This window comes from Phyllobacterium sp. LjRoot231 (assembly GCF_964253365.1).
GTDB lineage: Bacteria > Pseudomonadota > Alphaproteobacteria > Rhizobiales > Rhizobiaceae > Phyllobacterium.
Genome location: NZ_CAXUQT020000001.1, coordinates 4,295,835 through 4,409,259, shown reverse-complemented (window position 1 = coordinate 4,409,259; position 113,425 = coordinate 4,295,835). Strand labels below are relative to the sequence as shown.

Genomic DNA, 113,425 nt, shown 5'->3' with positions numbered 1-113,425 from the left:
GCTTCGGTCAGCCTGAATGTCACCCGTTCGGCCGCCTTTGATATTCCTGCCTTGCTGATGACTCTCGACCGCTACCCCTATGGCTGCGCCGAGCAAACGACCAGCCGCGCCCTGCCACTGCTCTATATGAGCGAACTCGCCAGGCAATCCGGCATTGCCGAAGACGGCGAGGTGCAGAAACGCGTGCAGGAAGCGATTTACCGTGTCCTGTCCTACCAGTCGTCCTCGGGAAGTTTTGGTCTGTGGGCTCCGGGTTCCGGCGACCTTTGGCTTGATGCCTATGTCACGGATTTCCTCACCCGTGCCCGCGAGCAGAAGTACAATGTGCCGGAACAGGCTCTGGTACAGGCGCTGGAAAACCTGCAGAACTCGCTGAGCTACGACGTGAACGTCAAGGATCAGGGCAATGAGATCGCTTATGCGCTCTATGTTCTGGCGCGTAACCGCAAGGCGGCTATCAGCGATTTGCGTTACTACGCCGACACGAAACTCGCCGAGTTCCCGACGCCATTGTCACGCGCGCACCTTGCGGCAGCTCTATCGCTCTATGGTGACGCCCAGCGCTCGCAGAGCATCTTCACCAATGCGCTGCAGCAGTCTACCACGGTGACCAATGTCAGCCTGGTCCGCTCGGATTATGGCTCATCCCTGCGTGACGATGCTGCGGTTCTGGCGCTTGCTGCCGAGAGCCGGCCGGTCCCGCCGATCATTCCGCAACTGTCGAAGATCGTTGCCAACGAATGGGAGCACAAGATTTACACGAGCACGCAAGAACAGACATGGATGCTGCTTGCGGCACGTGCGGTTCAGGATGGCGACAAGGATCTGCAGCTTGACATCAATGGCGCTGCCCATAGCGGAGGCTATGCTGCACGATTGACCGGCGATGAGTTGCTGGCACAGCCTGTGACCATCACCAACGCAACCGCGGAGCCCGTGTCGGCAGTGGTGACGATGGTGGCATCCCCGTCGCAGCCACTACCTGCCGGCGGCGACGGTTTCAACATCGAGCGTACCTACTACACGCTTGATGGCAAGGAGGCCAATGTCAGCCAGGCCAAGCAGAACGAGCGCTACGTGGTCGTTCTGAAGGTCACAGAAAACAACAACTGGCCGTCGCGCGTGTTGATCACCGATCTTTTGCCTGCCGGTTTCGAAATCGATAATCCTGGCCTCGTCAACAGCGCCAGCCTGTCGAATTTCGATTGGATCGGCGAAGTGGAAGCGGCGCATACGGAGTTCCGCAGCGATCGTTTCGTAGCGGCCTTCGATCGGGCGATGGGGGACAATGGCGAAATCACCTTGGCCTATGTGGTCCGTGCGGTGACACCCGGCACTTATGATCATCCGGCAGCCAGCGTCGAGGACATGTATCGTCCGCAGTTCTCTGCACGCACGGCAACCGGCCGAATGGAGGTCGTCGCAGCACAATAGGAATAATGCTGCCCTTACCCTCCCCCTTGTGGGGAGGGTCGGACCGAAGGGCCGGGGTGGGGGTAAGGAAGGCTCATAGAGCAGGAAAGTTTGATGGACACAATGCCTTCGCCCCCCCACCCCGCTGCTGCGCAGCGACCCTCCCCACGTTGGGGGAGGGTGAGCGTTGCAATTTCGGCCAATCTGGTGCTGGCCACGATGCTTGCGTTTGGCCTTGATGCAGCCGACCACGCCTTTCCGCCGCCGTTGGAAAAGGCGAGGGAGGTTTCGACCGAAGTTCTCGATGCGGATGGGCAGTTGCTGCGCGCTTTCGCGACATCCGAAGGCCGTTGGCGGCTTGGCACGACGGCAAAGGACGTCGATCCGCAATTCGTCCGCATGCTCATCGCCTATGAGGATCAGCGTTTCTGGCAGCACCGGGGCATTGACCCCATTGCACTTGCACGCGCCGCCGTGCAGCTTGTCAGCAATGGCCGCATCGTCTCGGGTGCCTCGACCCTGTCCATGCAGGTGGCTAGGCTTATCGAGCCGCGCGAGGGCCGGTCGCTCACCGCAAAATTCCAGCAACTGGTTCGTGCGCTGCAGATCGAGCGGCGTCTGAGCAAGGCGGAAATCCTCGATCTTTATTTGTCACTCGCACCCTATGGCGGCAATCTCGAGGGCATTCGCGCCGCAAGCCTTGCCTATTTTGGCAAGGAACCGCGCCGCCTTACCGTGGCGCAGTCCGCGCTGCTCGTCGCTCTGCCGCAATTGCCGGAAAGACGTAGGCCAGACCGTAACCTCGCCCTGGCCGAAGCTGCGCGCGGTCGCGTGCTGCATCGCATGGCGGTCGAGAAAGTGTTGGGTGAGGGCGAAGCCGAGCGGGCCGGTCTTGCACCAATTCCATCACGTCGTATGCAGCTGCCGGCCTATGCCGCGCATCTGGCGGAAGCGGCGCAGCGCAAGGAACCTAACGTCAAGCGCCATCAAACCACGCTGCACCGGGCGATCCAGCAGGGATTGGAAGCAGTCGCGAGGGACGCGGCGGGCAAGCTCGGTCCCAAGGTATCGGTCGCCATGGTCATGGCCGATGTTCGCACCGGAGAGATTGTTGGCGAAATGGGATCTGCGGATTATTTCGACGCCAGCCGCTCGGGCTGGATCGACATGACCCGTATCAACCGCTCACCCGGTTCGACGCTCAAGCCCTTTATCTACGGCTTGGCCTTCGAGGATGGTCTGGTTAGCCAGGAGACCATCATCGAGGATAGGCCCGCCGACTTTTTCGGGTATCGGCCGCGCAATTTCGACATGAGCTATCAGGGCGATGTCAGCATCAGGCAAGCGTTGCAATTGTCGCTCAACGTACCGGCTGTCCGGCTGCTCGATGTCGTCGGCCCGACCCGGCTGATGGTTCGTTTCCGTCGTTCTGAAGTACGGCCGGTGTTGCCGCCAAATGAAGCGCCGGGCCTTGCCATCGGCCTCGGTGGTGTCGGCATTACATTGAAGGATCTCGTGCAACTCTATGCCGGTCTTGCCAATCGCGGCAGGCCGATGCAACTCGGCGATGGTATTCAGGACAAGCCGGGCACTATCGAAGGCGAACCATTGCTCGAACCGGTGGCGGCGTGGAACGTTGCCGACATTCTCTCCGGTGTCATGCCGCCCCTCGGGTCAGGTCAGCGCGGCATCGCTTACAAAACCGGCACGAGCTATGGTTACCGCGACGCGTGGTCGGTTGGTTTCGATGGCAATTATGTGCTTGGCGTCTGGGTCGGCCGGCCTGACAATGGCGCGGTACCGGGACTGACCGGCTACGGCTCGGCTGCCCCGGTTCTGTTCGAAGGTTTTGCAAAGTCCGGCGTCGCCATCACGCCCCTGCCACCTGCACCAGCGGGCGCAGTTCGCATTGCGCAGGCGCAATTGCCCATTAGCCAGCGGCGGTTTTCGATGAATTCGAGCGGCTTGCTCACTGCGTCGACACGCGAACCAGCACCGCAGATCGTCTATCCACCAGAGGGTGCACGCATTGAGCTCGGAGCGAAAACAGGCGGTGAAATCATGCCGCTGGCGCTGAAACTGCAAGGCGGACGTGCACCGTTCCGTTGGCTCGCCAATGGCAAACCCTTACCGGAAACCTCACGCCGTCGCGTCAACCAATGGGTTCCGGACGGTGGTGGATATTCGACTCTGACCGTCATCGATGCCGTTGGCCGTGCGGCAAGTGTCCGGGTGTTTGTGGATTGAGACATGAAAGGCGGCGCCATGGCGCCGCCTTTGTAGACCGATGATTAACGTGCCTGCACGAGCGCCGAAATGATACCGGAAGTAATGCTGATCAGAGCGTAATCATTGTCGGCCTTCACCCACTGGTAACCGCGCGGAGGCGTCTTCAGGTGATAGCGGTGGTAATCACGAACAACGTTGCGGCGGTAATTGTAGGGAAGCGCATGACCACGTGACCAGCGCGTCTTATGTACCACGACCTTCTTCTTGACGATCACTTCTCGCTGCTGATGACCGTATTGGTTTCCCTTGTAATTCTGCTGCTGGGCGAATGCGGCAGGCGTCGCGATCAGGGAGATGGCAAGCGCTGCCAGAGCGATCTTTTTCATGTTGTTTCCTCGTCAGTTGCGTGGTTGATTTAAACCACGGGTTGTCTTGGGACACCCCAGTTTTAGGCCTGACGAGATGAATGAAAACTGAACGCCAATCTAAACAATTTGTAATGTTTTAAAGGGTTTATCGGTGATTTTTGAAGCCGGCAAAATGAAACATCAGCCGTAGCGGCTGATGTTGAGCTGCGATGCGTCCACGTCCGGCGATTTTCCGGAGATGAGGTCGGCAAGGACACGGCCGGAACCGCAGGACATCGTCCAGCCAAGCGTGCCATGACCGGTGTTTAGATAAAGATTGGAGTATTTCGTGCCACCGCCAATGATCGGCGGACCATCCGGCGTCATCGGTCGTAGGCCGGTCCAGAAGCTTGCCTTGCTGAGGTCACCACCCTTGGGGAAAAGGTCGCCAACCGAGTGTTTCAATGTCGCCTGCCGCTTGTCGCGCAAAGTGAGATCGTAGCCCGAAATCTCTGCCGTACCGCCAGCGCGGATACGGTCACCAAGGCGGGTGATTGCGACCTTGTAGGTTTCATCCATGACGGTCGAAACCGGAGCGCCATCTGCGTTGGTGATCGGGACCGTGATGGAATAGCCTTTTACCGGATAGACGGGGATATACACGCCGATGCTTCGCAGCAGGAAAGGGGAGTAACTGCCGAAGGCGACGACATAGGCATCGGCCGTCAGTTCCTCGGTCTCGGTCGATACGCTGGCGATGCGGCTGGTGCTGGTGTTGATGGACGTGATTGCGGTGTTGAACCGGAACGTCACACCAGCCTCGACGCAAAGAGCGGCGAGCTTTTCGGTAAATATCTGGCAGTCGCCGGTTTCATCGCCGGGGAGTCGCAAGCCCCCGACAAACTTGCCTTTGACATTGGCCAATGCCGGCTCGGCGGCGATACACCCGGCGGGATCGAGAAGCTCGTAGGGAACACCAAACTGCTTCAATACTTCTATGTCGCCGCCGGTGCCGTCATACTGGCTCTGCGTGCGGAAGAGCTGAAGGGTGCCCATGGCGCGTTCATCATAGGCAATGCCGACTTCGGAGCGCAGTGCCTTCAGGCAATCGCGGCTATATTCGGCGATCGGAACCATGCGTGACTTGTTCCGGGCATAGCGCATCGATGTGCAGTTGCGCAGCATCTTGACCAGCCACAGTGCCATATAGGGATCGAATTTCGGCCGCACGACGAGCGGCCCGAAATGCATCAGCATCCATTTGATCGCCTTGACCGGCACACCCGGCCCGGCCCATGGCGAGGAATAGCCCGGCGATATCTCCCCGGCATTGGCAAAGCTCGTCTCCCGCGCCGGTCCGGGCTGGCGGTCGATGACGGTGACCTCATGTCCCGCCAGCGCCAGATACCAGGCCGATGTGACGCCGACGACGCCACTGCCAAGGACGAGTACTTTCATAACCGGGAGACTCCTTCAAACAATGCGATACCCTTGGAAGAAAGGGCAATGATGATGACTCGCACTGTAGTGATGGAGAATTGTTTCTTTCCAGACATTTCTTGGCTATGCGCGGAAATGTCTTGTTTTTCCGGCGCATAAGCAAAATCTGGACAAAATAAAAGGCCGGGAAAACCCGACCTTCTCAAATTCATCTCTGCTATCAGTGCCAGTACATCCGTGGTCAAAGACGCGAAGATGAATTATTTATCAGCCAGCCTGAAGCTGATCAGCAGTCATTTTGCCGGACTTGTTGTCACGGACCAATTCGAAGCTGATCTTCTGACCGTCATTGAGGCTGCGCATACCAGCGCGCTCAACGGCAGAGATGTGTACGAATACATCTGCTGAACCATCATCTGGTTGAATGAAGCCGAAGCCCTTTGTGGAATTGAACCACTTTACTGTTCCAGTGCTCATGATGAACCCTTTCAATGGAAATATTTTAATACAGGGCACGACGCGCCATGCAGTTTTTAGCTCGATTTTTGAAGAAGGATCTTTCAGAGCGCCTGTGGCGCAATAAAACTAATAACAAACTACCAAATACCGATAGCCCATACATAAGGCTAAGCGCTTGTTTCGTCAATGCCAAGGTCCGAGAAATAATTTCGAAAGACTGAACCAAAGTCTATTTCTCAATCTTTCCGGGACTTTTCTATTTCGAAATATTTTCCCCGCACCACACGGGCACAGGAAGAAATGCGCAATATGGGGCAGCAATGATTCGCCCGTGAAGGCACAATCGTAGGACGTCCCGCGTCTGTATTGGAGAGTTATTTGGCTTTGGTCGTCCGAGCAGTCTTCTTTGCCTTGGGGACTGCCGGCGGACGCGCGGCGATTTCTGCCTGCTCCTGAGCCTCCTTGGCAAGCCGCAATGCCTTCAGACGCGCCGTCTTGCTTTCCCACTTGTTGGTTTCATCATTGATGATGGCGGAGGCCGCAGCGGTGGTTGCCAGGCTTTTCTGTTCCGAAGGGCTCAGGACCCGCTTCGGGCGGACACCAACTTCAGGCATCTGTTTTGGACTGTGTTTCATTGCATCTCGCATTGCTGGATATGCAACCATCGCACGCGGCGGCTTCCAAGTCTATCGTGCTGTCATATCGCGGCCAGAACCGAGTCCCGGCTTCCAGCCCCTTGCAAAACCATAGGACATGGCAAGCGAAGCATATTCGATCTCGCGCAAAAGGAATTCCCGCTCAGCCAGAAGCGCGGCGATTGTCGCCCTCACGTCGCCCTGATGATAAGCCAGAGCCTCATCGATTTCGTCTTCCGGTTGTTGGGATATGGCGTTCATCAGAATCTCCTTTTCACAAAGATTGCCACAACCGCGTATATATGAAAAGGAATTTGTTCCTGTTTTGTTCACATTTCTACAAAGCCCATGGGGCTGGGTATCCAACGCCATCCAATCGCCGCTGGTCACCCATTTGCGTTATGAGGTCCTTTAGTACGAAAGCCCCGACCATCGACGGGGCTTGCTTGGTTAGATCAGCCCTTTGGCTTGGCCTTCGGCGTTGTGCTTTCCGCCTTTTTGATCATGGAGCTGAAAGGAACGTCGGCCTTGGGGGCAACCTTCTCTTTCTTGGGTTTTCGCACTTCGCGATTGCTTTTCTGTTGTCCTTTGGCCATGGCGGCTCTCCTACAAAGTTACAAATTAGACTGCTGGACGAGGCTTTTTCGATTGCGGGCCGCTTGCATCACAAGAACCAAAATCGAGTGCGTACAGAATCGGTCATTTGGAATGAGATTGGCGGGTCGAGAACCTCTGACGCCGCGAAGAGCCAAGCTTGGCCAAAAGACGATTCGCAATTGTAGGTCGTCATTTGCGGCTTAATTGCGGCTCCAGATAGTGCTGGCGCGCCCCTTCGAACGGTGGTAAAATTCTGTCAGTTGCCTCAAAAGTCGAAGTTTCCCCGCTGGATCCCCCGGTCCACGCGGCTTGGTGGCATTTGGAGGATACTTACCATGTTGAACCGCGCGATTACCTTCCTGAAAAGGCTGAAAACCCCTGTCACAGTATCGCCTGATACTGTCGTGAAGGCCGCAAAACCGGCCACAAAGAAACCCGCACGTCGTGTAAACCCCGATAGCGATGGACAGCAACGCCGCCTGCGGCAGCTCATCGAGCATAACCGGCTTATCTGATTGCCCCCTGTCGAGCCGGTGCGGTTCTCTTCCAGCACCGGCCTTTTTGTGTCGCCTTATCCGAGACTTCCCGCAAAACGCTCCGGCAACCGATCGCGCTTGACAGCTTCAGCGATGAAATCGACAAAGACGCGTGTCTTGGCAGGCAGTAGCGTGCGATTGGCGTAGTAGATCGAGATTGGTCCCGCATCCGCATACCATTGCGGAACGAGACGAATTAAACGGCCGTTTTCAAGATAAGGCAGGGCATCCGGCACGGCGATCAATGTCACCCCAAGACCGAGCAGCGCCGCCTGACACATTGCTGCGGGATCGTTGAGCACGATCCTCTCCGCCGGCGTTGCCAGCATTTCTTCGCCATGAACGTTTCGCATTGTCCACTGCCGCACGCGGCCGGTGCGCGTGGCGCGCATGACGATTCCGTCCAGCGAAGCGATGCCCTCCGGATTGGTTGGCGGGGTGCGCCCACTCATATAGCCGGGGGATGCAACGGCGATGATATGCGCCGGCACCAGCGTCCGTGCCACAACGCCCTGCGCCAGCTCGAAGCCTCCACCGATTGCCGCATCGAACCCTTCGGCAATCAGGTCGACCTGACGATTGTCCAGTTGCCAGTCAGGACGGATCAAAGGATATTTCTCAAGAAAGGCGGGGAGGAGCGGCAGGATATAGCTCATGCCTAAAGTCGGACTCATGCTGATCTTGAGCACCCCGGAGGGTTGGCCGCGATCGGTGGCAATGCCTGCTATAGCCGACTGCAATGCATCGAGATTTCCCTGTACGGCTTGCAGAAAGTGTTCGCCTTCTTCGGTCAATGTCAATTTTCGTGTGCTGCGGTGAAAGAGCCGGACGCCCAGGTTGCGCTCCAGCATTGCAACGTTCCGGCTGACCGCCGCGGGGGTCACGCCCAAACGCCTTGCCGCTGTGGAGAAGCCACCACTCTCCGCGCTGCGTACAAAGGATTCGAGATTGGCCAGCGTTTCCATGGGACAACCTTCAACGATTCGTTGAAAGTAATAAAAGCTGTTACTCGCTTATCGTCAATGAATGATTGGCCTATTTTCGCTCCAGGAAAATTCACCGCTACAGCCTGACCATTCCTGTAGCCTGAAAGGAGCACAATCATGAGCATTGGTATTATCGGATCCGGAGCAATCGGCTCGGCCTTCGCGCGGGCGCTTGCCGGCGCGAAGATTGAAGCCACGATCGCCAACAGCCGCGGACCGGGGTCACTCAACGAACTTGTCGATGAACTTAGGCCTTACATCAAGGCAGGAACGCGCGAAGAAGCTGCGAGCGCTGATATTGTGCTTGTGGCAGTCAACTGGACAAAGCTGCCTGGAGCGCTTGCCGATCTGCCGGCCTGGAACGGCCGCATCGTCATCGACGCCAACAATCCGATCGAGGCACCGCTTTTCCAGCCGATCGATCTCAAAGGGCGGTCATCCAGCGAAGTCGTGGCCGATCTGGTGCCGGGCGCGAGGCTGGTAAAGGCATTCAACCATCTCCAGGCGCATCTCGTTTCGGGTGATCCTCGGGCAGAAGGCGGCCGCCGTGTTCTCTTCTATTCAGGCGATGACAGCACAGCCAAAGCTGAGGTTGGCTCGCTGATCGAGCGGCTTGGTTTCTTCGGCCTGGATCTTGGGCCGCTCGCCGTTGGGTCACGGCTTGTCCAGTTTCCCGGCGGCCCTTTGCCAGTACATAATCTGGTCAAATTCGGCTGAGTTGCGGGCACTCAGGGATAGAGCAGGAGGAGAAGCACTATGAACAAGGCGAACATTGCAAAGTTTATCCAGAAGATGGCAGTTCGCAAATACATTTCAAACCTCCATGTTTCTCATATGAAGGTGAGGCTTGGCACCGCCCGGGGAGGGCATAATAGGTAAAGTCGATGCCAAGCCCCCGCTGACGGAAATAGGGTCAGCGTAATACAACGCTGACAGAAGTCATTCGTTCCATTGTGTCCCCGCCATAGACAATTCCTGTCCGCGCGAACGCGGTTCCGATCAGCCAGATAACAGCGAGAAATACCAACGCAATAGCAGCGAGTAGCAAGAGGCCGGTAAACTTCACCGGCTGATGATCATTCTCAGACATGAGGGACATCTCAAAATTGTGCTTGCGCACTTAATACAACTTATACGCGAATTATCAACGAGAACATGTGTGAGTATGGGGGATCAAAAGATCGGAAGCGTGTGGTCAAGCCTGCTTGCGCCCCACGATCCGGGCGGCGTGAGTTGGCCAATCAGGCATGCAGGCGGTCCGAAAGACTGCTTGATTGCTGAGTATTCTGGTTGGCATCACTTGCATTTCTTGATCTGACCAGCATCGTTCCAGCCTCCCAACATCCCCAGAGAATGGCGGCCATGATCACCGCCAGGATCAGAAAGTCTTTTGTTTCCAGCGGCTGAAAATCGGACTGACGCATACGCGCGTTACTCCATAACGATAGTGATAGCGGTCCCTGATCCGACGCTATCATAGGCACGCCACGACCCCTATTGCTCCTGATTAGTCCTTTCGATTTAGTCCCCGAAGCCGCATTGATATGGAAACCTCCCTGTTGGTATGAGTGGCAACGCATGAAAGGGTAAAATCATATGGCAACCGGTGTTGTTCTCGTGACAGGAGCTTCGGGCTTCATCGGTGTGGAATTGGTCAAGCAACTCGAAGCGTCCGGCTACCGGGTGATCAGGGCAACCCGAAGTGCCGGTGGTTCTGTCACGAATAGTGTCCGCCTGCCTGCACCGGACGAACCTGTCGAACTCTTTGTGCGCCTCCTTGAGGACGTCGATCATGTGGTGCATCTGGCAGCCGTAGCGCATACGCAGCTCGCCAATGCTGCCGATACCTATCACACGGTCAACTGCGTGCTTGCGGTAAAGCTTGCCAAGGCTGCGCATAAAACCATCTCGGGCAAGTTCGTGTTTGTCTCATCGATACGGGCGCAATGTGCGAGCGTTCACGAGGGTGTCGCGCTGGAAAGCGATCCGCCGCAACCAACCGATGATTACGGACGGGCCAAGCTTGCAGCCGAGGCTGAAATCGCCTTAACGATGAACCGCGGAAACTACACGATCCTGCGGCCGGTACTCGTTTATGGGGCAGGTGTGAAGGGTAATATGGCGACGCTCATGAAACTCGCAGCGCTGCCTATCCCGTTGCCGCTGAAGTCCCTGACCGGTCAACGATCCCTGCTTGATCGCGCTGCTCTATGCCGCGCCATCATCCACAGCTTGAACGAGCCGAAAACCGATCGTGGCACGTTCATTGTGTCGGATAGAGATCCGGTCACCGTACCGCAGATCCTTGCCGCCATGCGACGTGGGCTCGGGCGCAATCCTGGGTTGTTTACCTGCCCGCCCTGGATTTTGAACGTCGCAGCACGAATGACGGGCCAGAGTGACCGCTGGAAAACCCTGAACGGCGACCTCGTAGCAAGCTCGGACAAGTTGCAATCAACGGGCTGGGAGGCTGTTACAAGCTCGTTATCCAATATTCAGAATCTGGCGACCCGCTAATTTCCCTGGGGCTCTTGGATATTCAGTAAAGCATGTTACATTATATCCAACGTTAATTAAAAAGCGTCCTGCTTGCGTCCTCGATGGTTCGCGCGGCGCTCGAAGGATAAGATTTTGAAAGACCCCGAGAGAGGCGCGCCTGTTGCGCCGAATGGAGGGGCGTCTGGTGGTGGCACAGTGCTGAACGGCACTAAAGGTCCCGCCAAGAATGGGCCCGGATCGCATGGGGATCCTGCATATCATAGGCAGGAAAGCCAGTCCGATTCACCCGACGGACGCTTCGACAAGAACCCCAAGAAACGTGCGCGTCGCAGAAGACGCGGCAAGTCGAAGCAATCGCCTGCTTCGACAGAGCCAGTTGTTGTCTCGAACGCTCCGGCCGCCGCGACGCAAGGAGCTGCGAATGCTCCAGCCAAAACCGGCAAGAAGCGGCGGCCCAACCGTTTCCGCCGTCGCGGTCGTGCCGGGATCAAGCCGGTCGATGCCATCACTCCAGTCGCCGCCGCGCCAGCGAACGGTTCTTCGACAACCCCGGTTCAAGAAGCCCAGCGGCGCGAATCCAGGCATTCCGGCGCGCCGCTCTATGCCGCACTCGATCTCGGCACCAACAATTGCCGGCTTCTTGTGGCATCGCCGACACGTCCGGGACAGTTTCGTGTCGTTGATGCGTTTTCCCGTATCGTTCGCCTCGGCGAAGGCCTGGGCGCGACGGGACGGCTGAACGACAACGCCATGGACCGGGCCATCGAGGCTCTCAAGATCTGTCGCGACAAACTCGACAGTCATGAGGTGCGCCGCGCACGGCTTATCGCCACCGAAGCCTGTCGTCAGGCGTCGAACGGCGAGGAGTTTCTGGCCAGGGTCAAACACGAAACCGGTCTCGAACTCGAGATCATCAATCGCCAGACAGAAGCTCGTCTTGCTGTATCCGGCTGTGGCACGCTGGTGGAGCGCGAAACTGATGCTGTCGTGCTGTTCGATATCGGCGGCGGCTCGTCGGAAATCGCGCTGATCGATGTTTCCGAACGCCGCTCGCCGCGCCTTGCCGAGCACATCATTGCATGGACATCGCTTCCTGTCGGCGTCGTCACTTTGGCCGAACGCTTTGGCGGGCGTGATGTGACCTCCGATAACTTCGCAGTCATGGTCGATCATGTTGCCGAATTGATCAATGACTTCTCCGAGCGTCACAAGCTCGGCGATCTGGTCAAGAGCCAGAACTTTCATCTGCTCGGAACATCGGGCACGGTTACGACGCTTGCCGGCATTCATCTCGGCCTTGAGCGTTATGACCGTCGCCGCATCGATGGTGTCTGGATGCAGAATGATGACGTCACGGAAATGACCAGCAAGCTCCTGTCATGGAGCTTCGATGAGCGGGTCGCCAATCCGTGCATCGGTGCTGATCGCGCCGATCTTGTTCTTGCCGGTTGTGCCATCCTCGATGCCATCCGCAACGTCTGGCCCAGCCAGAAGCTGCGCGTGGCGGATCGCGGTCTGCGTGAAGGTATACTGACTGAACTCATGTCGCGCGATGGCGCGTGGCGCAATCGCTGGTTGCGTGCGACCGCATGATCCAGGAATAGGGGCCCATATGGCTAAGACAACCACAGGCGGACGCGGCGGCACAGGCACGCGCGGCCTGCACACCAAGATCAAGAAGAAAGCCGGTACGATCAAGGAATCGTCGCGCCGCTGGCTGGAGCGTCATATCAACGATCCTTACGTCCAGCGATCGAGGGCAGACGGCTATCGTTCGCGTGCGGCTTACAAGCTGATCGAGATCAATGACCGGTACAAGATCCTGAAAAAGGGCCAGCGTATCATCGATCTCGGTGCCGCCCCGGGCGGCTGGAGCCAGATCGCAGCTTCAATCGTTGAGTCGCCCGCCCATCAACCCACCGTCGTTGGCATCGATTATCTGCATGTCGATCCCTTGACAGGTGTGACCTTGCTCGAGATGGATTTTCTCGACGATGCTGCGCCCGATACACTGATGGAAGCGTTGGGCGGGCAGCCGGATATTGTTTTGTCGGATATGGCTGCGCCGACAACCGGCCACCGCCGTACCGATCACATCCGCACCACGCATCTATGCGAAGTCGCCGCCGATTTTGCCGTCTCTGTCCTGCGTCCCGGCGGGCATTTTCTCACCAAGACGTTCCAGGGCGGCACCGAAAATGAAGTGCTCACACTGTTGAAAAAGCATTTCAAGTCCGTGCATCACGTCAAACCGCCGGCATCGCGCGCGGAATCCGTCGAGCTTTATTTGCTGGCACGGGACTTCAAAGGCTGATTTGCGCCGGTCACCGCTTTGGAAACGCGAGCAGAACTGCTATAGTACTTCTTGGAGTGGGGAACGAGCTTTCGCCCGTCCCCCTTCCTTATTGATGAAAATGAACCCGGAACGTGACCTGCCAGCCCGTCCGGGTTCTTTTCATGATAAGGGTGATGCTAAACGGAATTTTCCGCATAGTTCACCTCCAAGTTGAAGGCAAGGCTGAAGCCGCAGTTGGAGGAGCCAATCTCCTCCAATGCACCGGCTGGCTCGGTGCTCGCTGCTTCTGCCTTCAAACTTAAAGTGAACTAAGTATTTGCGCCGTTTCGCCAGCACACAAGAAACGCAAGGTTGTATTGCGTTCTATTCCGCAGGCGCTGCCACCTTGATCAGCGGCCGGTGACCGGAAACCTCTGAACCAGCGTCAGGACCCAACGCCCTGAACGACAGGCACGCCAAACCCGAAATTGCCGCCACGACAAAGAAGGCGATGTGGAAATCGGAGAGTTGCAGCGGACCGCCGTGTATCTTGGTGGTGATTTCAAGAATGCCGCCGGCAACCGCCACACCAAGCGCGATGGAAATCTGCTGGGCAACCGAACTAATCGGCGTAGCCTGACTGGTCTGCTCGTTCGGAATATCCGCATAGGCGAGAGCGTTCGTCCCCGTAAAGAACAGCGAACGGAAAAATCCGCCTACGAGAAGCAGCAGGATCATCAGCCAATAGGGCGTTTCCGGAGTGAAGAATCCGTTGACCGCGACAAAGATCGCGGCGACAAACGATCCATACATCAGCGAATTGCGGAAGCCGGTTTTCCGGTAAAACCATTTGGTAACGAGCTTCATGCTCATGGCGCCCAGCGCGGATACGAAGGTGATCATTCCCGATTGAAACGGCGTCAATCCGAAGCCAATCTGCAACATGAGTGGCAGGAGAAACGGTATGGCACCGACTCCAATGCGGAACAGACTGCCGCCAACGATAGCCGCTCTGAAGATTTGATTATCGAGAAGATTGAGAGCAAGCAGAGGCTCTGCTGTTCTGCGTGCGTGGAAAAGATAAAGTGCCGCGGAAATTACACCGACGATGAGCGTCGTGATGCCGACCCAACTTGGCAACGCCGGAAGACTGACGACGGACAGGCCGAAGACGATACCCGACGCGGCAATGCCACTTAAAAAGAAACCGGGAACGTCGAGCGGCCGCTGCACCAGCGTCTCGATGGAGGGCAAATAGCGTGTCGCAAATGCAATGCCGATGATGCCGATCGGGACGTTGATCAGAAAGATCCAGTGCCAGCTGAAATAGGTTGTCAGGAATCCGCCTACGGGTGGCCCTATCAGTGGGCCGATGAGTGCCGGCATCGTCAGCCATGCCATTGCCCCAACGAGTTCATTGCGCGGCGTCGAGCGCACCAGCACAAGACGGCCAACGGGTGTCATCATCGCGCCGCCAATGCCTTGCAGGAAGCGCGACACAACAAATGCGAGCAGCGAGCCCGAGACCGCGCAGGCGATGGACCCGGCGACGAATACGACGATCGCGGCACGGAAAACATTCTTTGCGCCAAACCTGTCGGCCATCCAGCCGCTGACCGGAATGAAAACCGCGAGCGACACGAGGTACGCCGTCAATGCAAGCTTGAGAGCGATCGGGCTGGTGCCGATATCAGCTGCAATTGCCGGCAGCGATGTCGCGATGACGGTCGAGTCCATGTTCTCCATAAAAAGGGCGACGGCAAGGACGAGCGGAACGATACGGTTCAAGTTGAATTCCAGTTCTCAGATCGGTGAGAAAACAGGCGGCGAATCTCGTTTTGTGGGACTCAGGGGCCCTTATTGCGAGTTCCGATAGCACTCGCGATGCTGGGGCTCAAGCGCCGATCAATCAGAAGTGATCCAGTTGCGACTATTTTTCAGCTATTCAGCAGGAACGGAGCGGCAGCGCCGACGTCGCCGCGTTGCATGTTGTCCCAAGTTGCCTGAAGGAGATAATCCTATGTCTGCATTCGAGATTTCCCGCCGCAACCTTTTTCTCGCGTCAAGCGCCATGGCCGGCGGATTGGCAATGTCGCAGATGATTCCTGACATCGCGGAGGCGGCTGTCCCACAATCGGATATCAAGTCCCCCGGCTTCAAACGTTTCAAGCTGGGCGATTTCGAAGTTACCACCCTGCTCGACGGGCTTCGTCCTAGCGATGGTCCGTTTCCAACATTTGGTGCCAATCAAAATCAGGAAACTGTCGCCGAGTTGATGCGCGCCAATTTCCTGCCCGAAACGAAATTCGTCAACGGCTTCACGCCGGTTCTGATCAATACCGGATCTGAACTGGTGCTCGTCGACACAGGCTTTGGTGCGGGCGGCCGGGAGAATGGCCTCGGTCAGCTCGAGGCGAATATGAAGGGCGCGGGTTATACGCCCGATCAGGTGACACTCGTTGTCATCACCCATATGCACGGCGATCACATCGGCGGCCTGATGAATGGTGAGACACCCGGATTTCCGAACGCCCGCTATATGGGCGGGCAGATCGAGTATGACTTCTGGACCGATGCTGCACGTACGGGCACTCCGGCCGAAGGCAACGCCAAGACCGTCAATGCCAAGGTCAAGCCGCTTGCCGACAAGTTCACCTTCATCAAGGCGGGCGATGCGGTCGTGCCCGGCATCACCAGCGAAGCGGCCTATGGCCATACGCCCGGCCACATGATTTTCCACGTCGAATCGGCTGGCAAGCATCTTGTCCTGACCGCTGACACAGCCAATCATTACGTGGCCTCGTTGCAGCGCCCCGATTGGGAAGTTGCCTTCGACACCGACAAGGCCATGGGCGCGGCAACACGCAAGAAGGTGTTCGACATGATAGCGGCCGACAAGGTACCGTTCATTGGCTACCACATGCCATTCCCTGGCGTGGGTTTTGTCGAAAAGGAAAATGGCTATCGATTCGTGCCGGTCACCTATCAATTCGACGTTTGATCGAATTGAACCGTGGACGCGGTTCCGGCGCGCTGCGCCGGATACTGCTACAATATTAAGCGCTCGGATGGCAGCTGGAATGCCAGTAGCTGCGTTTATGTCTTTTCAAATTGACATATCCATGTTACCAGCCCGTGCCAATTCACTTGAACAGAACTTGATCGGCGCTCCACCACCGTGGTGCGCCCTTTAGTCGTATTACCCGTATTGCAAGGAAATTGGTCATGGCAAAAATCGTTGAATCCGCGACAGGCGCGCTGGCACTGACATTTGATGATGTCCTGCTCCAGCCCGGTCATTCCGAGGTTATGCCCGGCCAGACCGATATTCGCACCCGCATCGCTCCCGATATCGAACTCAACCTGCCATTGCTCTCCGCAGCCATGGATACAGTCACCGAATCGCGCCTCGCCATCGCCATGGCGCAGGCTGGCGGCATGGGCGTGATCCACCGCAATCTGACACCTGAATTGCAGGCCGAGGAAGTGCGGCAGGTCAAGAAGTTCGAATCCGGCATGGTCGTCAATCCCGTCACCATCGGACCTGACGCGACGCTTGCCGACGCGCAGGCGCTGATGCGGGCCCATGGCATTTCCGGCATTCCCGTCGTCGAGAATGCCGGAGAGGGCAGCCGCAAGGCAGGCCGTCTTGTCGGCATCCTTACCAATCGTGACGTACGCTTTGCCTCCGATCCTGCCCAAAAAATCTACGAACTGATGACACGCGAAAACCTGATCACAGTGCGCGAAAACAACGTCCAGCACGAGGAAGCCAAGCGGCTTCTGCACCAGCATCGCATCGAAAAACTGCTGGTTGTCGATGACAAGGGCTATTGCGTCGGCCTGATCACCGTCAAGGACATGGAAAAGTCGCAGCTCAATCCTAATGCCGCCAAGGATTCGCAAGGGCGGCTCCGTGTCGCTGCCGCCTCGAGCGTCGGCGAAGATGGTTTCGAGCGTGCCGAGCGCCTGATTGCGGCTGGCGTTGACGTCCTTGTCATCGATACTGCCCACGGCCATTCGCAGCGCGTTCTCGATGCCGTCACCCGCGCCAAGAAGATGTCGAATGCCGTGCGTATCATCGCCGGCAATGTTGCCACCGCTGCAGGAACGCAGGCCCTGATTGACGCCGGCGCCGATGCAGTCAAGGTCGGTATCGGACCTGGCTCGATCTGCACGACGCGCATCGTCGCTGGTGTCGGCGTACCGCAGCTTTCCGCCATCATGTCTGCGGTCGAAGCAGCACATAAATCGAATGTGCCAGTCATCGCCGATGGCGGCATCAAATATTCCGGTGATTTCGCCAAGGCACTTGCCGCTGGCGCTTCCGCCGCCATGGCAGGTTCGGCACTTGCCGGCACCGAGGAAAGCCCCGGCGAGGTCTATCTTTACCAGGGCCGCTCGTTCAAGGCCTATCGTGGCATGGGTTCTGTCGGCGCCATGGCGCGCGGCTCGGCTGATCGTTATTTCCAGGCCGAAGTGCGCGACGAACTGAAGCTGGTGCCGGAAGGCATCGAAGGCCAGGTCGCCTATAAAGGCCCGGTTTCCGGCGTCTTGCATCAGCTAGCGGGCGGTCTGCGTGCTTCCATGGGCTATGTCGGTGCAAAAAATCTGGAAGAATTCCGCGAAAAGGCTACATTCGTCCGTATCACCAATGCAGGTTTGCGCGAAAGCCATACCCATGATGTCACGATCACCCGTGAGAGCCCGAACTATCCGGGCGGTAACTGATACAAGGTGAGGGGCGATGTCTGATACCGCCCTCCGCGATCACTTCTCGGCCATGGCGCGTAACAGCGCCTGGTCGAACCACCGGCTGCTGAGCGCGTGTGAACAGCTCACCGATGCGGAGTTCGCGCAGGAGCGCACCAGTTTCTTCCCATCCATCCGGTTGACGCTCAATCACAATCTCATCGTCGATCACATTTATATGGCCGACATGATTGGCAAAGGCCGGAGGAATATCGACCTCGTCGGCGCTATACCCTACCCGAAAGCGTCGGACCTCAAACGTGCCCAAATCGAGTTCGACAAAAGTCTCATCGGCTTCTGTGACGATCTCGCGCCCGAAGACCTAGACAGGATCATCTCGATCACATGGCGCACTGGCGAGACTTCGCAGGAACCCATCTACCTGGTGCTGTCGCACCTCTTTGTGCACCAGATCCATCACCGCGGGCAGGCACATGCCATGCTGGCAGGCACCAATGTTCCGCCGCCGCAGCTCGACGAGTTCTTTCTGAACTACGACAGACCGCGACGGCAGGGTGAGCCCTTTACGGAGTAGGGATCAGTTTCGTCCGATGCGCCCGAGATGCGTATCCTGAAATGAGGTCTGGAATTTTAATCCGTAACCAAGCGTACGGTCGATGGCGATATGGAAGACCCAGATAATGCCAATCGAGAGAACCACTTGAGACTCTGACCACCACCCGAGGAAACTGATCGCCAGGGCGACAAAATAAACGTGGAACGCGTTGTAGCAGACGGCGCCGATGCGGGGACCTTTGAAGTAACCGAGCATGGAGAGGTCTGGAGCCAACACCAGCAGTGCAAACAGCCACCAGCTTAGGCCCCACATACCATAGCTGACCAATGCAAGCACTGCGATGAGTGCGGCCTCGAGCCGAAGCAAAACAATTGTACTCACGGGCGACGCACTCCCCAGGATGGCTCGAATCGAGACCCAAGCCATCCTAGCACCCATTCAGGGAATGATCTTCCGTTCGCTAAGATCGGCGAAAACCCGCATGAACATTTCTTCTGTATCGACATATTCATGAAATCCGGCGCGCCGCAGCTTCGTACCGTCGGCAAAGAAATCATAATCCCAGCCGAAGACCGCATCGCCGAACCCCCAGGACGAAACATCCTTGTAGGGCGTGTCGGCCAGACCGTGTTTTTCGACCATTTGGCTCCACAGTTCTCTCTTGTCCGCCATAATGACGTTGAGCGACATCGGGAGTGGTGGGGCAACGTCGAGATCGAAGAATTTGGCGATCTTCGGCCACATCTCGCTCCAGCGGAAGAGGTCGCCATTGTTGATGTTGAACGCCTGGTTGCCGCATTGTGGGTTTGTCGCGATAAAAACTGTCGCGCGCGCCAAAAGTCCCGCATCGGTCATCTCCAGCAGACTGTCATAGGCGCCCGGCTTGCCCGGAAAACGCAGCGGAATGCCGAGTTCCTTGGACATCGATGCGTAGACGGCGATCACCGAAGCAAGATTCATCGGATTGCCGAGCGCAAAGCCGATCACGACCGAGGGGCGCAGCGCCGACCAAGTCCAGCTTTTGCCCTTCTGCGACGCTTCCAGAAAATCCTGCTGATCGATGTTGAACTCAGGTGGCATGTGATTGGCATCGGACTCGCGCGCCGGTGTCTTGAACGGGCCGAGATGCGCTCCGTATACCTTGTAACCCTGCATCAGGCTGATATGCGCGAGGTCAGGCGCAATCGGCTCGATGGCGCTGACAACGTTTACCAGCATGGCGAGGTTTGGCGGCACAAGCTCGGCCCAGCTCGGTCGATCCTGATACGCCGCGTAGAAAATATGGGTCACGTCGGTGAGGTGTGCCAGCTTCGCTTTGGCCTCCGCCGCGTCAAGCAGATCGACAGCAATGTGGCTGACCTTGCCCTCCGTAATTCCGCCGCGGCGCGACAGGCCAATGATTTCCCAGTCGCCCAGTTCGACAAGATGCGCAATCAGATTGCCGCCGATGATGCCATTGGCACCAACAACGACTGCTTTTTTGGTCATTTCAAAATCTCCGTTTCAAATTCTGAAACAGATATGATCCATTCATGTATCTTTGCGTAGTGGACGCATAATGATAGCATTCATAAGAAATTCTTTGAGGAGCACATGGATAGATTCGCTGCGATGAAGACCTTCGTTCGGGTTGCGGAGCTTGGCACCTTATCTGCAGCGGCGCGCGAACTTGGCCTGACCCAGCCTGCGGTGAGTCAGCAGGTGGCAGCGTTGGAGCGGCATCTGGACATGCGCCTGTTTCACCGGTCGACGCGCCAGCTGGCGCTTACCGAAGGCGGCGAAACCTATTACCAGCATGCGCGGCAGATCCTGCTGGCGGTGGACGAGGCGGAAGAGAGCGCCGGCGAATTATCCTCTACCCTGCGTGGCAATCTGAGGTTGCATGGCCCCGTCGGCTTCGGTCAGATGCACCTTTCGCCCATCGTCATCGAGTTCCAGCGCCGGCATCCGGACCTGACGATTGAACTTGTCCTCGATGACCGCTTTGCCGATTTGATCGCGGAAGGTGTCGACGTGGCCATTCGCTTCGGCGACCTGAAATCCTCCGACCTGATCGCCCGAAAGCTCGCTACATTCGAACGCATTCTCGTGGCTTCGCCGGATTACATCGCCGCACACGGCAAACCGCAAACACCGGACGATCTGATCCGGCACCGCTACATCCGGTTCTCCTGGTCGCCGCAGGGCGAATCGATTCCCTTGATCGGCCCCCGTGGCGCTGTCACAGCGCCAATCCGCTCCACATTCCTCGCAAATAATGCCTTTGTCCTGAATGAGGCGCTGGTTAGTGGTCTGGGTATCGGCGGGGCGCAACTGCCCTTGATTCAGTCGCTGCTTGAGACGGGGGGGCTCGTCCGGGTTCTGCCCGACTACGCCTACGCTCCTATGGACATCCATGTGGTCTACCCGAGCGCTCGCTTCATGCCGCGAAAGGTCCGCGTCTTCATCGACCATCTTGCAACCAGTTTGAAAGCGATAGCGGGCTTGCGCATGAACCACATCCCTGAAAAGAGCATATAGAGCAATAACCGGAGGGGACCATGTCACAGACCGCAATATTCTGGCCGATGATAGCGCTGACGTTCTTGATCTGCTGCGTCTATGCTGTTGTGTTCCTCCGTCGACGGGAGGCCGTGACAAGCGGTCAGGCTACACCGCGCGATTTCAAGCTACCGCTGAAAGAGCCGGAAGCCAGTGCCACAGCTATCCGCAACCTCATCAATCTCTATGAGTTGCCGATGTTGTTCTATGTGGTCTGTCTGTCGCTCTATGCGGTCAATGGCGCGACCTTGCTCGCCGTTATCCTTGCCTGGTGTTTCGTAGCGAGTCGTATCGCTCACACGATCGTCCATGTGACCTCGAACCAGCTGAGTCTGCGCCAGCCACTCTTTGTCATTGGTTTCATATTGAACGGTGCGCTCTGGGTCATGTTGGCCTTGCATCTCGCACTGCCACCAGTGGGCTAAGCGGCAAGATCGTCTAACTCATCCGCCGAAATCATCAACCGGCGGCTGCTTCACATTGCTGCACACCGCCAGCGCCTGATCGCAGGTCCGGAATCAGCAGCGGCAGCAGGTAAGGCGCAATCGTCGGGATAATGCCAAGCCGCAGCCGTCCTCTCAAGGTGCCGCGCCTCGTACGCGGTTTCGCTCTCAAGTTCTATACCAGCGAAGGCAACTGGGATCTCGCCGGCAACAATACGCCGGTCTTTTTCGTCCGTGATCCGCTGAAGTTCCCTGATTTCATCCACACGCAGAAGCGCCACCCGCGCACCAACATGCGCTCCGCAACTGCCATGTGGGACTTCTGGTCGCTGTCGCCGGAAAGCCTGCATCAGGTGACGATCCTCATGTCCGATCGCGGGCTGCCGGTCGCGCCGATGTACATGAACGGCTACGGCTCGCACACCTATTCCCTCTGGAATGACAGCGGCGAGCGTGTCTGGGTGAAGTTCCACTTCAAGACCCAGCAGGGTCACAAGTTCTACACCAATGCCGAGGCAGAAGCCCTCATCGGCAAGTCGCGCGAAACCTATCAGGAAGAGCTGTTCGGTGGCATCGAGCGCGGCGAATTCCCGAAATGGACCGTTCAGGTCCAGATCATGACCGAGGCGCAGGCGGATGGGCGGCGTTCCGGGCGAGATCATCGAACGTCAGCTCGTGCATTTCAAGCGTGTTCATCCTGCCTATGAGGCTGGCGTGCGCGCTGCTTTGAAGGAAGCGCACGGCTATGAGGCGAATGCGATTTCCAACGAAGAGAAGGGCGTCGCCGCCGAGTAAATGCTCGACGTTCTTTACCCTCCCCCTTGTGGGGAGGGCGGAGCAAAGCGACGGGGAGGGGTCTTTCTTTTTTTGACCAATAACCCCTCCCTGCTGCTAACGCAGCTTCCCTCCCCACAAGGGGGAGGGTAAGAAGCAGCACCATTGCGCCATGTACATCCGAAAGAGCGAACAATCAGAAAGCTGGGGCTCCATGCTCCGGCTTTCTTTTATGCCTAAGGCCATGTATGCGACACTCTTGATAAAATAAAGGAATGCATATGCGACTTGGTGGACGCCTGCAGGCGGCAATCGAAGTTCTGGACGATATTGAAAATCGCAAGCGGCCGGCTTCCAACGCCCTGAAGGACTGGGGATTGTCACATCGCTTTGCCGGTGCGGGCGATCGCGCGGTCATCGGCAATATTGTCTATGACGCCCTGCGGCGGAAACTCTCGCTTGGCTGGCGCATGGATAGCGATGCAGCGCGTCATATCGCCTTTGGCGTTCTGCTTTCCGATGCGGAACTCGACATCGAGGATATCAATACCGCCCTGGAAGGCGATAAATTTGCGCCGGAACCGCTGGAAGCCGAACGCATGGCGATCTGGGGTGAGCGCGATCTCGTCTCGGCGCCCGATCATATCCGCGCCGATGTGCCGGAATGGTGCATCCCGCATTTCCAGGCGATCTTCGCTGACAATTGGGTTGAAGAAGCCGCCGCACTCAGCGATCGCCCGCCAGTCGACCTGCGGGTCAATACGCTTAAAGCCGATCGCGACAAGGTTTTAAAGGAACTCGCGCGAGCCGGTGCCAACCCTGCGCCATTGCTCGAAACTGCCGTGCGCGTGCCACCTTTGCGCGCCATGGGCCGCCACCCCAACGTGCAGGCGGAACCCGCCTTCCAGCGCGGCCTGTTCGAAGTGCAGGATCTGGGCTCGCAGCTCGCGGCGAAACTCAGCAACGCCAAGGCTGGCGAACAGGTGCTGGATTACTGCGCCGGTGCGGGCGGCAAGACCTTGGCGCTCGCGGCGGAGATGGGCAACAAAGGTCAAATCCATGCCTATGATGCCGAGCGCGCCCGGCTTGCACCCATTTTCGACCGGCTGAAGCGGGCAGGGGTGCGCAATGCGCAGGCCCATGCCAATGTCAGCGATCTTGTCCCGCTCGAAGGCCAGATGGACATGGTTCTGGTCGATGCGCCTTGCACCGGTTCCGGCACGTGGCGGCGCAGGCCCGATGCCAAGTGGCGCCTCAGCGATCAGCAACTTGAACGTCGCGAAGTGGAACAGCGCGAGGTTCTGGATGCGGCCAAGACCTATGTGAAACCTGGCGGCCGGCTGGTCTATATCACCTGCTCGCTGTTCGCGCCCGAGAACGGTGATCAGGTCGCCGCGTTTCTTGGAGCCAACAGCGATTACAGCGCCGTCGACACACAGCCATTGTGGGCTCAGGCAGTCTCCGCTCAGTCAGGATTGAAGCCGCTTTTCAAGGACGGAACAGCCATTCTTTCCCCGTTATCCACGTCGACCGATGGATTTTTCATTTCAGTTCTCAGGCGGGAAAAATAAAGCTACAAACGTGACTGCATCCTTCGCACGAGAGAGGTCACATGTCCCGTTCCCAGGCGCTTCTGTTGTTTCTCGTATTGGTTATCGGCGGCGGTCTTGCCATTGGCTACATCACTCTTCCCGGCGAATGGTACGCCGGTCTCGTCAAGCCTTCCTTCAATCCGCCGAACTGGATTTTTGCTCCGGTATGGACTGTGCTCTACATACTCATTGCTATTGCCGGATGGCGGGTGTGGGATCGAGGATTCACAGTCCCACAGGAATTCTGGTGGGTGCAGCTGGTGCTGAATTTTCTCTGGTCGCCGGCCTTTTTCGGCTTCCAGCAGATGGGTCTTGCGCTCGTCGTCATCCTTCTCCTGCTCGTAACCATCGTCGGCTTTATCAGAGTGACGTGGAATTCCGAGCTGATATCGGCGCTCTTGTTTGTGCCTTATCTGTTGTGGGTGGCCTTCGCGGCGCTTCTCAATGCGTCGCTCTGGAGGCTCAATGCAGGCTGATATGTTCGAGGATGTAACCATGATCGGCGGGAAACGTGTCCTCTTTGTCATGGCCGTGGATGCGGAATACGGGCCGCATTTGCAGCGGTTGTTCACGCCGCTGATCACCGGGGTCGGTCCGGTGGAAGCGGCCGTGAGCGTGTCGGCAACGCTGGCAAGCCTTGCGGCGAATGGAGCGCTCCCACACCTTGTCGTATCGCTTGGGTCGGCCGGCTCGCGCACACTGGAACAGACGGAAGTCTATCAAGCCACCAGCGTTTCCTACCGCGACATGGATGCGTCGGCCCTCGGCTTCAAAAAAGGCGCAACGCCGTTTCTCGACCTGCCCGTGGTCGTCCCGCTTCGCTATCGCATACCCGGCGTGAAGGAGGCTTCGCTCTCGACCGGCGCCAACATCGTGTCCGGCAGCGCCTATGACCAGATCGATGCCGATATGGTCGAGATGGAAACCTTCGCCGTGCTGCGGGCTTGCCAGCGCTTCGAACTGCCGCTCATCGGCCTGCGCGGCATCTCCGACGGCTCGGCGGACCTTCGTCACATTGATGATTGGAAGGAATATCTGCACGTGATCGACGAAAAGCTGGCCGTGGCAGTCGAGGCAATGGCCGCGGCGATTGAAGCTGGCAGCATCTCCCTTTGATACTTTAGGCCTATTTCTCGACATTTGATAATGCTGCATAATTAGATCATGACGAGGATGCACTACGATGGCTACGAGGCCACTACGGAGTTCGATGAACACGCCAATGTTTTCCATGGCGAGGTTATCAATTTACGTGACGTGATCACGTTTCAGGCATCGTCAGCGTCTGATCTGAGGCAAGCTTTTACCGAGTCCCTTGAAGATTATTTAGCATTTTGTGCCAAGCTCGCGGAGGACGCGGATTAGTGCAAAAGCCGATGCGATTATCTCCCCCCTTGTGGGGGAGAAAGCGATTTCAGCATCTTAGCTCTTGCTAAGTGCTAGAAATCGCAAGAGAGGGGATTTTAAGGTGGCAATCATACGTCGTGATGTAAGGGGGAGATAATCGTCATCGATGTCTCCGATAACCCTCCTTCACCCCACTTGTGAACAATCGGAATCACTTTTTCAGTAGGCGCCAGTAACCCATTGCGCCGACTCGACAATTGCTTTAAAGGCCCGCCATGAACACACCCACTCATCCCGATACAGTCCTCATCGTCGATTTCGGCAGTCAGGTGACGCAGCTGATTGCACGCCGCGTGCGTGAAGCTGGTGTCTATTCCGAGATCGTTCCCTTCCAGTCCGCAGGCGAAGCGTTCCATCGCGTCAAGCCGAAAGCGGTCATCCTCTCGGGCAGTCCCCATTCCACTGTCGATATCGGCAGTCCGCGCGCGCCGCAGGAAGTCTTTGACGCCAATATCCCGGTTCTCGGTATCTGCTATGGCGAACAGACCATGTGCGCCCAGCTTGGCGGCAAGGTCGAGGCGGGGCATCACCGCGAATTCGGCCGCGCCTTCCTCGACATTCAGGAAGAATGCGCGCTGTTCGATGGCATCTGGGCCAAGGGCACCCGCCATCAGGTGTGGATGAGCCACGGCGACAAGGTCATGCAGATACCGGATGGCTTCAAGGTCGTCGGCACTTCGACGGGCGCGCCCTTCGCTGCCATCGCCAACGAGGACAAGAAGTACTACGCGGTGCAGTTTCATCCGGAAGTGGTGCACACGCCGGATGGGGCGAAGCTGCTTGAAAACTTCGTCCATCGCATCGCCGGAATTAAAGGCGATTGGTCGATGTCGGCCTACCGCGAAAAGGCGGTCGATCTCATCCGCAAGCAGGTCGGCGACAAGAAGGTCATCTGCGCTCTGTCCGGCGGTGTCGATTCATCTGTTGCAGCCTTGCTCATCCACGAAGCGGTAGGCGACCAGCTGACCTGCATCCTCGTCGACCACGGCCTGATGCGCAAGAACGAGGCGGCGGACGTCGTCCAGATGTTCCGCGAACATTACAATCTGCCGCTCATCCTCGTTGATGCGCAGGATCGTTTCATCGATGCGCTCGAAGGCGAAGCCGACCCGGAAAAGAAGCGCAAGACGATTGGCAGGCTTTTCATCGAAGTCTTTGAGGAAGAAGCCAAAAAGCTTGGTGGCGCCGATTTCCTCGCGCAGGGTACACTCTATCCCGACGTGATCGAGAGCGTCTCCTTCACGGGCGGCCCTTCGGTGACGATCAAGTCGCACCACAATGTCGGCGGCCTGCCCGAGCGCATGAATATGAAGCTCGTTGAGCCGCTGCGTGAACTCTTCAAGGACGAAGTGCGGGTGCTCGGCAAGGAGCTCGGCCTGCCGGATCATTTCATCGGCCGCCATCCGTTCCCGGGGCCGGGCCTCGCTATTCGCTGCCCGGGCGGCATCACTCGCGAAAAGCTGGAAATCCTGCGTGAGGCCGATGCGGTCTATCTCGACGAGATCCGCAAGGCCGGTCTTTATGATGTCATCTGGCAGGCCTTCGCCGTGCTGCTGCCGGTGCAAACCGTCGGCGTCATGGGCGACGGCCGCACCTATGAATTCGTCTGCGCCCTGCGTGCCGTCACCTCGGTCGATGGCATGACTGCCGATTTCTATCACTACGACATGAGCTTCCTCGGTCAGGCGGCGACGCGTATCATCAATGAAGTCAAGGGCATCAACCGCGTCGTCTATGATGTCACTTCAAAGCCGCCCGGCACGATCGAGTGGGAATGATTCAGGCCTATCCGAACCCCGCCGAATCTACGCCATGGTACGACGTAAGCTATTGAAAATAAAAATAAATCATGTCGATAACGATCGACAGCTATCGGTGGGTAGAGTTTGGCACTGGCGGTCCGTCTGACGGACCTCGGGCATATTGCTTCGCCGCATTTTTGAAAGTACCGTCACGGGCAATGAGGCTCGTGACGGTACTTTTTTTTGTATTAAGCCATTGAATATAGTGGATAATATCTGTCACTGAGCCCCCGAATTTGTGCTGACGGTACTTTTCAGGAGGCAGTAGGAATGCTGACGGACGCCGCCCTCAAGGCATTGAAACCAAAAGAGAAGATTTACAAAGTCGCCGACCGTGACGGCATGTATGTCCGCGTCATGCCCAGTGGTGCGATCTCATTTCGCTTAGACTACAGGCTCAACGGCCGTCGGGAGACCGTCTACCTGGGCAGGTACGGGCGCGATGGCATCTCGCTTGCCCGGGCTCGAGAGAAGTGCATCGACGCGAGGCGCGCCGTCGGCGAAGGACGATCGCCTGCGATTGAGAAGCAGCGCGATAAGCGTCGCCTGAAAGAGGCCAAGAGTTTCGGTGAGTTCGGAGAGAAGTGGCTCACGGCCGCGCCGATGGCCGACAGCACGCGGGCCATGCGGCGTTCCATCTTCGAGCGAGAGTTGTTGCCTGTTTGGCGTAATCGTCTCCTGACCGAGATCACGCCAGAAGATCTTAGAGCCCATTGTGGCGGTATCGTTGAACGCGGTGCTCCCGCGACGGCTATCCATGTACGAGACATCCTGAAGCAGATTTACTGCTTTGCGATCCTGCATGGTGAGAAGGTTCCCAACCCGGCCGACGAAGTGGGACCGGCATCGATTGCGACTTTCGCGCCCAAGGACCGCTCGCTTTCGCCCTCTGAAATTCGGGTGATGCTGAAGCAGCTCGAACACGTCGCCACGCTTCCCACGATCCGTCTGGGAATGCGGCTCTATCTCCTCACGATGGTGCGGAAGAGCGAACTGCAGGATGCGGTTTGGGGCGAAGTTGACTTCGAGAATGCGGTTTGGACGATCCCGAAGGAGCGGATGAAGCGCTCGAAGGCGCATAATGTCTACCTGTCGCGCCAAGTGCTCGACATCATGATTGCCCTGAAGACCTGTGCGGGAAATTCAAGATACCTTCTGCCGTCGCGGTACGACGCAGATGCCCCGATGTCGCGTGCCACCTTCAACCGGGTGACCTACGCAGTTGTCGAACGGGCGAAGGCGGAAGGTTTGCCCCTGGAACCGTTTACGGTGCACGATCTGCGGCGGACAGGTTCGACTCTGCTGAACGAACTCGGCTTCAACAGCGACTGGATCGAAAAGTGCCTGGCGCATGAGGACGGGCGCTCGTCGCGCGGCGTCTATAACAAAGCCGAGTATGAGGTGCAGCGAAGGCACATGATGCAGGAGTGGTCGGACATCTTGGACGCCTGGGTCGATGGCAAGAAGTACGTGCCAACGCTCATCCCGCCGTCGATGCCGATCCTGGCGCCCGATCCTGCTCTTTGACCGGGCGGGCTCGACGTTGTTTCACGTCGGGGCCGGGCGCACGGAGAATTGGTTTTGAGCGACGGGCCGCGAGCCATGCCTGAACCTCGCCCAGATCCCAAACCACGCATCGTGGGGTCAAAGCGAAGCGTCGCGGAAATTCCCCCCGCTGTTCCATTTCGTAGATGGTGCTGTCAGCTAGGGGGACGATCTCGCGCAACTGCTGTCGTCTGATCGTTCTTCCGATCACCGTGTTCTCCCTAGTGTTCATGTGGTATCTCCTCCTGATGGGTGGTGAGAAGATAGAAAACAATAGATCACGAAAAGTGGAAGCCCCAATATCGCCGCTCCCGAGGCCAAGAACGTTCTGTACTGAACGGCCGGCCGCGAGAAGGTAGGGGCTCAGGCCTCTGCCTTCTCTTTCCTCAGGAAAACCTCATGAATGCTCATGTCACACGATCGCGGCCGCTGGTCGAAATGATCAATATCCAGAAGAGCTTTGGCGGCGTCCACGCAGTCGAAGACGTGTCGATTGACCTCTTTCCTGGAGAGGTCGTTGGAGTCCTGGGCCATAATGGCGCGGGAAAATCCTGTCTGATGCGGATTCTCTCCGGCGCCATGGCGCCGAACGCCGGCACGATCAGGATGGGGGACGAGGATGTCCGGTTCCTATCACCTCAGGACGCGCGACGTCAGGGGGTCGAGACCATCTACCAGACGCTTGCCCTTGCCGACCATCTCGATGCTCCGTCCAATCTGTTTCTCGGCCGCGAGCTGAAGACGCGGTGGGGCAATCTTGACCACAAGAACATGATGGAGGAAGCGCGCCGGGTGCTGCATCGGCTCAACCCCAACTTCAAGAATCTGAGCGACCCGATTTCCCGATTGTCCGGCGGTCAGCGGCAGGTCATTGCCATTGCCCGCGCCATCTATTTCAACGTGAAGATCCTCATCATGGACGAGCCGACGGCTGCGCTCGGACCAGCCGAGACAGCAATGGTCGCCGATCTCATCAGGCAGTTGCGGAGCGAAGGTATCGGCATCTTTCTTATCAGCCACGACATGCACGACGTTTTCGACCTCTGCGACCGTATTGTTGTGATGAACCGGGGACGCAATGTCGGCGGCTACTGCATCGAGGAAGTAACCAAGGATGATGTGCTGAGCCTTATCATCAAGGGCGAGATGCCCGACGGCTGGCGGCCGCGCAATGAGGTCAGGACGCTACAAACCGGCCTGAGTTCGAATTGAGGAAGGAAGACGAATGTTATGTGGCACCTGCGTCGAACCGGGACGGTTCGAACTCATCGAACGACCCCTTCCCGTGGACTTGCCGGAAGACTGGGCCTTTGTCGACATCGCGGCGGTCGGCATTTGCGGAACCGATTATCACATCTATGCCGGCAAGCATCCCTATCTCAATTATCCGCGCGTTATCGGCCACGAACTCAGTGGCCGGCTGGTCACCCCTGTAGGCGGCATCGAGGCCGGAACTCTTGTCGTGATCAATCCCTATATCGCCTGTAACAAATGCCGTGCCTGCCTGCGCGGCAAACCCAATTGCTGCTCGAACATCGCGGTGTTGGGCGTTCATTGCGACGGCGGCCTGTGCCAGCGCATCGCAGTTCCGGCAGGCAACCTTATAGCCGCCGAAGGGCTCGACGAAATCCAGGCGGCCATGGTCGAATTCCTGGCGATCGGGGCCCATGCGGTGGCCCGTTCGGGACTGGCCGCCGGCGACCGGGTGCTGGTCACGGGCGCCGGACCGATCGGCATCGGGACCGCGCTTTTCGCGCGGCTCGCAGGTGCGGAGGTCCATCTTTTGGATTTGAGCTCGCAGCGGCTGGCTTTGGCGCGCGAGAAGTTCGGTTTTCAAAATACGCATGAAGATACGTCGCGGGTCCTCGAAGGCGACCGCGCCGATGGCTTCGACACTGTGTTCGATGCGACGGGGGCTGCGGTAGCCATAGAGGCAGGGTTTTCATTACTCGCGCATGGCAGTAGCTATGTGCTCGTCAGCGTCGTGAAGGATCATGTTCGTTTTGACGACGCGGAATTCCACAAGCGGGAAACTCGCATCATCGGCAGCCGCAATGCCGTCCAGTCAGATTTCGAAACCGTCATGGCGGTCATCCGTGAGGGCAAGATCTCCACGGATGCCCTCTGCTCGGTGATCTTGCCGCTGGCCGACCTGCCGCAGCGCCTGCCCGAACTCGCCCAGGACAGGACCGGACTGATCAAGGCGGTGGTGAGGCTCTGATCCAGCGCCTACGGTTGCATCCAGAGTATAATGAATTGTGGGTGTGTCTCCCACGATGCCGTCCGCTGAGCAGATGGCGAACCCAGTGGCAATGCTAAAAGAATCTGCGAAAGCCCCGCTGGCGCAAGCAGCAAGGCAAGCAGGACGGTGCAAATCAGCAGTATCATGAAGATATCGGGCAAGCGGCGCATGATGCTCGGATTCGGTCAGACGGGTCCTGAAACCAGCTTGACGTTGAAAAAGTTGTCCAACGCCTCAGTTCACCTTCGGGTCCATAGCCCGAGTCCTTCGTTCCACCGAAGGGCAGGCGCGAGACCACGATGATTGATTGAGAGCATTCCGCTTTATAAAACACGGCCAGTAAGGCTTTTGCCGATAATCCGACTCAAGCTCTCCGACGTTCTTATCAGTAACCGAGGGCGCAACCATCTTCGCGAACATATCGGAATGGTGTTCCAGAGCTTCAATCCATGGTCTCACATGACGATCCTCGAGAACGTCATCGAAGCACCCGTCCATGTCCAAAAGCGCAATCGCACTGAATGTATTGAGGAAGCGGAAGCCTTGCTCGAGCGGGTAGGAATTGCCGAAAAGCGCAATTTCTACCCGGCTAATCTGTCCGGTGGTCAACAGCAGCGGGCTGCAATAGCCCGGGCGCTCGCGCAGCGGCCAAAGGTCATGCTCTTCGATGAGCCGACATCTGCACTTGATCCGGAGCTTGTCGGCGAAGTCCTGAAGGTCATGCGCTCATTGACTGAAGAAGGCCGGACAATGCTCGTCGTCACCCACGAAATGGCGTTTGCCCGCGATGTGTCCAATAAAGTTGTATTTGTACACAAGGGGGTGATCGAGGAAGAGGGGGATCCTGATGAGATTTTTCGGGACCCAAAATCTGATCGCTTCAAGCAGTTTTTGTCGAATGTGCGGTAGTCTGGGTAGCTCAAATGGAGGCTGGGTGAGTGGTACCGTAAACTTAACCAGTTAGCGAGGTTTCTTTGTGAATTTGAGTGATGACCGAGGTTCGTAATCTACTCTATCGCCGTCACCGTTTTCCGGCCTCGGTTATCGCCGAGGCGGTATGGCTGTACTTCCGCTTCCCTGCAAGGTTTATCCGGAAACCTTTGAACAAACTCTTAGACGGTTCCACCAAAGTTGCCTGGAATTGATCCGCTATCGGTCAACACGCGCATGGTCGAATTAATCTCGCGGAAAGCTCCCACGTACTCCGCTCAGGCGGGCGTGTCGGAGCCGGCCTCCCTGAATCGTGTCTCGAATTCCCGTCGCAAGCTTCGCCTTACTTCTGCGGCTCGCAAGCGTTGCTGCGCGATCTGTGTCATTGGATTATATCGAGGCACTGCAGTTGGCTTGCCATCCGCATCCACGGCCACCATGGTAAAATAGCAGGAGTTCGTGTGTCGACGTATGCCGGTGCGGATGTCTTCGGCCTCAACCCGAATACCGACCTCCATGGAGGTACGACCGGCGTAGTTGATCGAGGCACGAAAGGTCACCAATTCGCCGACCATGATAGGCTGACGGAACACGACCTGATCGACTGACAACGTAACAGCGTATTGCTTCGAGAAGCGCGAGGCACAGGAGAAGGCGACGCGGTCCAGGAGGTTGAGGAGGGCGCCGCCATGGACCTTGCCGCTGAAGTTGGCCATGTCGGGAGTCATCAGGACGACCATTTCCATTCGACTTGTGCCGTCAGCCATTGTGCGCCTCCGTTGTTTCAGCAAATCAATTGGTATCAGCTATGATGTCCCAATAGGAAGTCCGCGAAGCGTGGCACTCATTATGAAGCGAGTATTCGATATCGCCGCTGTCATTTGGCACTGCGAGCGGCGCGATGGCCGAGTGGAAAAACCAAACGGTCCCTGATGTTCTCGATCTGTGGCTGGAAAATCGCATAACATCTCGACTGGCACCGCACTTCAGAAACCGCATTGAGTGAGGCTCCGGCTCGGCTCCTTTCCAGGCGATCCTGTGCGAACGGGCGCAGAGGGATCGTAGTCATACCGCTGCAACAAGAATCGGTAAAAAAGCGCGCTAATATCGGCATACACTTTTACAGGTGGTCGCTTCTTGTAGCGGCCACCGTTTAAAGCCTGCATCGACTATTCCAACTAAGCTGCCCGTTCCTCCGAGGCATTGGGCCGCCATTTAATTAGGCGATTTTCCACCACATCCAGTATTCGGTCGATCACGAGGACGAACACTGCCAGGATAATGATGCCGGCGAAGACGCCGACTGCGTCGAAATTGCCTTCTGCCTGGGCGATCAGGTAGCCAAGGCCCGCCGACGCGCCAAGATATTCGCCAATAATGGCACCGACGACTGCAAAGCCGACAGAGGTGCGCAAAGAAGAAAGAATCCAGCTTGCCGCTGCGGGGAAATAAACGTGGCGTAGAAGCTCGGACCGCTTGGCGCCAAGAATACGGGCGTTTGCCAGCACCACCGGGTTGACTTCACGCACACCCTGCATCGCGTTGAAGAAGGTAATGAAGAAAACGAGCGTCACAGCGAGCGCAACTTTCGACCATAGGCCAAGACCGAGCCAAAGCACGAAAATCGGAGCAAGCACGACGCGCGGGATGGCGTTCAAGCCCTTGATGAACGGGTCAAGAATGCGAGCGGCACTACGGCTAAGACCAAGCCAGACGCCAGCAGCGACACCGAGGCCCGTTCCAATAACATAGCCCAGAACGGTTTCCGTCAGCGTGATCGTCACATGACGATAGAAATTGGGATCAACGACCCAACTGATGATCTGGTTGAAGATGTCCATAGGCGCAGGGAAAAAGAAAACATCGATGATGCCAACGGATACACCGATCTGCCAGCCCCCAAGAATGGCAAAAAGCAAGCCTAGTTGGATAAATCGTTCAGTCGCGACGTTCATAACTTTTCTCCACTTCGCCGCGCAGCGACGCCCAGATATTGCGGTATAGATCCATGAACCGCGGATCCAGTTTGATTTCGGCGACGTTGCGGGGACGCTCAAGATCAACAGGGAAGCTGTTGATAACCCGGCTGCGCGGTCCGGCAGCCAACACAGCCACCCGGTCGCCGAGGGCAATCGCTTCCTCTAGATCATGCGTAATCATGACCACGGCCCTGCGTTCCTCCTGCCACAAGCGCAAAAGCTCGTTCTGCATCAGATGGCGAGTATGGATATCGAGGGCCGAAAACGGTTCATCCATCAAAATGACCTTTGGGCCGCTGATCAATGCCTGGGCCATCTGGACACGCTTTCGCTGACCGCCGGAAAGCTGATGGGGATATCGCTGTTCGAATCCCTTGAGACCCACCTTGGCGAGCCACGCGGTCGATCGCTCGCGGCGTTCCGACGTGCCTACGCCGCGAAACAGGAGGCCGAGTTCGACATTCTCGATGGCCGTTTTCCACGGCAACAGCGCATCCTGTTGGAACAGGTAGCCGATATCATTCTGAATACCAGAGACGCGATTGCCATCGATCGAGACGCTGCCGCTGGTCGGTTTGAGAAGCCCAGCAATTGCGTTCAGTATTGTACTCTTGCCGCATCCCGTCGGCCCGACGATGGCCAGGAATTCTCCGTCCGCCACCGTCAGATTGACGTCCTCCACCGCAACAAAAGTTCCGAAGGACATTGTCACGGAGTCGATGGAAACCATCGACTTGTTCTGTTGCGGGGCGATTTCCTCCACCACCGGTTTTACCACTGCCAGGGCCATGGCCTCCTCCTCAGTTCGTGCTTTTGCGCGGCGCTTTGTCGACGAAAGCGTTGGTGTATGTTTTCTTCAGATCGATTTCCGTTGCGGCAACCTTGTCGTTGAAACTCCTCAGAACAGCGAGCGGGGTTTGAACCTCGGCTTCGTTGAAGCGCCCATCCACGGAGAAGATCGGCTTGGCATTCGCGACAGCCTTCACGTAAGTCTCGCGATCACCGGAAATGAAGGCTTCGGGCAGTTTTTGAACAATCTCCTCGGGTGAGCTGCTGTTCATCCATTCCAGTGCCTCAACTGTCGCGTTGACGACCTTCTGGATCGTTTCCGGATGCTCATCAATATAGGCTTGCGTGGCATAGAGAACGGAGGTCGGGTAGATGCCGCCGTAAATCTCCTTTGCGCCTTCATCGCTGCGCGCATCAATCAGGATCTTGCCAACGCCCTTGGCCTCGATGAATGTGGCGGCGGGATCATAATTGACCAGCAGATCAACTTTTCCCTGTTCGAGGGCGGCGACCGCAGCCGAACCGGAGCCGACGCCGATCAGCGAAACATCGTCCGCAGAAAGCTTGTGGCGCTGCAAATAATAGCGAACAAAGAAATCCGATGAGGAGCCCGGGGCAGTAATGCCGATTTTCGCGCCCTTGATGGTCTCAGGCTTTGCCGGATCAAATGTGGAGTTCTTGCCGCCTGCAAGTACAAGACCGGAATTGCGCGCCAGCAACACAATGCCCACGACGTCCTTCCTTTGTGCCTGCATCTGGATCGTATGATCGTAGAAGCCGACGGCTATGTCTGTGGACCCTGCCACAAGCGCCTGCAAGGTCTTGGATCCGCCCGAGGCGAAATTCTCGACGGTGACTTCGAGCCCTTCCTTTTCATAGAGACCAAGGCCCGATGCTACGGGGAACGGCAAATTGTTCAGATTGTAAGAGCCGACGCTGATTCTGACGGGATCCGCAAAGGCCGATCCGGCGAATACAACAGTAGCCGCGAGCGAGAGCATAAGTTTACGCATGGTATTTCCTCCCTGATGTGCGGCGCCCTCCCGGCCACCGCTTTCAATTATGCCGCGCAAACCATTTGCGCGATAGGTTTTGCAAAGACCTGGCCCTCGAACAGACGGCGGGCCGTACGCAGAATGCCTGCGACTGTCTTGCCGTCTCGGGAGTCCAACTTTACCTCCAAGCGTCCGCTTGGATGTTCGAGAACGAGAACGACCGGGGGCTTGCGTCCGCCAACCAGTCTGGACGCAACGGTGTTGTCGCTGATGCAGGCTGTAGCAATACCGACGGCCCCTGTCGTGGCGAGCGAGGGATGACACTGATGAGGCATGAAATAGCGCACATTCAGATCGCCGCCGGCTTTTGGTTTCGAGATCAGTACCGGTTTCGGGGCAACCTGTGTGGTTACGTCGCCCATACCCATACGCTGGCCCGCCTGCAGCCTCAATTTTTCCAGACGCTCGAGGAGAGCACTGTTTGCATTGAGCTCCGCCGCCGTTTCATAACCGCTTGCCCCGATGGCCCCGGCCTCAAGGATCATCATTGGCATGGCGCAATCGATACAGGTCACCTCTATGCCGTCGATCGTCTCGCGAGGCTGTCCGGTGGGGAAGAGCCTGCCAGTACGAGCACCGGCGGCATCCATGAATGTCAAGGCGATCGGCGCGGCGTGGCCGGGAACGCCGTCAATCGAGGCATCGCCAAGATAGGCGACTTGGCCCTCTGGCGTTGGAACCTCCGCCTCGATAAGCTTGCCCGTATTCACATTGTATATTCGCACCCGCGTCACCGGTCCCGTTACCTTGACGAGGCCGGCTTCGATAGCGAAGGGACCGACAGCGGCGAGCATGTTGCCGCAATTGGGCGATGTGTCGACCATTTGCTGATCGATGCGCACCTGGGCAAAGAGATAATCGACATCCGCCCCCAATACAGTCGCCGGACCGACGATAGCAACTTTGCTCGTGACGGGATTGCCACCGCCGATGCCGTCAATCTGCAGCGGATGACCGGAACCCATTATGGATAACAGAATCTGGTTGCGCTGGCGCGGATCTGAAGGGAGGTCCGACGCCAGGAAAAACGGGCCTTTGGACGTACCACCTCTCATCAAGACACAGGGTATACGAATGAGGTCATTCATGATTTGCCGCTCTTTTATTCATGCGCCTAACAGATCAATCTGTCGATTTCTTGCACTTTGCGGTAAAGTGATTGATATGTGAAATGCGAAGATTCGGAGGATTGATGTGTTATGAACATCAATTGTGAGATACTTGACCTGCGAGCCTTTTTGGGTGTCGTGGAACTGGTGAGTTTTCATCGGGCTGCCGAGGCGCTTAATCTCTCTCAGCCCGCGCTCAGTCGGCGCATCCAGAAGCTGGAAATGGCGATCGGCGCTCCGTTGCTGGAGCGGACGACACGGCAGGTCTCTTTGACAGCTTTGGGGACGGAATTACTCCCACTCGTTCGCCGCATGTTGGAAGAATTCGACGGTTCGCTGTTTGCGGTCCGCGATGTCGGCGTCAATCGGGGCGGTCTGGTCACGATTGCCTGCCTTCCCACCGCTGCGTTTTACTTCCTGCCGACGGTCATCCGGCAGTTCAATGAAGAACATCCCAATATCCGTTTCCGTATCCTTGATTTACCAGCGACCGACGGCCTGCAGGCCGTTGCGCGGGGTGAGGTGGAGTTCGGCATCAACATCATGGGTACGTCCGATCCGGATTTGACGTTCGAGCGTCTTGTCGAAGATCCATTCGTTCTCGCGGCGCGGAAAGATCATCCGCTTGCGGAGAAAGCGGAAGTGGGGTGGGCTGACCTGGAACCTTACCATTTGATCACGGTTCACCGGTCAAGTGCGAACCGCACACTTCTCGATGCGGCTTTGGCGAAGTCCAGCATCAAGCTTCGATGGTTCTATGAAGTAACGCACCTTTCGACGTCACTTGGTCTTGTCGAAGCCGGGCTTGGCATATCTGTGCTGCCGCAGATGGCAACGCCCCAAGGGGAACATCCTTTTCTCATTAGCCGCCCGATACGCAATCCGGCAATTTCAAGAACAATAGGCGTGGTGAGGCGTCGCGGAGGGACCTTGTCGCCGGCTGCAGAGCGATTCCTCAATATGCTAATTGGTACCTGGTCCGAAAGGTAAGTTCGAGTCTGGCAAGGTATGTGTGAATTGGCATCGAATGCTGACCCTCGAGCCGACTGCCATTTTGGTATGTCGGAAGCAAATGTAGACATTCTACAATTGGTTCAGTACCGCCATCGGGTAGAGGTCGTACCCGTATTGCTTGGCACTTCCTTTTTTCGTGGACCGCTCGGACGGGACAGTTCGAGGCCTGCAGTGCCCTGGCGGGGCCAATGTGTGTAAAGCCAGCGCTACATTGGACTTCCGCAGTATGTGACGGCTGGCAAGCCGTTACAAACTGCGGAAGCGGTGTGCCTCCAAGATCTACCTTCTTGCATGATCCATTCCCGTTATATGCTCCCAAAATCGCATAACATCTCTTCGGGAATCGCTCTCAGACAAGCCCATTGGGTGGGCCTGCGGATCGAATCCGATCAAGGCGGCACTTGAAGCCAGATCTCCAATGAGCGGCGGTCCGGTACACTGATTATCTGGATTTGGTGGGTGAGCTAGATTACGGATATGCACCATCTACTCGTCATGGCGGCCATAGCGGCCACTGAACCAACGCCATCAAATGACCGAGATGGGCCCGGTAGCCGACCGTTCGGTTCTTGGCCGAGAGACTAAGTAAGCGGCCGGTCCGCTGACTAGACCGGTTCAGACTTCGCGGCGATCACAGCCGTTGCTCGAAAGCTGACGCTCCGTCAGCGGCACGGTGGGCATCGACCGCTATCGTTCGCGCCATACCGGTCTTTTTGCAACCCAGCTAACAGTTCGTCTGTTGCGGACTGAGCGCGGTTGCGACGCTCTATTGCCGAAGCACCCTCCAATCCGAGAAGGACTCGCAGTATATCAGCGCCGACGAGCCGGCTGACGAAAGTCGCACTCAACTTCCGGCGATCCGCCCCGGGAACGCTCCCGGTTTCATCTTTATGGAATAGTATCCTTTCGACTGAGTCTTCGTGCGACCCAATGAACGCATTATACGCCGTCTGGGCAAGATGAGGGAACCGGGAACTCTCTGCCATGACCACGCGGAACAGTGCGGCGGTTTCGTCATTCGCAAGTTTTTCCTGCAACATCTCTCCCATCAGCACCAGCACGACGTTGAGCGGCTTCCCCGCCAGCGCCGCCATATCAGCTCGTTTGCTTTTATCCCAATGGTCACAGGTATTCGAGATCACCGCCCGAAAGAGATCGTCCTTGCCCTCGGAGTGGCGGTAAAGGGTCATGATGGACACTCCGGCGGCGGCGGCAATCGTGTCCATGTTCGTGCCTTCATAGCCAAGGCGAAGGAACGTGTTCCGTGCGGCCTCTAGGATCGCTGCGCTCTTGCGCGTCATGGCCTTTGCCTTCGGGTGCTCGTCCGACCAATTCTTCATATTCCTGTTGATTCCATCGTAATGACGATAGGGTGAGAACGATATGAACCCCGCCAGGTCGCCTGCCACGCTCTACCCTGATTGCCACCTTTGCATGGCTGAAAACCGGTCCAGTTCTTGTCGTGAGCCGACGAACAACGTGAATATAAAGCTCGACGCTCAGCCATTGTTTACCAGCATCTGGATTGCAAGGTGAATTCTTGCTGCCTCATCTTCAGATATCTCGACCAGATTGAGCAGGTCGGTAAGAATGAGTCCGATCATGGCAAAGAAGCTGAGGCGTTCATATTGGATCGTGGGAGACTGTGCATCGAATCGCCCTAGCAAAGACGCTCCAAACGCCCGCAATTGCTCTGATCCAGGACCATTGCCGGCGCTTAGAATCAAAGATGCAAAGTGCTTGGGTCCCTTTTGCCAATCGTCCCAGATTTCGGCGATCATGGCGGAAGAGAATCTGTCGGTTGCGGGTCGCAGTTTCGAAAGCCTCTGCTCGATACGGGCAATGAAGCGACTCTCGATGCCTCGCTCCAGATCATTCTTGGTTCGAAAATGGTACAGTAAACCGCCTTTGGTGATCTTGGCTTGCGCGGCGACAGCATTCAAGGTCAAGCCGGTTATTCCATGCGCAAGCAGGACCTCTTCGGTAGCATCAAGAATCTGATCTACTGTCGCTGCACTGCGTCTGGTCGAATTGGTCAGCAAGGGAGTGCCTCCGATTACCGCGAAGTCGCATTGTGTCCGAAACATCAAGCGGTAGCTTTACGAATGGTTCGCATCACCATTTCGTAGTGCGTGTTCACATAGGTTTTCAGTTCGGGCAGCGTCGAATCTCCGCCCAGGAGCATGTCGATTGCGTAGGTTAGCGCCGGACTGATCAATATTTGACTGATATGGTCGTCGGCCCAAATTTCAAATACGCCCTCACGAACGCCCTTCTGAAGAATGCGATCAAACATCGTCAGGAGCGGTTTGACGAACTGGTCGAAATGCGTCGATACGAGTTTTGGAAAACTCCGGCCATCGGCAATGAGGAAACGAAGAATTTCGCGCGAGTGCGGATTGACGGTCATGTGCTCGTAGAGCGTATCAAGGAACAGTCGAACAAGTTCATCACATGACCGGTGTTGATGCTGCTCCAGGAATTGTTTCTCGTCGAAGATCGGCTGCGAAAGCTTGCCTACGACGTCCTGGAACAGTTCTTCCTTGTTCTGAAAGTAGAGATAAATCGTTCCTTTGGTTACGCCCGCACGGGCGGCCACATCTTCGATGCGCGTCGCCGTATAGCCGCGCTCAACGAATTCCTCGAACGCAGCCTGAAGGATTTCTTGTGGGCGTTGTGCTTTGCGGCGAGCTCGCGGCCCGAGTTCGGTTTCCACTAAAGGCCTCCGTGCAATCTTGTTTCCAGCCATTTTCCTATCCCTGTGTGCGCATCATATCCGCATTTTATATATTGACTGAAAAGTTAGTCAATAATATATGGCGTTCGTGTTTTTGTGGGATCTAAAGTCATGCAGTGCGAACCAAATGTCATCCAAGCGCCCGTCGAGCGGTTCAGTGGGTGCAGTGAAGGGAGCCGGGGGTTCCTGGCGCGAATGAGCCTTCTCGCGCTTCTGCTGGTCGCCGGTTGCCAGCCCGATAAGGCGGCCGCGCCTCGACCGCCGACACCGGTGGAGGCGGTCAAGGTCGTCTTCTCGGACTATTTGCAGACCGTATCCGTGTCAGGGGAGATACGTGCCAGGGTAGATAGCGATCTTTCATTCAGAGTGAGTGGCAAGGTGGTTGAGCGGCTGGTTGATGTCGGTGACCATGTTGCCGCCGGGGAAGTTCTGGCGCGAATCGATCCCAAACAGCAGCAGGCCGACCTTGCCGCGGCCGAAGCGTCCGTGCGTTCTGCCGAAGCGCAGCTTCGCCAAACGACAGCTGCGTTCAACCGGCAAAAGGCGCTACTTGCGCAGGGCTTTACAACGCGTAGCGCGTACGACGGCGCTGAGGAGGCGGAGCGTACCGCGCAGGGGTCGCTCGACGCAGCAAGAGCCCAGCTTGATGCGGCCCGCGATACACTTTCCTATTCCGAGCTTAGAGCCGACGCCCCAGGCATTGTCACCGCCCGCAACATCGAGGTCGGGCAGGTGACCCAGATTGCTTCAGCCGCCTTTACCGTTGCGCTGGATGGACCGCGGGACGCAGTTTTCAATGTTTATGAAGGGTTGGTGACAACCAGACTGGATGATCGCCGAGTCCAGCTTGCCTTGCTTGACGCCCCTTTAATCACCAGCGAGGGGGTGATTAGAGAGGTTGCCCCTACCGTAGACGATGCTTCCGGCACCGTGCGGGTGAAAGTTACTGTCCAAAACCCGCGTCCGGAACTGGCGCTGGGTTCGGTCGTCGTGGGGACCGCCAAGCTCCCTGCGGTCAACGCGGCTATCCTTCCCTCCTCGGTGTTGACTTCCGACAACGGCAAGCCTGCGGTTTGGGTAATCGATCCGCAGACCCATGCAGTCAGCCTGCGTGCGGTCAATGTGGCAGCATACGAGTCGATGAGCGTCGTGATCAGGGGTGGTCTAAGAGCCGGTGAACAAGCTGTAAGCTCCGGCGGTGCCCGCCTGCGGCCTTCGCAGGTTGTTGCGGTCAAGAGCGAGGTTCAATCATGAAGCGTATTCTCGTCTATAGCGCGAGCGTTGGTCTTGCGGCCTGTGTCCTCGCCGCATGCCAGCAAGAACAGGATGCCGTGGAGCCTGAGATCGTGCGCCCTGTCCTGTCTACGGTCGTGAAGATTCAGCCGGTGCAGATTCGGGGGTTTGCCGGGAAGGTTGAACCTCGTTATGAAACCCAGCTCGGCTTTCGTACGCTGGGCCGTATCGTCCGCCGCGATGTTTCGGTTGGCGATCAGGTCATCAATGGCCAGGAATTGGCAGCAATCGATCCGCTTGCACTTGAGCTGGCGGTACAGGCGTCAGAGGCGAGCTTGTCGTCAGCGAGGGCACAACTTGCCAATGCGGCGACAACCGAAGAACGCCAACGGACGCTTCTCAGCCAGAGTTCGGCAACCGAGGCGACTTTCGACCAGGCACAGCAGGCCCACGAAGCTGCCGTCGCTGCTGTTGTCCAGGCCGAAGCAAACCTGACGAAGGCGAAGGAAGATCTTGGCTACGCCATCTTGCGCTCCGATTTTGACGGCGTCGTCACGTCCCTCCAGGCCGAGGTCGGCCAGACCGTGACAGCGGGCCAGCTGGTCGCCGTTGTCGCCCGGCCCGACGTCCGTGAAGCAGTCGTTGACATTCCGGAATCCGTTGCGGGAACGGTCAAGGTCGGCAGCAAGTTTCAGGTAACCCTGCAGATCGATCCAACAATCCGCACGACGGGCACTGTGCGCCAGATCGCGCCGCAGGCAGACGAGGCAACCCGTACGCGCCGCACCCGCATTACACTCGAACAACCGCCGGAAGGATTCAGGTTGGGCACAACGATCACCGCCTATCTTGCAACCGCGGCAGATCAGAGAATGCATGTTCCGGCCACAGCAATTCTGGACAGGGATGGCAAGACATTCGTCTGGCTCATCGACGGAAAGCTCGGGACAGTCTCGACCAAAGAGGTCACGCTGGAAAGCCGCACGGACGCAGAGGCGATTGTCGCCGTGGGGCTTTTCGACGGCGACAGTATCGCGACCGCCGGCGTTCACAGCCTGAGCGAAGGTCAGAAGATCAAGATGACAGACGGGAAGTCACTATGAAGAAGTTCAATCTTTCCGAGTGGGCGCTCGAACACCGCTCTCTCGTCTGGTATTTCATGATCATCTTCACGGTTGCCGGGATTTTCTCGTACATCAATCTCGGGCGGGAGGAAGATCCCAACTTCACCATCAAAACCATGGTGATCTCGGCGCAATGGCCGGGAGCGTCGATCGAAGACACGACGACCCAGGTCACCGAACGCATCGAGAAGAAGCTTGAGGAACTCGATACCCTCGACTACACGCGCAGTGTCAGTTCGCCCGGCACGACAACGATTTTCGTCAACCTGAAGGATACAGTGCGCGGGGAGGCCGTGACGCAGACCTGGGTCCGCGTCCGCAACATGATCAGGGATATTTCATCGGACCTCCCGCAGGGAGTCGTTGGTCCCTTTTTCAATGACCAGTTCGGCGATGTTTTCGGAAATGTCTATGGGTTCACTGCCGACGGGCTAAGCCGGCGGCAACTGCGCGATTATGTCGAAGACGTGCGCCGGAAAATCCTGACCGTACCCGATGTCGGCAAGGTCGAACTCGTCGGGGCACAGGACGAGGTCATTTATCTCGAGTTTTCGACCAAGCAGGTCGCCGCACTCGGGATCGACCAGCAGGCCATCATCAGCACGCTGCAGGCACAAAATGCGATCACCCCGTCCGGCGTCGTGGAGACGGGCCCGGAGCGGGTAATGATACGTGTCAATGGCCAGTTCACCTCGGAAAAGAGCCTTGAGGCGATCAATCTGCGGGTCAACGATCGTTTCTTTCGGCTGAGCGATGTCGCCAAAGTCACCCGCGGTTATGTTGATCCGCCGACGAGCCTGTTTCGCGTCAATGGCAAAGAGGCCATTGGCCTTGCAATCGGCATGAAACAAAACGGTAACCTCCTCGAATTTGGCGAACATCTCAAGGCGCAGATGAAACAGATTACCGCTGACCTTCCGGCCGGCGTTGGGGTCCATCTGGTTTCCGATCAGCCACAGATCGTGGAAGAGGCAGTCTCCGGTTTCACACGGGCGCTCTTTGAAGCCGTGGCCATCGTGCTCGCCGTCAGCTTTGTTAGTCTTGGCATGCGTGCGGGCCTTGTCGTCGCACTGGCTATTCCGCTTGTTCTCGCCATCACGTTCATGGTGATGGAATATATGGGAATCTCGCTTCAGCGGATCTCTCTTGGCGCACTGATCATCGCCCTTGGTCTACTCGTCGATGATGCGATGATTGCCGTTGAGATGATGGTTGCGCGACTGGAGGCGGGAGACTCTTTGCGTAAAGCCGCCACCTATGTCTATACATCCACCGCCTTTCCCATGCTGACGGGAACGCTCGTGACGGTTTCGGGCTTTATTCCTGTCGGCCTCAACAGCAGTTCTGCCGGGGAGTTTACCTACACGCTGTTCGTGGTTATCGCCGTCTCCCTCGTTGTATCATGGGTTGTAGCCGTGATCTTTACGCCGTTGCTCGGGGTAACGTTGCTTCCCAAAACGATGAAGAACAAGCATGCCAATCCGGGTTGGTTTGCCCGGTTGTTCCAACGCATGCTTTTGCTTTGCATGCGTTTTCGTTGGGCGACAATTGCCGTGACAGTCGCCATTTTTGTCGCCTCCCTCTATGGCCTGGGCCATGTCCAACAGCAGTTTTTTCCCAACTCCGATCGCCATGAACTGATCGTTGACTGGAACCTGCCGCAGAACGCCTCGATCGTTGAAACCAAGGCGCAAATGGACAAATTCGAGGCGGAACAATTGACGGGAAATCCCGAAATCGAGCACTGGAGCTCTTATGTCGGGCAGGGCGCTATCCGTTTCGTACTGTCCTTTGACGTTCAACCCGCCAATCCGTTCTTTGGTCAAACGATCATCGTGACGAAGAGTCTGGAGGCGCGTGACCGGTTGCGGGAACAATTCCAGCAATGGTTAAAGGATCAGTTTCCCGGGACCGATGCGTTCGTACATCTTCTCGACATCGGTCCGCCGGTCGGACGGCCCGTCCAGTACCGTGTCAATGGTCCCGACTTTCAGCAAGTGCGCGATTATTCTCAACAGATGGCGAACCTCGTTGCCGAAACCCCGTCGGTCGGAGAAATCACCTTCGACTGGAACGAACCTGCACGGGTCATCAAAGTCGATGTGTTGCAAGACAAGGCAAGACAGCTTGGCATTTCGTCCGAAACCATTGCGTCAGCATTGAATGCGGTCGTTGGAGGTACGACGGTCACCCAGGTCAGGGATTCCATCTATCTTGTGGACGTCGTAGCGCGGGCCCGTGCCGATGAACGCGGATCGATTGATCAACTCCGCAATATCGAATTGCAGGCAAGCAATGGGCAATCTGTGCCGGCTGCGGCTGTTGCCAACTTCCACTATGAGCTGGAGCAGCCCGTCGTCTGGCGTCGTGCCCGCCAGCCCACCATAACGGTGAAGGCAAATGTCCTCGGAACGCTTCAGCCCGCAACGGTTGTTTCGCAATTGGCCCCCAAGGTGAAGGAATTCGCCGAAAAGCTTCCGGCCGGCTATGGCGTTGCTGTCGGCGGTGCTGTCGAAGAGAGCAGCAAGGCGCAGGCACCGATTGCCGCAGTCGCCCCCTTGATGTTGTTTGCCATGATCACTCTTTTGATGATCCAGTTGCAAAGCTTCCAGCGGCTCTTCCTTGTCTTCGCGGTTGCGCCACTCGCGGTTATCGGTGTGGTCGCAGCATTGCTGCCAAGCGGTGCACCGCTTGGGTTCGTCGCCCTCCTTGGCGTTCTTGCGCTGATCGGCATCCTGATCCGAAATTCGGTCATTCTCGTTGTTCAGATCGAAGATTTGCGACAGGAGGGCAAGGACCCTTGGAACGCCGTTGTCGAGGCAACCGAACACCGCATGCGTCCCATCATGCTGACGGCCGCCGCCGCCAGCCTTGCACTCATTCCGATCGCCCGTGAAATCTTCTGGGGGCCGATGGCATACGCGATGATGGGCGGCATCATCGTCGGAACGGTTTTGACGCTGCTGTTCCTGCCGGCGCTTTACATCGCCTGGTTCCGGATCAAGGCGCCAGGAACAGATTCGAACGCCAGCCATTCGGAGATGACAGCTGACAGCGTGGTCGCGAGCGAGAGCCTATGAAGGCGAGCAAACTGGCGACAGGTTCGAAATGCCTAGCAATGGCGTTGTCTCTCTTGCTCTCGGCCTGTGCGACGCATCCAGGAAACGTGCTTGCGCCGGTCGCGGAGACCGCGCCAGGCGCAAGCAAGGTGGACATGTTGGTCGCGACCACACGTGAGCCGGTGAGCGATCCCGGCATGCTTTTTTCCGGCGAACGAGCAACGGCGATTTCAATGACCAACATCGTGGTCTCGGTACCGCCGGACAAGACCCGGAAAATTGGCGAGGTTCAGTGGCCCTCCCGACTGCCAGGCGATCCCGTCAAGGATTTTGTCACGCTCAAGACGGAAGAGCTTGCCTCCGAAAACCGGGTTCTAACCTGGCTGAAACGCAACCGGGGTCCAAAGAAGCGGGTGCTCATTTACGTGCACGGCTTCAACAATACCTATTCCGATGCGGTCTATCGTTTCGCGCAGATCGCGCACGACGCCCGGACGAGTGCCGCGCCAGTCCTGTTCACCTGGCCGTCGCGGGGCAGCGTTTTCGACTATGTCTACGACAAGGAGAGTACAAACTTCTCCCGTTTTGCCCTTGAAGAGCTGCTTCGCCAGGCGATACGCAGTCCCGACGTCGGTGAAGTGACGATACTGGCCCATTCGATGGGAAGCTGGCTCACCGTGGAGGCACTGCGTGGCGTCGCCATGCGGGACAAGGGCATATCGCCAAAAATCAAGAATGTAGTACTGGCCTCGCCAGACATCGATGTCGATGTGTTCCGGCGGCAGCTCATCGAAATGGGACCCAAACGGCCACAATTCACGATCTTTGCCTCCCGGGGCGATCGGGCGCTCGCCGTATCCAAATGGGTTTCGGGAGATGTTGACCGTGTCGGCGCTGCAGATCTACGGCCCTACGCGCCCGAACTGAAGCAGCTTGGGATCACAATTATCGACACGACGGATATCAAGGCAGCTGATCCGCTCGCGCACAACACCTTTGCCGACAACCCGGAAATGGTGCAGCTTCTCGGCCAGAGATTATCCGGGCAATCGCTCGATACAGGCGACGTCTCGCTTGCCGATCGGGTCGGGGTAACAGCGCTTGGGACGATGCGGGTTGTGGGTTCAACTGCGGGTGCGGCGGTGACGGCGCCCGTCGCCATCGTCAGTCCTGCCGCCCGCCGGCAGCTCTCCCGGCAATTCCAACAGGTTGGCACTTCGTTTTCCCAGACTGTCAACGGGCAGATTGCATATTAGGTTTTTGAGAAATCTGCCACGCATGATCACGGGAGTTCCACGCAAGCATTTGTCCCGCAGTGGGCAATGGCTTGGCACGCTTAGCTGGCTCTTATTCCGACCTCCATATTGTCACGCAGATTACCGGAGCCAAGGATGGCTTGTTTGATCGTGTCCAGAATGGCGATCGCCGCGATACCTATGTGACGGATGATGGCTGGTTGCCCCTCATCGAAACGCGCGGACCCGACTTGCCTCGCTGGGTCGCGCGGAGATCATTGCACCACTTAACGTTTAATACGCTGTCCTTGCAGACCGATCCGTCAGGCGCAAGCCGACGAGGAGCTTGGCCAGCACGCTCGCTTTGCACCAATAACTTTAGCAGTTGCACTGGGCACCCCTGTCGGCGAGCTCGAGCGTCTCCAATGCCTGCCTGATGTCATCTCTGGTGTCCTCCGGCAACGGCAAAACCGGGCGCGGCGGCTGGACGTGCGCCAGACCCAGGAGGTCGGCAATCACGAACATGACGCGGAAGCTGCCGTACCGCTTGAACAAGGCCCAGAGCGGTTCGAAAGCGTGGTTCAACCGAGCGGTCTCCCCAGCGTTGCCGGACTGCGCTGCCCGCGTGAGGGTAAGCGCCGGGGCCGCCAGCAGACCTGCCGAAACGCTGTACCAGGTGTCACATCCGGCGAGCAAAGCATCGGCCGCACCCCAATCACCGCTGTAGCCGATTGTGAACGTGCCAGGGGTCATCTGCCGCAGGCGTGCCAGTTCCCCCGCGTAATCGTCATCTGCCGCCAAAGGCATTTTCACGGCGACGATGTTAGATACCGCTGACAGCCGGGCGATCAATGCATCGCTGAATGTGAAACGCGTGGTGCCTGGATTGTTGTATATGCACAAAGGCAGGTCCCCCGCCTCTGCCACGGCGACGAAATGCTGGAAGACTTCGTCCTCTTTCAGGGGAACGTAGGACATGGGCGCCAGGAGCAGGCCGTCAGCGCCTGCGGATTTGGCATCGCGCGCCAAGGCTTGAGCTTCGTCGGTACGCAATGCTCCCACGCCCACGATGAGAGGCGTTTTGCCGCCGTTGCATTCCACGGCAGCCTGGACGGCACGCTTGCGTTGCTCCCTTGTGAGATAAGCATAACCGCCTGTGCTGCCGAGAAGGCCGATGGAATCTGCTCCCGCCTGATGGATGCGCTCGAGAAAACGAGCCAGCGCCTCGGTGTCAATATGTCCTTCTGGATCGGTTGGAGTGAGGGGGAACGCCGACAGGCCATGAAACAAGGGCATCATCTATCCTTTCGAAACTAAATACCTGAGAGCAACATGCGCAGCCCAGCGAACGCGAAGAACATCGCCAGCAGACTTTCGATCCAGCGGCGGCAGCGGCGATACAGAGCCACCATTGGAGGTGTGGAGAAGACAATGGCGTAGCCGCAGAAGATCGTGACGCTCAGGACGGCGCAGCCACCCAATATCGTCGTGGTGCTCTCCCATGTCGAATTCGGACCGATGCCAAGCGTGACCAGCGCGATCCAGGCCAGCACGGATTTTGGGTTCGCCAAGTGCATCAAGAGGCCCCTTCGATAGAGCGCACCCCGGGAAAGAGCGACGTCGTCACCCGACGCGCGCTGCCAGCTTCTCGTTCGACGTGAGGGCTGCCCGTCCCGCCCTGAAGGCGAGGAATAGCAGGTAGAGGCCCCCGAAAACTTGAAGAACGAGCAGTGCCTGGGCGTACCTGGCCAATAAGGCGGAGATGCCTGTCGAGGCCATCAGGCCCCAGAAGATCGAGCCGCTGACGACGCCCGAGGCGAGCACCAGCGCAGCACCTCTGCCGCGAGCCATCGCCACGCCCATGATACGCATATTGCTCGGACCGGGGCTTCCCGCGGCGATGACATATGCTGTGTAGACAATGAGCAACTGATGGGGATCGACATTCATTCGCTTACTCTTGAAATCTCAACTCAGATCGATGGGTTCAATCACTCGACCGGGCACGTCATTTGGCGATGGCGATAGTTTGGCTTACGATCGTGCAGCCCGGCATCAACGCGTTCAGCCCTTCGGCCAATGCATCCGTCGCCTCCGCCAGCGCTTCGTCCGGCATGGTTTCCAACGCCTCCAATATGAACCACATCCGGCCTTTTGCGGTCTCCAGACGGGTTCGAGTTCCCTGTCGCCAGTTCCAGCGTCTGCAGGTGACGCCAATGTCGTCGCGCCAGATGACCTCTCCCACTACGGGAGGATCGTTGACTTCCTCCCCATTGATTACAGTGTCGAACGTCTCCGTTCCGTCCGCGATCGTCAGGAAAGGTCTTCCGGCATAGGAGTCGTAATTCTCTCCACCCACCGGGATCGCGTATTTCAGGGAGATGGCGTTGTAGAGGTCGACGACAGGGTTGATCGTCGGAATGGTGTAGTCCTTCAGAACCCGCTTTCTGAGGGCCTGGGCTGAACACGGCGTGCGGTTCGGCTTCGCGCCAAAGCGGACATAGGCGTCGGACCAACTCGCCAGATGCGTTTCCGCCCAGGCCGGGCAACCGGCCAACACGCAATCGCAGGCTTCCGTAAGCAATCGAGGATCGAAACGTCCTTCTCCGGCTGAAGCCGCATCGACGTGAACGCTCACCGCTCTAAATCCCGGTGCAATATTCTGTATTCGACCGTCGATGAGGGGATTTTCAAACATCCAGGCAAACTCCATCAATTCAAGCAAAAGCAATCCATGAGCGGTGCGACCAGTGACGATCGCTTCCTTGACTGCAAGCCACTATTGCAGTTCACTGGCACAAACTAAACGGCCACTTTTGGAGATTTTCATTGGTCCAGCACAAGGAGGGTTCTCGCAAGACCGGAGCGACGCGTCGAATCTACAATTCCCTGCTCAAGCAGATCGAGGCCGGAGTGTACGCGGTCGGTGACGCTCTACCTTCAAGCCGGGCACTTGCGGAAGAACTGGGTGTTTCGAGGACGACGGTGACCGCCGCTTTTGATCAGCTCATTTCTGAGGGTTACGTCCGTGTACGGCAGGGTCGAAAGGCGTCGGTTGCCTCCGCAGGGCGGTTGAGCCACGTCAACCAGCACGATCGTCCGACGATCGCCGCTCGCCAACTTTCAGCCTATGCAACTCGTGCGATGGCCCTGCCGTCGAACAGCACCGCCGGGAGGCAGCCGCTCAAGTTCGATTTCCGCTACGGAGATGTCGCAGCGGCGGACTTTCCAAAGGCCTCCTGGCGAAAAGCGCTGAACACCGCCTTCCTCATGCATCGCGACAGATTGGGATACGATGATCCGGCAGGAAGCCGATCCTTGCGGGAGACCTTGCAGGGCTACGTCTGGCGCTCAAGGGGCATCAGTTGCGATCTCGACCAGATCATGGTCGTGAACGGATCGCAACAGGCGCTGGACCTCTGCGCGCGGGTCCTCGTCAATCCCGGCGACAGGGTCGCGGTCGAAGATCCGTGCTATGTCATGGCAAAGAACGTCATGCTCGCGGTCGGAGCAAACAGCGTTGCTGTGCCCTGCGACGCTCATGGCATGGACACCACGAAGCTTCCGGAGGCTGGCGACATCGCGGTGGCGTACGTCACTCCGAGCCACCAGTTCCCCCTGGGAGGGGTGTTGCCTGCTGCGCGTCGCCAGGCATTGATGGAGTGGGCCGCGTTGGCAAATGCCTATGTCATCGAGGATGACTACGACAGCGAGTATCGGTACGACGTTGGCCCCATACCGCCTCTCTATCTGTCTGGACAAAGCCGCGTCATCTATGTCGGAACGGTCTCGAAGACCTTAGCACCGACGCTGAGGCTTGGATACATCGTGCTCCCGCATCCCCTTGTCGATGCCTTCATCGCCTGCAAGCGGATTGCCGACCGGCACACGTCCACGTTCGAACAAGAAGCGCTCGCTGCGCTGATTGAGACAGGCGCCTATGAGCGGCATGTCCGCAGGATGAGGAGACTGAATGCAGAGAGACGCGCTGTATTTCTCGCCTCAATGATCCGCGCTTTTGCCGACGATATCGAGATCGTCGGCACGACTGCGGGACTTCACGTCGTCGTGTGGTTCAACACGATCTGCTCCAGGGAAGAGGAGCGCTTTGCCGAAGCCGCTCGAAACCATGACATCGGAATCTATCCTGTCACACGCCTGTTCTCATCTCCGACTGATGAGCGAGCCGGATATATCTTCGGCTATGCGTCCATGTCTGTCGATCAACTCGCCAAAGGCGTGGAAGAGTTACATCGCGCCTATCTCGACCTCGGCGGCAACGTAACACACCAAGCGGGACCGGCCACAACGGGAAGTTTTCGATGACCAGATAGTTTCATTTCGATTGCGAAATGCCGGGCATCCACTGTTTCTGTGACATGCGAGAGATGGTAGCCTGACATTATGGGTAACGCCGGTGAAAGGAAGGCCGCGGATCAGACGGCCTTCAGATAGTCGACCCAGCGTGGATCCTGCATGACCGAGCGGGCGCGCATGTGCTTCCAGGCGCCGTATTTGTAGAAATCGAAATCGAGCGCCGAAACGACGTTCTGGACCATGGCCCATGTAGACCATTTCATGTCGGCGAGCGCCCGATGTACCGTGAGACGGGCCTTCATCTGCGGATCGAAGCGGCCGAAATATTCCTCGATGACTTCGGCTTCCACGGCGTCCGGGAAAAACATCTCGCCGCACCAGATACCAATATCGTAGCAGCGGTCGTTATTGGACGCATATTCGTAGTCGATCAGCATCAGCGATTTATCGTCGGCGATCATGAAATTGCCGGGCATCGGATCGTTGAAACAGGCGACGAGATCGATGCCGGAGGCCTCCAGCGCCGCCCGCGCCAGCCGGTACTGCTTGTATAACCAGGCGAAGTCTGCCGGAAAGGCGCCATTGAGCTCGCGCACCTGCTCGATATGTTCGTCGATCATGTCGAAGACGGTCTTGGTCAACGGCAGTTTTCCTGAACCGTTGAAGGTACGGTACAGTCCGACTGCAGCCTTGCGCACGGCAGGGTCATGGAAATCGCGGTTGGTGCAGGCGCGGCGGCCTTCGATGTAGTCTGCGATCTCGACGCCCTTGTCCGCCAGATATTCATAGATCTTCGGCCCGATGCCGAGATCCTGCGCCCGGCGGCTCGCATCGAGTGCTGCATTTCGATCGATAAACATTTCGGTACCACGGCCGGGAACTTTGACGAAAAAGCGACCTGGCTCGCCCGTGACACGAATGCGCCAGTTGGAATTGCTGATACCGCCATGCACCGGACCATAATGGAGTTCGCGTCCTGACCATGGTTCGATCGCGCGCAGCACGGCTTCGATCTCCGCTTCCGCCTCGTTTGCCGCTTCTCCCAATCGTTTTTCCATGGTCAGACCCTTAGAGTGTGCGAAGCATGTATTCGAAATGCGGATTGCGAAGCGCCATCCGGCAGCGCAGCAGACGCCATTGCGCATATTTCAGGAATTCGACACCGCCGCGCGGCGAAACCTTGTTCATCAGTGCGCCCCACATGCCCCAAAGCAGATCGTCGGCTATGCCATAAAGGCGGCAGCGATTCAGGGATGTCTGACGGAATTGTCCCTCGAAGATTTCGAGCGCCGGCTGCATTTCACTGTCGAACTGGAAAGCCTCGTTGAGCAGAATGCCGATGTCGTAGAAGGGATCGACGTTGCGGGCCTCGTCGAAATCGATCAGTTGCACGGCGCCATCCGGCCCGATCATGATGTTGGAGGCAAGACCGTCTGCATGGGCTGTTTTTTCATCGAAGCCGGCGGCGGCGATCGCCGCTTCAATATCGCCGACGCAATCGCGCATCCACCAGCCGTCTGCGGCGACCTCCGCGATGGCGGCGTGCGCGAGCGCTTTCTCGACAATACGGATACGATCGAACACCGTTGATGTTTCGCAGAGCGGCTTGCTGCCGTGGAAGGTTTTCTTGGCAGCAATGACGCTTTCCAGAACATCTCGTTTAAGCAGATCATCCATCCTGGCGGTGCGCCAGATATCCGGAAGTCGGTTGAAAACGACAGCGGACATCTCCGTGTTGTGCCAAAGGGGTGCCGGCGTCAGGCCTAGGGTTGAAGCCTGACGCGCGGCGGTAACGGACCTGTCCAGGTCAATGAAATCCGACTGGTCCGCGTGGAGAATCTTAAGGAAATAGGAAGCGGGCGCATCGCCTTTGGCGACAAACCAATTCTGGCTGTCAACGGCGCGATGTGCCGGCGAGGCGACGCCGGAAATGCCCGGTTCATAACGCATATCGGCGTTTGCCCAGTCGGGAACGGTCCGGATAGCAGCTTCCGCCTCTACCTCATCCACCGTCGATGCTTGCCCGAGTGCCTTCATAGTCCCAATCCTTCAATCCGTGGCTTTCAGGATGTTGCCGTTGATGCAGAATTTCCACAGCATGGCGCTGAGGATTTCCGTGCCCAGCAACCGGTCTTCCGGCGTGGTGAATTCTCTCGGGTGATGGATGATGCCGCCGACGCTCGGTACGGCGATGACAACGGCCGGGGAAACAGCCGTCATGCTGATCGCGTCATGTCCGCCGATGGTGTCGAGCAGCAGGGTTTCGAGGCCAAAGCCGCTCGCAGTTTCCTGGGCAAGCGCCACCAGACCTTCATGCATGTTTCCGGCGCGGCGGCGATCGATCGAGCGCACCTCGAGTTCCACGTCCGACTTTTTGGCGCAAAGGTCTGCCTTCTCGTTGAGCTGCGCTTCCGCCCAAGCGAGCACATCGGGCTTTGCGGAGCGCAATTCGATGAACATCACCGCTTCGCCCGGTACGACATTCGGCGAGTTCGGGTAAACTTCCAGACGGCCGCAGGAGGTGTGCAGGTCGAGCCCGGCCTGATCGGCAAAGCTCTTCAGTTCAGCAATCAGATAAGCTGCCGCCAGAAGCGCGTCATGCCGTTCGGCCATAGGCGTTGGACCGGTATGCGCTTGACGGCCGATAAAGGCGAGGCGGTATTTGACATTGCCCCAAAAGCGGTTGAAGACGGCAAAGCGCATGCCTTTCTTTTCCAGCTCGGCGGAGCCCTCGATGTGCAGTTCGATCAACGCATCGGGAACGACAGGACCGAATGTGCCGGCGTAGCCGATATCGTCCAGAGCCTCCTTGACCGAAATGCCCTCACCATCCTTGCGGGCGAGTGCGAAATCGAGCGTCAGCTCGCCGGCGTTGACGCCGCTGCCGAGAAGGCTTGGCTGGAAGCGGGCACCTTCCTCGTTGGTCCAGTTGACGATGATGAAATTCACCTTCGGAGTGATCCCCGTCGAGGCGACGTGCCTGCGAATGGAGTCAATGGCGGCGCAAGCTGCGATCACGCCATAGGCGCCATCGAAACAGCCCCCGTTCGGCTGGCTGTCGAGATGGGATCCGCTCATGATGTAGGGCGCATCCGGTCCGGCCCAGTCCAGGTAGCCGTACATGTTGCCCATCGGGTCTGTCTCAAGGCGCAGACCAGAGTTCGTCAGCCAGTTCGCCAGCCAGTCGCGGGCAGCCTTGTCTTCCTGCGACAGGGTCAGCCGTGTCATGGCGCCGCCCGGTCCGCCACCGAAGACGGACACGTCCTCCATCATCCGATGCAGGGTTTCGGCATCTACCTGCGGCAGCGATGCCGGGTCATCGCGTATTTCAAGCATAAATCACCTTCACTTGCGCCTCTTCAAGCTTTTCAAGGAAATCTGCTCGCGGAGGCGCATCGGTGATGAGCAGATCAACGTCACGGAAATTGTAGGTGCAGAAATTGCCCTGGCGGCCGAACTTGCTGCTGTCGGCCAGCATCACGATCTGTTTGGCATGGCGGCGCAGCGCCCGGCGCACCAGCGCCTCCTCTTCGCCAAGATCCATGAAACCGAGATTGACATCGACCGTCACTGCACTGACGAAGGCGATATCGAACAGATGTTCGCGGATCACATTGATGGTATCGGGGCCAAGAAAAGCCCGGTAGCTGTGCCGCAGAACGCCGCCAACGGCGACTACGTTGCTGGATTCCGCCGCTGACAGGGTTTGTATGATGTCCAGAGAGTTGGTGTAGATCTTGATCGCAGGCCGATCGACCAGATAGCGCGACAGGGCAAGCATCGTCGTGCCGGTATCGACGAAGATCTTAGTGTGGTCGCGCAGGTGTTTCGCGGCCAATGTCGCGATCTTTGCCTTTTCACGGGCGTTGACGCGCATACGCTGAGAGATCGGCTGGTCGGCGTCTCGCCTTGGCGTCACGCCGCCGCCGTAGATGCAGCGTAGGTGCCCTTCCATCTCGAGCTGCTTGAGGTCGCGGCGCACGGTTTCCGGGCTGACGGAAAACACCGCCGCCAGCTCCTTGACCGTAACCCGGCCATGCTTTGCCAGATCTTCGAGGATGTGTTGCAGACGTGCCTGAGGATGATCGGTCATCGCGGTTTTCCCGGTCACACGTCCATCGGCCAGGCGATTGATGCAGCGTTCCGCTCTGTGGCACTCACGTCTATCATCGCTCTTATCCTCCCGGTTTTCGATATAATTTGTGGTTTCAAGCTGCTGCATGGGAAAGCGCGCTTTCCACCAAAAAGCAAGCAGCCAGGTCCTTGTCGCCGCGGGTGGTCAGCACCGGGCTTTGTTCATGACACCGGCCAAATGCGTTCGGGCAGCGGCTGGTGAAACTGCAGCCCGGCGGCAGATCAATCGGGCTCGGCGGTTCGCCTTCCAGCAGGCAGTCTTCCGGCTTGTAACGGCGCTCCTCCAGCGTCGGCACGGCGCTGAGCAACGCCCTGGTATAGGGATGGCCGGGATCGAAGAACAGGCGGGTGTTGTCGGCAATCTCGACGACTTCACCGAGATACATCACGGCTACGCGGTTACAGACACGGCGCACCATCGCCAAATCATGGGAGATGTAGACATAGGTCAGACCATGCTGGGCCTGCAGTTGTTCGAAGAGCTTTAAAAGTTTGAACTGTTCGGTCTGGTCGAGCGAGGACAGGGTCTCGTCCATGATCAGCACCTTCGGCTCCAGCACCATGGCGCGGGCGACGTTGACGCGTTGCCGCTGCCCGGCGCTGAGGCCTAAGGGCAGTTCATCGTAGAGCGCTGCAGGTAGGCCGACCTCGTGCATGACGGAGAGCACCCGCTCGCGCAGTTCCGCTCCCTTCGCAATTCCGTGCGTCTTCAGCGGTTCCTCGATAATGGCTCCTATCGACGTGCGCGGTGGCAGGGAGTTGAACGGGTCCTGTAGTACCAGCTGGAAGTCGCGGCGGAACTTCAGCAATCCCTTGCCTGAGAGTTTGGCGATATCCTGTCCATCGCAAAGCACATGGCCGCTGTCGGGGCGCTCCAGCCGGCTGAGAAGGCGCATCAAAGTGGACTTGCCGCAGCCGGATTCGCCGACGATGCCGAAATTCTCGCCCGGAAACACGTCGAAGGTGACGTTGCGTACGGCGCGCACCGTGCTGTAGCTGGCAAAGGTGCCGCGCTTGCGCACACGGTAGGAGCGGGTGGCGTCGAGAATGCTGATGATCGGCTCGCGGATCTGCTGCGGCAGATCGTTCGCCACCGCCTCGCTCGTCCAGATCTTGGGGATCTGGCTGATGAGTTCGCGGGTATAGGGGTGCTGCGGCGCGCTGACGAGTTCGTTGGTTGTCTGGCGCTCGACGACCCTGCCTTCGGCCAGCACCAGGATTTGGTGGGCGGCGTCGCTGACCAGCGGCAAGGACGACGACACAAAGACGATTGCGGTGTCGAAACGGTCGGTCAGCTCGCGCATCAGGCGCAGCACCTGGGCGGCGACCGTGACATCCAGCGGCTGGGTGACGTTATCGGCTACGAGGAAGGCCGGGTTGCTGACCAGCGCGTCGACGATCAACGCGCGCTGCATCATGCCTCCGCTGAACTGCGAGGGATACTCGTGGAAGCGCATCTGCGGCGAGGGAATGCGCACCGCGCTCAGAAGGTCGATTACGCGCTTTCTGGCTTCGTCAGTTGGGATTTCCGGCGCAACCGACCGCAGTTTCTCGACGATCTGCTGGCCGACCGGCAGTGTGGGATCGAGTGCGCCCGCCGGGTTGGCGCCGACATAGGCGATCTCGCGGCGCAAGGTTCGCATCGCCTGTCCCGGCAATTCGAGGATGTTCTGCGATTTGTAGATCACCGAGCCGGACGTGACCCTCAGTGGCGGGTCGATCCAGTTGACAAGTGCCCGCGACAGCACGGTTTTGCCGGCACCGCTGGCCCCGATTATGCCAAGGATTTCGCGTGGCGCCAGGTCGAAGTCGATATCGGAAATGATCGAGCGCACGCGGCCGCCCACTTCCAGGCCGACACTCAGATTGCGAACCTTGAGAAGCGGTGTGCTGGTCATGATCTGCCTCCATAGATGCGGTTGCGGGCCCGTTCGAGCGAGGCGCCCATCAGATTGATGCTGGTCAGGCACAGACAGAGGAACACCCCGGGCATGGTGGCGATCCACCAGGCATTGAGCAGGTACTTGCGACCGTCGGCGATGATGTTGCCGAATGTGGGGGTTGGCGGCTGAACGCCGAGGCCGATGAAGCCGAGTATGGATTCGAAGATCATCATGCGGGCGACGTCGAGCGCCGAGACGAAGATGATCGGCGGCAGCACCAGCGGCGCCAGCAGGCGCACCATGATGCGGAAATCCGACGCGCCGTAGATCTCGGCGGCGCGCACATATTCCCGCTTTCGCTCGGTCATGACGACGCTGCGGGTAACGCGGGCATAGACCGGCCAACTTGAAAGCCCGAGAACCAGAATGATCGCCGGGATCGTCGGGCGAGAGACGCCGAGCACGGTGATGGCGAGGATGATCATCGGGATCGACAGTTGGGCATCCGTCAGGCGCATGACTACCATATCGACGCGTCCACCATAATATCCGGCGATCGTGCCCAGCGAACAGCCGATGATCAACATCACGAGAACGGTGGAAAGCCCGATGAGCAACGAGTAGCGAAGGCCGACGAGGCTACGTACCAGCATGTCGCGTCCGATCTGGTCCGTGCCGAGCGGCGCCGTCCAGCTCCATGTTTCGCCCATGAACGGCGGGGCATGCAGACGCGTCGACACGCTCATTTTTGTCGGGTCGATGCCGCTCAGTTCCGGATATAGCAGGGCGGCCAGCACCAGAACGGTGAAGATGGCGGCGCCGACGCGGAATTCGCTGGAGGCCAGGGCGATCCTCCAGATACGCCGGGCGATCGAAGCGCCGCGTTGCGTTACCGGAACCGGGATTGCCGGGATGTCTGTCTCGGTCACGCTCATCAGTACTCCAATCTCGGATCAATCATGGTGGCAAGCAGATCGACTGCGATGTTGATGAAGACGAAGATCGCGCTGGTGACGATGGCGATCCCCTGGATCAGCGGGAAGTCCCGCTGCAGCACGGCGGTAATGGTCAGAAGGCCGAGGCCCGGATAGTCGAAGATGAACTCGACGACGAGGACGCCACCCAGGAGGCCGCTGATCTGGATGCCGATCAGATTGAGCAACGGCACAGAGGCGTTGCGCAGTGCGTGGGCAACGACGATGCGCGCGCGGCTCAAGCCACGCACATTGCCCGCCGCGATGAAAGGTTCCATCATGACGGCTGCCACGGATCCCGTCAGCGTGCGGATCAGCACCGGTGCCAGTTCGACGGCCAGAACAATGGCCGGCAGAATGGTATAGGCAAAGCCGCCATAGCCGATGGCCGGAAGCCAGCCGAGCTTGACGGACAAAAGCATGGCAAGGACGATACCGAGCCAGAAGTTTGGCAGCGATATGAAGATCGAGGAGATATAAAACGCCACCCTGTCCGGCCATCGATCGGGAGCGAGCCCACCGGGAATGCCGATGAGAAACGAAAAGATCAGCGCAAAAATGATTGCCAGACCACCGAGCTGCAATGTCATCGGCAACGTATCGCCGATCAGAGTGAGCACGTCGGCGCGTTCGCCACGGGTGGAATCGCCGAAACTGGAGCCGCCCGTCGAGGCACCGCTTGCCGGGCGTACGAAGGATTGCCCCAGATCACCCGTGACGACGCCGCTCATGTAACGGCCGAACTGCACCAGGATGGGGTCACGCAGACCCATGTCTTTGGCGATCTGCTCGATCAGCGCCTCGGGCGCCATGCCGCCGGCCATCAACCGCACCGGGTCCCCCGGCACTACCCGCAGCAGCGTGAAGATCAGCAGCGTCACCAGGAAGACGATCAAGACGCCTTGCGCCAGCCGGCGAACCAGAAAACTAAGAACGAACATGTCATTTCCTGACAGCAATCGGAGCGAACGGTCCTGACGGGCGTGACCGCAATCGTTGTGACATCATGGGCGAAACGCGGAACCCTGCGACGCCGGTATCCGGCGCCGCACAAAGCCAAGGCAGCATCAGCCGAACGTGCCCTTCGAGGCATCCATCGACCCGTCTGGGTAGATGAACAGGCTGGCCAGCGACTTATCCATCGCGTGGATCATGACCGATGTGAACAGCGACAGGGCAGGCACTTTGTCGGCAAGCATCGGCATGGTTTCGGTCTGCAGGATCTTCTTGCGTTCTTCCAGAGATGCGGCGCTGCGTTCCTTGTCGAGCGTCGCGTCGATCTCCTTGTCGACGATGCCGGTGATGCGCTTCGAGGTCGAATGGAAGTGGGTACGCAGCACGAGGTCAGGCTCCGGCGAACCAGTCGACCAGCCGCAATCGACCATGTGGCCGGGGCCACCCCCTGGTCGGTCGTAAAGACGTTCGTTCCATGCAGCTATTTCCAGAACCGAAAGCGAGACCTGGAAACCCTGTTCCTGCAGCATGGAGGTGATCACCTCGCCGTATTCTTTCGTCTTCGGGTAGAAGCCGACCGAGGTGATGTATTCGAGCGGGGGCAGGCCTTCGCCTTTAGGGAAGCCCGCTTCGGCCAAAAGCGCTTGGCACTTTTCCGGACTGTATTCCGGATAGTTGGGCAGATCGATATAGCCGAACTTGACTGGCGAGACGTAGTTGGCCGAAGCATGGCCGGCAGACCCCAGAATCTCGACGATCATCGAACGGTCGATCGCGTGACAGGCGGCCTTGCGGACCAGTGGGTTGTCGAACGGCGCCTTCGAGCAGCGGAACCAGAGATACTTGTTTTCGACCGAGACGACGCTGCTGATAGCAATCTTGTCATTGCCTTCGAGCGAGGTCACCTGCTCGGGCTCGAGGCGTTCGACGATCGAGGCCTGACCGTTGAGCAAGGACAGCATGCGAGTAGTGCTATCCCCGACGAAATTGAAGCTGATGCCCGGGATCTTCGGTGTGCCGAGGAAGTAGTCCGGATAGGCTTCGAGAACCGTGGCGTTTCCTTCCTGTTTGACGAACTTGAACGGGCCCGTGCCGTTCAAGCGCTGAGTCAGCGGGCCTTTGGGGCCGCCGGCTACGTCGGTTGCCGACATGATCGGCAGGAACGACGCGAGGAAGATGAACAGGTGAGCGGGATAGCCACCCTTCGACGTGTCGACGATGACCGTATAGTCATCCGGTGTGGTGATGCTAAGCGTATCGGTCGGGCCGGGATAGAACTGCGCCGGGCGGTCCGGTCCGGATCCGTATTCGAAAGTCGCCTTGACGTCTTCGGCCTTGAAGTCCTTGCCGTCATGGAACTTTACACCTTCGCGCAACTTGATCTCAAGCTTGTTCGGCTCGATCAACTTGATGCTGGTGGCAAGTTCGTAGATGACCTCATCGGGATTTTTAACGCGCATTGGCGTGCGCGTCAGGAAGCCCATGACGAAGCCTTCAATGTTCTTCTGCGACAAGGTGGTGTGGCCGGTCGGGTCCCAGTTGCCCGTGATATTCTCCGCCGACAGGAACACCATGGTCTTGCCTGTCTGCGCGAAGGCCGAAGAGAACAGGAAGTCCGGATTGATCCGCACGAGACCGGTGCCGGCGCCGGCTGCGCCGAGCGCGGCGAGAAAATTGCGTCTGTTGATAGCATTCATAAGCTGTTTCCCTCGTTGTGGTTTTATGTGGCTTTCTTATTATTCAACGGTATCGGGCAATCGCGCGCTTTTCAATGGCCTATCTTCCAATTGTCGCATTAGTGTTGATGTACCGGGCAGTAGTGCCAAGGAAGAGAATGCCTAAACTGTATGCATTCCTTTGCCTTTTCGGCATTCCAATCCGACTCACGGGACGAAAAATGCTTTATTTTAATGGTTGCGTGGCGAAGTATTGAGCAACGGATCCTTTTCCTGTGCAAAAGTTTGGGTGCAAACATTTTTTTAAAACCACAAATCCACATTGGCAATTTTTGTAAATTTCCGCGCCTGCCTCGTGGTTTATTGCGGTGGATGGCATCGTAAAGCTTAACCGGACGTATTTGCGCTTTGGGCGCACTGGTTGCTTTGTCGCTGATCTCACGCAGCCTGCACGCATGCGATCTCGCGCCACGTATCCATCGTAGCGTTGCGACGAGCGCGATAGTTGGATGAAGGCGCTGAGGGGCCGGTATGGAGACTCATCAGGACGACGGCGTGCCTGTCCCGATCACGGCGCCAGCTAAGACCGTCGCTAACTGTTTCAAGCACCGCAACAGGATCGGCCTCGATGCTGTTCAGCTTGTGGGCGCCCGTGCCTTGTTACTGGCGACCTCATAGCCGGTCGCATCGTGGACGCTGAACTTTGAGGTCATCGAAGTCTCCACACACGTCATCCGACGCACTAGACCTCAAGCGGCCCTGACGATCTCGGTGAGTTCGACTTCGAATACCACATCACGGCCCGCCAAGGGGTGATTGGCATCAACCGTTATCTCTTTCGAATTCACATCCACGACATTAAGCGTCATCGGTGTGCCGCCGCTTGACTCCGCCTGGAGCTGCATTCCCGGTCTGACATCCAAATCGGCAGGAACTTTGGAGCGTGGGACTGTCTGAATCTTGCGCGGGTCGTGCGGCCCGAACGCGTCTTCAGCCGGAATCTCAATGGTTTGTATGTCGCCGACATTCATGCCAACAATCTGCTTATCGAGCCCTGAAAGAACCTTTCCTGCTCCGATCTCGATTTGCAAAGGCTCGCGTTCCTTCGAACTGTCGAACGTTGTGCCGTCCGCAAGCATTCCGGTGTAATGGATGCGAACGATATCGCCAATTTTTGCTTGAGTCATGGTTCAAACCTTTCAGTTGGGAGTATTGGCTTTAGCCGACACACTCTCTGCATGACGACCAACTGGGGTTTTTGGGCCGATGCGCTTGTTACGCTGGCATGTGCAGGATGCCCCCATACCAATCCAAGATCAAGGTGGTCTTCGCGGCTTGACGCGTCGGACTCCTCAATGCCGGTGGACGCCCCCGTCACAAGGGCGACGCCAAGATTGGTGTTGTTCATGGAAATTACTTCTTTCTTCGTGCTGGATCGCGTTTCGAAAATGTCGGTTGGCCTGCCGGCGTAGGTCTGGTGTTGGGAGAAAAACAGGAACGGTTAAAGGCAGTCTTTCAATCACCAGTCCGTCCGGTGCTCGCGCCGGTCAGTTCGTTCGTCCATCTTCATCGCTTGCAATTCGTCTGACTTCACCAGCGGCTGCGTCGAGAATGCCTTGCGACAAACTCTCGTCTTCCATAATCCGCGAGAGCGTGACGGCACCCACCATAAGGGAGAGTATCGCCATCGCCTTGCCGCTGGGATGGGAGCCCTTGGCGTCGTCCATTAGCTCATCCAGGACCTCAAAGTGAGCTCGGATCCCATCCTCAAATGGACGTCTGACCTCTTCACTTTGCCGCGCCGCGTCAGATCCCAGCGCTACGAGAGGGCAACCGTCGGCCTTTTCCCCGAGATGTCCCGGTGAGAGGTAGAACTCCATGACTGCTTCGAGGGGATCGGAGCTTGTCGCAGCCGCTGTCGACCATCTACGAGTGGCGCTTTCCATCGCGCGCCTGGATGCTTGGGCGGCGAGATCGTCCTTGGACGAGAACTGCTTGTAAAATCCACCCTGCGTCAGGCCAGCACCCTTCATCAGATCCTTCAGGCCGATTCCATCGAAGCCATGCTCTCGAAACAGACGGCTCGCGACGTTGATCACGGTTTCCCGATTTTCCTCGGCCTGTGCGCGGCTCACTCTCATTTTGACCTCCTGTTAGATTTCATTTGACATCTATAGCGTAAATAGATTTAGATCGCAATCTAATTTGTGCAGATCGCTCGTCAAGTAGAGAATGTAAAATGAAACGCAAATACGTCCTGACTTTTGTGGGTCTCCTGGCAGTGGCGGCAGCCGCTGCCTTTTTCCTGGTGTCCGAAACCAGTGAACGGAAAGCCGAAGCCGCAGATCCAAGGACAGTTCCACCACTGGTAAGCGTCGCAGAGGCGAAGAAGACGGATACAGCGGAGAGGTCGTTTACAGGCACCGTCGCTTCGCGCGTACAGAGCAATCTCGGGTTCCGGGTTCCGGGCAAGATCGTCCAGCGGATGGTCGATGTGGGTCAGCAGGTGAGACAAGGCCAGACCCTGATGCGCATCGATGAAACAGATCTCCAACTCGCGCTTACAGCGAAGCGCAATACGGTCATCGCAGCGCGTGCTGTCCTGATCCAGGTACAAGCAGATGAGAAACGCTATGCGGCGCTAGTGAAAAACGGATTGGCTGCCACCCCGCAGCGATATGAACAGGCGAAAACCGCCCTCGACACGGCCACTGCACAGCTGGCTGCGGCTGAAGCTGACGCCAAGGTCGCAGAAAACGCAGCTTCATATACTGTCCTTCTTGCAGATTCGGATGGAACCGTCGTCGATACTCTTGGAGACCCCGGACAGGTCGCGGCTGCGGGCCAAACGGTCGTGCAACTGGCGCAGGCTGGGCCACGTGAAGCTGTTGTTTGGCTACCTGAGACTTTGCGGCCCGACATCGGGTCCGAAGCTGAGGCCAATGTCTATGGTGGCAGCGGTCTCAGCGGCAAAGCCCGCTTGCGACAGATCTCTGATGCCGCCGATGCCCAAACCCGTACTTATGAGGCGCGCTATGTTCTCGATGGTGCTGCCGTCTCTGCTCCGCTCGGTTCGACGGTGACGATTAAAATTCTGGACGCGCACAGGCAGTCGGAGGTCGCTGTTCCGGTAGGTTCCATCCTGAACGACGGTAACCGGACAGGCGTGTGGGTTGTCAACGGCGCCACCTCCACTGTGAAATTCACGCCAGTCGAGATAAAGCGGATCGGCGAGGAGACGGCATTCATCACCGGTATTGGCATTGGTGAGCAGATTGTCGCTCTCGGCGCACATCTTCTGGAAAATGGCGCAGCCGTCAGAATTGCCTCGCAGCAAGAGGTGACAAAATAATGAGCTTCAATCTCTCAGCTCTCGCCGTTCGCGAACGCGCCGTTACCTTATTCTTCATCGTTCTGTTGGCGGCTGCAGGCGTCTACGCCTTCGTCAAGCTGGGACGCGCCGAGGATCCTTCCTTCACCATCAAGACCCTGACGGTCACTTCAGTCTGGCCAGGTGCCACTGCGCGTGAAATGCAGGATCTTGTCGCCGAGCCACTTGAGAAGCGCATCCAGGAACTCACCTGGTATGATCGTGTGGAAACAACAACCCGGCCTGGCTATGCCTTCCTCACCGTGACTTTGAAGGATAGCATGCCGCCGTCCGGCGTCGAAGAAGAGTTCTATCAGGCTCGCAAGAAGCTTAGCGACGAAGCCCGAAATCTCCCTCCAGGCGTCATGGGCCCCTTCGTCAACGATGAATATTCCGACGTGAGCTTCGGTCTTTACGCATTGAAGGCGAAGGGGATGCCGATGCGCGACCTCGTGCGACAGGCGGAGGTCATCCGTCAGGATCTCCTGCACGTTCCGGGTGTCAAGAAAATCAACATCCTCGGAGAGCGCCCCGAACAGATCTTCGTCGAATTTTCCTATGCCAAGCTCGCGACACTTGGAATATCGGCAACCGATATCGCCGCGGCTTTGCAGAGACAGAATACAGTCACGCCCGCCGGCTCCATCGACACGCGTGGGCCACAGGTCTTTATCCGTTTCGACGGAGCCTATAACAGCGTGCAGGCGATTGCCGATACGCCGATCGTAGCGGCTGGACGGACGCTAAAGCTCTCCGATTTAGCGGATGTGAGGCGCGGGTATGAGGATCCCGCGACCTACATCATCCGCCATGAGGGCGAGCCGACAATCATGTTGGGCGCAGTGATGCAACAGGGCTGGAATGGTCTTGATCTCGGCAAGGCGCTTGAAGCGCGGTCCGCCGCAATCGCGCAGACACTGCCGCTGGGCATGACGCTTACCAAAGTCAGCGATCAGGCCGTCAACATCGACGAGGCGGTCGGCGAATTCATGCTCAAGTTCGCAATGGCGCTTGGCGTCGTGCTGTTCGTGAGCCTGGTCGCCTTAGGCTGGCGCGTCGGCATCGTTGTGGCGCTTGCTGTGCCGCTGACGCTTGCCGTCGTCTTCCTCATCATGCTGGAAACCGGCCGGTTCTTCGATCGTATCACGCTCGGCGCGTTGATCCTTGCGCTGGGCCTTCTCGTGGACGACGCCATCATCGCCATCGAGGTGATGGTGGTGAAGATGGAGGAGGGCATGGACCGCATCAAGGCGGCCGCTTATGCATGGAGCCATACGGCGGCGCCGATGCTGTCCGGCACCCTCGTGACAATCATCGGACTGATGCCCGTGGGCTTTGCAAGATCGACGGCTGGTGAATATGCCGGAAACATCTTCTGGGTGGTGGGATTTGCGCTGATCGTTTCGTGGGTCGTTGCCGTGACCTTTACTCCGTACCTCGGGGTGAAAATGCTGCCGGAGATCAAACCGGTCGAGGGCGGACATCACGCCATCTATGATACTCCGAACTACCGTCGCCTGCGCGCGCTCATCGAGTTCGCGGTTCGCCATAAATTCATGACGTGCGCAGTGGTTGGCATCACGATGGCTGTCTCGGTCATGGGGATGGGAGGTGTAAAACAGCAGTTCTTCCCGACATCGGATCGGCCTGAAGTGCTAATCGAAGTTCGCATGCCCGAAGGCACAAGCATCGAGACCACGACAGCCGCCGTGGAGAAAGTCGAGGGCTGGCTGCAAACTCAGCCGGAAGCAAAAATCGTCACCAGCTATGTAGGGCAGGGTGCGCCGCGCTTCTTCTTTGCCATGGCACCTGAATTGCCCGACCCTGCGTTCGCCAAGGTCGTTGTGCTCACCCCCGATGCTCACGCACGCGAGGCTTTGAAGCACCGCCTTCGAGCCGCCGTTTCGGACGGGCTTGTGCCTGAGGCATCGGTGCGTGTAACGCAGCTTGTCTTTGGACCCTACACGCCATTTCCGGTCGAGTTTCGGATCATGGGACCAGATCAGGATGAACTCTACAAGATTTCCGAGCAGGCTCTTGCCGTTATGAAAAGTGTTCCAGATGTCCGACAGGCCAACCGGGATTGGGGCAATCGAACTCCGGTGCTGCGGTTTGTCCCTGACCAGGATCGGCTCAATCTGATCGGTCTCTCACCCTCTGAGGCAGCCCAGCAGATGCAGTTGCTGCTTAGCGGCATCCCTGTCACCCAAGTGCGCGACAACATCCGCAACGTCCCCGTTGTCGCACGGAGCGCAGGCGAGAACCGGCTTGATCCCTCAAGGCTGGGCGATTTCTCGCTCATGAGCAGGGATGGCCGACAGGTCCCCCTTGATCAGATCGGCCATTCTGAGATCCGGTTTGAGGAGCCGATCCTGAAACGCCGCGACCGCACCCCTGTGATCACGATACGCTCTGACATCAACGAGGCGACACAACCCCCGGAGGTCTCACAGCGGGTCATGAAGGCCCTTCAGCCACTGATCGCATCGCTTCCCGTCGGGTACCGCATCGAAATGGGGGGCAACATCGAGGAATCCCTCAAGGCCAATGTCGCACTCGTCAAGATATTCCCGGCCATGATTGCAGCGATGTTGATCGTCATCATCCTCCAGGTTCGCAGTCTGTCGACGATGACAATGGTGATGCTGACCGCACCGCTCGGCCTTGCCGGGGTGGTCCCGACATTGCTTCTTTTCAATCAGCCGTTCGGCTTCAACGCCATTCTCGGGTTGATAGGATTGGCAGGTATCCTCATGCGCAACACGCTGATCCTGACAGAGCAAATCAAGGAAAATCAAGCTGCCGGGCTCGATGACTATCACGCGGTCATTGAAGCCACTGTGCAACGTACACGCCCTGTCATTCTGACCGCGCTTGCTGCGATCCTGGCCTTCATTCCGCTCACCCATTCAGTGTTCTGGGGATCGATGGCCTATACTCTGATTGGCGGAACGGCGGCGGGTACCGTGATGATCCTCCTCTTCCTTCCGGCACTGTACGCTGTGTGGTTCCGGATCAAGCCAACGAAAGAAGACAGCCACGGGGAAACGATTGAAGAACTGGCACCACGGAGGGCACTGGCCGCGGAGTAGGGTACTTCGTGCAAGAGATCCCTCCAAAATCGGAGGCGTCTAGGAAATACGCGATCAATGATGGGATCAGTGTATGCTTCCGGCACTCCGCCCTCGTTCAACGTGGCGATTGTATCGTGCAAATGGTGGGTCCGGCGTGATCAACTCGGGATCAGGCATTGGGCTGCCCGTGCATTTGCCCGAAAAGTTGGTTCCTCACCACGACGGCAGGAAACGCTAGTTGCGTTCGCGAAAAGTGCTCGATATGGTTTTATGACGGTACTTTTAGAGGCTAATTCGCGCGCGTCGCTGGACGCCAAGAGGTGTACAAATCGTCCGATTGATCCCGATAGTTACTGAAACCACAGAAAAATTTTTGCGCCGATTTTCCCTTTAAAATCAACAGTGTAACTTTTTGACAGGCCCAAAGCCGGAGTTTTCGCGTCGCCAGAATAAATTTGCAAGCAATTTCAATTGGTTATATGCTGTTTAAACAATAGAGTGGGAGTAACAGGGGATAGTTTCGGATAGCGTAGGATGCTGTGGCGTAGGTTTTTCCTATCGATAGCACGGAATAGTAGTCGGGCGACTGCGAACGCTTCGCTAGCACTTTGATCGACGGTGCGCATAAAGGCCGGATACTCGGTCGTGATCATTGCTCTCGAGGGTGAGATTGGGGACTTTGCCGTCGCGCAGTTTTCAAACCGCAAATGGCGATACGATTAACGACAGGCAACTCACCACGTTGCAACTCCGAGCGAAGCTAAATGCGAAAAGTCAGACGTCGCAGGCAAGCACGGATTGATCTGTACGCCAACGTCTTCGCTTGTAGCTCCGCTGGGGCGTGGTGTTGTTATGGGCCGGCGGAATAAAACTGGCCATTCCGGTGACGTCGTCAGTCTCAGGCTCATTGCCTCTAGCGTGATGTCAAAATCCAGGTCATGCGCACCGGTTCATTGCCCTCCTTTTCACTTCATCTCGGAAGATTTCGCGCGCCTCTTTGAGCCGTGCTTTCCCAAGCAGCTTTACAAATCTCGCGATTGTGGATTTAGGAACGTTTGCCTGAGTTGCTATGTCAACGGAGGGTTCAAATGCGAAAAGTTCAGGCCGGGCAAGGCATACCGCTGCAAGCTTTTCCACTTGCGGCGGAAAACGAAGTTCGCGCCTCACGATGCGCTCCTTGAGGTCGCGAAAATCCATCTTACTCGGCACGTCATCGTCTGGCTGTGACATAGTACCGATCTCGAGAACAGATTAGAGGACGCTCGCCACTTTGACGGTTTCGCCGGATTTTGCCGAACGGGTTGCCGCTTCGGCGACCGCAAGGGCGTTGACGCCGTCGTCGAGGGTCACCGGCAGCGCCGATCCGGTATTGACCGCGTCGACGAAAGCCGCCCATTCGGCCAAATAGGCGCGCATGTAGCGTTCGAGGAAGAAGAATTCTGGCTTTGCGCCGACCACCCCGGCCGCCGTGGCTTTCGACACCGTGTTTTCCAGCACATTGCCCGCCGACAGAAGCCCTTCCGAGCCGAGCAGCTCAACACGCTGGTCATAGCCATAGACGGCGCGGCGGCTGTTCTTGATGACCGCGATCCGCCCGTCGGCGAAATACAGCGTCACCACGGCGGTGTCGACATCGCCGACAGCCCCGATCGCCGGATCGACGATCGAACTGCCGATCGCCGTCACCGTCTCCGGCAGCCCACCCATGATCCAGCAGGCCATGTCGAAGTCATGGATCATCATGTCGCGGAACAGGCCACCCGAGACCCTCACATAGGAGACCGGCGGCGGGGCCGGATCGAACGACGTTACCGACAAGAGCTCGGCCTTGCCGATTTCACCCCGATCGACAGCGGCCTTGAGTGCGGCAAAGTTCGGATCGAAGCGGCGGTTGAAGCCGATCATCACCCGACGGCCGCTGGCGGCGACAGCTTTCTGGCAAACGCGGGCCCGTTCCAGGCTGAGATCGACTGGCTTTTCGCAGAGAACCGCCTTGCCGGCCTTGGTTGCGGCTTCGATCAGGTCGGAATGGGTGTCGGTCGAGGTGGCGATCAGCACTGCGTCGATCAAAGCGTCACCGATGATCTGATCTGTCGCCCGAGCCTCCGCACCGTATTGCGCGGCCAACTTTTTGGCCGCCTCCATATTGACGTCCGATACCGCCACCAGTCTGCTGCCTGGATGGGCGGAGATCGCCTTGGCATGCACATTGCCGATCCGGCCGGCTCCTAAAAGGCCAACTTTGAGCATTTTCATTCCTTTCTAGTACGATGACTGTCGCAGCGCTGACAGCGCTGCTCGATCAAGAAACTTAGAGTGTGAAGGCCTGGCGGAACCGGCCGAGCGCAAGCTCGTCGTCATCCGAAGGCCAGGCTTCCATGCCGATAACGCCGCGATAGCCCATGGCATCGAGAGCGCGTGCGATGGCCGGATAGTTAATCTCGCCGGTGCCCGGCTCCATTCTCCCCGGAACATCGGCCACCTGAATCTCACCGATATGAGGAAGCGCCTGTCGGCAGAGTTCGATCAGGTTCCCTTCGCCGATCTGGGCATGATAGAGATCGAGGTTGAGTTTCAGCGACGGTCTGTTGACCGATGCGACGAGCGCGATCGTATCGGCTGCCTTGGCGAAGGGCGTCTTCGGATGGTCGACGGCTTCGTTGAGGTTTTCGAGCACGAAGATCACGCCTTCCAGTTCGCCGAGATCAGCGATGCGGTTCAGCGTATCGCGCGCCTTCAGCCACATCTGTCCTGTCACCACCTCTGACTTGACCACCGGCAATCCATGGCCGTCGAGGCCCGTTCCATGAAGGTTGAGCCTGGGGCACTTCAATTCCTTCGCGATCGGGATGGATTGTTTCGCCGTCCTCATCAGTTCGTCGGCGCCGGCGTCGTCCGCAAGCGTACCTGTCACATAGCCCGTCATCGACGAGAATGTCGCTCCGGACTTCGCGATCGCCGCGATATCGTGCTGGGTCCAGTCCCATATTTCGGCGACGAAACCGAGTTCGGTGATCCGCTTGAGCCGTTCGAAAACGGGGAGCGACCGGAACACCATTTCGGCGCAAACAGCCAAGGTGAAGGGTCCCGTGGTATCAGGGGTCGTTGTCATCATTTCATTCCTGGTTCAAATATCAGATCGTGCCGCCTAGTTCGGCCGACAGTGTCTGCAATTCCTTGCCACCGGCCATCAGGTTCTGCAGTTCATCGATGTTGATCTCGCTCTTGCTGAAAGTGCCCAGAGTCTTGCCGCGATTGAGGATCGTGAAGCGGCTTCCAACGGCGTAGGCATGGCGGACATTGTGGGTGATGAAGATGACGCCGAGCCCTTTCTGCTGAACCTGGCGAATGTATTTGAGCACCATCGACGTCTGGGCGACGCCCAATGCGGACGTCGGTTCATCGAGGATGAGGACCTTGGCTCCGAAGTAGACGGCCCGCGCGATCGCCACACACTGCCGCTCGCCGCCAGAAAGGGTGCCCACCGCCTGGTTCGGGTCGCGGATATCGATGCCGATCTTGTGCATCTCCTCGCGGGTCACCTGGCTGCAATACTTAAAATCGACATAGCGAAACGGCGGTATGCCCTTCACGGGTTCGCGTCCCATGAAGAAGTTTCGCGTGATCGACATCAATGGGATCATCGCGAGATCCTGATAGACGGTCGCGATCCCGGCATCGAGTGCGTCGCGCGGGCTGGTGAATGCGACCGGTTTACCCTCGACCAGGAATTCTCCGCCCGAGGGACGGACCACACCCGACAACGTCTTGATGAGCGTGGATTTTCCGGCCCCGTTGTCGCCAAGCAGGCAGAGTACCTCACCTTGCGATACCTTCATCGAAACGCCCGAAAGCGCGATGACGGAACCGTAGTGCTTGACAATATTTTTGACTTCAATGACCGGCGGAGCGGTTTCTGATTTGCTATCGGTCATGATCAGCGCTCCCCTGTCACTTTGCGGCGGATGAAATTGTTGAAGAGAACGGCCAGCAGCAGCATGGAGCCGAGGAATACTTGGAACCAGTCCGAGTCGAATTTCGTGTAGGTCAGGCCGATCGAGACAAGACCGAAGATGATAGCGCCGAAGAAGGCGCCGATCGCCGAACCATAGCCGCCCGTCAGCAGGCATCCGCCAATCACGGCAGCGATGATCGCCTCGAATTCCTTCTGAAAGCCACGACGCGCGTCGGTCGAGCCGGCGTCCAGCACTGTGATGATGGCCACAAGCGCGGCGGCGCACGCCGTGAGCGCGAAGAGCCCCGTCTTCACACGGTCAACCGGCACGCCGGAGTTTCTCGCCGCATTGGGGTCGCCGCCGGCGGCAAAAACCCAGTTTCCGATCCGAGTCCGCAGAAGTACCCAAGTGGCAAGCCCGGCAATAGCGATGAACCAGACCACGGACACTGGCACGCCCGTGACTTTGGGAACGCCGTTGGCAAACTTCTCGATCAGGCCATGGGCCGCAAGCCAGCTGAAAAGATCCTGGAAGGCGACGCCTGAGAACAAGCGCTTCAAGAGACCGTCGCCGACGACCCCACTTATACCGCGAAGCTGCGTTGAGCCGCCTGTCGCCCATTTCAGGCCAACAAGGGTTAGACCTCGCAGAATGAAGAGGAAGGCAAGCGTGACGATGAATGACGGCAGCCGTGTCCTGATCACGATCTGTCCGTTCACCGCGCCCATGGCGGCTGCAAGCAGCATCGTGATGATAATGGAAATCCAGAGCGGTTGGCCGAAATTAGTCAGGGCCGCACCGAAGATCAGGCCTGCGAACGCGACCATCGAGCCGATCGAAAGATCGAACTCGCCACCAATCATCAGCAGAGCTGCCGCGATGGCGAGAATTCCCAGCTGTGAGGCTGGGGCCAGGATCGTCATCACACCTGAAAGCGAAAACATCGAACGGTCTGCGGTCAGAAAGAAGAACGTCACCACCAGGATGAGGCCAGCAACTGCGCCGAGCTCGGGCCGACGCATCATATGTGTGAGAAAGCCCACCTGTTTGATGCGCTCGTCGGAGTCTGACGCATCTCCTGTTTTTTGCTCGATCAAAGCCATGATACCTACCTCCCAATGGATGCAATTTGCCGAAGCGCCGAGGGCATTTCCTCACGAGGCACGTCGTCTGTCGAACACCCTCCTCGAAAGCGAGTATGGTGTTCGACGATCGTTTCTTTCGGCGGTCGTGGATTAACGGATGCCCTTTGCCGATAGTTCGACGACCTGGGCTGCCTTTTCCTTGGTGATCAGGTTCGGACCGGAAGGCACATTGCCGCCGGGGATCAGGCCGTATTTCGCATAGTTTGCGAGGAAGACGACAGGCAGATAACCCTGGAGGAACTGCTGCTGATCGATGGCGAAAGCGGCTTCTCCGGATGCGACGGCCTTCAAGAAGTCCGCCGAAAGGTCGAAGGTCGCAACTTTGACCTTGCCGGTCATGCCGGCATCGGCAACAGCTGCCAGCGACGGTTCACCGGCCGTGCTTGCGCCAAGCGCCATAACCGTGTCGATATCAGGATTGGAGCTGAGCGCTGCCTTCACCTTGGCCCGAACGTCTGCCGGATCGTTGGAGACGGGCAGGACCGTGACGGTGCTCGCGAAGCCGTCGGAGAAGCCTTGGCAACGCTGATCGAGGGAGACGTTGCCGACTTCCTGATTGACGCAGATGGCAGTCTTTCCGCCCATTTCCTTGAGCTTTTCACCTGCTGCCTTGCCGGCGCTGTATTCGTCCTGGCCGACATGGAGAAGCGCTCCGAGCGACTTCGAGACATCGGAGCCGGAATTGATGGAAATGACCGGAATGCCGGCAGCGACGGCCTTTTGGATCGATGGTCCCAATGCGGACGAATCGGGGATCGAGACGATCAGGCCTGCTGGTTTCTGGTTGACGGCTGCGTCGATCAGCTGGCTCATGGCCACCATGTCGAAGGTTTCTGGTGCCCGATAATCGATGCTGACACCGGCATCCTTGGCACCGGCGCTCACCCCGTTCTTGACAACGGACCAGAAGGGGTCGTTTGCCTGGCCGTGCGTTACGGCGATGATGTTGATATCCTGTGCGATGGCAACGCCAGATACAACGCCAAGCGCTCCAGCCAACGCAGCGCCCAGCACGATTTTACGAAGAAACGATTTCATAAGAACTCCTCCCAAAGAGTGTCCCGCACCTCCCAGCGCGAGAACCACCAAAAACGCCTCAGACGGCGCGTCCTCCAATTTGCTACCGGGTGCATACTCCTTGCTACCGGTAGCAAACGTGCATAGTAATAAGATTGTTGTTAAGAGAAATCAACCATTCATTTCGCGTTCCCGCAGAAATGGAATAAACGTTTCGAAACGGAGAAGTTCGATCATGAAGCGAGCGACGGCGCAGAACGTGGCGATGGAGGCCGGCGTTTCAAAGTGGACGGTCATCCGCGCATTTACCCCGGGTGCATCGATCACGGAAGCAAGCAAAGCCAAAGTGCTGGAGGCGGCAGAGCGACTCAATTATCGGCCGAACCTTTTGGCCAGGAGCCTTGCCACCAATTCCACACACCAGGTGGCGGTTCTCGTTGATGATTTTGCAAACCCGCACAAGCTTCCGTTTCTCGAAAAGCTGACCGCTAGCCTGCAGGCGGAGGGGCTCGTGACTATATTGATCAATATCAATCAGCATTACAGCCACGTGCATGCCATATTGAATGCCGACCAGCGGCAGGTTGATGCGATCGTGCTATTTGGGACAGCGTTTCGCGACGAGATGTTGACAGATCATAAGCTGGGGCGCGGTGGGCCGCCAATGTTTGTTCTTGCTCGAGACAGCCAGATCGAAGGTGTTCCCGCCATCTCCTGCGATGCCGCGGTGGCGATTGCGGCGATCGGCAAGCACCTATTGGAAAGGGGGTATCGGAGGCCGGGATTTATGGCCGGGGCGCGTACATTGTCTACGGCGCTTGGCAGGCGGAGGAACTTTAAGCAGTTCTGGCGAACCACTCTCGGCGTCGAACTCGTGGAGATGTCTGCCGAGCGCTACAGCGCAGAAGCCGGCGCGCAGGCCGCCCGGGACTATCTGTCCGAAGTTGCGCCGGAAGACCGGATCGATGTCCTCATGTGCGAAAACGATGCGCTCGCGTTCGGAGCGATGGATGTCGCCCGAAGCGAGTTCGGGTTACGTGTTCCCGCCGATCTCGCCATCGTGGGCTTCGATAACGCTGCCCCAGCGGCGTCACCAGCATACAGCCTGACAACCTATGAGCAGCCAACCGACCAAATGGTCAAAGCGGCAATAGACATGATTCTGGGAAGAGCACCGAGGGAGACAGTTAACTTCCAAGGCAAGCTAATGGTGAGAGATTCAGCCTGATTGATCAAACTATAGGATAGACTGAAACGGATTCGGGCGTGTCTACCGGAAGTCCGGCTAGTCGAGGTGCTATTTCGGGCAGCCGATTGAGAGGGATCGACAGGATCAGGATATCTACGTCCTCGACTGCCTGCTCGACTATCACCGCTCGTCGCCTGATGCGAACACCCCAGGATCGATTGTGTCGGGATCGCGAGAATTTGCTACCTTCATATCATACTCTGCCTTGCTCAGTTCCCGGACAAGCATTCTTCCAATATGGCCGACGCCAATTATACCGACTTTCATGATGTCTCCTGTATCACTCAAGCGGTCACGGCGCGGTTGCGGGCGACAATGTCATCGTGGGTCAGACTATCGCCTTTCTCCATGAACCCCTTGATCAAAGTTTCGCGGTTGTCGGCCGAGCGGGTTTGGTCAGCTTTTTCGAGCGCTACCCTCAGCTCATCAGCCGTCAGTTCCGTGCAATAGGCAGGGGTGCCGGGCTGCTGTCGCCACGAGTCCGCAAGGCTCCCTGCATCGAGGCCGTCGAAGCCCGTCGCCTCTACCAGTTCGATGACGCGCGACTTCTCTTCGAGGTCACCCCCCGCTACCGGGAGGGCGATGCGGCCGGGTTGCGACTTCTCTAGGCCCTTTTCGGCGAGGGTCGCAGCAAGCACCGCGTTCCAGGCTTTGATGATGGGTCGATTGATCTGCTCGGTGACCCAGACCGCTTCCGGTTTGCCATCATCGACGTCGCTGATCGCTCCGTCACGGAATGGGTAGTAGTTGGACGTGTCCACGACAACGACGTCCTCGGGAACGTTTTCAAACAACTTGGCAAGATCGCGGTGGGCTGAGAACGGGATGGAAAGGATCACAGTATCCACCCCGGTCACGGCTTCTTCCTTGGTCGTTGCCGTCGCACCCACTTCCGCAGCGAGGTCGTGGATCGATTCCGGGCCCTTGGAATTGGCAAGCTTGATTTCGTGACCTGCTGCCGCGAGCTTGCGTGCGAGTGTCGCGCCGATGTTCCCTGCGCCGATAATACCGATCTTCATATCATTTCCTTGCTGCGAGTATTGAATTCAACGGACCCCAACGGAGACGTGACTTGTTGTGCTCCGAAGAATAGGTATAGCTATCTGATACGGCAAGAACCGACTAAAAAGTGGGTAACCCACCTAGAGGTAAGTATGGCAATCGAAAGAGACTGGCGCTGCGACGACCCCGAGCAGCAAATGGTATGGGCAGCGGCAACCAGGGATGCTCTGCAGGTCCTTGAAGGGAAGTGGAAGATCGTCATCATCTGCCAGCTTTTCGCTGCCAAGGGGCCACTTAGATTTTCGGAACTCGAGAAGCGCGTCGAGGGCGTCAACCAGAAGATGCTCATTCAGCAACTCAAGGAGTTGGAGAAGGACGGTATCGTGACGAGAACCGTCTATCCCCAGGTTCCGCCAAGGGTCGAATATGCGCTAAGTGAGATGGGTATCGCACTCGGTCCATCCATGGCGGAACTCATTGACTGGGCCTTCATGCGACGTGACGCGCGCATCGCGGTGCCGCAGGATCCGGCGTGAGCAGTGAAACCATTCCGGTGACCGCCCGTTGTGCATCGCCCGATCATAAGTAAGACGCCGCTAACGGAAGAACCTTCACCAAGCGCCGTTCTTACCGAATTGATCGACCGCCCTCCGCGACGCAGGTTGTGGTTACCGCGTACGTCTTGTGGAGGACGAAATCTCGATCAGAGTTCGCTGCAGCGGAGGATCAGATGGAAGTCATTTCCAAAACCTGCGCAAAAGCAGACGAGAAGATTTTCAGGCGATCAAGCTCTATATTCGCGCAGCCGCGGCAGGCTTCCGCCTTGAGGCATTTTCGACGGTTGTCCAGAATTTCTCTGCCAATTCCGTCATCCTGCTTCTGGATCGGATCAGCACGATCTTGACCGGGACCATCCACTGCTCGTCGCCTGCGATCGCGAGCCTACCTTCTGGTTCCAGCTCAACAAACGCAAGGCTGCGCGGTATCCAAGCTACCCCTTTCCCCTCAAGTGCCAGCGCCTTCAAGACCATCGCTAAATGGGACGTAAATACGCGAGTCAGATGTAATTCGCTCTCAACGTTCGTTAGGTTGGCCGTCAGTATCCGGCCCATTCCTGATTTCTCATCGAACGACACATAAGGGATAGGGGTGGAGGGCGTGCCAGGCAGTTTATAGATGGGCGCCTCACCACTTCCTCTTTGTGCGACCGGGAGAAGAAGATCGCTGGCTAATTCGACATGTTCAAAGTCGGCTTCATGGAGACGGATTTCGCTCTTCGGATGGAAGTGGCAAAGGAGAAACTGTGCTCTGCCTTCCGCCATCATCTTTTCGCACTCATTCATATTGTCGGAAAGAAGCCGGATTGGCGCCGTCGATACCGACGAACCAAGACTTTGCACCCAACCAGGAAAAAAGGTGAAGGACAGAGCGTGCGTCGCTGCAAACGTCAGGGTCGCAGTGGCAGATCGTTCCTGACTCAAGTCGTGGGTTGCCCTCTCGATCCGTTGCAGGACATCATTTGCGGCATCAAGCATGATTACGCCTGCAGGCGTAATTCTGATGCGGTGCGTTGATCGATCTACCAAAACGGATCCGCTCCACTCTTCGAGAGCCTTTATCCGACGACCAAATGCGGGCTGCGTGATATTACGCATCTCCGCCGCCCTCGAAAAATTGAGGGTGTCGGCGAGAGCTCGCAAATCTAAAAGCCAGGCAGTATCCATCTCATCCTCTCACTTACGGCATCAATAGAAGCCGAAACGGCATTGGACCGTCAATCGCTTGTTAGCGAAGGTTTCGTTGAGGAGTGCCGTTGTTGGAGACGACGGCAATGGGAGGAAGAAATGAAGACACTATCGATCATAGTTGCATTTACGCTGTCCGTCACCTCGGTTTTTGCGGCCGATTACCCAGAGCGCAATATATTCATGGTGGTTCCCTACGCGGCGGGCGGGCCAACTGATACCATTGCTCGACTCACCGCAGCCGCGATGTCGAGGTCCCTCGGCCAGCAGATTGTCGTGGAAAACGTCGCAGGCGCAGGTGGAACAATTGGAGCCCGCCGTGTCGCGGACGCCGATGCAGACGGGTATACGATCCTCGTCCACCATATCGGAATGGCGACGGCTCCTGCACTTTACAGGCAGTTGCCCTATAAACCGACCGAAGCCTTTGAACCGATCGGCCTCGTCAGCGACGCCGCGATGACTGTGATCGCGCGCAACGAATTTCCCGCCGAGACATTTCAGGAACTTGTTGCGTACATCAAGCAGAACGGCACCAAGGTAAACTATGCCCATGCCGGGATCGGAGCGGCATCGCATCTCTGCGGCACGTTGTTCATGGCAACAATCGGAACGCAGATGACGACAGTTCCTTACAAAGGAAATGGCCCGATCATGACTGATTTGATCGGTGGCCAGATCGATATGACCTGTGACCAGGCAACGAATACTGTCGGGCCGATTACGCAGAAGCAAGTCAAAGCCTACGCGATCACGGGAGAAAAACGGGCTGACACACTGCCCGATCTGCCAACGACGACTGAGGCCGGATTGCCTGAATTCAAACTCGGCGTTTGGCATGGCTTATACGCGCCCAAAGGCACCCCGAAAGAAGTCGTAGACAAACTGACGTCCGCTCTTCAGGCCGCGATGGAAGACGCTTCCTTGAAAGAACGCTTCGCGCAGATCGCGACCATGCCGGCGACCAAGGAACAGGCCACCCAAGAAGCGCTTCGCATCAAGCTCGACACCGAAATCAAACGGTGGGATCCCATTATCAAGGCTGCCGGTCAGTTTGCAGATTAACGGTGATGGTTCGGCTGCGGGCGAGAGGCCGCAGTTGAACGGAGATCTTTCATGGATATCAAGAACATTGCCGCCTCCGGCGCGCTGCTGGCTGTCGGGATCGGGTTTGGCACTTCGTCCATATTTGCAATGGACGTCGGATCGACGCTCAGAATGGGGCCGGGCTATTTCCCTCTAATACTGTCCACCGTCATCACGGTGATCGGGGTCGTTATCGGCATAAAGGCCGTCACGGAGACAGAAACGTTTCGCCCGCAGATCCCACCCTGGCGGGCTCTGGCCGCGATCATCATCGCCCCTGTCCTGTTCGGCCTTACGGTCCGTGGCCTCGGGTTTGTTCCAGCGGTGGCGCTCACCACTTTGTCTGCTGCATCCGCGGTGACAGGGCAAAGACCGCACATCGTTCTTGCGATCACCTTGGGCATCACTGTGTTCTGTCTGGGCGTATTCTACTATGGCCTCGGGCTACCCGTCCGTCTTATCGGCCCCTGGTTGGGAGTTTAGGCTATGATGGACCTCATCAGTAATCTGGCGCTCGGCCTCAGCGCCGCTCTGACGCCCTACAACATTCTTTTCTGCTTTATCGGGACGCTGCTTGGAACGCTGGTCGGTGTGCTGCCTGGAATCGGCCCGACAGCAACGATTGCCATGCTTCTGCCGATTACTCTGTCGCTTTCGCCCGAAACATCACTGATCATGCTTGCCGGCATCTACTACGGCGCACAGTATGGCGGCTCGACAACGGCGATCCTCATCAATTTGCCTGGCGAGTCCTCGTCCGCCGTGACGGCTCTGGATGGATACCAGATGGCCCGACAGGGGAGGGCAGGGCCAGCGCTTGCAGCCGCAGCGCTGAGCTCGTTTTTTGCGGGCACCATTGCGACCGTGGTCGTGGCCGCCCTTGCGCCGCCCCTGACATCGATCGCCTTGAAATTCGGCTCGCCGGAGTATTTCGGCCTGATGGTCCTCGGGCTCGCCGCCTCTGTCGTACTTGCACGCGGATCGGTGCTGAAAACGATCGCAATGGTGTCGATGGGGCTCGTCTTTGGACTGGTGGGAACGGACATCAATACCGGGGCGATGCGCTTTACGGTTGGTCGACCGGAATTGGCGGACGGATTGAATTTCGTGGCCGTCGCCGTCGGTCTCTTCGGCATCGCTGAAATTCTGCGAAATCTGGAAACGACGATCGAGCGAACCGCCGTCGTCAAGCGTGTGACGGGTCTCTGGCCAAGTCGCGCAGATCTCAAGGCGATGATTGGGCCCGCATGCCGGGGCACATTGCTGGGTTCCGCTTTGGGCGTTCTTCCAGGAGGCGGAGCGATACTGGCGTCATTTGCGTCCTATGCGCTAGAGAAGAAAATCTCCAAGACTCCGGAACGCTTCGGCAATGGAGCCATCGAGGGAGTGGCGGGACCGGAGGCCGCAAACAATGCAGGGGCGCAGACGTCGTTCATACCGATGTTGACCCTTGGCGTGCCTGCCAATCCCGTCATGGCGCTTATGATTGGCGCAATGATCATCCAGGGCATCGTCCCCGGTCCGCAGGTCGCGACCGAACAACCCGTCCTGTTCTGGGGCCTCGTCGCCTCGATGTGGATCGGCAACCTGCTTCTGGTCATCCTCAATCTGCCATTGATCGGTCTGTGGGTTAAGCTTCTGACGGTTCCCTATACGGTGCTTTTTCCTGCGATCCTCGCGTTCGCCTCCATCGGTGTCTACAGCGTGAATTCCAACACGTTCGATCTCTATGTGATGGCAGGGTTCGGCGTGCTCGGCTACGGTTTGTCGAAACTGGATTTCGAGCCCGCGCCCATGCTGCTGGGGTTCGTCCTCGGTCCCCTGCTGGAGGAGCATCTTCGCAGGGCCATGACGATTTCGCACGGTGACATCTCTGTCTTTGTTACCCGGCCCATCAGCGCGGGGCTTCTGGCCGTCGCACTCATGGTGCTCATCATCGCATTTCTCCCAAACATCGCGAGACGTCGCAAAGAGGTCTTTGTCGAGGAAGACTGATCGAACTGGAGCACACCACCTTGGAAAACAGAACCAACCGAGTACACAAGATCGCCTCCATCGCTGGAGACGGGATCGGGAAAGAGGTCGTTCCCGAAGGCATCAGGGTTCTCGCAGCGGCATCGAAGAAGTTCGGCTTCGAGCTCCGGATCGATAGCTTCGAATTCGCCTCATGCGATTACTACGTGAAGCACGGACGGATGATGCCGGAGAACTGGAAGTCACAGATCGGTGGCCACGACGCCATTTTCTTCGGGGCAGTCGGCTGGCCGGAACTCGTCCCGGATCATATTTCGCTATGGGGTTCCTTGATCCAGTTCCGACGTGAATTCGACCAATACGTCAGTCTTCGGCCTGTGCGGCTGATGCCCGGCGTCATGTCCCCTTTAGCTGGGCGTGGCCCAGGCGATATCGACTTCTACGTCGTCCGTGAGAACACTGAAGGTGAATATTCATCGATCGGCGGACGCATCTTCCCAGGAACCGAGCGAGAAACTGTTCTCCAGGAAACGGTGATGACAAGGGTTGGCGTCGATCGAATCCTAAAGTATGCCTTCGATCTCGCTCAAACGCGACCACAGAGACGGCTTACCTCCGCGACGAAGTCAAATGGCATCTCCATCTCGATGCCGTATTGGGATGAGCGGGTAGAGGAAATGGCAAAGTCCTATCCAGATATCACTTGGGACAAATATCACATCGATATTCTCTGCGCCCATTTCGTGCTGAACCCCGACCGTTTCGATGTGGTCGTCGCATCAAACCTGTTCGGCGATATTCTTTCCGACTTGGGGCCAGCTTGCACGGGCACAATCGGCATCGCCCCTTCAGGAAACATCAACCCGGAGCGAAAATTTCCTTCCCTGTTTGAGCCCGTTCATGGAACGGCCCCGGACATCGCAGGCCAAGGGATTGCCAATCCTATCGGACAAATATGGTCGGCAGCAATGATGCTGGATCATCTCGGGGAGCACGAAGCCAGCGCCGCTGTGATGGCAGGCATCGAGACGGTTCTCGCCGATGAGAGGCTTCGGACGCGCGACCTCGGAGGAAAAGCGGACACCATCACATGCGGAAAGGCTGTTGCGGAAACCCTCAACTGAATTGCTCCGTTGTGGCAACCCGAATACGTTGCCACGTGCATTACTTGAAGCCAAATTTGCATTGCTCTGGAAATGCTCCGCAGAACGCTGTGGCTCGAGGAAATCCGTTCATTTCGATGCGGTTTCTGTCGATACCGAGAAGCTGAGAGCAACCGTACTATGCCGACATGGCACTAATACAAATCATACCGGCATTGGTTTGTCTTCGCTTGTTCTTCTACCAACGTTGCAGTCGCTTGTCCGATCGCTGCGGCGGTGCAGCAGTAGAGTGTAAGGAGGAGGTCAACATGGCACGACGGTTGCTAGGACAGCTATATATACAGGTACTTATCGGGATCGGCCTGGGTCGTCGTCGGACTTGTGTTCCCGGATTTCGCGACAAAGCTCCAACCGCTCGCAGACGGCTTCATCAAGCTGATCAAGATGCTTCTGGCCCCTGTCATCTTTGCGACGGTCGTGCTCGGCATCGCCAAGATGGGAGATATCAAGGAAGGGCGCTGTCGACCACGCCACCGTCGATGCCGTCATCGCCGAACAACGCGGGGCCATTCCCCGCCGGAACACCGCTGTCGCTCACGAAGCCCAGCGCTAATCTGACATCCAATCCTTATAAACGGAGATCAAAATGCGTATTGTAGACGTATGTGAAGTTACCAAGCCAATCGCGTCGCCCATCCGCAACGCCTATATCGACTTCTCGAAGATGACGGCTAGCCTTGTTGCCGTTGTGACCGATGTCGTCAAGGACGGACGCCGCGTCGTTGGCTATGGCTTCAACTCGAACGGCCGTTACGGCCAGGGCGGCCTGATCCGCGAGCGGTTCAAGGACCGCATTCTCGAAGCCTCCTCGGAAAGCCTTATGAACGACGCCGGGACGAACCTCGACCCGCATAAAATCTGGTCGACCATGATGATGAACGAGAAGCCCGGTGGTCACGGCGAGCGCTCGGTCGCCGTCGGAACGCTCGACATGGCGATCTGGGATGCCGTCGCGAAGATCGAAGGCAAACCTCTGTTCCGCATGCTGGCCGATATGAAGGGCCGTGAAGCAAACCCGAAGGTCTTCGTTTACGCCGCAGGCGGCTACTTTTATCCCGGCAAGGACAATAGCGCGCTGCGCAAGGAGATGCGGAGTTATCTCGACCGCGGCTACAACGTCGTCAAGATGAAGATCGGCGGCGCCTTGATCGACGAAGACCGTGCCCGCATCGAGTCCGTCCTCGACGAGATCGGTTCCGAGGCACGTCTGGCCGTCGACGCCAACGGCCGCTTCGACCTTGAGACGGGCATCGCCTATGCCAAGATGCTACGTGACTACCCGCTTTTCTGGTACGAGGAAATCGGCGACCCGCTCGACTATGCCCTGCAGGCGGCCATCTCCGAATTCTACGATGCCCCGATGGCGACAGGCGAGAATCTGTTCTCGCATCAGGATGCCCGGAACCTGCTTCGCTACGGCGGCATGCGCGCAGACCGCGACTTCCTCCAGTTCGATTGCGCCTTGTCCTACGGTCTTGTCGAGTACCTTCGCACGCTCGATGTCCTGCGACAGTTTGGCTGGTCCCCCTCACGCTGCATTCCGCATGGTGGTCACCAGATGTCCCTTAATATCGCGGCCGGCCTCGGCCTCGGTGGCAACGAGAGCTATCCGGACCTCTTCCAGCCTTACGGCGGCTTCCCGGACGGCGTGAAGGTTATCGACGGGCACATCACGATGCCGGAGCTGCCGGGTATCGGCTTCGAAGGCAAGTCTGACCTTATCAAGGTCATGCGCGAACTCGCCGAATAGTCGCGTACTCCCGGCGGGGCCTTTACGCCGCTCCCCCCGCTTTCTCTTCAAGGATGCCTGGCCATGATTGATGACTTCCGACAAGCTGCTCTCGACTATCAGCGTCATCCGCAGCCGGGAAAACTCGGCATTCAGACAACCAAGCGGATGGAAACGCAGCGCGACCTCGCGCTTGCCTATTCACCCGGTGTACGGCGATGTAATCACGCCGGACCCGGTCGACATCGAATATCCTGCACTTCTGGGGCAGCCGGCACCGCACCTGAGAGCCTATCCACCTGAAACTGTTGTGGCAGAGAAGTTCCAGGCCATGGTGGCGCTGGACATGCTCAATTCGCGCGTGAAGGGCTTCTTCGATCTCTGGGCCATCGCGGGCGCTTTCGCCTTTGAAGGAGAAGTTCTGACGCGGGCGATCCGAACGACCTTCGAGCGTCGTGAAACGCCGCTTCCCACCGAGACGCCGTTGGCGCTGACGGCGGGCTTTGCCGACGCAAAGCAAGTTCAGTGGGCGGCGTTTCTAAGACGGACCGAGATCGCTCTTGCACCGGAACCCCTTCCGGCAATCCAGGCGCGTATCGCCGCACTCGTTATGCCGCCGACGATCGCAGCGACTAAGTCTGGGCCTTTCAATGCACAGTGGGTCGCCGGTGGTCCCTGGATCGACGGATAGCATTTCGAGGTTGCACATAGAACTCTACGCGCAGCACGACGGTCTGTGCGCGACTATCAATGCAAGCCGGTGCAGAGGCCGATGGCATCGCTTTTCTGAGCGCGATATGGTTTGATGACGGTACTTTTAGAAGCAGATTCGGGCGCGTCGCCGGACTCCGAGAGATGCAAAAATCGTCCGATTGATCCCGATAGTTACTGAAACCACAGAAAAATTTTTGCGCCGATTTTCCCTTTGAAATCAAAAGTGTAGCATTTTGACAGGCTCAGCGTCGGAGTTTTCTAGCCATCAGAAAGTATTTGCAAGCAATTTCAATTGGTTATATGCTGTTTAAACAATAGAGTGGGAGTAGGGGTTTAGCGCGGCCTGGCGTAGGAAATCGTAGTCTGGCGTTGAAACTGCAACGGTTTTTCAGCAGTGCTGGCGCTATCCAAGATGCATCTCAATTGACCGTTGATCGCTCAAGCGATTGATTTAGTTAGATTTATCCGCCGGTGGTCACGGGCGGCGAAAGTGCGGCAGGCCTGTCTGACGGTACTTGCGGTGTGCGGTCCAACGTCTGAGAAAAGTACCGTCACCCCGCGTTCGGTCTGACGGTACTTTTTTGCGGATCAAGGCTTTGAAATCTAATGTGAAAGCTGCCCTGCACGTGACGTTTCCGCGCGAACGGTACTTTAGGTGGCGCCCTACAAAAGTTCAGTGGTGTCGGCCGCCATTCAGGGTCATGAAATGACATGCGTGCACGGCGGCTTCGCGCCAGGTGCAGATATTGATGTGAGTGCGGTTGAACGGCCGAAAGGGGGCCGCAAGCGGACCAGCGGCTTTCGGTGCCGCGACGTTCTAAAGCCGCCATTCCGACAGAGCTGTCTTGATATTACGCACGATCTTGAGCTTTCTGGCCGAAGATGCGGCCAGCGTCCGTTCTCAAAACATGCAGCTTGCGCAAGGGTTCAAGGGCGCGCTGTTGCCCGCACATTCGGGCAGCAGCTCAAACTCGGGCCCTTATCCGCCCCAGGTCATCCAACCCCGCTATAGCCTTCAGGCGACATCATCACCGCGTGCAATGCGCCTGACTTCACCAGCGGCTGCGTCGAGAATGCCTTGCGACAAACGCTCGTCTTCCATAATCCGCGAGAGCGTGACGGCACCCACCATAAGGGAGAGTATCGACATCGCCTTGCCGCTGGGATGCGGGCTCTGGGCGTCGTCCATCAGTTCATCCAGGATCTCAAAGTGAGCCCGGATACCATCCTCAAATGGACGCCTGACCTCTTCACTTTGCCGCGCCGCGTCCGATCCTAGCGCTACTATAGGGCAACCATCTGCCTTTTCTCCACGATGTCCCGGTGAGAGATAGAACTCGATCACCGCTTCGAGTGGATCGGAGCTGGTCGCTGCCGCTGTCGACCATCTGCGCGTGGCGCTTTCCATTGCGCGCCTTGATGCCAGGGCAGCAAGGTCGTCCTTGGACGAGAATTGCTTGTAGAACCCGCCTTGCGTAAGGCCTGCACCGTTCATCAGATCCTTAAGGCCAATCCCATCAAAGCCATGCTCTCGAAACAGACGGCTTGCGACATTGATCACCGTCTCGCGATTTTGTTCGGCTTGCGCGCGGCTCACTCTCATTTTGGCCTCCGATTAGATTTCATTTGACATCTATAGCGTAATTAGAGTTAGATCGCAATCTAATTTATTCCGACCATTGGTCAAGAAGAGAAGTTAAAATGAAACGCAAACATGTCCTGACTTTTGTGGGTCTCCTGGGAGTGGCCGCTGCTGGCGGTTTTTTCCTAGTTTCCGAATCGACCGAACGGAAAGCCGAGGCTGCGGATCCGAGGACAGTTGCACCACTGGTAAGGGTGGCAGAGGCGGAGAAGACTGCAACGGCAGAGCGGTCATTTACCGGCACCGTCGCGTCGCGGGTGCAGAGCAACCTCGGTTTCCGGGTGCCCGGCAAGATCGTCCAGCGGATGGTCGATGTGGGTCAGCAGGTGAGACAAGGCCAGGCCCTGATGCGCATCGATGAAACAGATCTCCAACTCGCGCTTACGGCAAAGCGCAATACGGTCATCGCAGCGCGTGCCGTCTTCATCCAGGTGGAAGCAGATGAGAAACGCTATGCGGCGCTGGTAAAAAGTGGATTGGCTGCCACCCCGCAGCGTTATGAACAGGCGAAAGCGGCGCTCGACACAGCCACTGCACAGCTAGCCGCGGCCGAAGCTGACGCCAAAGTCGCAGAAAATGCAGCCACCTATAGCGTTCTTCTTGCAGATTCGGATGGAACAGTCGTCGAGACGCTTGGAGACCCCGGACAGGTCGTGGCAGCGGGCCAGACGGTCGTTCAACTCGCGCAGGCTGGTCCTCGTGAAGCCGTTGTTTGGCTCCCTGAGACTTTGCGGCCCGATATAGGAGCCGAAGCGCTGGCAAGTGTCTACGGAGGCGGCGGTCTCAGCGGAAAAGCGCGCTTGCGACAGATTTCCGATGCCGCCGATCCGCAAACCCGTACTTACGAAGCGCGTTACGTCCTCGATGCCGCCGCCGCCTCTGCCCCGCTCGGTTCGACGGTGACGATTAAAATCCTGGACGCACACAGGCAGTCGGAGGTCGCTGTTCCGGTAGGCGCCATCCTGGACGACGGTAGCCGGACAGGTGTGTGGGTCATCAATGGCGCCACGTCGACGGTAAAGTTTACTCCTGTCGAGATCAAACGGATCGGTGAGGAGACGGCATTTATCACCGGTATTGGTATTGGTGAGAAGGTTGTCGCTCTCGGCGCGCATCTTCTGGAAAATGGCGCAACCGTCAGAATTGCCTCGCAGCAAGAGGCGACAAAATAATGAGCTTCAATCTATCAGCCCTCGCGGTTCGCGAACGTGCCATTACCTTATTCTTTATCGTTCTGCTGGCGGCTGCAGGCGTTTACGCCTTCGTCAAGTTGGGACGCGCCGAGGATCCTTCCTTCACCATCAAGACCCTGACGGTCACTTCAGTCTGGCCAGGTGCCACTGCGCGTGAAATGCAGGATCTTGTCGCTGAACCACTTGAGAAGCGCATCCAGGAACTGACCTATTATGACCGTGTCGAGACGACGACACGGCCTGGCTACGCCTTCCTCACCGTGACTTTGAAGGATAGTATGCCGCCTGCCGCCGTTGAAGAAGAGTTTTATCAGGCTCGCAAGAAGCTTAGCGACGAAGCCCGAAATCTCCCTCAAGGCGTCATTGGTCCCTTTGTCAACGATGAATATTCCGATGTGAGCTTCGGTCTTTATGCACTGAAGGCAAAGGGGATGCCAATGCGCGACCTCGTGCGACAGGCAGAGGTCATCCGTCAGGATCTCCTGCATGTTCCGGGCGTCAAGAAAATCAACATCCTCGGAGAGCGCCCCGAACAGATCTTCGTCGACTTTTCCTATGCCAAGCTCGCGACACTTGGAACATCGGCAACCGATATCGCCGCAGCTTTGCAGAGACAGAATACAGTCACGCCCGCCGGCTCCATCGACACGCGTGGGCCACAGGTCTTTATCCGTTTCGACGGAGCCTATAACAGCGTGCAGGCGATTGCCGATACGCCGATCGTAGCGGCTGGACGGACGCTAAAGCTCTCCGATTTAGCGGATGTGAGGCGCGGGTATGAGGATCCCGCGACCTACATCATCCGCCATGAGGGCGAGCCGACAATCATGTTGGGCGCAGTGATGCAACAGGGCTGGAATGGTCTTGATCTCGGCAAGGCGCTTGAAGCGCGGTCCGCCGCAATCGCGCAGACACTGCCGCTGGGCATGACGCTTACCAAAGTCAGCGATCAGGCCGTCAACATCGACGAGGCGGTCGGCGAATTCATGCTCAAGTTCGCAATGGCGCTTGGCGTCGTGCTGTTCGTGAGCCTGGTCGCCTTAGGCTGGCGCGTCGGCATCGTTGTGGCGCTTGCTGTGCCGCTGACGCTTGCCGTCGTCTTCCTCATCATGCTGGAAACCGGCCGGTTCTTCGATCGTATCACGCTCGGCGCGTTGATCCTTGCGCTGGGCCTTCTCGTGGACGACGCCATCATCGCCATCGAGGTGATGGTGGTGAAGATGGAGGAGGGCATGGACCGCATCAAGGCGGCCGCTTATGCATGGAGCCATACGGCGGCGCCGATGCTGTCCGGCACCCTCGTGACAATCATCGGACTGATGCCCGTGGGCTTTGCAAGATCGACGGCTGGTGAATATGCCGGAAACATCTTCTGGGTGGTGGGATTTGCGCTGATCGTTTCGTGGGTCGTTGCCGTGACCTTTACTCCGTACCTCGGGGTGAAAATGCTGCCGGAGATCAAACCGGTCGAGGGCGGACATCACGCCATCTATGATACTCCGAACTACCGTCGCCTGCGCGCGCTCATCGAGTTCGCGGTTCGCCATAAATTCATGACGTGCGCAGTGGTTGGCATCACGATGGCTGTCTCGGTCATGGGGATGGGAGGTGTAAAACAGCAGTTCTTCCCGACATCGGATCGGCCTGAAGTGCTAATCGAAGTTCGCATGCCCGAAGGCACAAGCATCGAGACCACGACAGCCGCCGTGGAGAAAGTCGAGGGCTGGCTGCAAACTCAGCCGGAAGCAAAAATCGTCACCAGCTATGTAGGGCAGGGTGCGCCGCGCTTCTTCTTTGCCATGGCACCTGAATTGCCCGACCCTGCGTTCGCCAAGGTCGTTGTGCTCACCCCCGATGCTCACGCACGCGAGGCTTTGAAGCACCGCCTTCGAGCCGCCGTTTCGGACGGGCTTGTGCCTGAGGCATCGGTGCGTGTAACGCAGCTTGTCTTTGGACCCTACACGCCATTTCCGGTCGAGTTTCGGATCATGGGACCAGATCAGGATGAACTCTACAAGATTTCCGAGCAGGCTCTTGCTATCATGAAAAGTGTTCCAGATGTCCGACAGGCCAACCGAGATTGGGGCAACCGAACTCCGGTGCTGCGGTTTGTCCCCGACCAGGATCGGCTAAATCTGATCGGTCTCTCGCCCTCTGAGGCAGCCCAGCAGATGCAGTTGCTGCTTAGCGGCATCCCTGTCACCCAGGTGCGCGACAACATCCGCAACGTCCCCGTTGTCGCACGTAGCGCAGGTGACAACCGGCTTGATCCTTCAAGGTTGGGCGATTTCTCGCTCATGAGCAGGGATGGCCGTCAGGTCCCCCTTGATCAGATCGGCCATTCCGAGATCCGGTTTGAGGAGCCGATCCTGAAACGCCGCGACCGCACCCCTGTGATCACGATACGCTCTGACATCAACGAGGCGACACAACCCCCGGAGGTCTCACAGCAGGTCATGAAGGCCCTTCAGCCACTGATCGCATCGCTTCCCGTCGGGTACCGCATCGAAATGGGCGGCAACATCGAGGAATCCCTCAAGGCCAATGTCGCACTCGTCAAGATATTCCCGGCCATGATTGCAGCGATGTTGATCGTCATCATCCTCCAGGTTCGCAGCCTGTCAACGATGACGATGGTCATGTTGACTGCGCCACTCGGACTTGCCGGGGTGGTCCCGACGTTGCTTCTCTTCAATCAGCCTTTCGGCTTCAACGCCATTCTCGGATTGATAGGATTGGCAGGTATCCTCATGCGCAACACGTTGATCTTGACAGAACAAATCAAGGAAAATCAAGCTGCCGGTCTCGATGACTATCACGCGGTCATTGAAGCCACTGTGCAACGTACACGTCCTGTCATTCTGACCGCGCTTGCTGCGATCCTTGCCTTCATACCTTTGACCCATTCGGTGTTCTGGGGATCGATGGCCTATACGCTGATTGGCGGAACGGCGGCAGGTACCGTGATGATCCTCCTCTTCCTTCCGGCACTGTACGCTGTGTGGTTCCGGATCAAGCCGATCGCGGACGAGGTGTCCAAGCCTGCTGTGCTGGCAGACGCACTGGAAGTGAACATGCCAAGGGCAGCAGAATAGATGGATTTGTAGGCGGAGCTCTCTCGGAGCTTACGAAAGGACAGGTAATGAAAATCGGAATCATAGGTGCTGGAAATATCGGTGCTACTTTGGCGAGAAAGCTCGTGGCCAGTGGCCATGACGTCAACTACCTGCCGCCCATGTCGTTCCTCGATACCCTGCCGCTCAATGAGATCGTTCGCGAGGAAGTCGGCACGCTGCGCAAGTTTCCCGAGGATTGGGAGGAGCAGATGGCGGCCGCAGGGGACGATCAATCGCCCAGCTTCCACTCCCAGCTCACATAGAAGTCCCGGCATATTCTGTCGCGCTGCGCGGCGTCTGGCTTTCCACCGGTATGAAAGCCGAAGTTCGTACAATCGAGTGGCAGTAGAGGGGAATCGGCGGCAATATCGTGGATTCGGCGGAGAAATTAGCCGCCGCTACAAGCTACTCGCTACCATTCGGTCGCTATCGAACTCCTTTCAAACAACACTATTGATCGGCGCACGCAAGACCGCCCAAGCCTTACTTCCCGAATGAGTTTGAGAAGGTCGATGTGGAAAATCACAACAGCGTTGTTACCCGATGTGGCGTGCGTGGCCGACGACCGGAATCGATTCGCAACTGCCCTATCGGAGAAAATGCGGGAAATCGACGCCCCTGTCCGAATAGAGAATACGAAATGCGACGGATGTCTATAAGGCGGTCAAGCTAATTTATGCACAGGCGATCGCTGCCTGTGCGGACAGGTCGCGATGCACTCTAACCAGGATATGATGTTGTTCACAAACTACGGTAGACTGGGCTTTGATCATCCCTCGTTATGAAGGAGGCAGCTGATGAGCGATACGACCGAGACTGAGTTCGACTACGCGGTCGGCGTCCAGCGCTACCGCGGTCTACTCTTGAAGGCTTTGGGCGGGCAAGCGAAGGCCTCTGTGGTACTGTTACCGGATTGGCGCGGGCAGAGTGCTCTTGCCCGCGATCACGCGGGCCACTTGGTCGCGTTGGGCTGCGTGGTCACGATCGCTGATCTCTACGGCGAAGGTTTCAGCCCAGACAGTCCGGATCAGGTCGGACCGATGGTGAAGCGGCTGATCGAACACCGCGACCAAGGGGTCGCCGCGCTTGCCGCGTGCGTGGAGCGATTGCGGCGGGAAGTTCCAGTCGGCACACCGATGCTATGCCTAGGCTACAGCGCCGGCGGAATGGTGGCGCTGGACTATGGCCGCAGCGGCGCGGATGTTGCCGGGGTTATCCTATGCTCTGCACTGCTGAAAACCGCAGCGGAGGGAATGGACACCCGCATTCGTCCGCCGGTGCTGATCCTGCAGGGCACGCAGGATCAGGTTTCGCCGATGGAAACGATTGCTGCGGTCATCGCGGAGATGGATGTCGCCGGCAATGATGTACGCTTCGAGCTCTATAGCCAAACGCATCATGCGTTCGACAATCCGGAAGCAGGCACCGATCCCAATGCCCGCCTCGTCTATTCACCCACTTCGGCGCGGCGCGCAAAGGATGCGATCGCGGCCTTCCTGACCGAGGTGACCGAGCGGCCCTGAGGAATATTGTTGTTCGGCATCACGATGCAAGCGGCTGGTCGCAAGACGTCGCGATCGCAGCACAGAACGCGTCCGCCGCATATTTCGTGACCCTGACGGACATCATCTGGAAACTGTTTTCTATTCGTAGGGTTAGCGTTACGTCGACTCTGAATCAGCGGCAGGTCGATACGCCACATGCGCTGAAGATTCCACGCCAATTATCTCTGACATCTACATATCTTTGCGAGGACCAAAGCGGCTGTGCGACAAACACTTCAGAGCGTGCGAAAACTCCTTAGAGTAAACGATTTGGGCTCAGGTTATGTAGGATTTCATCATTTTGGGCCACGCAACCGTGTCCGACCTGCTGTTGCCCTTCGGGAGGCGCTCCTGTTGGCCGAAACAGGGGTTTGAATTGATTTTCGTCTCTTCATACGGCCTCTAGCAGACCTGCAACACCGACGATCGTAATGGCCCGTCGGATATTGTAGGCAAGCGCGGTAAGGTTGAATTCACCGCTGACATTCTCCAGTCGGCGCATCAAAAATGCGCCCTGGTTCATCCCCTGTTTGATCGTTCCGAACACATGCTCGATTATCTCACTGCGCCTCTTCATGATGTGGGGACGCAGAGCCAGCCGTGCTTCCATGCGGTCAAGAACGGCCTCATTGATCCAGCGCCCTACCTGGCGATGTGGTGACGAATTCGTACATTGCGTTCGAAGCACACAGGCCTTGCAAGCCGCTGGATTCTCGTAGCGGCGCCATTCGGTTTTCGCTGTCGAGCGGAAAATGGGATGCAACTCTTGCTTCCCGGGGCATTGATACGTGTCGGTTGAGGGATCGTAGGAAAATTCATCTTTACGGAAGAAGCCATCCCGAACCGCCGGCCCACGTTGAGGTCGAGGGACGTAAGCTTTTATGCCCGCATCCTCACAGACCTTCAGATCTTCGCCCTTGAAATAGCCCCGATCCGCGACAGCCTCGATGGTCTCTACGCCGAGTGCGTCTTTGGCCTGGCACGCTGTCTGTGCCAGCAGGCCCAGATCACTCCCTTCATTCGTCACCTCGACGGAAACGATGAGCTTATATTTGTCATCAACGGCCACTTGAGCGTTGTAGCCAACGCCGACTTTCGGGGCTGTTGCCATACCTCGGCTGTCCGGATCGGTAAGAGATATCTGGTTCTCTCCCAGACGATCAAGCTCAGCCTTGATTGACTCATAGCGCTCACGGCGCCTTTTTAGCGAAGCGATCTTCTCGCTCAGATCAACAGTGCGCGCCCGGCTGACGGGTCCTTCTTCAGCATCCGTGCGATCAAGGCGCGCAAGATAGTCTGCAAGACGCTCATCTGCTGCTTTCAGGAACTTGGCCAATCGTTCTTTCGAGAAATTGCGCGCACGGCTATTAACTGCCTTGAGGCGGGTTCCATCGACTGCGATCAATTCTCGCCCGTACAGGTCCAGCTTGCGACACAACAGGACGAATTCCCCGAAAACGGACTGAAAGGCTTGTTTGTTGTCGCGGCGGAAATCAGCGATCGTCTTGAAATCCGGGTGAAGGCCGCGCATCAGCCAAATGAGCTCAAGGTTTCGTTGCGTTTCGGCTTCAAGCCGGCGACTGGACCGTACCCGGTTCAAATAGCCATAGATGTAGAGCTTCAATAAATCTGCCGGATCGTATCCCGGTCGACCTGTTCCTGCCGGAGCAGTCCGGCAGAAGCCAGCTGCCCCGAGATCCATGCCAGCAACAAACGCATCAATAAAACGAACAGGATTGTTGGCGTCGACATAGTCATCTACCGACGCCGGCAAGAGCAAAACCTGAGAACGATCGTGACCGGAAATATGTGCCATACGCGATTGTAACGATGCGGCTATGCCAAAGGAATCCGTGTGTCAGACTTTCCACACACTCTGACTTGTTTTCCGACATGCCCGCGCGGGCGTGGCTAGGGTTTTGAAACTGCGCGAAGCGTCGTTTTAATGATCGCGGTCAAGCTATCCGCTAGCTTCGCCTGTGCGCCAGACGATTGGCTCAACACGAGGGCGGTTTCCCCGAGGTGCGGCAGTTCAGTATTCGACAAGAGTCTAACTCGATCGGTTAGGGAACATTGCGGCAAGACTCCGACGGCGATCCCGGCCGATATGGCAGCGCGAACGCCGGCCACACTCTCGCTAGTGCAGATGATCTCATAGTTCAGCCCGGCTTTTTGAAGGAGATTGAGACAACGTTCCCGCCACCAGCACGCCTTGTCGAACAGGGCCACAGGTAGCGGCCTGCGTTTCTCGACTTCATGAAAGGCGGAGCCAGCCCAAACGGCCGCTTCACGATGGACAACAACGTCCTGCGCCGTAACATTCTCTGGCGTATGGAGGGCGAGGTCTAGCTCGCCGGCGGCGAGCGCTGCCGGGAACTCCACACTTGAGCCGCATCGCAACAGGATACGTGCCCCCGGTTGCACTTCCGAACACGATTTCGATTCTGAGCGTATCGCTAGGCTCAGCGTCCTCAACAAAGATCGGACCATCCATCGGGTAGGACCCGAGGCCTGCCTGATACCCTCTCGCTGATCGTAAAACTATTCCAATCTGGAATAGTTCAGGGAAATTATGCATTGGATTTTTTTGGATCCATCAATTCATATGTCTAGAAAATAGGCTCGCATAAAATATGGGCAAGTGGTTCTTGCCAAGCCGCGGGTTTGTTTGGGCTCCAAACATATCAGGGATTGGGCGTGGATTCGAAAATAAGTACAGTTGCTCCTGCAAATACCGTCCGGTCCTGCCGGTTGCAGGTCGATGATCTGCACAATCTGTATATCGAAGAGCATGGCAATCCCGATGGATTGCCGGTTATTTTTCTACATGGCGGGCCGGGTGCCGGACTGAATGCCAAGTATGCCGCGACATTCGATACGGATGTTTTCAGAATAATCCTTTTCGATCAGCGGGGCGCGGGCAAATCCACCCCGCATGCCAGCATAGAGCGCAACACCACGCAGGACCTGGTTGCCGATATCGAGGCGATCCGTATTCTTTTGAAAATCGATGCGTGGCTTGTTGCTGGCGGATCGTGGGGAAGCTGTCTCGCATTGGCCTATGGGCAGAGTTTTCCACAGCGCTGCCTCGGTTTCCGGCTGCACGGTATTTTCCTTGCCGAGCCGCAGGAGATCGAATGGTGGTTTCAGGGCAGCCGCATGATCTTCCCTGATTACTGGGACGAGTTTGCGGCTCCTGTCGCTTCTGAGAGGCGACAGGCCTTGTTACCCGCCTATTATGAATGGCTTACCTGCGGCGACAGCAAGACTGAAACCGAGGCTGCGCTTCGTTTGCGGACCTTCTCGGCCTCAACACAGACCTTTCGCCCTGACCCGGACCATATCCGCTCCCTTGCCGAGCCGCAGGCCGCGCTGGCAATCGCGCGTCTGTTTGCGCATTACTGCATGAACGGCGCTTTCATGCAGTCGGGCCAATTGATCAGCGGTATCGATCGCATCCGGCATCTGCCCTGCGAAATTGTTCAGGGCCGGTACGATACGGTTACGCCGATGTCGACGGCATGGCGGCTCAGGACCGCTTGGCCGGAGGCTGAATTCACTATCGTTGTCGAGGCCAACCACCAATCGACGGTCGAGCCTATGGTTACGGCTCTCAGGCAGGCCAGCGACCGGCTGGTCAACACGCTTCGGGGCCGCGGCAGCATGACCTCAGCTATGCTCAATCGTCTCGAACCAAGTCCCTCTGTTCCATCAATCGCTCGCTTTTTCGATATTCCCTCGTCGAAGTCGCCTGTGTTGTCGTTTGATGGAACCTCGTTGGCCTATCTCAGTGACGAAGGCGGCTTCAGCCAGATTTGGATCAAATCGCTGGAGAATGGGTCTGCGCGGCAGTTGACCCGTATGACCGAGCCGGTCGGCATGCTCGCTTTTAGCCCGACAAGCCACGACCTGCTGTTTACCGCAGATTGCGGCGGCGACGAGCGCCATCAGCTGTGGATCTTGCCGGAAAAAATCGATGCACCACCGTTTGCCCTGACCACCGATCCGACGGTTGTGAATGTGTGGGGATGCTGGTCGCCGGATGGACAGCGGATCGCCTACGGCTCCAATGCCCGTGACCGTTGCCATATCGATCTTTATGTCATGGACATGGCCACACGCACGCCGCGCATGGTGCTTCAGGCCAAACGTTATCGCGAACCGCTGGCGTTTCTACCCGATGGCGAACACTTGCTGGTACGCGATGCCAGTCGTTCGATGAGTGATCAGGATCTTTGTCTGCTGAACCTGGCAACCGGACTGTATAAGCCTCTGCTGCCGCATGAAGGCTATGCGCGCTATCTGGCGCCGAAGATGGCGGAGGACGGTTTTTTTCTGATCACGGATCAGGACAGCGAGTTTCTGGGCGTCGCTTTCTATTCCATTGTAGAGGCGATGCTTACATGGTGCATCCGGCTGGAAGGGCAGGACATACAGGCGATAGCTCTTTCGCCGGACAAGACGAAGCTGGCCTGTGTTGTTAACACTGACGGCTGGAGCAATATCCGCATCCGTGATCTCGCCACGCTGGAGGAAACTTTACTCCAAGGATATCCCGCTGGTGTGATCGACACGGTCGCATGGAGCAAGGATGGCGCTAGCCTTGTCTTTTCGCTCGAAGGCGCCGCGACGCCGCCGGATATCTGGCGATATGATTTTGCCGCGCAAACCTTTGCCAATCTGACCTGTCGCAAAGGTTTCGACATCGATGTGTCGAATTTTGCGGAGCCGGTCGCAGAGCGCGTTGTGAGTTTCGACGGTGTTGTCGTGCCATTCTTCGTTTACCGGCCAGCCGGTCCGGCTCCGACAGCGGGTTATCCGGCGGTCATCATTGTGCATGGCGGACCCGAGATGCAATGGACGCCGACATTTCGGGCGGATGTCCAGTTCATGCTCGCACAGGGTATCATGGTCATCGCCCCTAATGTTCGGGGAAGTACCGGTTATGGCAGCACCTTCTGCCATCTGGATGACCGTGAACTGCGGCTGGACAGCGTTGCCGATCTGAAGGCTGTGCGGCTTTGGCTGCGGGAATGCGGCGAGGTGAACGATAGCCGTGTTGGCGTTTTCGGCCGTTCCTACGGCGGGTTCATGGTGCTTTCCGCCATGACTGAATATCCTGATTTGTGGAAGTGCGGGATCGAGTTCTACGGCATCGCCAATTTCAAGACATTGTTGCAGACGACAGGCCCGTGGCGAAGCTATCTGCGCGCTGCCGAATATGGCGACGTGGAAACCATGTCGGATCAGCTGGATCGCTTTTCGCCGATCAACAGGATCGCCAATATTAGCGCGCCGCTGATGATTGTGCAGGGCATGGACGATCCGCGCGTGCCGCCGGGCGAAAGCGAAATGGTCTATTCCTGCCTGCGCGGCTTGGGCCGCCCGGTCACCTATCTGCGCATCCCGCATGCAGGGCATGGGTTTAGCCGAATTGAACACAAACATGAGGTCTTCACGGCGCTTGCGGATTTTATCGAGCAGCATCTGTGAAACCTTGAAGACAGTCCGATGCGAATATCCAAAACGAGGAAGCGATGAAAAATTCTGAGACTATCTGGGATCTGGTCGATGCCAAGAAGGCCATTTTCGAGGCATTGAGTGATCGCGTCTGGGGCATGCCCGAGATCGCCTACACGGAATATCGTTCGGTTGCCGAGCATACGGTCACGCTCAAGCAGCAGGGGTTCCGTGTTACGGAAAACGTGGCTGGCATTCCAACCGCTGTGATGGGCGAAGCGGGGGAAGGCGGGCCGGTCATCGCTATTTTGGGAGAATATGATGCTCTTCCAGGCTTGAGCCAGGAGGCTGGTGTCGCTGAGCCACGCCCGCTACCGGGTGACGGCCACGGTCATGGTTGCGGCCATAATCTGCTCGGCTCCGCTGCAATGCTTGCTGCAACGGCGATCAAGGACTGGCTGGCCGAGACGGGAACGCCGGGCCGCGTTCGCTATTATGGTTGCCCTGCCGAGGAAGGCGGCGCCGCCAAGTCGTTCATGGCGCGTGAGGGCGCTTTTAACAATGTGGACATCGCCATCACTTGGCATCCGGCCTCGTTTACCGAAGTGGCGCGTGCCCATTCACTGGCCAATACGCGCATGGATTTCAAGTTCACCGGCCGCGCCTCCCATGCATCGGCCGCGCCACATCTTGGACGCAGCGCGCTCGATGCGGTCGAACTGATGAATGTTGGAGTCAACTATATGCGCGAACACATGCCGTCCGACGCGCGCATCCATTATGCGATGCTCGATTCCGGCGGTATCGCCCCGAATGTCGTGCAGGCCGCGGCCGCCGTGCGCTATGCAATCCGTGCGCGCGATCTTGCAGGAATGCTGGCGCTGAACGAACGCGTCAAAAAAATCGCTGAGGGCGCGGCGCTGATGACTGAAACCAAGGTGGCTATCAGCATCATGAGCGCGGTTTCCAATCTTTTGCCCAACCGCCCATTGGAAGAAGCCATGCAGCGCAATATCGAGCGTCTTGGCCCCATTCCCTTCGACGATGCCGACAGGGCCTTCGCTGCGAAAATACAGGCAACGCTGAGCGAGAACGACATCAACAACGATTATGCCCGGGTGGGGGTGGTGCGCAAACCGGATACGCCGCTCTGCGATTTCATCGTGCCGCTGGATGTTCGTGGTGAACCGATGGTTGGTTCCACCGATGTTGGCGATGTGAGCTGGGTCATGCCGACCGTTCAGGCGCATGCCGCGACCCACGCAATCGGCACGCCGGGTCATTCCTGGCAGATTACGTCTCAGGGCAAAATGGCGGCCGCTCACAAAGGCCTCGTCTATGTCGCCAAAGCCATGGCGGCCACCGCAGTTGACCTGATCAACGACGAGACCCTGATGGCACGGGCGAAGAAGGACCATCAGGACCGGATTGGCAAAACCCCTTATGTCTGCCCGATTCCGACTGATGTGAGGCCGCCCCTGCAGCCACGACGAGACGCTGCCTGAAGGCCGTCGCCAGATCCGGTGGTGGAAACCGCTGACCGTGTCGTTATTTCGAACCTGCTCTGACCATAAAAATCGAACCCTGAGGGAAGCAAATGAGCAAATTTAATACCAACCGGACTGTCCGACGACTGATGAGAACCGTCGCCAATGCCATCGCAGGGGCTGCTCTCGGGCTTACCGCCGTTCCGCTATCCGGATACGCGGCTACCCCGGATTCTGCTCTCGTCATGGCATGGAACATCGACGCGATCAGCACGTTCGACCCGGCGCAAATCGGTGAAGTCGTCACCAGCGAACTTGTTCAAAATACCTGCGATTCACTCGTGGACTTCGATCCTGCAAACGAGGCAAAGGTGATTCCGGGACTGGCAAAGAGCTGGGATGTATCGGATGATCGGCAGCAGATCACGTTCCATCTCAACGAGGGTATGAAACTCCCGTCAGGCAACGCTGCGACGGCACATGAGCTTGCGTGGTCGATGCAACGCGTGGTCCAGCTCGGATTCGGCAATGCCGCCACCATCACTGAATACGGTTTCAACAAGGACAATGTGAAAGAGCGTATCGTTGCCAGCGACGATAACACGCTGGTTATGAAGCTGGACAAACCCTATCCGACGAACCTCATCCTCCAGGCTATCGGCGCCAACCGGGTGTCAGCGCTTCTGGACATGAAGCTTCTGTTGGAAAAGCAGGTTGATGGCGATCTGGGCAACAAATATCTCGCCACCAATACAGCTTGCGTTGGTCCTTACAGACTGGCGCAGTGGAACGCAGGCGAGTCGATCGTGCTTCAAGCCAATGACGAATATTGGGGCGAGAAGCCCAAGCTCCAACGCATTTTGATCCGCCATGTTGCCGAAGCCGGCACGCAGCGCTTGCTGCTAACGCAAGGCGATGTCGATATTGCCCGCGATCTTTCACCTGACGATCTTGCCGATCTCGATGGTAAAGCCGGAATCGAGATCAAGAGAGTATTGAAGCCGCAACTGTTCTTCTGGGTCTTCAACGCTGCAGACCCCGTTTTCAAGGACGAAAAGGTGCGCCTCGCCATGCGCTATCTGATCGACTATGACGGCCTGGCCAAGTCGGTCATGCCCTATCTCGGCGTGCCGCGTGCAAGTTTCGCCCAGATCGGCGCTGTCGGCGCACTGGATGAGAAGCAAGGACAGCCTTTCTCGCTCGATCTTGACAAGGCCAAGCAACTGCTGACCGAAGCGGGGTATCCGAACGGTTTCGAGAGCGACGTTCTGTTCGGAACGCTGCCGCATTCCGCGCCAATCGCTCAAAGCATTCAGCAGAACGCGGCCAAGGTCGGGGTGAAGCTCAATCTTGAACGCATGGCAAATGCCCAGCTTTTCAGCCGCATTCGCGGGCGAGAATTCAAGACTGGCATGCTGGCCTGGCAGACGGGCGTTCCCGATGCACACGGCAATGCCTCGCGTTTGGTCTACAACCCGGACAACCGCGCTGAGGCCAAGCTGACCCAGATTCCGGCCTGGAGAGCTTCGTTCCAGAACGACGACTTCAATGCACGCGTCCAGCAAGCGCTGCTCGAAGGGGATCCGGAAAAGCGCAACCGGCTCTATTATAGCTTGCAAAAGGATGTGATGGAGAAGGGGCCGATGGCGATCATGTTCCAGATGTATAACATTCTTGGCATGAACGATAAGGTCAAGGATTGGACCTGGAACGGCTTCCGCGTCTACTACAAGCCGGCCCACAAGTAGGGGCGCGAGCGATGGCGGATATCGCAGGTCCTGCTCCGCGGGTGATTGCGGGCCCAAGGCGAGGATTGCTCGCGCCCTGGGCGGCATTCACCGCAAAGACGCTTCTTTCTGTATGCGTTACGCTTTTCGGGCTCGCAGCACTGACGTTCTTTATCGGCAGGCTTTTGCCGATTGATCCCGTCATTGCCGTTCTGGGCGATAACGCGACGCAGGACGCCTATAACAATATGGCCCGTCAACTGGGACTCGACAAACCACTGTGGTATCAGTTCGGCGTCTATATCAAAGGCATCCTCTCGCTGGATCTGGGTCAGGCTCTGACCACCGGAAAACCGGTGATCGAGGATATCGCCCGCGTCTTTCCGGCCACGTTGGAGCTGGCAAGCGTCGCCATCATCATCGGTACGGGGCTGGGTATTCCTGCCGGTGTTCTTGCCGCGATGTATCGCAATTCATGGATCGACCACACGATTCGGTTTATCGGTCTTCTGGGCTATTCGGCTCCCAATTTCTGGTTGGGCCTGATGGGGCTGGTGCTTTTTTATGCCGCGCTCGGCTGGGTTGGCGGGCCGGGCCGCCTCGATTTCATCTATGAATTCGATATCGTACCGGTCACTGGATTCTACCTGATCGATACGGCAATGGCCGGAAAGTGGGATGTTTTCCGCAACGTTTTTGGCCACATCATTCTGCCGGCGTCGATCTTGGGCTTTGGCGCGCTTGCCTATATCAGCCGTATGACACGTAGTTTCATGATCGAGCAGCTTTGTCAGGAATACATCGTCGCCGCGCGTGTGAAAGGTCTGTCATGGCAGCGGACCGTATGGGGTCATGCCTTTCGAAATATCGCCGTACAGGTGGTTACGGTCGTGGCGCTTTCCTATGCGTTCCTGCTTGAAGGCGCAGTTCTGACAGAAACGGTGTTCGCGTGGCCGGGTTTCGGGCGCTACCTGACCAACGCATTGCTGGCCGGTGACATGAATGCCGTTGTCGGCTGTGCCCTTCTGATTGGCGTGATCTTCGTCGGCCTCAATCTGTTCTGCGATCTTCTCTATCGCATCTTCGATCCTCGAACCCGGTGAGAACGGTCATGTCAGATAAAACCGTCGATACTCCCATTCCTTCGCCTGCTCCCGCCACGACCGGCTATGGCGCATGGCTTCGCGCGCCTGTGCCGACATCGCCGTTTCACGCCCGCATGCAGCAGCTCTGGCTGAAATGGTGGCGGCTGCGATCCAACGCTTCGGCCCTGTTCGGCCTTTGCGTCATTCTTCTGATCCTTGCCGCTGCCGTTTTCGCGCCTTTGCTGGCTACGCATGACATCTTTGAGCAGAACCTTGCTGAGCGGCTTATGCGCCCGTCGGCCGTTCATTGGCTAGGTACGGACGAACTGGGACGCGATATCTACAGCCGCTTGCTCTACGGTGCCCGCATTACACTTTATATCGCCTGCCTGACGGCCGTCATCGTTGCCCCGATAGGTCTCCTGATAGGCACGAGCGCAGGGTATATCGGCGGCTGGGCCGATACTGTCCTGATGCGCATCGTCGATATATTCCTCGCCTTTCCAAGCCTCATTCTGGCGCTCGCTTTCGTTGCCGCGCTTGGACCCGGCATCCAGAACGCCATTATCGCCATTTCGCTGGCCTCCTGGCCCCCGATCGCCCGTCTGGCGCGTGCCGAGACATTGTCCATTCGCAAATCCGATTATATCGCTGCCATCCGACTTCAGGGAGCCTCGTCGTTACGCATTATTCTCGGTCATATCGTGCCGATGTGCATTTCATCGGTGGTGGTGCGTGTGACGCTCAACATGGCGGCGATTATTCTCACGGCTGCGGGTCTTGGCTTTCTCGGTCTGGGCGCTCAGCCGCCCAGCCCCGAATGGGGCACGATGCTCTCCTCGGGCCGGGAGTTTATGCTGACGAACTGGTGGATCGCAGCCATTCCGGGCTCGGCCATCCTGATAACCAGCCTGGCCTTCAATCTCCTTGGCGATGGCTTGCGCGATGTACTGGATCCCCGCAATGGTTGACCGGCTTCTCGAAGTTGAAGATCTCAACGTGCATTTTCATACGGCGCAGCGTGTAAATCACGCGGTGCGCGGTATTTCCTTCAGCATCGGACGCGAGAAGGTCGGCATCGTGGGCGAATCCGGTTCCGGCAAATCACTCACCGGCCGTTCTGTGTTGAAACTGACCGCCAAGGCGGCGAAGGTCACAGCCGACAGAATGTCGTTCGACGGTATCGATCTGCTCAAGGCCTCCGAACGCCAGATGCGCACGATCCGCGGCAACCGGATTTCGATGATCATGCAGGATCCGAAATTCTCGCTCAACCCGTTGATGCAGGTCGGCCATCAGATCATGGAAGCTTATCGGCTGCATCATCGGGCAACGGCGAAGATTGCCAGGCAGAAGGCGCTGGCGATGCTGGAGGCGGTGCACATTCGCAATCCCGACCGGGTATTCCAGCTTTTGCCGCATGAGGTGTCCGGCGGCATGGGGCAGCGCATCATGATCGCCATGATGCTCATTCCCGAGCCCGATCTGATCATTGCCGATGAGCCGACATCGGCGCTTGACGTGACGGTTCGCCGTCAGGTGTTGAGTATTCTCGACGAGTTGATCAGCCGGCGCGGGGCGGGGCTGATGTTCATCAGCCACGATCTCAACCTGGTGGCGGATTTCTGCGACCGCGTTCTGGTCATGTATGCCGGCCGGATTTTGGAAGATCTTCCAGCCAGCGCGCTGCATAACGCCCGGCACCCCTATACGCGGGCGCTCCTGGACAGTCTGCCCCGGATCGACCGCCCGGTCGATATGCTGCAAATTCCGACGCGTGACGCCGCGTGGCTGAACGGTCCTGTCTTGAAAAACGGGGAGTGGACATGAGTCTTCCAACCGAAAAGCTTATCGAAGCACATGGGCTGACCGTTGCGTTCGGAACGGGCCCGACCTCGACGATTGCCGTCGATGACGCCTCATTCATGATCGGACGGGGAGAGGCGTTTGGCCTGATTGGCGAATCTGGCTGTGGCAAGTCCACGATCCTGCGAGCCCTTGCCGGGCTGAATCCGGATTATTCTGGCGCGATCCTGTTCGGCGACAAGGAGGTAAGTCATCGCCGCGACAAGGCGTTTTTCCGCCGCGTCCAGATGGTGTTTCAGGATCCCTATGCCTCGCTCCATCCGCGAAAGATGGTGCAGAATGTCCTGCTCGAATCGCTGGTCATCCATGATTTTGATAATCACCAGGAGCGGATCAGTGCGGTTCTCGATGCGGTAGGGCTGGAGCCAGCCTTCCGCTACCGCTACCCGCATGAGCTTTCCGGCGGCCAGCGCCAGCGCGTGGCCATCGCCCGTGCGCTGATTATCGAGCCGGAGATTCTGCTTTTGGATGAACCAACCTCGGCGCTCGATGTTTCGGTGCAGGCGGAAATTCTCAATCTTCTGAAAACGCTGCGGCGGGGGAGGGGGTTGACCTATTTGATGGTCACGCACGATCTCGCCGTGGTCACCCATCTTTGCGAGCGCGTCGCCATCATGCATGGCGGTCGCATTCTGGAGGAAATGACAGCAGAGCGGATTCGGGAAGGTGAGGTGCAGGAACAATACAGCCGCGATTTTCTCGCCGCCAGCATAGGTTACAAGGCAATGGCACACGCATGACCGCTCCGAAGGACTTTGGCTCCGATCTGGCATTGCGTGTCGATGGCGATATCGAAGCGAGGGGATGGTCGCGGCCCGGCCTCGATGCGATGGGCGCCTATGCCTCCACCATTGCCAGTGACGCATTGATGATCGTGCAGGGCGGCAAGATTCTCGCCAGCTATGGCGATATCGAACGCCGTTACCAATGCCATTCCATGCGCAAGAGTTTTCTCAGCGCCCTGATCGGCATTGAGGTGGAAAAAGGCACGATCGATCTGGCGCTGACATTGGAACAGCTTGGCATTGATGACAAACAGGGGCTGAGCGCCGCCGAGAAACAGGCAACGATCTACGACCTTCTGACGGCGCGTTCCGGCATCTATCACCCGGCGGGATATGAGACGCCGTGGATGCGCTCCGTCAAGCCGCCACGCCATTCACAAGCGCCGGGGACCTTTTGGTGTTACAGCAACTGGGATTTCAATTCGCTGGGCACCATTTACACGCAGTTGACAAGCCTTGATATTCACGATGCCTTCAACACCTTCATCGCCAGTCCGCTTGAGATGGTCGATTTCCGCTACGACGAGGAGCGCAAGGATGGGAGCCTTCACCTTGACGAATGCTCGCAGCATCCGGCCTATCCGTTCCGCATGTCATCCCGCGATCTTGCCCGTTTCGGCCAATTGTTTCTGCAAGGCGGCGTATGGAATGGCATGCAGATTATTCCATGCGATTGGGTGGCGACCAGCACGCTGCCCTATTCAGATGCGGGTGCGCGTGGCGCGTACGGCTATATGTGGTGGATATCCCGCAGCGGTATCGCGTTCCCGCAGGTGATGCTTCCTGAGAAAAGTTATTATGCCCTCGGTGCCGGAGGTCATTTTTGCCTGATCGTTCCTCCCCTTGATCTCGTCGTCGTTCATCGCGTCAACACGGATATTCCGGGTCGGGAAGTCGACAGATTCCAGTTTGGCAAATTACTCAAATTGCTCATCGCAGCTTGCCGAGACTGACGGACCTTACCCCATCTCCACATCCTATGACGGGAACCAACGATGACGAGTACCATCGAAACAATTGCGCTTTGGTGCGCCTCTCGCAGCGGCTTTAGCCAAGACGCACAAGAGCTTGCAAAACATGCCGTTGCCGACACGATCGGCTGCATGTTTGCCGGGCGGAACGATTTTGCCCCGCAGGCGGCACGCAACGCCTTAGCCGGGTACCGTACGTCGAGCGGCGCGGCGAGTATTATCGGGGGGGGCAGGGCCAATGAAGCGGTTGCGGCCCTGGTCAACGCCACTGCTGCTCACGCTCTTGACTACGATGACAATTTTTTGCCCGGCATGAGCCATGCGTCCGCTGTTTTGGTTCCGGCGCTGCTTGCAGTCGCACAAGCCCGCAACGCCAACGGTCAGGCCCTGATCGATGCCTATCTCATCGGATTGCAGGCGCAAGCGTTCGTCGGTGCGGGCGTCGGATCTTCGCATTACACCGCCGGGTGGCATGGTACCTCCACAATCGGCACGATCGGCACCGCTGCGGGTGTCGCATGGCTGATTGGTCTCGACTCGGATGGGATCGCCCGCAGCTTAAGCAATGCGGTGAGCCTAGCGTCCGGCACGAAAGGCCAGTTTGGAACTCCAATGAAGCCGCTGCATGCCGGCCTTGCCGCGCGCAATGCCATTGATGCCGCCATGCTGGCTGCAAGCGGGATGACCGGGCGGCTCGACATTCTGGAAGGCGAGCAGGGCTTCCGTGAATTGTTTGGCGGCAGCTATCCCGGAAATTGGGACACCGAAGCAATAGCGGCGACGCAAAGCCACGTCATCGAAACGATTGGCGTCATTCCCAAGCGTCATCCATGCTGCGGTTCTACGCATCTCATCGCCGATGCTATCCTCGATATCAAGACTACAAACGATTTCAAGATTGAGGACGTTACGTCGATAGAAACGCTGGTCGGTATTTCCAACTGGCGCAACCTTGCCTATCCGCAGCCGTGTGACGAAATGCAGGCCCGTTTCTCGATGCAATATTGCGTGGCACGCATCCTTCGCAACAATGCGCTCCTCCTATCGGACTTCACGCCCGAGGCGGTGGAGGCAAACCCCGACACTGATCTGATGAACCGGATATCCATGACGCCCTATACCCAGCAAGAGGAGCTGGCGGCTGGGGCGAAGTTGCCGCATGTGGTTACTATCCATCTCGTTGGCGGACTGACATTGAAGGCAGAGCGGCAGGCGGCCAAGGGTTCGCTTGCCGATCCGTTCGACGCGCGCGACAGGGAAATAAAATTTGCAGATTGCTGCGGCCGCCTGAGTAGTGTGGGCCAAGCCATCTACAGCCGCTTGTGTGCGCTGGAGAGCGAGACGAGCCTGAATTTTCTGTCACCGGTCTTTGCCCCATAAAAGCTACCGTCAGACTTATTCAGCTGCCGCCTTGAAGGCAGTCTGCTGTGCAGAAATCTTCGACCAGAACTGTTCCGCATGTTTGCTGCGAAACGCGAGGGGCCGGTACACTCTGATATCCACCAGAAGCTCCCAACTGGGTTCGCTGGCGTGAACCAGTGCGCCCGCTTCAAGTTCTGTTTTGATAAGGCTCTCCGGTATCCACGCGACGCCACTGCCCGATAGGGCCATGGCTTTAAGGCCGGCCGCCATGCCATTTTCATAAATGGTCTTGAGTGGCAGGGGCCTTCGCGAGAAGACATGATTGAGCATATGAGCGAAGAACGAACAGTCGCCATAGCTCAGATATTCGATCGGTTCCTGACCGTTCGTCAGAGGATGAAGTGGTTTGCCCGTCACATCGGGAGCGCACACTGGGATGACCTTTTCCTGTCCCAGGGGCAGGAACGCAAAGCCCTCAAGCTGTTTCATTGAGGGAATGGAGTCGTGTGCATAGGTCAGCAGGAAATCACTATCTCCGTTGAAAAGCGAAGAGATGTTGCCAAGAAAAGATGCCCTCGGTTCGGAGAACCGTGTCCGCGTCGCGAACCCGGCAGATTTAATCCATTGGGGAAAAAAGGTGAGTGAGAGGGTGTTCAACGTCGCAAAAGTGAGCGTGTCCGCATTGTGGAAATTGCGCTGATGCATATTATTGCGCAATTCGGAAAGCGTGGACACGATTTCCGTCGCCTTGGTAAAGAATTCGCGACCTTCCGGGGTAAGTTGTATCGGATACGTCTTGCGCGAGATGAGGCAAACGCCCAACCATTCCTCAAGTTGTTTTATCCGGCGGCTCAATGCTGGTTGTGTTATATTGCGTTCGCTTGCTGCTCTGGAAAAATTAAGGCAACGTGCAAGACTCAGAAAATCTTCAAACCATTTGAGTTCCAAGCATCCCGCCTTTCCATTCATATTGGCGCAAACTTCATGAGCGAGCGCCAGAACGTATGTTGGAAATAGCCCTCCGTTTTCGAGGCTAATATATTATGGTCTCATCTTCACCGGTTCCTGACAATCACCAGATGACAAAATTTCGGCATGAATCTTTGGTTACAGGGATTGTAGAGATTCAAGCTACAATCGGAAGTGCTCGAAAATTCGCGTGTTATCGGCCCTTTCAAAGGAAGGTTTATTTATGGTGATCTGTTCTAAACGGACATCAGCATGAGAATATATGGCAACCTTAACAGTTTAGATTGAGCGATAGCCATGCGGTGGAGGTCGGCGGACGAAACCACTTCCGACAACTGCGGATGTGTAAGGTCGGTTCAGATGAGACCTCAAGGCGACTCATGTCCTTGCTGCCAAGAGGTTGCTACAGAAACGACTTAAAAGGCCAATTGTCGTCCTCCAAGATTTGTTCGGCCATACTGTGGGAGCAACCTCACGATGCCCTTGGTTTCGAAGAAGGGAAGCTCACTTGAGAAGGGTGGGGGTGATAATTGTGGTGAGCCGACATTGATTTCGGTTTCCAACCGCATATTAGGTTGTTCAACAATTTGGGCGATCTGATCCGTCATGCGGGCCAATTCAGGCAAGTTTGTTGCCCCCAACTTTCGCATCATTCGAGCACGATGAGCCTTTACCGTGATCTCACTTATTCCTAGATCCCACCCTATTTGCTTGTTCAAGCGGCCTGCGGCAACAATCCACATCACTTCGCTTTCGCGCTCAGTAAGTGTGTCATACCGGTTTTTGAGTGCTGATAGCCGCCGGTTCTTATCACTCCACGCACGGTCGCGGGCAAGGCCGATCTCGATTGACTGATGCAGTTCCTCGTCAGAACATGATCTACCAAGGAAATCGATCGCACCATTCTTCATGGCCGCTACTGACATCGATATATTCCCGGACTCTGCCACGAAGATAATAGGGATGACAACTTCTGCCGCCAAAAGACGACGCTGAAAATCCAGGCGATCCCGACCCGGCCTTGCGCCGAGAATCAGGCATAGTATGCCGATCGGCCTACCAAGCAGGAGATACTCCGGCAGCTGCCCTGTAACGGTCATGCCGATCCCAGACGCTTCGAGACGAGTTCCCAAACGCGTCCAATCACTTGAAACGTCGTCCACGACGATGACCGAAGGTTGGTCTGCTCGGGCGGCTTCAATTCTATCTGAATGTCCGGTGGCGAATTGGCGTATGCGAGCGCTTTCCATGTCGTCCTCCTGTTGCGGAAAGGAGATGCGCACACTGCGCTGCATCGTCGTTATGATCTCCTTCGCAGTGACATTTGGTCGATTTATCAATGAAAAGTCCTTGGGCGATTCCTGAAGATTTCTGAATCAAGTTTCTTATGCGAGCGCAATTTGGGATATGCCATTCGATCAGGTCACAAGATAACCAAGTGCGTAATCCGGGCGAACGGAAATCCCGAAGGGCAAATGTCCCGAAGACGGCACTTGATACAAACTAGTGTTGGCCATCTCGGCCTTCTTGCCGGATTAAAAAATATATCAGAGACCTTGGTGCAGTAGATTTGGACGGCCTGGTTCGGACAACCTTCTAGATTTTACTCTCCCGCCACAGCCCTATTTTGAACGGGGGCGTCTGCCGAGCCTTACGTTGATGCTTTCAGGTGGAGACCGGACCAATGGCCGCTTCACTCTGCGGGTGTGGGCTACGGACATCGATCTTCAAAACGGTCATCCTGTGGAGCTGTGGATCGGATCCGTCGTAGAAGAGAAATTGGTCAATCGGTTTTCATTGCTAACGCTGCCGCAGTATCAACCAAACGCTGACATACCGCGTGACCTGCTGGCAGGATCAATCGGAGCGGGCAAGCTGACGACTCGTGCAGAACAACAAATGACAGGAATGTGGGACGGCCGCGTGTTGCTGGCCCACGACGGGACGGTAACCGTCGATTGAGTGACGCGGTATGCTCGATTTACTTACGAAAGCGTGGCGCAGCGATAGTTTGATTCCGCAGCGTGAAAAATCCCAAACTGGTGTAAACCCGACCAAAAACGAAGATGCAAGTGTTGAGACACATTTTACGTCACTTCCCAAATCGCCGCGTTCGCTGTTGAAACGAGCGAATCGCGCGCAGGAAGTCAATCTTGCGGAATGCAGGCCAGTACACGTCGGTGAAGTAAAACTCGCTGTGGACGCTCTGCCAAAGCAGAAATCCCGATAAGCGCACTTCGCCGCTGGTGCGGATAATAAGGTCCGGGTCTGGAAGGTCAGCTGCGTAAAGGTGACGAGCGATGGTTTCGGGGGTGACAAGCTCGATGATGTTGGGCAGCGCGGTCCCCTTGGCCGCCTGGTCACGAAGGAGCGAGCGGACGGCGTCGACGATCTCTTCGCGCCCGCCATAGGCCACCGCAATTGTCAGCTTTAGGGTATCATACGACGCTGTCGCTGCTTCGGCCATTCGAATGGCAGCGATCACCGACTCCGGCAGGATGTCGAGTCTGCCGATGGCCTGCACCCGAATCCTTTGTCGATGCGTCAACGGATCGTGGGCGAGAGCCGAGATCTTGGCTTCGACTGCAGCGAGAATCCCGGAAACTTCCTCTGGTGAACGCTGAAGGTTCTCTGTCGAAAATACCCAGAGCGTGACGGCCGGAATGTGCAGTTGACAACACCAGTTGAGCACGTCGCCGAGCTTCTCTGCTCCGGTCCGATAGATCTCGCGAAAATCCTGCAGTCCTTGTTGGCGACCGTGGCGCCGGTTCCCATCCAGGATGAAGCCGACATGGCGGGGCAAAACCCGTCCCCGGATCTGACGCAGCAACCGTCGCTCATAGGCCCAGTACAGCAGGCGCAGAAGCCAGTGTCTGAAAGAGCTTCCTGAGATTTTGATCGCAACCATCACCAAGTCATCCATCACTTCTCTGCTGGACTTTACACCAAATCCTGATCGACACATTCCTGCGCACCCGGCCAAGCAAGCCTTAGATTTCGCATCCGTGTCGCTCGTGGTACCGGGGGCTAATTCATGTCCCGGCAGATAAGTTAGTCTAGAGGAAAGTTGGTTGCTCAAGCTCGGGTCCGCCCACTGCGACCAGCGCGCCGTTGTCGATCCACATTATCGCGGTCAGGCACCGCTGCATTTCAAGAAAACAACAAGGCTCTTTCCGTCAGTAAAAAACGGACTGCCGACAGCGTTTTGCCCCAACATCGGCTCCGTCACGACTGCTTCGTCGATCCGCTTGGCGCATTTTGTTCGCGACAGATCGGACTTGAGCGACTCTCGCTCGCGATCCACCGCTGGATCGATTTGGTGGATCAGCAGCCCTGTTCCTCCGGCTGTTTGAGCTTCTCGGTCGAAGTGCACCGTACCAACCCAAACCGCATTGCCGGCGACGCGAAAGGCGGTATCCCACACATGAAGGTGATGACGCTCGCGGGCCGATCCCATCGGGTCCACATGCTGGAAGCCTCGCCGATTGGGTTGGCCTTGCCAGAACGTCGGCAGCCCAGGTGCACGAGGAGGGGGTTCATTGCGAAGCTCCGCAATGAGCAAACGCCAACTGCTTCCAAACGAGATGCGATCCGTCGGCTCCCACCCGGCGTCCAGGAAGGCCTTCGTTAGATCGGCCTCACTGCCCACCAGTATGACGTTGATCGGCTCCATTGGTCTGCCAACGATATCCTCGCTGAACCGCGGCGCAACAGCAAACAATCCCGACGGGAAATCGCTTGTCGTCAAGTCCACGGCTGTCGCTACTGATGCGTGTCGTACGACGAGCGGGTGCAAATAGCTGAAGACCACGACAACACCGATCCAGACAATGATGAAAAGGCTCGCAAGTCGCCCAGCCCAGGCGGGATTTTGTAGAGGAGCTTCGGGTTTGGATGCTTGTGAAACACTGAACGAAGTGATGATGACCGCCAGCCAGGCAGCACCGAGGGCGAAGCTGGCCAGCACATCGGAAGGCCAATGGACACCCAGATAAATCCGCGAAAAGCCGATCGCCAACACGAGAATAATGGCGAGGACGACGATGGCGCCCTTGGCCACTTTGGTCGTCGTCCTCTCGATCGCGAACCACGCAACGAAACCGTAAAAGGAAATCGCGACGAAGGCGTGCCCACTTGGAAAGCTCAAGCCCTGGGCAGGTATCAGCGCATTAACGAGATCCGGCCGTGGCCGGGCGAACCCCGTCTTGCCCAACCAGACAAGGAATTCCCCGCCAAGAATGGAAATGAGGAGAGTTAGAATCCAGCGCCACTGCCGAGTCAGGACGAAATAGATCCCGAACAGGCAAGCCCCCGCGGCGATAATCTGCCAGTTCCCCAGATAGGTCAGGAACAACATGACTGTATTCAGATGCGGACTCCGAGACATCTGGACCAATGACACGAGCCGCAAATCGGCGACTACGAGGGGATCGTTGGAGATCAGGTCCTCGACGACAGAGAGAAACAACCAGAGAAAGACGACAGAGAGTGCGACGCCGACTGTCAGCCGCAGCCCGAACGGTTCGTTCCTGCTGAACCGTTTCCGCAGCGACCCCCAAAAGCGTGGATGAGCCGCGAGATTTCGGCGTACTTCCGGGTCGTTCCGGATCGCCACCAATATCGACTTAAGGACCGAACTCGGCAGCCGCCACATGTGGTCGCAATTCCCATTCCGGAGCCGAAAGTTTTTGTTCGCGCCGGCTCGTACCTCAGCGCTGCGCAAGGAAGAATAGCACGCCGACAACCGCGGCACCAAGGCTGACCAACAGAACACCGCCGGCAGCCATATCCTTGACGACGCGGATTTCCGCGTGGAACTCAGGATGCAAGTGATCAACCAACGTTTCCAGCGCGGAATTGAACAATTCCGCCGCCAGAACCAGGGCAATCGCCAGAGTGATGATTGCCATCCAGGCCAATGATGCACCGAGAAACAGGACGCCGATGACGACCAGGACCGCCATCAATATTTGTGTCCTAAAACTGCGCTCACGCCGGCACCGTAAACTTAACCTGATATATTTTGCTTTGGGCGCATTTGCGACTTTGTAGCTGATCTCATGCCGCTTGTACGCATGCGATTTCGCGCCACGCATCCATCGCAGCGTTGCGACGAGCGCGATGGTCGGATGAAGTTAACTTGTTGCGTGAAAAGTGGTGGAGATTGGCAATGGGATCATGAATGGAAACGAAGCGTTGAAGCTGCCGAGTTGATTCCAATCGCTTCATGATCTTTTCTCGTCGTCGAATTGGCTGGTGCGAAGGCACCGTAAACTTAACCAGTTGGCGATGATTCTTTGTGATTTTGAGTAATGACCGAGGCTCGTGATTCACTCTATCGCCGTCACCGTTTTCCAGCTGAAGTTATCGCCGAGGCGGTGTGGCTGTACTTCCGCTTCCCGCTCAGTCTTCGCATGGTGGAAGACATGCTTGCCTACAAGGGCATTATCGTCACACACCAGACGATCCGCATATGGGCGGAAAAGTTCGGGCGGGACTACGCCGACAAGATTCGCAGGCGTTCGCCACGCCTTGGTGACAAGTGGCACCTTGATGAAGCTGTTGTTTCGATCGGAGGCAGGAAACACTGGCTGTGGCGCGCCGTCGATCAGGACGGTTTCGTACCGGAGGTCCTGGTGCAAAGCCGCAGGAATACCAAGGCAGCCAAACGCTTGATCCGGAAATTACTCAAGAAACAAGGTTGCGCACCGCGTGTCATAGTGACGGGTAAGCTCAGATCCTATGCGGCTGCCAACAGGCA

The 113,425-nt window shown here is 57.4% G+C and carries 101 protein-coding genes and 5 pseudogenes (2 of these 106 only partly in view); 55 read left to right on the top strand and 51 right to left on the bottom strand.

Annotated features, from left to right (window positions below):
* Positions 1 to 1,434: the end of an MG2 domain-containing protein gene (locus tag ACSQ3H_RS22040; protein WP_436119535.1), read on the top strand. The gene continues 4,014 nt to the left of window position 1, outside the view; the window shows 1,434 of its 5,448 coding nt (coding positions 4,015–5,448); the start codon falls outside the window, past its left edge; it ends in the stop codon at positions 1,432 to 1,434.
* Positions 1,435 to 1,632: 198 nt separating this feature from the next.
* Entirely contained in the window at positions 1,633 to 3,660 is a 2,028-nt protein-coding gene (gene pbpC / locus ACSQ3H_RS22035) for a penicillin-binding protein 1C (protein ID WP_436119534.1), read from the top strand.
* 44 nt (positions 3,661 to 3,704) lie between these two features.
* On the opposite strand, the gene ACSQ3H_RS22030 is transcribed toward pbpC, so the two are convergent.
* The 6 genes from ACSQ3H_RS22030 to ACSQ3H_RS22005 all read right to left on the bottom strand — a co-directional run bounded on the left by ACSQ3H_RS22030 (position 3,705) and on the right by ACSQ3H_RS22005 (position 7,119).
* Positions 3,705 to 4,028, bottom strand: coding sequence for an RcnB family protein (locus tag ACSQ3H_RS22030; RefSeq protein WP_436119007.1), 324 nt, complete (start codon positions 4,026 to 4,028; stop codon positions 3,705 to 3,707).
* A 162-nt stretch (positions 4,029 to 4,190) separates the two neighbouring features.
* Positions 4,191 to 5,447 (bottom strand): D-amino acid dehydrogenase, encoded by a 1,257-nt coding sequence (locus ACSQ3H_RS22025; RefSeq protein ID WP_436119006.1) that lies wholly within the window; start codon positions 5,445 to 5,447, stop codon positions 4,191 to 4,193.
* A 249-nt stretch (positions 5,448 to 5,696) separates the two neighbouring features.
* A complete protein-coding gene (locus ACSQ3H_RS22020; protein WP_091881096.1) occupies positions 5,697 to 5,906 on the bottom strand; it encodes a cold-shock protein in 210 nt (69 codons plus the stop codon).
* 356 nt (positions 5,907 to 6,262) lie between these two features.
* The gene (locus ACSQ3H_RS22015) at positions 6,263 to 6,523 is read right to left on the bottom strand and encodes a hypothetical protein (protein WP_436119005.1); all 261 of its coding nucleotides are present in this window, start codon (positions 6,521 to 6,523) and stop codon (positions 6,263 to 6,265) included.
* A gap of 51 nt (positions 6,524 to 6,574) precedes the next feature.
* Positions 6,575 to 6,784, bottom strand: coding sequence for a hypothetical protein (locus ACSQ3H_RS22010; RefSeq protein WP_436119004.1), 210 nt, complete (start codon positions 6,782 to 6,784; stop codon positions 6,575 to 6,577).
* Positions 6,785 to 6,978: 194 nt separating this feature from the next.
* Positions 6,979 to 7,119, bottom strand: coding sequence for a hypothetical protein (locus tag ACSQ3H_RS22005; RefSeq protein ID WP_436119003.1), 141 nt, complete (start codon positions 7,117 to 7,119; stop codon positions 6,979 to 6,981).
* 336 nt (positions 7,120 to 7,455) lie between these two features.
* Between ACSQ3H_RS22005 and ACSQ3H_RS22000 the strand changes: the two genes are divergently transcribed.
* On the top strand, positions 7,456 to 7,635 hold the full coding sequence (locus ACSQ3H_RS22000) for a hypothetical protein (RefSeq protein WP_436119002.1): 180 nt from the start codon (positions 7,456 to 7,458) through the stop codon (positions 7,633 to 7,635).
* A 56-nt stretch (positions 7,636 to 7,691) separates the two neighbouring features.
* Here the strand turns inward: ACSQ3H_RS22000 and ACSQ3H_RS21995 are convergent, their stop codons facing one another.
* Positions 7,692 to 8,621 (bottom strand): LysR substrate-binding domain-containing protein, encoded by a 930-nt coding sequence (locus tag ACSQ3H_RS21995; RefSeq protein WP_436119001.1) that lies wholly within the window; start codon positions 8,619 to 8,621, stop codon positions 7,692 to 7,694.
* 138 nt (positions 8,622 to 8,759) lie between these two features.
* On the opposite strand from ACSQ3H_RS21995, the gene ACSQ3H_RS21990 reads away from it, so the two are divergent.
* Complete coding sequence (locus ACSQ3H_RS21990; RefSeq protein WP_436119000.1) at positions 8,760 to 9,359, top strand: NADPH-dependent F420 reductase; 600 nt, start codon at positions 8,760 to 8,762, stop codon at positions 9,357 to 9,359.
* Positions 9,360 to 9,555: 196 nt separating this feature from the next.
* Here ACSQ3H_RS21990 and ACSQ3H_RS21985 read toward each other — a convergent pair whose 3' ends face one another.
* Together ACSQ3H_RS21985 and ACSQ3H_RS21980 are read right to left on the bottom strand one after the other, a co-directional pair.
* Positions 9,556 to 9,732 carry a hypothetical protein gene (locus ACSQ3H_RS21985; RefSeq protein ID WP_436118999.1) on the bottom strand — a complete coding sequence of 59 codons (177 nt, stop codon included), beginning with the start codon at positions 9,730 to 9,732 and terminating at the stop codon, positions 9,556 to 9,558.
* Between the two features lie 151 nt (positions 9,733 to 9,883).
* Positions 9,884 to 10,066 (bottom strand): hypothetical protein, encoded by a 183-nt coding sequence (locus ACSQ3H_RS21980; RefSeq protein WP_436118998.1) that lies wholly within the window; start codon positions 10,064 to 10,066, stop codon positions 9,884 to 9,886.
* A 172-nt stretch (positions 10,067 to 10,238) separates the two neighbouring features.
* On the opposite strand from ACSQ3H_RS21980, the gene ACSQ3H_RS21975 reads away from it, so the two are divergent.
* From ACSQ3H_RS21975 to ACSQ3H_RS21965, 3 genes are all read left to right on the top strand, one after another.
* A complete protein-coding gene (locus tag ACSQ3H_RS21975; protein ID WP_436118997.1) occupies positions 10,239 to 11,159 on the top strand; it encodes an NAD-dependent epimerase/dehydratase family protein in 921 nt (306 codons plus the stop codon).
* A 177-nt stretch (positions 11,160 to 11,336) separates the two neighbouring features.
* Positions 11,337 to 12,734 (top strand): Ppx/GppA phosphatase family protein, encoded by a 1,398-nt coding sequence (locus ACSQ3H_RS21970; protein WP_436119533.1) that lies wholly within the window; start codon positions 11,337 to 11,339, stop codon positions 12,732 to 12,734.
* A 19-nt stretch (positions 12,735 to 12,753) separates the two neighbouring features.
* Entirely contained in the window at positions 12,754 to 13,455 is a 702-nt protein-coding gene (locus tag ACSQ3H_RS21965; RefSeq protein WP_436118996.1) for an RlmE family RNA methyltransferase, read from the top strand.
* A 345-nt stretch (positions 13,456 to 13,800) separates the two neighbouring features.
* Here ACSQ3H_RS21965 and ACSQ3H_RS21960 read toward each other — a convergent pair whose 3' ends face one another.
* The gene (locus tag ACSQ3H_RS21960; protein ID WP_436118995.1) at positions 13,801 to 15,204 is read right to left on the bottom strand and encodes an MFS transporter; all 1,404 of its coding nucleotides are present in this window, start codon (positions 15,202 to 15,204) and stop codon (positions 13,801 to 13,803) included.
* Between the two features lie 232 nt (positions 15,205 to 15,436).
* Here ACSQ3H_RS21960 and ACSQ3H_RS21955 point away from each other — a divergent pair, with 232 nt between their 5' ends.
* From ACSQ3H_RS21955 to ACSQ3H_RS21945, 3 genes are all read left to right on the top strand, one after another.
* Entirely contained in the window at positions 15,437 to 16,417 is a 981-nt protein-coding gene (locus tag ACSQ3H_RS21955; RefSeq protein ID WP_436118994.1) for an MBL fold metallo-hydrolase, read from the top strand.
* Positions 16,418 to 16,641: 224 nt separating this feature from the next.
* On the top strand, positions 16,642 to 18,147 hold the full coding sequence (guaB, locus tag ACSQ3H_RS21950) for an IMP dehydrogenase (RefSeq protein WP_436118993.1): 1,506 nt from the start codon (positions 16,642 to 16,644) through the stop codon (positions 18,145 to 18,147).
* 16 nt (positions 18,148 to 18,163) lie between these two features.
* Complete coding sequence (locus ACSQ3H_RS21945; RefSeq protein WP_436118992.1) at positions 18,164 to 18,703, top strand: DinB family protein; 540 nt, start codon at positions 18,164 to 18,166, stop codon at positions 18,701 to 18,703.
* A gap of 3 nt (positions 18,704 to 18,706) precedes the next feature.
* Here the strand turns inward: ACSQ3H_RS21945 and ACSQ3H_RS21940 are convergent, their stop codons facing one another.
* Positions 18,707 to 19,066 carry a DUF4260 domain-containing protein gene (locus tag ACSQ3H_RS21940; RefSeq protein ID WP_436118991.1) on the bottom strand — a complete coding sequence of 120 codons (360 nt, stop codon included), beginning with the start codon at positions 19,064 to 19,066 and terminating at the stop codon, positions 18,707 to 18,709.
* Positions 19,067 to 19,123: 57 nt separating this feature from the next.
* Complete coding sequence (locus ACSQ3H_RS21935) at positions 19,124 to 20,173, bottom strand: SDR family oxidoreductase (protein ID WP_436118990.1); 1,050 nt, start codon at positions 20,171 to 20,173, stop codon at positions 19,124 to 19,126.
* 105 nt (positions 20,174 to 20,278) lie between these two features.
* On the opposite strand from ACSQ3H_RS21935, the gene ACSQ3H_RS21930 reads away from it, so the two are divergent.
* The 8 genes and pseudogenes from ACSQ3H_RS21930 to ACSQ3H_RS21895 all read left to right on the top strand — a co-directional run bounded on the left by ACSQ3H_RS21930 (position 20,279) and on the right by ACSQ3H_RS21895 (position 28,771).
* The gene (locus ACSQ3H_RS21930) at positions 20,279 to 21,205 is read left to right on the top strand and encodes a LysR substrate-binding domain-containing protein (RefSeq protein ID WP_436118989.1); all 927 of its coding nucleotides are present in this window, start codon (positions 20,279 to 20,281) and stop codon (positions 21,203 to 21,205) included.
* Positions 21,206 to 21,225: 20 nt separating this feature from the next.
* Positions 21,226 to 21,651: an MAPEG family protein gene (locus ACSQ3H_RS21925; protein ID WP_436118988.1), complete on the top strand. Its 426-nt coding sequence runs from the start codon at positions 21,226 to 21,228 to the stop codon at positions 21,649 to 21,651.
* Positions 21,652 to 21,815: 164 nt separating this feature from the next.
* Positions 21,816 to 22,307: pseudogene (locus ACSQ3H_RS21920) on the top strand (catalase); the annotation flags it as partial.
* A gap of 417 nt (positions 22,308 to 22,724) precedes the next feature.
* The gene (locus ACSQ3H_RS21915; protein ID WP_436118987.1) at positions 22,725 to 24,014 is read left to right on the top strand and encodes an RsmB/NOP family class I SAM-dependent RNA methyltransferase; all 1,290 of its coding nucleotides are present in this window, start codon (positions 22,725 to 22,727) and stop codon (positions 24,012 to 24,014) included.
* Between the two features lie 41 nt (positions 24,015 to 24,055).
* Positions 24,056 to 24,511 (top strand): TspO/MBR family protein, encoded by a 456-nt coding sequence (locus tag ACSQ3H_RS21910; protein WP_436118986.1) that lies wholly within the window; start codon positions 24,056 to 24,058, stop codon positions 24,509 to 24,511.
* Between the two features lies 1 nt (position 24,512).
* Positions 24,513 to 25,151 carry a 5'-methylthioadenosine/S-adenosylhomocysteine nucleosidase gene (locus ACSQ3H_RS21905; protein ID WP_436119532.1) on the top strand — a complete coding sequence of 213 codons (639 nt, stop codon included), beginning with the start codon at positions 24,513 to 24,515 and terminating at the stop codon, positions 25,149 to 25,151.
* Between the two features lie 506 nt (positions 25,152 to 25,657).
* The gene (gene guaA, locus ACSQ3H_RS21900) at positions 25,658 to 27,220 is read left to right on the top strand and encodes a glutamine-hydrolyzing GMP synthase (protein WP_436118985.1); all 1,563 of its coding nucleotides are present in this window, start codon (positions 25,658 to 25,660) and stop codon (positions 27,218 to 27,220) included.
* Positions 27,221 to 27,514: 294 nt separating this feature from the next.
* Positions 27,515 to 28,771, top strand: coding sequence for a tyrosine-type recombinase/integrase (locus ACSQ3H_RS21895; RefSeq protein WP_436118984.1), 1,257 nt, complete (start codon positions 27,515 to 27,517; stop codon positions 28,769 to 28,771).
* Here ACSQ3H_RS21895 and ACSQ3H_RS21890 read toward each other — a convergent pair.
* Positions 28,725 to 29,021, bottom strand: coding sequence for a helix-turn-helix transcriptional regulator (locus tag ACSQ3H_RS21890; protein WP_436118983.1), 297 nt, complete (start codon positions 29,019 to 29,021; stop codon positions 28,725 to 28,727). The two genes, ACSQ3H_RS21895 and ACSQ3H_RS21890, sit on opposite strands and share 47 nt — an antisense overlap.
* Positions 29,022 to 29,188: 167 nt before the next feature.
* Between ACSQ3H_RS21890 and ACSQ3H_RS21885 the strand changes: the two genes are divergently transcribed.
* From ACSQ3H_RS21885 to ACSQ3H_RS21870, 4 genes and pseudogenes are all read left to right on the top strand, one after another.
* Positions 29,189 to 30,001, top strand: a complete 813-nt coding sequence (locus ACSQ3H_RS21885) for an ATP-binding cassette domain-containing protein (protein WP_436118982.1) — start codon at positions 29,189 to 29,191, stop codon at positions 29,999 to 30,001.
* A gap of 13 nt (positions 30,002 to 30,014) precedes the next feature.
* Positions 30,015 to 31,010 carry a zinc-binding alcohol dehydrogenase family protein gene (locus ACSQ3H_RS21880; protein WP_436118981.1) on the top strand — a complete coding sequence of 332 codons (996 nt, stop codon included), beginning with the start codon at positions 30,015 to 30,017 and terminating at the stop codon, positions 31,008 to 31,010.
* Positions 31,011 to 31,388: 378 nt separating this feature from the next.
* Entirely contained in the window at positions 31,389 to 31,940 is a 552-nt protein-coding gene (locus tag ACSQ3H_RS21875) for an ATP-binding cassette domain-containing protein (RefSeq protein ID WP_436119531.1), read from the top strand.
* Between the two features lie 80 nt (positions 31,941 to 32,020).
* Positions 32,021 to 32,110, top strand: a pseudogene (locus tag ACSQ3H_RS21870) (IS6 family transposase); the annotation flags it as partial.
* A gap of 129 nt (positions 32,111 to 32,239) precedes the next feature.
* Here the strand turns inward: ACSQ3H_RS21870 and ACSQ3H_RS21865 are convergent.
* From ACSQ3H_RS21865 to ACSQ3H_RS21845, 5 genes are all read right to left on the bottom strand, one after another.
* Complete coding sequence (locus ACSQ3H_RS21865; protein ID WP_436118980.1) at positions 32,240 to 32,728, bottom strand: acyl-CoA thioesterase; 489 nt, start codon at positions 32,726 to 32,728, stop codon at positions 32,240 to 32,242.
* A 411-nt stretch (positions 32,729 to 33,139) separates the two neighbouring features.
* On the bottom strand, positions 33,140 to 33,916 hold the full coding sequence (locus tag ACSQ3H_RS21860) for an ABC transporter permease (RefSeq protein WP_436118979.1): 777 nt from the start codon (positions 33,914 to 33,916) through the stop codon (positions 33,140 to 33,142).
* Positions 33,900 to 34,730, bottom strand: coding sequence for an ABC transporter ATP-binding protein (locus ACSQ3H_RS21855; RefSeq protein WP_436118978.1), 831 nt, complete (start codon positions 34,728 to 34,730; stop codon positions 33,900 to 33,902). Before ACSQ3H_RS21855 ends, ACSQ3H_RS21860 begins: the two co-directional genes overlap by 17 nt.
* Before the next feature lie 10 nt (positions 34,731 to 34,740).
* A complete protein-coding gene (locus tag ACSQ3H_RS21850; RefSeq protein ID WP_436118977.1) occupies positions 34,741 to 35,742 on the bottom strand; it encodes an ABC transporter substrate-binding protein in 1,002 nt (333 codons plus the stop codon).
* A gap of 47 nt (positions 35,743 to 35,789) precedes the next feature.
* On the bottom strand, positions 35,790 to 36,872 hold the full coding sequence (locus ACSQ3H_RS21845) for a 4-oxalomesaconate tautomerase (protein WP_436118976.1): 1,083 nt from the start codon (positions 36,870 to 36,872) through the stop codon (positions 35,790 to 35,792).
* Between the two features lie 111 nt (positions 36,873 to 36,983).
* On the opposite strand from ACSQ3H_RS21845, the gene ACSQ3H_RS21840 reads away from it, so the two are divergent.
* The gene (locus ACSQ3H_RS21840; RefSeq protein ID WP_436118975.1) at positions 36,984 to 37,883 is read left to right on the top strand and encodes a LysR family transcriptional regulator; all 900 of its coding nucleotides are present in this window, start codon (positions 36,984 to 36,986) and stop codon (positions 37,881 to 37,883) included.
* 686 nt (positions 37,884 to 38,569) lie between these two features.
* Here the strand turns inward: ACSQ3H_RS21840 and ACSQ3H_RS21835 are convergent.
* From ACSQ3H_RS21835 to ACSQ3H_RS21825, 3 genes are all read right to left on the bottom strand, one after another.
* A complete protein-coding gene (locus ACSQ3H_RS21835) occupies positions 38,570 to 39,247 on the bottom strand; it encodes a TetR/AcrR family transcriptional regulator (protein ID WP_436118974.1) in 678 nt (225 codons plus the stop codon).
* Positions 39,248 to 39,406: 159 nt separating this feature from the next.
* A complete protein-coding gene (locus ACSQ3H_RS21830; RefSeq protein WP_436118973.1) occupies positions 39,407 to 39,949 on the bottom strand; it encodes a TetR/AcrR family transcriptional regulator in 543 nt (180 codons plus the stop codon).
* A gap of 44 nt (positions 39,950 to 39,993) precedes the next feature.
* Positions 39,994 to 40,656, bottom strand: a complete 663-nt coding sequence (locus tag ACSQ3H_RS21825; protein WP_436118972.1) for a TetR/AcrR family transcriptional regulator — start codon at positions 40,654 to 40,656, stop codon at positions 39,994 to 39,996.
* Between the two features lie 183 nt (positions 40,657 to 40,839).
* Between ACSQ3H_RS21825 and ACSQ3H_RS21820 the strand changes: the two genes are divergently transcribed.
* The 4 genes from ACSQ3H_RS21820 to ACSQ3H_RS21805 are packed head-to-tail and all read left to right on the top strand — an operon-like array spanning position 40,840 to position 47,316.
* Positions 40,840 to 41,898 carry an efflux RND transporter periplasmic adaptor subunit gene (locus tag ACSQ3H_RS21820; RefSeq protein WP_436118971.1) on the top strand — a complete coding sequence of 353 codons (1,059 nt, stop codon included), beginning with the start codon at positions 40,840 to 40,842 and terminating at the stop codon, positions 41,896 to 41,898.
* Positions 41,895 to 42,980 carry an efflux RND transporter periplasmic adaptor subunit gene (locus tag ACSQ3H_RS21815; RefSeq protein WP_436118970.1) on the top strand — a complete coding sequence of 362 codons (1,086 nt, stop codon included), beginning with the start codon at positions 41,895 to 41,897 and terminating at the stop codon, positions 42,978 to 42,980. The genes ACSQ3H_RS21820 and ACSQ3H_RS21815 overlap by 4 nt, the downstream gene beginning before the upstream one ends.
* On the top strand, positions 42,977 to 46,081 hold the full coding sequence (locus ACSQ3H_RS21810) for an efflux RND transporter permease subunit (protein ID WP_436118969.1): 3,105 nt from the start codon (positions 42,977 to 42,979) through the stop codon (positions 46,079 to 46,081). The genes ACSQ3H_RS21815 and ACSQ3H_RS21810 overlap by 4 nt, the downstream gene beginning before the upstream one ends.
* Positions 46,078 to 47,316, top strand: coding sequence for an alpha/beta hydrolase (locus ACSQ3H_RS21805; protein ID WP_436118968.1), 1,239 nt, complete (start codon positions 46,078 to 46,080; stop codon positions 47,314 to 47,316). The genes ACSQ3H_RS21810 and ACSQ3H_RS21805 overlap by 4 nt, the downstream gene beginning before the upstream one ends.
* 357 nt (positions 47,317 to 47,673) lie before the next feature.
* Here the strand turns inward: ACSQ3H_RS21805 and ACSQ3H_RS21800 are convergent, their stop codons facing one another.
* From ACSQ3H_RS21800 to ACSQ3H_RS21790, 3 genes and pseudogenes are all read right to left on the bottom strand, one after another.
* Complete coding sequence (locus ACSQ3H_RS21800; protein ID WP_436119530.1) at positions 47,674 to 48,591, bottom strand: dihydrodipicolinate synthase family protein; 918 nt, start codon at positions 48,589 to 48,591, stop codon at positions 47,674 to 47,676.
* Between the two features lie 17 nt (positions 48,592 to 48,608).
* Positions 48,609 to 49,245 (bottom strand): annotated as a pseudogene (locus ACSQ3H_RS21795) (LysE family translocator).
* A 58-nt stretch (positions 49,246 to 49,303) separates the two neighbouring features.
* Entirely contained in the window at positions 49,304 to 49,993 is a 690-nt protein-coding gene (locus tag ACSQ3H_RS21790; RefSeq protein WP_436118967.1) for a B3/B4 domain-containing protein, read from the bottom strand.
* A 131-nt stretch (positions 49,994 to 50,124) separates the two neighbouring features.
* Here ACSQ3H_RS21790 and ACSQ3H_RS21785 point away from each other — a divergent pair, with 131 nt between their 5' ends.
* Complete coding sequence (locus ACSQ3H_RS21785; RefSeq protein ID WP_436118966.1) at positions 50,125 to 51,621, top strand: PLP-dependent aminotransferase family protein; 1,497 nt, start codon at positions 50,125 to 50,127, stop codon at positions 51,619 to 51,621.
* A gap of 110 nt (positions 51,622 to 51,731) precedes the next feature.
* On the opposite strand, the gene ACSQ3H_RS21780 is transcribed toward ACSQ3H_RS21785, so the two are convergent.
* The 8 genes from ACSQ3H_RS21780 to ACSQ3H_RS21745 form a co-directional block, all read right to left on the bottom strand.
* Positions 51,732 to 52,670 carry a phosphotransferase gene (locus tag ACSQ3H_RS21780; protein ID WP_436118965.1) on the bottom strand — a complete coding sequence of 313 codons (939 nt, stop codon included), beginning with the start codon at positions 52,668 to 52,670 and terminating at the stop codon, positions 51,732 to 51,734.
* A 10-nt stretch (positions 52,671 to 52,680) separates the two neighbouring features.
* On the bottom strand, positions 52,681 to 53,649 hold the full coding sequence (locus tag ACSQ3H_RS21775) for a phosphotransferase family protein (RefSeq protein ID WP_436118964.1): 969 nt from the start codon (positions 53,647 to 53,649) through the stop codon (positions 52,681 to 52,683).
* Between the two features lie 12 nt (positions 53,650 to 53,661).
* A complete protein-coding gene (locus ACSQ3H_RS21770) occupies positions 53,662 to 54,948 on the bottom strand; it encodes a Zn-dependent hydrolase (protein WP_436118963.1) in 1,287 nt (428 codons plus the stop codon).
* The gene (locus ACSQ3H_RS21765) at positions 54,941 to 55,705 is read right to left on the bottom strand and encodes a DeoR/GlpR family DNA-binding transcription regulator (protein WP_436118962.1); all 765 of its coding nucleotides are present in this window, start codon (positions 55,703 to 55,705) and stop codon (positions 54,941 to 54,943) included. Before ACSQ3H_RS21765 ends, ACSQ3H_RS21770 begins: the two co-directional genes overlap by 8 nt.
* A 115-nt stretch (positions 55,706 to 55,820) precedes the next feature.
* A complete protein-coding gene (locus tag ACSQ3H_RS21760) occupies positions 55,821 to 57,644 on the bottom strand; it encodes an ABC transporter ATP-binding protein (protein WP_436118961.1) in 1,824 nt (607 codons plus the stop codon).
* On the bottom strand, positions 57,641 to 58,564 hold the full coding sequence (locus tag ACSQ3H_RS21755) for an ABC transporter permease (protein ID WP_436118960.1): 924 nt from the start codon (positions 58,562 to 58,564) through the stop codon (positions 57,641 to 57,643). Before ACSQ3H_RS21755 ends, ACSQ3H_RS21760 begins: the two co-directional genes overlap by 4 nt.
* Positions 58,564 to 59,544 carry an ABC transporter permease gene (locus ACSQ3H_RS21750; protein ID WP_436118959.1) on the bottom strand — a complete coding sequence of 327 codons (981 nt, stop codon included), beginning with the start codon at positions 59,542 to 59,544 and terminating at the stop codon, positions 58,564 to 58,566. Before ACSQ3H_RS21750 ends, ACSQ3H_RS21755 begins: the two co-directional genes overlap by 1 nt.
* Before the next feature lie 126 nt (positions 59,545 to 59,670).
* Positions 59,671 to 61,254 (bottom strand): ABC transporter substrate-binding protein, encoded by a 1,584-nt coding sequence (locus ACSQ3H_RS21745; RefSeq protein ID WP_436118958.1) that lies wholly within the window; start codon positions 61,252 to 61,254, stop codon positions 59,671 to 59,673.
* A 510-nt stretch (positions 61,255 to 61,764) separates the two neighbouring features.
* Here ACSQ3H_RS21745 and ACSQ3H_RS21740 point away from each other — a divergent pair.
* The gene (locus tag ACSQ3H_RS21740) at positions 61,765 to 61,911 is read left to right on the top strand and encodes a hypothetical protein (RefSeq protein ID WP_436118957.1); all 147 of its coding nucleotides are present in this window, start codon (positions 61,765 to 61,767) and stop codon (positions 61,909 to 61,911) included.
* 71 nt (positions 61,912 to 61,982) lie between these two features.
* Here the strand turns inward: ACSQ3H_RS21740 and ACSQ3H_RS21735 are convergent, their stop codons facing one another.
* Positions 61,983 to 62,420, bottom strand: a complete 438-nt coding sequence (locus ACSQ3H_RS21735; protein ID WP_436118956.1) for an FKBP-type peptidyl-prolyl cis-trans isomerase — start codon at positions 62,418 to 62,420, stop codon at positions 61,983 to 61,985.
* A gap of 360 nt (positions 62,421 to 62,780) precedes the next feature.
* Complete coding sequence (locus tag ACSQ3H_RS21730) at positions 62,781 to 63,374, bottom strand: TetR/AcrR family transcriptional regulator (RefSeq protein WP_436118955.1); 594 nt, start codon at positions 63,372 to 63,374, stop codon at positions 62,781 to 62,783.
* Between the two features lie 98 nt (positions 63,375 to 63,472).
* Between ACSQ3H_RS21730 and ACSQ3H_RS21725 the strand changes: the two genes are divergently transcribed.
* The gene (locus tag ACSQ3H_RS21725; protein ID WP_436118954.1) at positions 63,473 to 64,585 is read left to right on the top strand and encodes an efflux RND transporter periplasmic adaptor subunit; all 1,113 of its coding nucleotides are present in this window, start codon (positions 63,473 to 63,475) and stop codon (positions 64,583 to 64,585) included.
* Positions 64,585 to 67,695: an efflux RND transporter permease subunit gene (locus tag ACSQ3H_RS21720; RefSeq protein WP_436118953.1), complete on the top strand. Its 3,111-nt coding sequence runs from the start codon at positions 64,585 to 64,587 to the stop codon at positions 67,693 to 67,695. Before ACSQ3H_RS21725 ends, ACSQ3H_RS21720 begins: the two co-directional genes overlap by 1 nt.
* A 918-nt stretch (positions 67,696 to 68,613) precedes the next feature.
* On the opposite strand, the gene ACSQ3H_RS21715 is transcribed toward ACSQ3H_RS21720, so the two are convergent.
* The 6 genes from ACSQ3H_RS21715 to ACSQ3H_RS21690 form a co-directional block, all read right to left on the bottom strand.
* Complete coding sequence (locus ACSQ3H_RS21715; protein ID WP_436118952.1) at positions 68,614 to 68,907, bottom strand: hypothetical protein; 294 nt, start codon at positions 68,905 to 68,907, stop codon at positions 68,614 to 68,616.
* Between the two features lie 21 nt (positions 68,908 to 68,928).
* Positions 68,929 to 69,927 (bottom strand): inositol 2-dehydrogenase, encoded by a 999-nt coding sequence (gene iolG / locus ACSQ3H_RS21710; protein WP_436118951.1) that lies wholly within the window; start codon positions 69,925 to 69,927, stop codon positions 68,929 to 68,931.
* 61 nt (positions 69,928 to 69,988) lie between these two features.
* On the bottom strand, positions 69,989 to 70,792 hold the full coding sequence (locus tag ACSQ3H_RS21705; RefSeq protein ID WP_436118950.1) for a TIM barrel protein: 804 nt from the start codon (positions 70,790 to 70,792) through the stop codon (positions 69,989 to 69,991).
* Between the two features lie 19 nt (positions 70,793 to 70,811).
* On the bottom strand, positions 70,812 to 71,612 hold the full coding sequence (locus ACSQ3H_RS21700; protein WP_436118949.1) for an ATP-binding cassette domain-containing protein: 801 nt from the start codon (positions 71,610 to 71,612) through the stop codon (positions 70,812 to 70,814).
* A gap of 2 nt (positions 71,613 to 71,614) precedes the next feature.
* Complete coding sequence (locus tag ACSQ3H_RS21695; RefSeq protein ID WP_436118948.1) at positions 71,615 to 72,736, bottom strand: ABC transporter permease; 1,122 nt, start codon at positions 72,734 to 72,736, stop codon at positions 71,615 to 71,617.
* 132 nt (positions 72,737 to 72,868) lie between these two features.
* Positions 72,869 to 73,816 (bottom strand): sugar ABC transporter substrate-binding protein, encoded by a 948-nt coding sequence (locus ACSQ3H_RS21690; protein WP_436118947.1) that lies wholly within the window; start codon positions 73,814 to 73,816, stop codon positions 72,869 to 72,871.
* A gap of 214 nt (positions 73,817 to 74,030) precedes the next feature.
* On the opposite strand from ACSQ3H_RS21690, the gene ACSQ3H_RS21685 reads away from it, so the two are divergent.
* Positions 74,031 to 75,023, top strand: coding sequence for a LacI family DNA-binding transcriptional regulator (locus ACSQ3H_RS21685; RefSeq protein WP_436118946.1), 993 nt, complete (start codon positions 74,031 to 74,033; stop codon positions 75,021 to 75,023).
* A 141-nt stretch (positions 75,024 to 75,164) separates the two neighbouring features.
* Here the strand turns inward: ACSQ3H_RS21685 and ACSQ3H_RS21680 are convergent, their stop codons facing one another.
* Entirely contained in the window at positions 75,165 to 75,311 is a 147-nt protein-coding gene (locus ACSQ3H_RS21680; protein WP_436118945.1) for an NAD(P)-binding domain-containing protein, read from the bottom strand.
* Positions 75,312 to 75,328: 17 nt separating this feature from the next.
* Positions 75,329 to 76,063 (bottom strand): NADPH-dependent F420 reductase, encoded by a 735-nt coding sequence (locus tag ACSQ3H_RS21675; RefSeq protein ID WP_436118944.1) that lies wholly within the window; start codon positions 76,061 to 76,063, stop codon positions 75,329 to 75,331.
* Positions 76,064 to 76,198: 135 nt separating this feature from the next.
* On the opposite strand from ACSQ3H_RS21675, the gene ACSQ3H_RS21670 reads away from it, so the two are divergent.
* Entirely contained in the window at positions 76,199 to 76,582 is a 384-nt protein-coding gene (locus ACSQ3H_RS21670) for a winged helix-turn-helix transcriptional regulator (protein ID WP_436118943.1), read from the top strand.
* Positions 76,583 to 76,837: 255 nt separating this feature from the next.
* Here ACSQ3H_RS21670 and ACSQ3H_RS21665 read toward each other — a convergent pair whose 3' ends face one another.
* Entirely contained in the window at positions 76,838 to 77,770 is a 933-nt protein-coding gene (locus ACSQ3H_RS21665; protein ID WP_436118942.1) for a LysR family transcriptional regulator, read from the bottom strand.
* 120 nt (positions 77,771 to 77,890) lie between these two features.
* Here ACSQ3H_RS21665 and ACSQ3H_RS21660 point away from each other — a divergent pair, with 120 nt between their 5' ends.
* The 7 genes and pseudogenes from ACSQ3H_RS21660 to ACSQ3H_RS21630 all read left to right on the top strand — a co-directional run bounded on the left by ACSQ3H_RS21660 (position 77,891) and on the right by ACSQ3H_RS21630 (position 84,434).
* A complete protein-coding gene (locus ACSQ3H_RS21660; RefSeq protein ID WP_436118941.1) occupies positions 77,891 to 78,856 on the top strand; it encodes a tripartite tricarboxylate transporter substrate-binding protein in 966 nt (321 codons plus the stop codon).
* 51 nt (positions 78,857 to 78,907) lie between these two features.
* Complete coding sequence (locus tag ACSQ3H_RS21655; RefSeq protein ID WP_436118940.1) at positions 78,908 to 79,360, top strand: tripartite tricarboxylate transporter TctB family protein; 453 nt, start codon at positions 78,908 to 78,910, stop codon at positions 79,358 to 79,360.
* A gap of 6 nt (positions 79,361 to 79,366) precedes the next feature.
* A complete protein-coding gene (locus tag ACSQ3H_RS21650) occupies positions 79,367 to 80,872 on the top strand; it encodes a tripartite tricarboxylate transporter permease (protein WP_436119529.1) in 1,506 nt (501 codons plus the stop codon).
* 20 nt (positions 80,873 to 80,892) lie between these two features.
* The gene (locus tag ACSQ3H_RS21645; protein WP_436118939.1) at positions 80,893 to 81,975 is read left to right on the top strand and encodes a tartrate dehydrogenase; all 1,083 of its coding nucleotides are present in this window, start codon (positions 80,893 to 80,895) and stop codon (positions 81,973 to 81,975) included.
* Between the two features lie 287 nt (positions 81,976 to 82,262).
* A pseudogene (locus ACSQ3H_RS21640) lies at positions 82,263 to 82,464 on the top strand (cation:dicarboxylate symporter family transporter); the annotation flags it as partial.
* A 136-nt stretch (positions 82,465 to 82,600) separates the two neighbouring features.
* A complete protein-coding gene (locus tag ACSQ3H_RS21635) occupies positions 82,601 to 83,764 on the top strand; it encodes a mandelate racemase/muconate lactonizing enzyme family protein (protein ID WP_436118938.1) in 1,164 nt (387 codons plus the stop codon).
* Between the two features lie 187 nt (positions 83,765 to 83,951).
* Positions 83,952 to 84,434 carry a nucleotidyl transferase AbiEii/AbiGii toxin family protein gene (locus ACSQ3H_RS21630; RefSeq protein ID WP_436118937.1) on the top strand — a complete coding sequence of 161 codons (483 nt, stop codon included), beginning with the start codon at positions 83,952 to 83,954 and terminating at the stop codon, positions 84,432 to 84,434.
* Between the two features lie 1,038 nt (positions 84,435 to 85,472).
* Here ACSQ3H_RS21630 and ACSQ3H_RS21625 read toward each other — a convergent pair.
* Positions 85,473 to 86,060 carry a TetR/AcrR family transcriptional regulator gene (locus tag ACSQ3H_RS21625; RefSeq protein WP_436118936.1) on the bottom strand — a complete coding sequence of 196 codons (588 nt, stop codon included), beginning with the start codon at positions 86,058 to 86,060 and terminating at the stop codon, positions 85,473 to 85,475.
* A 98-nt stretch (positions 86,061 to 86,158) separates the two neighbouring features.
* On the opposite strand from ACSQ3H_RS21625, the gene ACSQ3H_RS21620 reads away from it, so the two are divergent.
* The 4 genes and pseudogenes from ACSQ3H_RS21620 to ACSQ3H_RS21605 all read left to right on the top strand — a co-directional run bounded on the left by ACSQ3H_RS21620 (position 86,159) and on the right by ACSQ3H_RS21605 (position 91,931).
* Positions 86,159 to 87,271: an efflux RND transporter periplasmic adaptor subunit gene (locus tag ACSQ3H_RS21620; protein WP_436118935.1), complete on the top strand. Its 1,113-nt coding sequence runs from the start codon at positions 86,159 to 86,161 to the stop codon at positions 87,269 to 87,271.
* Positions 87,271 to 90,387 carry an efflux RND transporter permease subunit gene (locus tag ACSQ3H_RS21615; RefSeq protein WP_436118934.1) on the top strand — a complete coding sequence of 1,039 codons (3,117 nt, stop codon included), beginning with the start codon at positions 87,271 to 87,273 and terminating at the stop codon, positions 90,385 to 90,387. Before ACSQ3H_RS21620 ends, ACSQ3H_RS21615 begins: the two co-directional genes overlap by 1 nt.
* Positions 90,388 to 90,434: 47 nt before the next feature.
* A pseudogene (locus tag ACSQ3H_RS21610) lies at positions 90,435 to 90,512 on the top strand (NAD(P)-binding domain-containing protein); the annotation flags it as partial.
* 693 nt (positions 90,513 to 91,205) lie between these two features.
* The gene (locus ACSQ3H_RS21605; protein WP_436118933.1) at positions 91,206 to 91,931 is read left to right on the top strand and encodes a dienelactone hydrolase family protein; all 726 of its coding nucleotides are present in this window, start codon (positions 91,206 to 91,208) and stop codon (positions 91,929 to 91,931) included.
* A gap of 412 nt (positions 91,932 to 92,343) precedes the next feature.
* Here the strand turns inward: ACSQ3H_RS21605 and ACSQ3H_RS21600 are convergent, their stop codons facing one another.
* Together ACSQ3H_RS21600 and ACSQ3H_RS21595 are read right to left on the bottom strand one after the other, a co-directional pair.
* A complete protein-coding gene (locus ACSQ3H_RS21600) occupies positions 92,344 to 93,768 on the bottom strand; it encodes an IS1182 family transposase (protein WP_436118932.1) in 1,425 nt (474 codons plus the stop codon).
* 95 nt (positions 93,769 to 93,863) lie between these two features.
* Positions 93,864 to 94,442, bottom strand: a complete 579-nt coding sequence (locus ACSQ3H_RS21595) for a LysR substrate-binding domain-containing protein (protein ID WP_436118931.1) — start codon at positions 94,440 to 94,442, stop codon at positions 93,864 to 93,866.
* A 207-nt stretch (positions 94,443 to 94,649) separates the two neighbouring features.
* Between ACSQ3H_RS21595 and pip the strand changes: the two genes are divergently transcribed.
* The 9 genes from pip (at position 94,650) to ACSQ3H_RS21550 (ending at position 106,713) form a co-directional block, all read left to right on the top strand.
* The gene (pip, locus tag ACSQ3H_RS21590; RefSeq protein WP_436118930.1) at positions 94,650 to 97,445 is read left to right on the top strand and encodes a prolyl aminopeptidase; all 2,796 of its coding nucleotides are present in this window, start codon (positions 94,650 to 94,652) and stop codon (positions 97,443 to 97,445) included.
* Positions 97,446 to 97,489: 44 nt separating this feature from the next.
* On the top strand, positions 97,490 to 98,917 hold the full coding sequence (locus ACSQ3H_RS21585; RefSeq protein ID WP_436118929.1) for a M20 family metallopeptidase: 1,428 nt from the start codon (positions 97,490 to 97,492) through the stop codon (positions 98,915 to 98,917).
* Between the two features lie 92 nt (positions 98,918 to 99,009).
* Positions 99,010 to 100,647, top strand: a complete 1,638-nt coding sequence (locus ACSQ3H_RS21580) for an ABC transporter substrate-binding protein (RefSeq protein ID WP_436118928.1) — start codon at positions 99,010 to 99,012, stop codon at positions 100,645 to 100,647.
* Positions 100,648 to 100,658: 11 nt separating this feature from the next.
* The gene (locus ACSQ3H_RS21575) at positions 100,659 to 101,729 is read left to right on the top strand and encodes an ABC transporter permease (RefSeq protein WP_436118927.1); all 1,071 of its coding nucleotides are present in this window, start codon (positions 100,659 to 100,661) and stop codon (positions 101,727 to 101,729) included.
* 8 nt (positions 101,730 to 101,737) lie between these two features.
* Complete coding sequence (gene nikC, locus ACSQ3H_RS21570; protein ID WP_436118926.1) at positions 101,738 to 102,682, top strand: nickel transporter permease; 945 nt, start codon at positions 101,738 to 101,740, stop codon at positions 102,680 to 102,682.
* Entirely contained in the window at positions 102,675 to 103,541 is an 867-nt protein-coding gene (locus ACSQ3H_RS21565; protein ID WP_436118925.1) for an ABC transporter ATP-binding protein, read from the top strand. Before nikC ends, ACSQ3H_RS21565 begins: the two co-directional genes overlap by 8 nt.
* Entirely contained in the window at positions 103,538 to 104,317 is a 780-nt protein-coding gene (locus ACSQ3H_RS21560; RefSeq protein WP_436118924.1) for an ABC transporter ATP-binding protein, read from the top strand. The genes ACSQ3H_RS21565 and ACSQ3H_RS21560 overlap by 4 nt, the downstream gene beginning before the upstream one ends.
* Positions 104,314 to 105,315 (top strand): serine hydrolase domain-containing protein, encoded by a 1,002-nt coding sequence (locus ACSQ3H_RS21555; protein ID WP_436118923.1) that lies wholly within the window; start codon positions 104,314 to 104,316, stop codon positions 105,313 to 105,315. Before ACSQ3H_RS21560 ends, ACSQ3H_RS21555 begins: the two co-directional genes overlap by 4 nt.
* A gap of 42 nt (positions 105,316 to 105,357) precedes the next feature.
* A complete protein-coding gene (locus ACSQ3H_RS21550; protein WP_436118922.1) occupies positions 105,358 to 106,713 on the top strand; it encodes an MmgE/PrpD family protein in 1,356 nt (451 codons plus the stop codon).
* 15 nt (positions 106,714 to 106,728) lie between these two features.
* Here the strand turns inward: ACSQ3H_RS21550 and ACSQ3H_RS21545 are convergent, their stop codons facing one another.
* Entirely contained in the window at positions 106,729 to 107,664 is a 936-nt protein-coding gene (locus ACSQ3H_RS21545) for a LysR family transcriptional regulator (protein ID WP_436118921.1), read from the bottom strand.
* Positions 107,665 to 108,080: 416 nt separating this feature from the next.
* Positions 108,081 to 108,959, bottom strand: a complete 879-nt coding sequence (locus tag ACSQ3H_RS21540; protein WP_436118920.1) for a response regulator transcription factor — start codon at positions 108,957 to 108,959, stop codon at positions 108,081 to 108,083.
* Between the two features lie 361 nt (positions 108,960 to 109,320).
* Between ACSQ3H_RS21540 and ACSQ3H_RS21535 the strand changes: the two genes are divergently transcribed.
* The gene (locus ACSQ3H_RS21535) at positions 109,321 to 109,626 is read left to right on the top strand and encodes a hypothetical protein (RefSeq protein WP_436118919.1); all 306 of its coding nucleotides are present in this window, start codon (positions 109,321 to 109,323) and stop codon (positions 109,624 to 109,626) included.
* 130 nt (positions 109,627 to 109,756) lie between these two features.
* Here the strand turns inward: ACSQ3H_RS21535 and uppS are convergent, their stop codons facing one another.
* The 3 genes from uppS to ACSQ3H_RS21520 all read right to left on the bottom strand — a co-directional run bounded on the left by uppS (position 109,757) and on the right by ACSQ3H_RS21520 (position 112,760).
* Positions 109,757 to 110,587, bottom strand: coding sequence for a polyprenyl diphosphate synthase (gene uppS / locus ACSQ3H_RS21530; protein WP_436118918.1), 831 nt, complete (start codon positions 110,585 to 110,587; stop codon positions 109,757 to 109,759).
* Between the two features lie 210 nt (positions 110,588 to 110,797).
* Positions 110,798 to 112,318, bottom strand: coding sequence for an LssY C-terminal domain-containing protein (locus ACSQ3H_RS21525; RefSeq protein ID WP_436118917.1), 1,521 nt, complete (start codon positions 112,316 to 112,318; stop codon positions 110,798 to 110,800).
* Positions 112,319 to 112,373: 55 nt separating this feature from the next.
* Entirely contained in the window at positions 112,374 to 112,760 is a 387-nt protein-coding gene (locus ACSQ3H_RS21520; RefSeq protein ID WP_436118916.1) for a diacylglycerol kinase, read from the bottom strand.
* A 216-nt stretch (positions 112,761 to 112,976) separates the two neighbouring features.
* On the opposite strand from ACSQ3H_RS21520, the gene ACSQ3H_RS21515 reads away from it, so the two are divergent.
* On the top strand, positions 112,977 to 113,425 hold the 5' portion of the coding sequence (locus tag ACSQ3H_RS21515; protein WP_436118915.1) for an IS6 family transposase. The gene runs 265 nt beyond the window's last position; the window shows 449 of its 714 coding nt (coding positions 1–449); its start codon is at positions 112,977 to 112,979; its stop codon lies beyond the right edge, outside the window.

What these genes read in the sequence shown, in the direction of transcription:
- pbpC (WP_436119534.1), top strand. Translation starts at nt 1,633, where the DNA reads ATGCTTGCGTTTGGCCTTGATGCAGCCGACCACGCCTTTCCGCCGCCG.
- ACSQ3H_RS22030 (WP_436119007.1), bottom strand. Translation starts at nt 4,028, where the DNA reads ATGAAAAAGATCGCTCTGGCAGCGCTTGCCATCTCCCTGATCGCGACG.
- ACSQ3H_RS22025 (WP_436119006.1), bottom strand. Translation starts at nt 5,447, where the DNA reads ATGAAAGTACTCGTCCTTGGCAGTGGCGTCGTCGGCGTCACATCGGCC.
- ACSQ3H_RS22020 (WP_091881096.1), bottom strand. Translation starts at nt 5,906, where the DNA reads ATGAGCACTGGAACAGTAAAGTGGTTCAATTCCACAAAGGGCTTCGGC.
- ACSQ3H_RS22015 (WP_436119005.1), bottom strand. Translation starts at nt 6,523, where the DNA reads ATGAAACACAGTCCAAAACAGATGCCTGAAGTTGGTGTCCGCCCGAAG.
- ACSQ3H_RS22010 (WP_436119004.1), bottom strand. Translation starts at nt 6,784, where the DNA reads ATGAACGCCATATCCCAACAACCGGAAGACGAAATCGATGAGGCTCTG.
- ACSQ3H_RS22005 (WP_436119003.1), bottom strand. Translation starts at nt 7,119, where the DNA reads ATGGCCAAAGGACAACAGAAAAGCAATCGCGAAGTGCGAAAACCCAAG.
- ACSQ3H_RS22000 (WP_436119002.1), top strand. Translation starts at nt 7,456, where the DNA reads ATGTTGAACCGCGCGATTACCTTCCTGAAAAGGCTGAAAACCCCTGTC.
- ACSQ3H_RS21995 (WP_436119001.1), bottom strand. Translation starts at nt 8,621, where the DNA reads ATGGAAACGCTGGCCAATCTCGAATCCTTTGTACGCAGCGCGGAGAGT.
- ACSQ3H_RS21990 (WP_436119000.1), top strand. Translation starts at nt 8,760, where the DNA reads ATGAGCATTGGTATTATCGGATCCGGAGCAATCGGCTCGGCCTTCGCG.
- ACSQ3H_RS21985 (WP_436118999.1), bottom strand. Translation starts at nt 9,732, where the DNA reads ATGTCTGAGAATGATCATCAGCCGGTGAAGTTTACCGGCCTCTTGCTA.
- ACSQ3H_RS21980 (WP_436118998.1), bottom strand. Translation starts at nt 10,066, where the DNA reads ATGCGTCAGTCCGATTTTCAGCCGCTGGAAACAAAAGACTTTCTGATC.
- ACSQ3H_RS21975 (WP_436118997.1), top strand. Translation starts at nt 10,239, where the DNA reads ATGGCAACCGGTGTTGTTCTCGTGACAGGAGCTTCGGGCTTCATCGGT.
- ACSQ3H_RS21965 (WP_436118996.1), top strand. Translation starts at nt 12,754, where the DNA reads ATGGCTAAGACAACCACAGGCGGACGCGGCGGCACAGGCACGCGCGGC.
- ACSQ3H_RS21955 (WP_436118994.1), top strand. Translation starts at nt 15,437, where the DNA reads ATGTCTGCATTCGAGATTTCCCGCCGCAACCTTTTTCTCGCGTCAAGC.
- guaB (WP_436118993.1), top strand. Translation starts at nt 16,642, where the DNA reads ATGGCAAAAATCGTTGAATCCGCGACAGGCGCGCTGGCACTGACATTT.
- ACSQ3H_RS21945 (WP_436118992.1), top strand. Translation starts at nt 18,164, where the DNA reads ATGTCTGATACCGCCCTCCGCGATCACTTCTCGGCCATGGCGCGTAAC.
- ACSQ3H_RS21935 (WP_436118990.1), bottom strand. Translation starts at nt 20,173, where the DNA reads ATGACCAAAAAAGCAGTCGTTGTTGGTGCCAATGGCATCATCGGCGGC.
- ACSQ3H_RS21930 (WP_436118989.1), top strand. Translation starts at nt 20,279, where the DNA reads ATGGATAGATTCGCTGCGATGAAGACCTTCGTTCGGGTTGCGGAGCTT.
- ACSQ3H_RS21925 (WP_436118988.1), top strand. Translation starts at nt 21,226, where the DNA reads ATGTCACAGACCGCAATATTCTGGCCGATGATAGCGCTGACGTTCTTG.
- ACSQ3H_RS21915 (WP_436118987.1), top strand. Translation starts at nt 22,725, where the DNA reads ATGCGACTTGGTGGACGCCTGCAGGCGGCAATCGAAGTTCTGGACGAT.
- ACSQ3H_RS21910 (WP_436118986.1), top strand. Translation starts at nt 24,056, where the DNA reads ATGTCCCGTTCCCAGGCGCTTCTGTTGTTTCTCGTATTGGTTATCGGC.
- ACSQ3H_RS21905 (WP_436119532.1), top strand. Translation starts at nt 24,513, where the DNA reads ATGTTCGAGGATGTAACCATGATCGGCGGGAAACGTGTCCTCTTTGTC.
- guaA (WP_436118985.1), top strand. Translation starts at nt 25,658, where the DNA reads ATGAACACACCCACTCATCCCGATACAGTCCTCATCGTCGATTTCGGC.
- ACSQ3H_RS21895 (WP_436118984.1), top strand. Translation starts at nt 27,515, where the DNA reads ATGCTGACGGACGCCGCCCTCAAGGCATTGAAACCAAAAGAGAAGATT.
- ACSQ3H_RS21890 (WP_436118983.1), bottom strand. Translation starts at nt 29,021, where the DNA reads ATGAACACTAGGGAGAACACGGTGATCGGAAGAACGATCAGACGACAG.
- ACSQ3H_RS21885 (WP_436118982.1), top strand. Translation starts at nt 29,189, where the DNA reads ATGAATGCTCATGTCACACGATCGCGGCCGCTGGTCGAAATGATCAAT.
- ACSQ3H_RS21880 (WP_436118981.1), top strand. Translation starts at nt 30,015, where the DNA reads ATGTTATGTGGCACCTGCGTCGAACCGGGACGGTTCGAACTCATCGAA.
- ACSQ3H_RS21865 (WP_436118980.1), bottom strand. Translation starts at nt 32,728, where the DNA reads ATGGCTGACGGCACAAGTCGAATGGAAATGGTCGTCCTGATGACTCCC.
- ACSQ3H_RS21860 (WP_436118979.1), bottom strand. Translation starts at nt 33,916, where the DNA reads ATGAACGTCGCGACTGAACGATTTATCCAACTAGGCTTGCTTTTTGCC.
- ACSQ3H_RS21855 (WP_436118978.1), bottom strand. Translation starts at nt 34,730, where the DNA reads ATGGCCCTGGCAGTGGTAAAACCGGTGGTGGAGGAAATCGCCCCGCAA.
- ACSQ3H_RS21850 (WP_436118977.1), bottom strand. Translation starts at nt 35,742, where the DNA reads ATGCGTAAACTTATGCTCTCGCTCGCGGCTACTGTTGTATTCGCCGGA.
- ACSQ3H_RS21845 (WP_436118976.1), bottom strand. Translation starts at nt 36,872, where the DNA reads ATGAATGACCTCATTCGTATACCCTGTGTCTTGATGAGAGGTGGTACG.
- ACSQ3H_RS21840 (WP_436118975.1), top strand. Translation starts at nt 36,984, where the DNA reads ATGAACATCAATTGTGAGATACTTGACCTGCGAGCCTTTTTGGGTGTC.
- ACSQ3H_RS21835 (WP_436118974.1), bottom strand. Translation starts at nt 39,247, where the DNA reads ATGAAGAATTGGTCGGACGAGCACCCGAAGGCAAAGGCCATGACGCGC.
- ACSQ3H_RS21825 (WP_436118972.1), bottom strand. Translation starts at nt 40,656, where the DNA reads ATGGCTGGAAACAAGATTGCACGGAGGCCTTTAGTGGAAACCGAACTC.
- ACSQ3H_RS21820 (WP_436118971.1), top strand. Translation starts at nt 40,840, where the DNA reads ATGAGCCTTCTCGCGCTTCTGCTGGTCGCCGGTTGCCAGCCCGATAAG.
- ACSQ3H_RS21815 (WP_436118970.1), top strand. Translation starts at nt 41,895, where the DNA reads ATGAAGCGTATTCTCGTCTATAGCGCGAGCGTTGGTCTTGCGGCCTGT.
- ACSQ3H_RS21810 (WP_436118969.1), top strand. Translation starts at nt 42,977, where the DNA reads ATGAAGAAGTTCAATCTTTCCGAGTGGGCGCTCGAACACCGCTCTCTC.
- ACSQ3H_RS21805 (WP_436118968.1), top strand. Translation starts at nt 46,078, where the DNA reads ATGAAGGCGAGCAAACTGGCGACAGGTTCGAAATGCCTAGCAATGGCG.
- ACSQ3H_RS21800 (WP_436119530.1), bottom strand. Translation starts at nt 48,591, where the DNA reads ATGCCCTTGTTTCATGGCCTGTCGGCGTTCCCCCTCACTCCAACCGAT.
- ACSQ3H_RS21790 (WP_436118967.1), bottom strand. Translation starts at nt 49,993, where the DNA reads ATGTTTGAAAATCCCCTCATCGACGGTCGAATACAGAATATTGCACCG.
- ACSQ3H_RS21780 (WP_436118965.1), bottom strand. Translation starts at nt 52,670, where the DNA reads ATGGAAAAACGATTGGGAGAAGCGGCAAACGAGGCGGAAGCGGAGATC.
- ACSQ3H_RS21775 (WP_436118964.1), bottom strand. Translation starts at nt 53,649, where the DNA reads ATGAAGGCACTCGGGCAAGCATCGACGGTGGATGAGGTAGAGGCGGAA.
- ACSQ3H_RS21770 (WP_436118963.1), bottom strand. Translation starts at nt 54,948, where the DNA reads ATGCTTGAAATACGCGATGACCCGGCATCGCTGCCGCAGGTAGATGCC.
- ACSQ3H_RS21765 (WP_436118962.1), bottom strand. Translation starts at nt 55,705, where the DNA reads ATGACCGATCATCCTCAGGCACGTCTGCAACACATCCTCGAAGATCTG.
- ACSQ3H_RS21760 (WP_436118961.1), bottom strand. Translation starts at nt 57,644, where the DNA reads ATGACCAGCACACCGCTTCTCAAGGTTCGCAATCTGAGTGTCGGCCTG.
- ACSQ3H_RS21755 (WP_436118960.1), bottom strand. Translation starts at nt 58,564, where the DNA reads ATGAGCGTGACCGAGACAGACATCCCGGCAATCCCGGTTCCGGTAACG.
- ACSQ3H_RS21750 (WP_436118959.1), bottom strand. Translation starts at nt 59,544, where the DNA reads ATGTTCGTTCTTAGTTTTCTGGTTCGCCGGCTGGCGCAAGGCGTCTTG.
- ACSQ3H_RS21745 (WP_436118958.1), bottom strand. Translation starts at nt 61,254, where the DNA reads ATGAATGCTATCAACAGACGCAATTTTCTCGCCGCGCTCGGCGCAGCC.
- ACSQ3H_RS21740 (WP_436118957.1), top strand. Translation starts at nt 61,765, where the DNA reads ATGGAGACTCATCAGGACGACGGCGTGCCTGTCCCGATCACGGCGCCA.
- ACSQ3H_RS21735 (WP_436118956.1), bottom strand. Translation starts at nt 62,420, where the DNA reads ATGACTCAAGCAAAAATTGGCGATATCGTTCGCATCCATTACACCGGA.
- ACSQ3H_RS21730 (WP_436118955.1), bottom strand. Translation starts at nt 63,374, where the DNA reads ATGAGAGTGAGCCGCGCACAGGCCGAGGAAAATCGGGAAACCGTGATC.
- ACSQ3H_RS21725 (WP_436118954.1), top strand. Translation starts at nt 63,473, where the DNA reads ATGAAACGCAAATACGTCCTGACTTTTGTGGGTCTCCTGGCAGTGGCG.
- ACSQ3H_RS21720 (WP_436118953.1), top strand. Translation starts at nt 64,585, where the DNA reads ATGAGCTTCAATCTCTCAGCTCTCGCCGTTCGCGAACGCGCCGTTACC.
- ACSQ3H_RS21715 (WP_436118952.1), bottom strand. Translation starts at nt 68,907, where the DNA reads ATGTCACAGCCAGACGATGACGTGCCGAGTAAGATGGATTTTCGCGAC.
- iolG (WP_436118951.1), bottom strand. Translation starts at nt 69,927, where the DNA reads ATGCTCAAAGTTGGCCTTTTAGGAGCCGGCCGGATCGGCAATGTGCAT.
- ACSQ3H_RS21705 (WP_436118950.1), bottom strand. Translation starts at nt 70,792, where the DNA reads ATGATGACAACGACCCCTGATACCACGGGACCCTTCACCTTGGCTGTT.
- ACSQ3H_RS21700 (WP_436118949.1), bottom strand. Translation starts at nt 71,612, where the DNA reads ATGACCGATAGCAAATCAGAAACCGCTCCGCCGGTCATTGAAGTCAAA.
- ACSQ3H_RS21695 (WP_436118948.1), bottom strand. Translation starts at nt 72,736, where the DNA reads ATGGCTTTGATCGAGCAAAAAACAGGAGATGCGTCAGACTCCGACGAG.
- ACSQ3H_RS21690 (WP_436118947.1), bottom strand. Translation starts at nt 73,816, where the DNA reads ATGAAATCGTTTCTTCGTAAAATCGTGCTGGGCGCTGCGTTGGCTGGA.
- ACSQ3H_RS21685 (WP_436118946.1), top strand. Translation starts at nt 74,031, where the DNA reads ATGAAGCGAGCGACGGCGCAGAACGTGGCGATGGAGGCCGGCGTTTCA.
- ACSQ3H_RS21680 (WP_436118945.1), bottom strand. Translation starts at nt 75,311, where the DNA reads ATGAAAGTCGGTATAATTGGCGTCGGCCATATTGGAAGAATGCTTGTC.
- ACSQ3H_RS21675 (WP_436118944.1), bottom strand. Translation starts at nt 76,063, where the DNA reads ATGAAGATCGGTATTATCGGCGCAGGGAACATCGGCGCGACACTCGCA.
- ACSQ3H_RS21670 (WP_436118943.1), top strand. Translation starts at nt 76,199, where the DNA reads ATGGCAATCGAAAGAGACTGGCGCTGCGACGACCCCGAGCAGCAAATG.
- ACSQ3H_RS21665 (WP_436118942.1), bottom strand. Translation starts at nt 77,770, where the DNA reads ATGGATACTGCCTGGCTTTTAGATTTGCGAGCTCTCGCCGACACCCTC.
- ACSQ3H_RS21660 (WP_436118941.1), top strand. Translation starts at nt 77,891, where the DNA reads ATGAAGACACTATCGATCATAGTTGCATTTACGCTGTCCGTCACCTCG.
- ACSQ3H_RS21655 (WP_436118940.1), top strand. Translation starts at nt 78,908, where the DNA reads ATGGATATCAAGAACATTGCCGCCTCCGGCGCGCTGCTGGCTGTCGGG.
- ACSQ3H_RS21650 (WP_436119529.1), top strand. Translation starts at nt 79,367, where the DNA reads ATGGACCTCATCAGTAATCTGGCGCTCGGCCTCAGCGCCGCTCTGACG.
- ACSQ3H_RS21635 (WP_436118938.1), top strand. Translation starts at nt 82,601, where the DNA reads ATGCGTATTGTAGACGTATGTGAAGTTACCAAGCCAATCGCGTCGCCC.
- ACSQ3H_RS21625 (WP_436118936.1), bottom strand. Translation starts at nt 86,060, where the DNA reads ATGAGAGTGAGCCGCGCGCAAGCCGAACAAAATCGCGAGACGGTGATC.
- ACSQ3H_RS21620 (WP_436118935.1), top strand. Translation starts at nt 86,159, where the DNA reads ATGAAACGCAAACATGTCCTGACTTTTGTGGGTCTCCTGGGAGTGGCC.
- ACSQ3H_RS21615 (WP_436118934.1), top strand. Translation starts at nt 87,271, where the DNA reads ATGAGCTTCAATCTATCAGCCCTCGCGGTTCGCGAACGTGCCATTACC.
- ACSQ3H_RS21605 (WP_436118933.1), top strand. Translation starts at nt 91,206, where the DNA reads ATGAGCGATACGACCGAGACTGAGTTCGACTACGCGGTCGGCGTCCAG.
- ACSQ3H_RS21600 (WP_436118932.1), bottom strand. Translation starts at nt 93,768, where the DNA reads ATGGCACATATTTCCGGTCACGATCGTTCTCAGGTTTTGCTCTTGCCG.
- ACSQ3H_RS21595 (WP_436118931.1), bottom strand. Translation starts at nt 94,442, where the DNA reads ATGGTCCGATCTTTGTTGAGGACGCTGAGCCTAGCGATACGCTCAGAA.
- ACSQ3H_RS21585 (WP_436118929.1), top strand. Translation starts at nt 97,490, where the DNA reads ATGAAAAATTCTGAGACTATCTGGGATCTGGTCGATGCCAAGAAGGCC.
- ACSQ3H_RS21580 (WP_436118928.1), top strand. Translation starts at nt 99,010, where the DNA reads ATGAGCAAATTTAATACCAACCGGACTGTCCGACGACTGATGAGAACC.
- ACSQ3H_RS21575 (WP_436118927.1), top strand. Translation starts at nt 100,659, where the DNA reads ATGGCGGATATCGCAGGTCCTGCTCCGCGGGTGATTGCGGGCCCAAGG.
- nikC (WP_436118926.1), top strand. Translation starts at nt 101,738, where the DNA reads ATGTCAGATAAAACCGTCGATACTCCCATTCCTTCGCCTGCTCCCGCC.
- ACSQ3H_RS21565 (WP_436118925.1), top strand. Translation starts at nt 102,675, where the DNA reads ATGGTTGACCGGCTTCTCGAAGTTGAAGATCTCAACGTGCATTTTCAT.
- ACSQ3H_RS21560 (WP_436118924.1), top strand. Translation starts at nt 103,538, where the DNA reads ATGAGTCTTCCAACCGAAAAGCTTATCGAAGCACATGGGCTGACCGTT.
- ACSQ3H_RS21555 (WP_436118923.1), top strand. Translation starts at nt 104,314, where the DNA reads ATGACCGCTCCGAAGGACTTTGGCTCCGATCTGGCATTGCGTGTCGAT.
- ACSQ3H_RS21550 (WP_436118922.1), top strand. Translation starts at nt 105,358, where the DNA reads ATGACGAGTACCATCGAAACAATTGCGCTTTGGTGCGCCTCTCGCAGC.
- ACSQ3H_RS21545 (WP_436118921.1), bottom strand. Translation starts at nt 107,664, where the DNA reads ATGAATGGAAAGGCGGGATGCTTGGAACTCAAATGGTTTGAAGATTTT.
- ACSQ3H_RS21540 (WP_436118920.1), bottom strand. Translation starts at nt 108,959, where the DNA reads ATGCAGCGCAGTGTGCGCATCTCCTTTCCGCAACAGGAGGACGACATG.
- uppS (WP_436118918.1), bottom strand. Translation starts at nt 110,587, where the DNA reads ATGGATGACTTGGTGATGGTTGCGATCAAAATCTCAGGAAGCTCTTTC.
- ACSQ3H_RS21525 (WP_436118917.1), bottom strand. Translation starts at nt 112,318, where the DNA reads ATGTGGCGGCTGCCGAGTTCGGTCCTTAAGTCGATATTGGTGGCGATC.
- ACSQ3H_RS21520 (WP_436118916.1), bottom strand. Translation starts at nt 112,760, where the DNA reads ATGCGTGGCGCGAAATCGCATGCGTACAAGCGGCATGAGATCAGCTAC.